The following is a 111,924-nucleotide window of genomic DNA, read 5'->3' on the forward strand; positions in this document are numbered from 1 at the left end:
CCACCCGGAGGAAACCGCCGCGCGGCTCTCGGACTTCCTGCACGGCGTCGAGGCGGGCCTGCGCCGGCAAGAGGCCAAAAAGGCTTAATTTTTTCTGAACACCCTGCTAGAGTGACCGCAAGCGCGACCGGCCGAAAGAGCCACGAAACCCCGCGCGGCATTGAGACATAGAGCAGGTTGAAACCATGCCGACGAACAGCTTCTACGTGTACAACACGGGCGCCCTCAACGTGTCCGGCGGCACGATTTCGCTCGATCCCAACTTCAACGCCGCCGACGATCGCTGGATCCTCGAGATCACCGATGACGACAACCAGCTCGACGGCGATTTCTCCAACAACGAACAGGGCTACGACGCCAACCAGACCGGCGTGCTCTACGAGACGGACGGCACCACGCTGGCGAACCCGGGCGGCGGCCCCGTCAACGGCGATCGCGTCTACGCCGAGAACCAGCTCCTGCTCACCGGAAGCGACGGCAGTTTGATCACCATCTACGTGATGGAAAGCGGCGGCACCTTCGTCGGCTACCTGCCCACCGCACCGCTCACGCCGGGCGTCACCTACGCCTACACGAGCACCAACGTGATCGGCAACGACGAGGTCGCCGGCACCTTCTGGAACTTCTTCTACGGCGGCACCGACGAAACCGATCCGACGACCTACGTCGATCCGTCCACCGGCGAGAGCAACATCATCGGCGCCGTCGTCTGCTTCACGCCGGACGCGCTGGTGCGCACGCCAGACGGGATGCGCCCCATCGGCGGGCTGCGCCGGGGCGACCAGGTGATGACGCGCGACAACGGCTACCAGGAGATCCGCTGGCTGCACCGGCGCCGGCTCACGCAGGCCGATCTGCGCGCCAACCCGCACCTGGCGCCCATCGTGATCGAGCGCGGCGCCATGGGCCCGGACACCCCGTTCTGCCGCACCCGCGTCTCTCCGCAGCACCGGATTCTCGTCGCAAGCCCGATGAATGAAATGCTCTTCGGCACCGAGGTCACGCTCGCGCCGGCCAAGGGGCTGATCGACGGGAAGCGGATCTGGCAGGATCACCGCTGCCGCTCGGTGGAATACGTCCACCTGCTGTTCGACAGCCACGAGATCCTCGAAGCCGACGGGCTCCAATCCGAAAGCTTCCATCCGGGTGATTGGACGATGGGGCATCTCCCCGAGGAGGCACTCCGAGAACTTTTCGAGATTTTTCCGAGCCTTGCGCGGCGGCATGAAAGTTACGGGCCGGCGGCCTACCCGGCGCTCTCGGTGCGCGAAGCGCGGCTGCTGGTGGCCTGAGGCCGCCGGCAGGGGCTCTTAGGCCCGCCTCGCCCGCCGCAGCCCCGGCCCGCGCGCTAGCGGTAGACGGCGCGCGGCCGGGCGTTCTCATCCAGCGCGACGAAGGTGAAGACGGCCTCCGTCACCTGCTGGCTTTCCTCCTGGTGCCGCGCCCGGCGCCATGCCCGCACCCGGATTCGCATCGAGGTGCGCCCCACCTTCAGCAATTCCGCATAGAGCGAGACCTCATCGCCCACCAGCACCGGCCGGTGGAACTGGATTTCCTCCACGCTCACCGTCGAGGCCCGCCCCTGCGAGACGCGCGCCGCCACCGTGCCGGCGGCGAGATCCATCTGGCTCATCAGCCATCCGCCGAAGATGTCGCCGGCCGGGTTGGTGTCCGTCGGCATGGCGATCACGCGGATCGTGGGCTGGGTTTCGGGCGGGGTCGGGTGATCTGTCACGGCGGGCTCCGGCGCTGTCTGGCTGCCCCCACGATAGCCTGCGGACATCGGCCCAGAAACAAGAAAGCGCCCCCGAGGGGGCGCTTCCTGATCCGCTTTCGCAAGAAGTGGCGCGGTTGACGGGGCTCGAACCCGCGACCCCCGGCGTGACAGGCCGGTACTCTAACCAACTGAGCTACAACCGCTCTTCTCGCGTGGGCTTATTCGGGGCAAATCAGAGGTGGCGCGGTTGACGGGGCTCGAACCCGCGACCCCCGGCGTGACAGGCCGGTACTCTAACCAACTGAGCTACAACCGCTCCTCTGTGCCCCGGGCGTCGCCCGGCGTGAGGGGGGTTTTATGCGTGGCCGCAGGCGGCGTCAAGCGGCCATCCGGCAAAAAATTCGCCGCCCCGACGCTTTTTTCGCGCGGCCCCGTTCACCCCTTGATCCGGCCCGGAAGATCGGGAAGCGGGATGAACTCCGAGTCATCGTCGGGCGGCAGCTGGAAGCGGCCGTTCCGCCAATCCCCCTGCCGCCAGGCCTCCTTCGCGGCCTCGATCTTCTCCTTCGAGGAGGAGACGAAGTTCCACCAGATGTAGCGCGGCCCGTTCAAGGTTTCGCCGCCCAGCAGCATCAGCCGCGCGCCCTGCGGGCCGGCCCTGAGCGAGACGCGATCGCCGGGCCGGAAGATCATCATCCGCCCCGCGTCGAACCGCTGGCCCGAGACCTCCACCTCGCCGTCCAGAACATAGGCGCCGCGATCCTCGTGACCGTCGGGCAGCGGGATGGACGCGCCGGGGGCGAGCACGGCGTCGGCATAGAACATCTCGCTGGCCACGGGCACCGGCGCCGATTCTCCCCAGGCAGTGCCTAGGATCAGCCGCACCTGCTTGCCCTCGCCCTCCAGCGCCGGAAGCTCGGCCTTGGGCGCATGGATGAAGGCGGCCGGATCGTCCTCGCGATCCTCTGGCAGGGCCACCCATGTCTGGATGCCGGAGAGCAGCTGCGGCTGCTGGCGCACCTCCTCGTCGATCCGCTCGGAATGGGTGATGCCATTGCCGGCCACCATCCAGTTCACCGCGCCCTCCTCGATCCACTGGTTGGTGCCCAGCGAATCCCGGTGGTGGATCTTGCCGGAGAAAAGATAGGTCACCGTGGCCAGCCCGATGTGGGGATGCGGGCGCACGTCGATGCCCTGCCCGGAGAGAAACTCCGCCGGCCCCATCTGGTCGAAGAAGATGAAGGGCCCCACCATCTGCCGCTCGGGCGCGGGCAGCGCGCGGCGCACCTCGAAGCCGCCCAGATCGCGCGCGCGGGGCACTATCAGCGTGTCGATGGCGTCCACCGCATCGCCGGTGGGGCAATCGGGATCAAGCGCGGGGTTCCAGCTCATGGCGGTCTCCTGTCCGGGATGTCAGCCCCAGCATCTATCGCCCGCAACCCAAGGCACCAGCCCCATGGCGACACAGCCCCTGTGTGCGCACGCACAGCCCATTCACGCAACAATCCCACCCAACGGCACTCATTGTCCCCGCCGCAGCTACCCGCCCCGCCTGACGCAAGGCCAATTGCGGCAAATTCATGTCAATTTGTTGACTGTTTTTCGTCCGCGTCGATACTTGGAGCAGTTTTCGAGTTGGGGGATTTGACCATGACGTACCGGATTGCCGCCACCGGCCTGCTCTGCGCGGGCCTTCTTGCCGCCTGCGACGGGCCGAGCACCATCGTTTCCGTTCCGGCCTCGCAGGGCGCGCTGAACATGTATGACGGGCGCGCCGCCGTGCAGACCGCCCCCGCGCAACCCGGCCGCTACTTCGCGCCCAACGTTGCGGCCGCGCAACCCAACCTCGGCCCTTCCGGCGCGGACCTGCTGCTGCCCAAACAGCAGCCCTGAGGCGAAAAGCGCGCGCAGGGCTTCGCAGCCCGCAAAGGCTGAAGCCAGACAGGGTTTCGGCTGCCATGATGTCGATGGAGGGGAGAGTGGTGGGTCGTGAGAGGCTCGAACTCCCGACATCTTCGGTGTAAACGAAGCGCTCTACCAACTGAGCTAACGACCCGATAGGCGGCTGTTTAGTGCGGCCCGTTTGGCTGTGCAACCGGAAAATCGCGCTGGCCGGGCCGGGGATCGCGGCCCCGCACGGCGCCTTCCCATGACGCTTTCTCATGGCGACATTCCTCAAAAGACATGGCGCGGCGCGGCGCGCTGCCCTAGCCTGAAAACCGCTGGCAACAGGGGCAGGAATGATGGACAGGGCTGATGTTGTGGATGCCGCCTTCCGCAGGCGCGTGGCCGCCGGTGATCTACCCCGAGGCCCCGCCGAAGACGGCGCGCAGGCCGGGGGGCTCGGCGGGCTGGATCCCGCGCAGGCCGTCGCCATCTTCCGCGCGCAATGCCTCTCGCGCAACCTCGATCGGCGCTCGCGCAAGATGCAGGCCGAGGGGCAAGGCTTCTACACCATCGGCTCCTCGGGCCACGAGGGCATGGCCGCCGTGGCCGCCGCGCTGCGCCCCTCCGACATGGCCTTCCTGCACTACCGCGACGGCGCCTTCCAGGCGATGCGCGCCAGCCAGGTGCCGGGCAGCACGCCGGCCTGGGACATGCTGCTGAGCTTCGCCACCTCGGCGGAAGATCCGATCTCGGGCGGGCGCCACAAGGTGCTCGGCTCCAGGGCGCTGATGATCCCGCCGCAGACATCCACCATCGCCAGCCACCTGCCCAAGGCCGTGGGGGCGGCCTATTCCATCGGCCTCGCGCGCCGCCATCCCCCCGCGCACCGGGTGCTGGCCGAGGACGGGCTGGTGATGTGCTCCTTCGGCGATGCCTCCGCCAACCACTCCACCGCGCAGGGCGCCTTCAACACCGCCGCCTGGACGAGCTACCAGTCGATCCCCCTGCCCCTGCTCTTCGTCTGCGAGGACAACGGCATCGGCATCTCCACCCGCACGCCCGCCGGCTGGATCAAGGCGAGTTTCGCACAGCGCCCGGGCCTGAAGTATTTCGCGGCCTCCGGGCTCGACATGGCCGAGGCCTTCGCCACCGCGCAGGAGGCGGCCGCCTACGTGCGCCAGCGGCGCAAACCCGCGTTCCTGCATCTCTCCACCGTGCGCCTCTACGGCCATGCCGGAAGCGATCTGCAACAGGCCTACCTGCCCAAGGAGGTCTTCGAGGGCTGGGAGGCGGATGATCCGCTGCTGCATTCCGCCCGCCGGCTCATCGCCTCCGGCACGCTGGATGCGGCGGGCGTGCTGGCGATCTACGAGGAGGCCGAGGCCCAGTGCACCCGCGTGGCCGCCGAAGTGATCACGCGCCCGCGCCTGCGGACCGCGGAGCAGGTGATGGCGAGCCTGATCCCGCCGGGGCGCGCCTGCCCGCCCGCAAACGGCCCTGCACCGGAGGCCCGCGCGCAGGTTTTCGGCAGCGATCTCAAGGCGATGGACAGCCCCCAGCCGATGTCCAGGCTGATCAACTGGGCCCTCACCGATGCCATGCTCGCCCATGGTGAGATCGTGATGATGGGCGAGGACGTGGGCCGCAAGGGCGGTGTCTACGGGGTGAGCCAGAAGCTGGCCGACCGCTTCGGCCCCGACCGCGTGATCGACACGCTCCTGGACGAGCAGTCCATCCTCGGCCTTGCCATCGGCATGGCCCACAACGGCTTCATCCCGGTGCCGGAGATCCAGTTCCTCGCCTATCTGCACAACGCCGAGGACCAGATCCGCGGCGAGGCCGCCACGCTGCCTTTCTTCTCCAACGGACAATTCACCAACCCGATGGTGCTGCGCATTGCCGGGCTTGGCTACCAGAAGGGATTCGGCGGCCATTTCCACAACGACAACTCCTTCGCCGTTCTGCGCGACATTCCCGGCGTCATCATCGCCTGCCCCTCCGCCGGAGACGATGCCGCGATGATGCTGCGCGAATGCATCCGGCTTGCGCGGGAAGAACAGCGCGTGGTGGTGTTTCTGGAGCCCATCGCGCTCTACCCGATGCGCGATCTTCTGGCCGAGAAGGACGGCGGCTGGCTGCGCCGCTACCCGGCGCCGCAGGAGCGGATCGCGCTCGGCGAGGTCGGCGTGGAAGGCGACGGGCCTCTTGCCATTCTCACCTACGGCAACGGGCGTTACCTGAGCCGCCAGGCGCAGGCGGACTTGTTGGAAGCCGGCATCAAGACCCGCGTGATCGATCTGCGCTGGCTCGCGCCCCTGCCCGAGGAGGGCATCCTCTCCGCATTGGAGGGGGCCGAGAAGGTGCTGATCGTGGATGAATGCCGCCGGACGGGCAGCCTTTCGGAGGCGCTGATGGCGCTTCTGGCCGAACACAGCGCCCTGCCCCATACGCGCATCGCGGCGGAAGACAGTTTCATCGCCACCGGCCCGGCCTATGCCGCCACCATGCCCTCGCGCGCCTCCATCGCGGCGGCCGCGCGCCGTCTCTGGGAGGGCAGCTGAGATGCGCACCGCCGTCGTCATCGCGCCGGGACGCGGCACCTACAACCGCCCCGAGCACGGCTATCTGGCCCGGCACCACGCCGACAAGGCCGCGATCATTGCGGGCTTCGACGCGCAGCGCCGCGCGGCCGGGCTGCCCACGCTGACCGAGCTTGATTCCGGCACCCGGTTTTCCGCCGCGCTGCACACGCGGGGCGATCACGCCTCCGCCCTGATCCACGCCTGCGCCTATCTGGATTTCCTCGACATCGACCGGAGCCGGACGGAAATCCTCGCCGTCACCGGCAATTCCATGGGCTGGTACATCGCGCTCACCTGCGCGGGCGCCCTGCCCGCTGCCGAGGGCTTCCGGCTGGCCGACACCATGGGCCGCCTGATGCAGCACCACATGATCGGCGGGCAGGTGATCACCTCGGTGGTGGATGATGACTGGCAGCCGATTCCCGGCGAGAAGGCCCGGCTGCTGGGCCTGATCGACGGCATCGACGGGCGCGGCGGCGCGCGGCTCAGCCTGTCGATCGATCTCGGCGGCATGCTGGTGGTGGCCGGGAACGCCGAGGGGCTCGCCCGCTTCGAATCCGAAGCCCCACCCCGGCAGGGCAAGTTCCCTATGCGCCTGCCCAACCACGCCGCCTTCCACAGCCCGCTGCAGGCCCCGGTGGCGGCACGGGGCCGGGCGGCGCTGGCCGATCTCCCCTACCGGCACCCCGCCCTGCCCATGATCGACGGGCGCGGCGCCCTCTGGCGCGCGCCTTGCGACCTGGCGGCCCTGAGTCGCTACACGCTGGGTACGCAGGTGCTGGAGCCCTACGATTTCAGCGCCGCCCTGCGCGTGGCCGCTCGGGAGATCATGCCGGACTGCTTCATCCTGCTCGGCCCCGGCGCCACCCTGGGCGGCGCCATCGGCCAGAGCCTCTGCGCGATCGACTGGCGGGGCATCGGCGGCAAGGCCGCGTTCAAGCAACGGCAGGCGAAGGCCCCCGTGCTCTTCTGCATGGACGATCCCCGGGATCGGGCGCGACTCACCGCCTAGGCATACGCCCGCCAGGCGCCCCGTTGCGAACCGGGCCACCCGCCGGAATCACGCGCGAAAGCGGCCCACGCCCCTTCTTGGCCCCAAACATGAAAAAAGGCGCTCAACCCGTTGGGGGAGCGCCTTTTTCCTTGAATGATGGTGGGTGATAAGAGATTCGAACTCCTGACATCTTCGATGTGAACGAAGCGCTCTACCACTGAGCTAATCACCCGGTGACGCGCTATCTAGCGCTACTCGAAAGCTTCTGCAACCTCCGAATCCAAATTTTCTCCATAAGATTTCGACTGCCGGATCCGGGCATGGATCACATGGGCATTCTCGTTGTCGTCGGTGCGTTTGATCTTGATGTTGCCAAGCGGCTGGAGGTTGATTTCCTCCCCTTCCGCGAGGGCCCGCGCCAGCACCGCGAGCGTGGCTTCGACGATGGGGCGCGCGATCTGCTTGCGCACCTCGGCCTCGGCGGCCACGCGCTCCAGCAGTTCCTTTCGGTTGACCACCGGGGCCGTCTCTTCGCCTGCCGTCTGCTCCTGCTCTTCGCTCATTGGATCTTGTCTCCTTTTTTGTCGTGGCGTGGTGTCCACGGGCCCAAGGCTACCACAGTGCCCGTTCCGGGTCACGGAAACTCCCTGCGAATCAAGCGTTTCGGGCCTGAATGCCAAAGAAAATGGCGCCCGAAGGCGCCATTTCCGGTGCGAAGGTTTCGCGATGTCAGTGGGCGGTGGCGGAGCCGGCCTTCGCCGTTTCCGACAGCGCCGCGGCCTTGGCCGCTTCGGCGGCCTCGTCCCACTCCACGGCCTCCGGCATGCGCACCAGCGCACGTTTGAGCACCTCGGACACGTGGCTCACCGGCACGATCTCGAGCCCGTCCTTCACGTTGTCCGGGATGTCGGCCAGATCCTTGGCGTTTTCCTCCGGAATCAGCACCGTCTTGATGCCGCCGCGCAGCGCCGCCAGGAGCTTCTCCTTCAGCCCGCCGATGGGCATCGCGTTACCGCGCAGCGAGACCTCGCCCGTCATGGCGATGTCCTTGCGCACCGGGATGCCGGTGAGCACGGAGACGATGGAGGTGACCATCGCCAGCCCCGCGGACGGCCCGTCCTTCGGCGTCGCGCCATCGGGCACGTGCACGTGGATGTCGATCTTCTCGAACTCCGGCGGCTTCACCCCGATCTCCGGGCTGATGGAGCGCACGTAGCTCGCCGCGGCGTCGATCGATTCCTTCATCACGTCGCCCAGCTTGCCGGTCGTCTTCATCCGCCCCTTGCCGGGCAGCTTCAGCGCCTCGATCGACAGCAGATCGCCGCCCACGGACGTCCAGGCGAGGCCCGTCACCACGCCGACCTGATCGTCCTTCTCGGCCAGGCCGTAGCGGTATTTCTTCACGCCGAGGAAATCTTCGAGGTTGTCCTCGGTGACCTCCACGTGCTCGGCTTCCTTCTTGACGATCTTCGTCACCGCCTTCCGCGCGAGCTTGGCAAGCTCGCGCTCGAGGTTCCGCACGCCCGCCTCGCGGGTGTAGGTGCGGATGATCTCCTGCAGCGCCTCATCCGAAATCGCGAACTCGGACTTGCGCAGCCCGTGGTTCTTGATCTGCTTGTCGATCAGGTGCTGCTTGGCGATCTCGCGCTTTTCGTCCTCGGTGTAGCCGGCCAGCGAGATGATCTCCATCCGGTCCAGCAGCGGGCCGGGCATGTTGTAGGAGTTCGCCGTGGTCAGGAACATGACGTTGGAAAGATCGTATTCCACTTCGAGGTAGTGATCCACGAAGGTGCCGTTCTGTTCCGGGTCGAGCACTTCCAGCATCGCAGAGGCCGGATCGCCGCGGAAATCCTGGCCCATCTTGTCGATCTCGTCGAGCAGGATCAGCGGGTTCGTCGTCTTCGCCTTCTTCAGCGCCTGGATGATCTTGCCGGGCATGGAGCCGATGTAGGTGCGCCGGTGGCCACGGATCTCGCTTTCATCGCGCACGCCGCCGAGCGAAATGCGGATGAACTCGCGGCCCGTCGCCTTGGCCACGCTCTTGCCGAGCGAGGTCTTGCCGACGCCCGGAGGCCCGACGAGGCAGAGGATCGGCCCCTTCAGCTTCTTGGAGCGCTGCTGCACGGCGAGGTATTCGACGATGCGCTCCTTGACCTTCTCGAGCCCGTAGTGATCGGCGTCGAGAATGGCCTGCGCGCGGGCCAGATCCTTCTTCACGCGGGATTTGTCGCCCCACGGGATCGAGAGGATCCAGTCCAGGTAGTTGCGCACCACGGTGGCCTCGGCGCTCATCGGGGACATGTTCTTGAGCTTCTTAAGCTCGCCCTCGACCTTCTCGCGCGCTTCCTTGGAGAGCTTGGTCTCGGCGATCTTGGCTTCCAGTTCGGCGATTTCGCCTTCGCCGTCCTCGCCATCGCCCAGCTCCTTCTGAATGGCCTTCATCTGCTCATTCAGGTAATACTCGCGCTGGGTGCGCTCCATCTGGGATTTGACGCGCGTCTTGATCTTCTTCTCGACCTGCAGAACGCTCATCTCGCCCTGCATCAGGCCGAAGACCTTCTCAAGCCGGTCCGCGACGGAGAGCGTTTCCAGAAGCTCCTGCTTCTGGCCGACTTCCACGCCCAGGTGGCCCGACACGAGATCGGCCAGCTTGTCGGGCTCGCGGGTCTCGGCGACGGCGGCAAGCGCCTCTTCAGGGATGTTCTTGCGCACCTTGGCATAGCGCTCGAACTCCTCGGCAACGGAACGCAGCAGGGCAGCAATCGTGGTCTTGTCCCCTTCTTCCTCTTCCAGCACGGTGGCGCTGGCCTCGAAGAAATCGGGGTTGTCCACGAAGGTATCGATCTTCACGCGCGACCGCCCCTCGACGAGCACCTTCACGGTACCATCGGGCAGTTTCAGCAGCTGAAGCACGTTGGCCAAAACGCCAACCTTGTAGATCCCGTCCGCCGTCGGGTCGTCCTCGGCAGGGTCGATCTGGCTGGACAGCAGGATCTGCTTGTCGTCCTGCATGACCTCTTCCAGAGCCCGCACGCTTTTCTCGCGGCCCACGAAGAGGGGCACGATCATGTGGGGAAAGACCACGATGTCGCGCAGCGGCAGAACGGGAAAGGTCTGGTTCAATTGCTCGGGCATGTTGTTTCCTTTGTTGGCAAGGAGGCCGGGCCCCGCATGGCGGCAACCGCTGCCTCCTCCTGTCAGGCTTATTAACTGGGTGTAAACGCGCGCGTTTCAAGGCACGCGCTCTGGCTTGCCGATCACAATGCCTGCTGCCGGGACGAGGGGCAAGGGCGCAAATGACACGAGGGTGAACGGCAGGCCCGGAAGCAGCCACGATGCCGAGTTCCGGCAGGCGCGCTACACAAACTTTGAGCAGCGGATTCCGGCCGCCGATCCGGATGAATAGGCACGAGCAGATCCGACAGGAGCCAATGTCGCGCACGCAGGCCAAAGGGCGCGCTGGCCATGCCGTTCTGCCATACTCGCATACATGCAGCCGATACCCGGCTTTCATCCAGCCGGGGCTCGGCTTTCATTGCCCGGCGCTGACCCAGGTGACCCAGCCGCCCATCAGTCGCCTTCTGCCAGCCGGCCGAACGAGGCCACGTGTTGGCCCGGCGCCCCTAGGGCCGCCGGGCCGGATCACCTTGGAAGGGCAGCGGAGATCAGACCGCTGCCACCGCGCAAAGCTGACAGGGAATTCTTTATTTGCGGTTAACGACGGCCGGGTGCAGCGGTCAGGCGGCAGCGGCGGTGGCGGCCGCGGTTTCGCGGATGCGCTGCACCATCGCCCGCAGGCCGTTGGAGCGCTGCGAAGACAGGTGCTCGTTCAGCCCGAGCCGGGCCAGTTCGCCGCCGGCATCTACCTTCAGCACCTCTTCCACCGTGAGCCCATTGAACAGCGCCATCAGCACCGCGATCAGCCCGCGCACGATCATCGCATCGCTGTCGCCGCGGAAGCGGAACACCGCCCGCGCGCCGCTGCCCTCGATCTCGGGCAGCAGCCAGACCTGGCTGGCGCAGCCATCCACCTTGGTGGCGGGCACCTTGAAGGCCTCCTCCAGCGGCGGCATCGCCTTGCCGAGGTCGATCACGTGGCGGTAGCGTTCTTCCCAGTCTTCGAGAAAATCGAAGGTCTCTGCGATCTCTTCAAAGGCTTCGGTGGCCATTTGACGGTGCTCCCAATTGCGCGTGTTCCTCACCTAAGGCGGCGGGGCGCGAAGGTCCAGAGCCTCAAAGCGGGTTTTCAAGCGGCGCACTTTGGGCTAACCGGTTGGAAGGCAACAAGGGACGTCTTCATGAAACCTGCTGGCATCGCGCTCCTGGCCGCCACGCTGCTGCTGTCGGCCTGCTCCAGCTCCGCGAACCTGAACCCGTTTTCCTGGTTTCGCAGCGGCGATACGGAGGCCGTGACCGTCACGACCGACGACGGCGTGCTCGTGATCAAGGATCCCCGCGTGCTGGTCGATCAGATCACCGCCATGCGGGTCGACGACACCGCCGGCGGCGTGATCGTCACCGCCACGGGCCTGCCCCCCACGCAGGGCTACTTCAAGGCAGATCTCTTCGCGCTCAACGAGGGCAAGCCGCAGGATGGCGTGATCACGCTGGAATTCCGCGTGCTCGAGCCGCTGACGCCGCAGCCCGTCTCCATCGAACGCTCGCGGGAGATCACGACGGCGACCTTCCTCTCGGACCAGACCCTGCGCGGCGCGCGGGAAATCAGGGTAGTGGGCGCGCGCAACAGCCGCAGCGCCCGCCCCTGACGCCGCAACATCGCGCCGCAACCACCTGACAAAAAGGTAAAAAGGGGGCCAAGGCCCCCTTCTTCATGCGCAACCTGCATGGCCCGCCGTGGCAGCGGGCACGGGTCAGGTCAGGGCACCAGCGCCGCACATCAGGTCAGGCGCCGCCCATCAGGACAGGCGGATCACCTTCACCTTCTGCCCCTTCGCGCCGAGCGCGACCTTGCCTTCGCAGATCAGCAGCGCGTCTTCGCCGAAGACTTCACGCCGCCAGCCCTTGAGCGAGGGCACGTCGCGCTCTCCGGCGGCGATCGCGTCGAGCTCGGCGGCATTGGCGATCATCTTGGGCGCCACGCCCGCCTCTTCGCTCTTGGCCTTCAGAAGCACCCGCAGCAGATCGGCCAGCGCCGGGTTCACCTGCACCTTGTCGTTGCCGTTCTGCACCTTGGGATAGGTCGCCGGATCGGCCTCAAGCCCGGCCTTCACCGCCGCGAGGATGCCGTCGGCGATGTCGCCCTTGCGGGCTTCGCGCAGCAGCAGCCGCGACCGGCCAAGATCCTTGTGGCTGGCCGGCTTGGTGGAGGCCATTTCCAGCAGCGCGTCGTCCTTGAACACCCGGTTGCGCGGGATGTTGCGGGTCTGGGCGTATTCCTCGCGGAAGCGCGCCAACTCGCGCACGATGGCCATGAACTTGCCCGAGTTCGTGCGGGTCTTGACGCGCTTCCAGGCGTCCTCCGGCTCCACCCGGTAGGTTTCCGGATTGGTCAGCACCCGGATTTCCTCGGCCACCCATTTGTCCCGGCCCGTCTTGGCCAGTTTCGCGGCGAGGAACTCGTAGATGTCGCGCAGGTGGGTCACGTCGGCCAGCGCGTAGGTCTTCTGCGCATCGGTGAGCGGGCGGCGGGACCAGTCGGTGAAGCGCGAGGTCTTGTCCAGCGACTGCTTGGCGATCTTGCGCACGAGGGTCTCGTAGCCGACCTGCTCGCCGAAGCCGCAGACCATCGCCGCGACCTGGGTGTCGAAGAGCGGTTCGGGGATCACCTCGCCATCGACGTAGAAGATCTCGAGATCCTGCCGCGCGGCATGGAAGACCTTCACCGTCGAGGTATCGCGGAACAGCTCGTAGAGCGGCTCCAGCGAAAGCCCCTCGACGAGCGGATCCACCAGCACGGCATCGGTCTCGCCGTCGCCGCGATAGGCCAGCTGGATGAGGCAGAGCTTTGAGAAATAGGTGCGCTCGCGCAGGAATTCGGTGTCGACGGTCACGTAGTCGGTCTGTGCGGCCGCCTGGCAGAAGTCGGCAAGCTCCTGCGTGGTGGTGATGGTTTTCATGGGGACCGGGTTTTCTTTGCTTTCGGGTCGGTCGGGATTTGATCCCTCATAGGCCCCCGGACAGGGAAAGAAAAGACGGTCAGGGCAGCAGAACCGGCGTGCGGTCCCCGGCGGCGTAACGGCGCAACACTTCCGGGTAGAGCCGGTGCTCCATCGGCAGGATGCGCGCGGCGAGCGCCCCGGGCGTGTCGCCTGGCAGGATCGGCACGCGGGCCTGGCCGAGGATCGGGCCGCCATCCAGTTCGGCCGTCACCTCGTGCACCGAGCAGCCGGCTTGCGCATCGCCGGCCTCGATGGCGCGGGCATGGGTGTTGAGGCCCTTGTATTTCGGCAGCAAGGAAGGGTGGATGTTGAGCATCCGGCCGGCCCATTTCTCCACGAAGAAGGGGGTGAGCACGCGCATGAAACCGGCGAGGCAGATCAGATCGGGCGCGGCGGCATCGAGCGCCTCCAGCAGCTGCGCCTCGAAGGCTTCGCGATCCTTGCCGAAGGGGCGGTGATCCACGCAGGCGGTGGCCACGCCGAGGGCGCGCGCCTTTTCCAGCCCGCCGGCGGCGGGATCGTTGGCCAGCACCAGCACAGGCGCGGCCGGGTGGCCGGGCGCCCTCATGGACTCCACGAGGCTCACCATGTTGGAGCCGCCGCCGGAAATCAGGATCGCAACGCGGCGCGTCACAGCAGGCGGCCCGCGTAGCGCACGCCCTCGCCTTTCGTCACGGTGCCGATGCGGTGGACGGTTTCGCCCGCATCCCGCAGCAGCGCGCTCAGCGCCTCCGCCCGCGCGGCCTCCACCACGAGCACCATGCCGATGCCGGCGTTGAAGGTCTTCAGCAGTTCGGCCTCCTGCATCGAGGCGGTTTCGGCCAGCCAGCGGAACACGGGCGGCAGTTCCCAGGCGCCCAGATCGATCTCCGCGCCCAGCCCCTCGGGCAGCACGCGCGGCAGGTTCTCCGTCAGGCCGCCCCCGGTGATATGGGCCAGCGCATGGACGCCCCCTGCCCGCACCGCGGAGAGCGCCTGCGTCACGTAGAGCCGGGTCGGCGCCAGCAGCGCTTCGCCCAGCGTGCCATCGGCGAAGGGGGCCTGCGCCTCCCAGCCGAGGCCGGAAAACTCCACCACCTTGCGCACCAGCGAATAGCCGTTGGAATGCACGCCGTCGGAGGCCAGCCCCAGCAGCACGTCGCCCTCGGTCACGCCCGCGGGCAGATCGGACCCGCGCTCCATCGCACCCACGGCGAAGCCCGCCAGATCGAAATCGCCGTCGTGATACATGCCCGGCATTTCCGCCGTCTCCCCGCCGATCAGCGCACAGCCGGAGCGCGCGCAGCCCTCGGCGATGCCCTCGATGATGGCGGTGGCCTGGTCGAGTTCCAGCTTGCCGGTAGCGAAATAGTCGAGGAAGAAGAGCGGCTCCGCCCCCTGGCAGACCAGATCGTTGACGCACATGGCAACGAGGTCGATGCCGATGGTGGAGACGTTGCCCGTATCGATGGCGATGCGCAGCTTGGTGCCCACGCCGTCGGTGGCCGCCACGAGGACCGGATCGGTGTAGCCGGCCCCCTTCAGATCGAAGAGCGCCCCGAAGCCGCCGAGCCCGGCCATCACGCCGGGGCGCGCGGTGCGCTTGGCGGCGGGCTTGATGCGATCCACCAGCGCATTGCCGGCGTCGATGTCCACACCGGCATCGGCGTAGGTCAGTCCGTTCTTCTTCTCGGTCATCGGGCGGGGCTCCTTTTTAGGGCTGTATCGGCGCTGGCTTTGGCGCTGCCTGTAGCGCATGGACGCGCCGAAGGGAACCGTGTTTGCGGGTGCCGATGCCGCATGGAGCGGCGCGCGGCGCGCCGGCCACTGGGGGAAGCGCGAAGGGGCCACGCCACCGCTTGACGCCCTGCGCGCCTTGGCCTACTCCCACAGCCGGCGGGCCTGTAGCTCAATTGGTTAGAGCAGAGCGCTCATAACGCTTTGGTTGCGGGTTCAAGTCCTGCCGGGCCTACCACCTTTCCCCGCCCCGACCTTCCTCACGTTTCCGGCTGCATTCCCGGTTGCGCCGCCGCACCGCCGGCCCGCGCGCGTGCCGGTTCGCGCCACAGAGCGCCTTTCAGGGCGCGGGTTCCTCACCGGTCAGGACGATCTCGACCCGCGCATGGTCCACCACCGGCGCCAGCGCCTCCAGCACGCGGGCCCGCGCCGCATCCAGCGCCGCGCCGGCAACCGGCGCATCGGCGCCGGCATAGAGCAGCACCGTCACCACCCGGCCCGCACGCGCGGCCGCCAGGTCGACGAACCGCAGCCCCTCGGCCTCCAGAGCGGCCGTCGCCGGGCCGATGATCGCGCGGCGCTCCTCCTCGGGCAGCCCGGCACCGAGCACCTCGTCGAAGGCGCCCCGCAACAGCTTCACCGGCTGCGGCAGCACCACGAGGCAGAGAAGCAGGATGACGCAGGAATCGGCGATCGGCACCAGCGCCTCCAGCGCCGTGCCCCGCATCGCCCCGAAGGCGAAGAAGGCGAGCCCCGCGGCGGCGGAGAGGGCGCCGTCGATGATCGCCGCCGTGCGCTCGGTCGCCAGCAGGCGGCTCTTGCGCCCGGAGCGGCGCCAGTTGCGGTGATGCAGCAGCACGAGGCCCGCGCAGGTGGCCACCATCAAGGCGATGTAGACCATGATGCGCTCGAAATTGACCGGGGCGATCTCGGCCCCGCCGAGATAGGCGAGGATCTTGTCGATGGCCACGAACATGGCCACCGCGATGATGCCGAGCAGGATCAGCGCCCGGAACATGACGTAGACGGATTCGTCGATCTCGTTGCCGAAGGGGCGGGACGCATCGGGCGGGCGCACCACCGAGGCCGCCACCCGCGCGGCCACGATTGCGATCAGGAAGTTCACGCCGGAGAAAACGCCGTCCAGCATCAAGGCATCGGCATTGGCCAGCACGGCCGCCGTGAGCCCGGCCGCGGCCATCCAGAGATTGGCCCATTTGGCGATGTTGAGCGACTGGCGTTCGTATCGGCTCATGTCCGGCATCTTTGGGGCTCTCCTTCGGCGGCGCGCGCGTTTCCGACGCCGGATTAGATAGGGAATCGCAAGGGCTTCACAAGATGCACCGCACAGATCACCGCGCCACCACGAGATCCACCTGCAGGCCGCCCAGTTCCGCGCTGCGTCCCAGCCGCAGCGTGCCGCCGTGGCTGCGGGCGATGTCGAGCGCGATCGACAGGCCCAGCCCCACGCCCGAGCCCCTGTTCTGGTTGCGGGCCGGCTCCAGCCGGAAGAAGGGTTTGAGCGCGTTCTCCCAATCCTCCTCGGGGATGCCGGGGCCGTCGTCCTCCACCCGGAAGACGAGGGCCTCTTCCGTCATCGACAGGCTCACCCGGCAGCGGTTGCCATAGCGCACCGCGTTGCCCACGAGATTCTCCAGCGCCCGCTGCACGGCGACCGGGCGCAGCATCGCCTCGCCCGTGGCCTCCACCGCCCCGAGCGCCACCTCCTGCCCGCCGCGGCGGGCGTTCTCCACCACGCGCTCCACGAGCGCGGCCGGGTCCGTCGGCTCGGGCTGCTCGGTGCCCTGCCCCCGCGCGAAACTGAGGAAGGCGTCGAGCAGCTGCTCCATATCCTCCACGTCCCGGTTCAGGGCCCGCACCTCCTCGGTGTCGTCCATCATGGAGAGCCCCAGTTTCAGCCGCGTGAGCGGCGTGCGCAGATCGTGGCTGACGCCGGAGAGCATCAGCGTGCGCTGCTCGATCTGGCGCTCGATCCGGTTGCGCATGTTCAGGAAGGCCTGGCCCGCCGCGCGCACTTCCAGCGCGCCGGAGGGGCGGTAGTTCACCGACTGCCCGCGCCCGAAGGCCGAAGAGGCCTCCGACAGCCGCTTGATCGGCCGCAGCTGGTTGCGCAGGAAGAGATAGGCGATGATCGTCATCAGGATCGCGGTGAAGACGGTGAGCACCAGCAGCTGGTGCGGGTTGGAGGCCGTGACCCGGCGGCGGGAAAACTCCACGTCCACGGGGCCGTGGCGGGTCTCCAGCGACAGCAGCACGCGGGCGTTCTTGCTCACCAGATCGATGCCCTGGATGGTGTCCATGCGCGCGCGCAGCACCTCGATGGCGGTCTTGCCCGTCAGATCGTAGAACAGCCGCTTGTCCCCCTCGATCCCCTCGCCGGGCACCACGATGTCGAACCGCAGCGGCTCCCCGAGGCTGCGGGTGATGAGCTGGGCCGTCTCGGCGTTGGGGGCGCTGTTGACGAGATCCACGATGTAGCGCAGCTCGATGACGACGTTGGAGGTCATCTGTTCGGTCACGCCCTCGAAATGGCGCTGCAGGAAGACGATCGAAACCACCAGCTGCAAGGTCACGATCGGCAGGATCAGGATCAGGGCGGCCCTTTGATAGAGGCCGCGGGGCATGTAGCGTTTCAGCCAGTCGAAATTCATGGCATCACCCTAGCGTTGCCCCGAAACGGAAGAAAGCGCCATTCATGCAAGCCGCCCCGCAAGCCCCGGAAGACGCCGCCCTTTTCGCTCCGATCCCCGGCGAGGCGGAGGTGCTCCGCCCCGGTCTGCGACGGGTGCTGGCGCCCAACCCCTCGCCGATGACCTTCCGCGGCACCAACACCTACCTCCTGGGAGAAGACGATCTCGCCGTGATCGATCCGGGCCCCGACACGCCCGCCCACCTCGAAGCCCTCCTCGCCGCGATCGGCGACGCGCCCGTCACCGCCATCCTCGTGACCCACAGCCACCGCGACCACAGCCCCCTCGCGCGCCCGCTTTCCGAAGCCACCGGCGCGCCGGTGCTCGCCTTCGGAGACAGCGCCGCCGGGCGCAGCCCGATGATGGCCGCCCTCGCCGGCTCCGGCGCGCTGGCCGGCGGCGAAGGGGTCGATGCCGACTTCCGCCCGGACCGCTGCCTGGCGGACGGTGAAATGCTGTCGGGCCGGGGCTGGACGCTCGAAGCGCTGCACACCCCCGGCCACATGGGCAACCACCTGTGCTTCAGCGATGGCGCGGCGATCTTCTGCGGCGATCTGGTGATGGGCTGGGCCTCCACGATGGTGTCCCCGCCCGACGGCGATCTCGCCGCCTTCCGCGCCTCCTGCGCGCGCCTGCGCGCCCGGCCCGAGCGGTTCTACCTGCCGGCCCACGGCGCGCCGCTCCACGAGCCCCACGCGCGACTTTCATGGCTGCTGGCGCACCGCGACTCGCGCGAACGCCAGATTCTCGACTCCCTGCGGCAGGCGCCCGGAACGGCCGGCCAACTGGCGCGCCGAATCTACACCGAGACTCCGGAGGCGCTTCTGCCCGCCGCAGCCCGCAACGTTCTCGCCCACCTGCTGGATCTCACCGCCCGCGGCCACGCGAAGGCCACCCCAGAACTCACGGAACAGGCTGAATTTTCTCTTGTTTCAGACGTTTGAGAAAACGCCGATCGGCGCCGGGCTGATCGCGCCGAAAAAAATTGCATCGAAATCGCATTTTTGTCGCGAAACCCTCTGGACCTCCCCGAACAGCATGGGTATATCCCCCCTCGTGTTCCGGCGTAGCTCAGCGGTAGAGCAGTTGACTGTTAATCAATTGGTCGTAGGTTCGATCCCTACCGCCGGAGCCAATCTTCCCCTCTAGAACGATTGGTTGCACTTCCTGCTTCTGGCAGTGATTGCATTGCGTGTGCGGCTCCCGCCGTGGCCGGCACACCACCCGCCCGTCGCCACCTTGCCGCCCCCGCGGCCCGCGCGCCCGAGGCCCGTGGCGCGCAGGCGAACCTGCGGCCCTCACTCGACTGCCGAATGTGCTTCGGGGATGAAGAACGTCGGGCGGGACGCCTCCACGCAGCGCTCATCTAGGGCTCGGCCCGGCGCCGTCAGGAAGGCGAGCGCCATGTCGGCCACGCAGGGCTGGTAGGCGATTGCGCCGTGGCCGGCTTCGGGAATCACGAAGGTCTGCGCGTTGGGCAGGGTTTCGGCCGCGAGGGCCGCCCAGCCGGGGGCCGTCTGGACGTCCCAGTCGCTGCCGATCGACAGCACCGGGACCTCCGACCGGACCGGAACGTGGAACCCCGCGCGCGGGGCCGCGTCAAAGGCGGTGCAGGCGGCGAAGAATTCACGCGCGGGGCCATCGTAGACCAACGCGGCCTCCGGCCATGGCAGCGCGGCGGAGACCGCGCGGAAGCCTTCGTAGCCGTTGAACGGAATGCTTTCCTGACAGGCGTAGATCCAGAGATGGAGATCCCCCACCCTCGCTGCCAGCGTGTCGCCTATGTCGGCCTCGACGGCGCGGAAAACGGCCGAAAGTTCGCGCTCCGACATCGCTTCCACGAGGCGTGCAAGCCGCTCCCGATTCTCCGGCGGGAAGGTCTCGTCGATGAAGGCCCTGAGCGCGGCCCGCCCTTCGGGCGCCTCCCGCAGGCGGGCGAAGCGCTCCAGGGCGGCGCGCAGCTTTTCGCCGTCCGCGAAGAGGCTTTCGGACGCGCGCAGCATCTCGTCGTCGAAGATTCGGGCCAGCGGCGCATCGGTTTCCGCCAGCCGGGTGCGCAGCCTGTCGATGGCGGTATCGAGGGCCGCGCTGCTGTCGGCCGCCAGTTCCGCCAGCGCCGCCGCCGCATCCACCGCCGCCTCTTCGGTCTCGGTCAGCCGCGCCCGCACGGTATCGAGAACCGGCGCCCTGCCGATCTCGCCGCCGGCGGCCGCGAAACGGTCCAGCACCGGGGTGCCCTCCTCGATATGCGCAAGCTCGTGGATGAGCGCGGGAATATAGGGGGTGAGACCGCTTGGCGCGGCATAGGTCCCGTTGCGCGCCATGAAGGGCGCAAGCACCACCTCAACCGGCAGCGGCGCTCCGTCCGCATCGGTCAGGGTGCCGGCGGTGGCCCTGTCCAGCGTCGCGCGCAGATCGGTGCGGAAATCCGGATAGGCGGCGTTGCAGGCGGCATCCGCCTCGCAGCCCGCGATCGTCAGCTCGATGACCTGCGACAGCGGCACGGCGAGCGTGTCGTAGAGCGGGATCTGCAGCGGCGCCACCCCGTCGATGACCGCCGCCCGGATCGGGCCGGGCCGGCTGCGCAGCATTTCCAGCGCCAGCCGCGTGCCGTAGGAAATGCCGTAGAGATTGTAGCCTTCATAGCCGAGAGCCTGCATCAGGGCGGCGGCGTCGCGTGCGTTCTCGGCGGTGTTGTAGGCGCTCAGATCCGCGCCCGACGCCTTGATCTCGGCAACGCAGGCCTGAAGCTGCGCCGACGGGCGCATCTCGCCCCCTTCCCCGGTGACCATCGAGAACCGCCCTTCCACCACATCTGCGATCGAGGCATCGAAAGCCGCGCGACAGGTGGCGGAACGGCCGGACAAAGCAGCCGCGCGCTGGTCGAACATCACGATGTCGCGGGTCCGGCGCAGGGGCGCGAAGATCTCGGAGAAGGTTTCGATCCGCGAGACGATCCCGTACCCCGGCCCGCCATGCAGGTGCAGCACCGGATCGGGCTCCGGATAGGTGGACCGGGCCTTCATGACGGTGAAGAACAGATCGATGCGGCGGCCGGCCGGATCGGCGTGGCGTTCCGGCACGTTCACCGTGCCGCAGAGGATGGTTTCTCCCTCCACCTCGTCACGGCCCAGCGGCCCGGGGCACGGCGCGAGGGTGACAGGGTAGTCGGGGTCCGCGCCGCCGGAAGCCAGGGCCTTGAAGGACTCCGGCATGTCGGGAGGGCCGGAGATGGAGGCGATCAGCGCCAGAATGTTTGCCAGATCCATCACGTGCTCCCGAAAACCGTTTCCTGTGCAATACCCGCGCCCCATTGGCGCAGGCCGGACAGCGCCGGTCAAGAGTCGGCCATGACTGCGGGCGTCTGCGGGCGGCCCATCCGGGCGCATCAGACCGCCGGTGCATCGCCCGCCCATCTGCTCCGCAGCGCCCACCTGCTCCCCAAGGGACTGTTTTCTTTCCTCCTTCGCCGACTGCCCCTATCCTGAGGCAAATCCTGCCGCCGCCCGTCGCACGAAAGTCCCTGCCCATGCCTTCAGCTCCCCAGCTCACCCAAATCGCCGGCTGGCTGCGCCGCACGAGCCGCATCCTCTGGGTGCGCGTGGCGCTGATGAGCGCGCTGGCGGTGGTGGCCGCGCTCTCGGCACTGCTGCTCGATCCGCTGCTGCCCGCCACCACGCAGGAACGGTTCTCGGCCCAGACGATCCTGCCGGTGCTCACCATCCTCGCCAACGGCATGCTCGCCGTGGCAACGTTCTCGCTGGGCGTGATGGTCAGTTCGCACCGCACGCTGGCGCAGCAGTCCACGCCGCGCATCCACCGGCTGCTGCTGCAGGACACCTCGACCCAGACGATGCTGGCCACCTTCATCGGCGCCTTCGTCTTCGCGCTGGTGGCGATCATCCTGTTCAACGCCGGCGTCTACAGCCCCGGCGGCGCCGTCGTCGTCTTCGTGGCGACGCTGGGCGTGGTGCTGGCGATCGTCCTTTCGCTGATCCGCTGGATCGCCCGCCTGACGCGGCTGGGCAGCCTCGACGACGCGCTGGACCAGGCCGAGGCGGCGGCGGCGGAGACGCTCGCCTATGCCCACCGGATGCCACGGCTCGGCGCCCGGCCGGTGGCGGCGGCGGCGGGCGAAGGCCGCTTCACCGAAACCTACGGCGCGCCGGCCTCGGGCTACCTGCAACGGATCGACATGGACGGGCTGCAGGAAATGGCGGCCGCGCAGGAACGCGAACTGCTTCTGCTGGCGCGGCCCGGCGATCTGGTGCTGTCCGGACAGCCGTTTGCGAAAGCGACGGGTCCGATGCCGGGCTGCGATCCGGCCGCCTGCTTCGAGATCGCTTCCAGCCGCTCCCACGATCAGGATCCGCGCTACGCCGTGCAGGCGCTCGGCGAAACCGCGTCCCGCGCGCTGTCGCCGGGAATCAACGATCCGGGCACGGCACTCGAGGTGATCGCGCGGCTGGAACGGCTGTTCTGGGATTGGGCGCAGCTGGAGGCCGAGGAGGATCCCCCGCGCCACGGCCGCCTCTACCTGCACGAGATGGACAAGGGGCAACTCCTGGCGGCGGGCTTTCACTCCATCGCCCGCGACGGCGCCGGATTCGTCGAGGTGCAGTGCCACCTGGTGGAAGCCCTCTCAACCCTGCGCGGGCAGCTGTCCGCCAGCGCCGACGAAGCGATCGCGCAGATGCTGGACGAGATCGGCGAGCGGGCGGAGGCCGCCCTGACCACGACGGCGGAGAAGGCGCGCCTGCGGGCGGCGCTTGGGCGCAGCGGCCCGTGAAAGGCCGGGGCCGCCCCGAGGGCGGCCCTGCCGCCTCAGATGCAGGCGGCCATCAGCCGGTAGGTCACCTGCGCGGCGGTGAAATCCCAGGCCGCATTGCCGTCGGGCGCCAGTTCCACCACGTCGAGCCCGACGCAGCGCCGCCCTTTCAGGGCATGTTCCACCAGCCGCAGCGCCTGGTAGTAGCCGAGGCCCCCGGGCACGGGCGTGCCGGTCGCCGGCATGATCGACGGGTCCAGCCCGTCCACGTCGAAGGTAACGTAGACGTCCTGCGGGAAATCCTCGGGCAGATCCACGGCCATCAGCCCGCCCACCACGAGTTCCTCGGCATCCACGTGGAAGACATTGCGCGCGGCGCGCAGGTCTTCCTCCTGCCGGCAGAGCGCGCGGATGCCGAACTGCGCCAGCGGCGTGCCCTCTTCGGTGAGCAGGTTCATCACCGAGGCGTGGGAGTGTTTCTCGCCCTGGTAGGCGATGCGCAGGTCGGCGTGAGCGTCGATCTGAAGGATCCCCACCTTGCGCCCCAGTGCGCGCTGCACGCCGGTGACGGCGCCGTAGGTGAGCGAGTGTTCGCCGCCCAGCGTCACGGGAATGGCGCCGGCCTCGACCGCCGCCTGCGTGCGCGCGGCCAGCCGCTCCATGATCTCGGGCAGATCGCCGGTGACATCCACCGGCGCCTCGGTGAACACGCCAAGGCTGCAAGGCTCCTTGCCCACGGTGATGCGCTCGAGCTCGTTGGAGGCTTCGATGATGGCAGCCGGCCCGGCGGCCGTGCCGGCACCGTAGGACACGGTGCGCTCCAGCGGCATCGGGATGATGCGGAACTTCGCGGTCTCACCGCGTTCGGTTTCCGTTAGCTCGCTGTCGAGAAACACGCTCATGAGAGACGCTCCTTGAAATCTTCGTAGCCGAAGGTTTTGACGATTTTCAATTCGTCGGTGTCGGAGTTCCACAGCGCGATCGTTGGCAGCGGCACGCCGTTGAACGTATTGGTTTTCACCATCGAGTAGTGGGCCTGGTCGAGGAAGGCGAAGCGCTGGCCGACGCCGAGTGGTTCGGACCAGGTGTAATCGCCGATCACGTCCCCCGCGAGGCAGGACGGCCCGCCGAGCCGGTAGGTGTGGCCCGCCTCCGCCTCCCCCAGCAGCGCCGGGCGATAGGGGGCTTCGATCACGTCGGGCATGTGGCAGGTGGCGGAGATGTCGGTGATGGCGAGCGGCATCGAATTTACCGGCAGATCAAGTATCTCGCCAACAAGAATACCCGCATCCAGCGCCACGGCCTCGCCCGGCTCGAGGTAGAGCTCGAGCCCGGTTTCCGCCCTGATCTCCTTGAGGAAGGCGATCAGCGCCTCGCGGTCGTAGTCGGCGCGGGTGATATGGTGCCCCCCGCCGAAGTTGAGCCATTTCAGCTGGCCGAAATAGGGTGCGATCTTCGGCTTCACCGCCTCCCAGGTGCGTTTGAGCGGCTCGAACCCCTGCTCGCACAGCGTGTGCATGTGCAGCCCGTCCACGCCTTCCAGCACCTCGGGCGCAAGCTGCGACACCGGCGTGCCGAGGCGCGAGCACGGCGCGCAGGGGTCATACTTCGCGATCTCGCCTTCGGAATGTTCCGGGTTGATGCGCAGCCCCACGCTCACGCCCCCGGCCCGGCACTGCTCGGCAAAGCGCGCCTTCTGGGCGGGGCTGTTGAAGATCACATGGTCCGAGAGCGCGACGATCTCGTCCATGTCCGCGGCCTTGTAGCCGGCGCAGAAGGTGGCGACTTCGCCGCCGTATTCCTCGCGCCCGAGCCGGGCCTCGTGGACGCCCGAGGCGCAGGTGCCGCCCAGGTAGCGGCGCACCAGCGGGGCCAGTTCATACATCGAGAAGGCCTTGAGCGCCGCGAGCACATGGGCGCCGGAGCGCTCCGAGACATCGGCGAGGATCTTCAGGTTGCGCTCCACGGCCGCGCTATCCACCACGAAACAGGGCGTGGGCACGCGGGAGAGATCGAAGCGCGCAAAGGCCCCGGCGTCGCCGGCCTGGGTTGTCATCATCTCGGCCATGAAAGGCTCCTGTCAGAAATGAGGGCAGCGCCCGCACCGGGGCGGGAAGCGAAGCGCCCGCCCATGGGGCGGGGCGGGCGCTGCCCGGCGGTGCCCGCCGGGCGATGGGCTCAGAACGAAACCGGACCGTCCAGCTCGTGCACCTGCCAGGGCAGGCCCTGGGTGTTGAGCATGTCCATGAAGTCGTCCGGGTCCAGCTGCTCCATGTTCCAGACGCCCGGCTCGACCCAGTTGCCCTTCAGCACCTGCGCCGCGCCGATCATTGCCGGCACGCCCGTGGTGTAGGAGACCGCCTGGCTGCCGACCTCGCGGTAGCATTCCTCGTGGTCGCAGATGTTGTAGATGTAGTAGGTCTTCTCGCCGGAGCCGTCCTTGGCCTGGCCGGTGACGATATCGCCGATGCAGGCCTTGCCCTTGGTCTCGGCGCCCAGATCGCCCGGATCGGGGAGGAGCGTTTTCAGGAACTGGATCGGAATGATCTCGTGGCCGTCATGCACCACCGGATCGATCCGCGTCATGCCGACGTTCTGCAGAACCTTGGCGTGCATGATGTAGGCATCGCCGAAGGTCATCCAGAAACGGGCGCGTTCGATCTCGGGGAAGTGGGTGGAGAGGCTCTCCAGTTCCTCGTGATACATCAGGTACATGTTCTTCGGCCCGATGCCGGGGAAATCGAATTCCACCTTGTGCGTCATCGCGGGCGTCACCTTCCACTCCCCGTTCTCCCAGTGACGCGCGTCGGCGAGCACTTCGCGCAGGTTGATCTCGGGGTTGAAGTTGGTGGCGAATTCCTGGTCGTTGCTGCCGCCGTTGGCGTCCAGCACGTCGATCAGGCGGATGGTTTCGAGCTTGTGCTTCTTCAGCCAGGTGGCGAAGACGCTCGTCACCCCCGGATCGAAGCCCGAACCGAGGATGGCCGTCAGGCCGGCTTCCTTGAACTTGTCCTGGTAGGCCCACTGCCAGTGGTACTCGAATTTCGCCACGTCCTCCGGCTCGTAGTTGGCGGTATCGAGGTAGTGGCAGCCCGCTTCGAGGCAGGCATCCATCAGCACCAGATCCTGGTAGGGCAGCGCGAGGTTCACGAGGATCTCGGCGCCGGTCTGCCTGATCAGCGCCACCGTCGCGGCCACGTCATAGGCATCCAGCTCGGCCGTGGCGATCTCGACCCCGGTGCGCTCCTTCACCGATCTGGCGATGGCATCGCATTTGCTCTTGGTGCGGCTGGCCAGCGTGATCTCCGTGAAGATATCGCTGTTCATCGCCATCTTGTGCACGGCGGCGTGGGAAACGCCCCCTGCCCCGACGACCAGTGTCTTGCCCATGGTTCACCCTCCTGAGGCTGGATCATTCGTAGTAGGTGTAGCCCTCGATGCTGTCGCGGTAGGCCGCCATCAGCGCCTTTCGCTCGCTGGCATCGAGTTTCTTCTCCGAGGTCGCGCCGTCCACCATCTTGCGGAAGGCCGCGATGCAATCCTTTGGATCATATTCCACGTAGGACATCACCTCGGCAATGGTGTCGCCTTCCTGCTCGTGCAGAAGATCGAACCCGCCGTCGGCGCGCAGCTCGATGGTGGCCACGTTGGTGTCGCCGAACAGGTTGTGCAGATCACCCAGCGTTTCCTGGTAGGCACCCACGAAAAAGACGCCGAGGTAGTAGGGCCGGTCCTCCGGCAGGCTGTGCACGGGAAGCGAGGGCGAAATGCCGTCGGCGAGGATGAAGCGGTCGATCTTGCCGTCGGAGTCGCAGGTGATGTCGGAGAGCACCACGCGGCGGTCCGGCTCCACGTTCAGATCCTGAAGCGGGATGATCGGGTGAAGCTGGTCGATGGCCCAGACGTCGGGCAGCGATTGGAACAGCGAGAAGTTGCAGTGGTAGATGTCGGCCAGCTTTTCGAGCTGGGCGTCGATCTCGGGCGTCGTCTCGATCTGGGGGGCCAGCGCCTTGATGCGCGCCATCAGCTCAAGGTAGATGCGCTCCGCCCGCGCCATCTGGCGCAGGGTGATGTAGCCGCGGCGGAACAGCGCGCGCAGCTCGTCGCGGTAGAAGGTGCTGTCGTTCAGGCACTCCTGAAGCCGCTCGGGCGTGAGATAGGTCTTCACCGCGGCGAGATCGGCGATCAGGTGGTGATCGTCGGGCTGCGGCTCCTCGGCCGAAGGCGCATCGTAGTGGGTGGCTTCCAGAACGTTGAAGATCAGCATCGAAGAGGTCGCCACCACCGCGCGGCCGCTCTCGGTGACGAGCGTGGGATGCGCCACCCCGGCTTCGTCCAGCGCGTAGCCGACCGTCTCCACGATGTTGGTGCAGTATTCCTCGACCGTGTAGTTCACGCTGTTTTCGCTGGCGATCTTCTCGCCGGTGTAATCCACGCCGAGCCCGCCGCCCAGATCCAGATGGGTCAGCGCCGCACCTTCGCGGGTCAGCTCGATGAAGTAGCGGCAGGCCTCGCCCACGGCGCGGCGCACGTCGTTCACGTCGGGCACCTGGGAACCGAGGTGGCTGTGCTGAAGCTTGAGGCAGTGCAGCAGCCCCTCGTCCTTCAGGCGATCCACCACCTGCATCAGCTGGTCGGTGTTCATGCCGAAGCTTGAGCGATCGCCGGAGCTTTCGGCCCAGTTGCCGCCGATGCGGTGGGTGAGCTTCACGCGCACGCCCAGCAGCGGCTCTTCGCCCAGCTCGCGCACCACCTCGATCACGGTGTCCAGCTCCTTCGCGCTCTCCAGAACGATCACCGTGTTGAACCCCAGCTTGCGCGACAGGATCGCCAGCCGGATGAACTCGGCATCCTTGACGCCGTTGCAGACGATCAGCGCCTCCTCGGGGAGCCGGTGTGCCAGCGCGATCACCAGTTCGGGCTTGGAGCCCGCCTCCAGCCCGTAGGCGTAGGGGCGGCCGAACTCCACGATGCGGTCTACCACCTGCGCCTGCTGGTTCACCTTGATCGGAAAGACGCCGCGGTAGCTGCCCCGGTAGCCGGTGCGCGCGATGGAGGCGCGAAAGCCCTCGTTGATGCGCTTGATTTCCGCTTCAAGGAAGGCCGTGACCCGCAGCACGAGCGGCGAATGCACGCCGCGCGCCTCGAGATCGCGCACGATCCCCGGAAGGCTGATCCGGGGGGTGTCCTTGTGCAGGGGATCGGAGAGCGCGATCTCGCCCTCAGGCGTGACGCTCAGAAGCCCGTGCCCCCAGCGGTCCAGCCCGTAGATCGAGCTGGCGAAATCGGTATCCGTGCCCATCGCTAAACCCTCCGGCACCAGAGAAGCAAGGCCGCTCTCATACTACGGATTCGCCCCCATGCAAGCTTTATTCCTGCCGCGGGCGGCACAGCGGGCGAAAGCGCGCAACCCTCAGTAATCGCGTTCGAAGAAAATCCCGAGGCTGCTGTCCCCGTCGCTCTCCACCGAGACCTTGGCGGTGAAATCGTCGGTAATGTCGAGGTTCAGGTTGACCTCGGTTTCCCCGTCGGAATCCACCGCAACATCGGTATAGACGTTGTCGGTCAGATAGCGCCCGGCGCGCACCGTGGTGTTGCCTTCCGAATCCGTCTCCACGTTGAGATCGTCCAGCCCGAGGGAATCCCGGATCCCTGACACCAGCCCGAAGCCCTTGCCGCCGGTCAGCTCCGAAATGGAGGAGGCCAGTTCGGCCGCCTGCAGCGCGCTCAGGTTGGAGATCGACTCCCCGAAGAGGATCTGCGCGAGCACCTCGTCCTCGGGCAGCTCCGGGGTGGAACTGAACTCGAAATCCGGATCCACCGCCGGGCCGTCGATCACGATCCGGCCCTCGCCGTCGGGAATGTCGGCCACGGCGACGATGCGGATGAAGGGGGTGAAATCGCCCAGCAGCGAGATTGTCACCTCTTCGAGGTTCAGCCGCTTGCCGAGAAAATCGAGATGCCCGCGGATCAGGTCGAATTCGCCCTCGGTGATGACGCGCGCGGTGGTGCCCACCACGTCGATGGCGCCGCCCAGCTCGATGTCGAGCCCGCGCCCGCGGATGGTGATGCGCTGCGGCGCGTTGATCGTCAGATCCAGCCCGTAGACGGGGCCGGCGCCGCCGCCGGAGCTGGCCTTGATCTCGTCTGCCCCCTTGAAGCCGGCCCGCTCCCGCGTGAGCCGCTGCGCCGCCGTCTCGTTGACGTGGATCATGCCCTGCGGCGCGCTGGTGGCACCCACCGCGGCCGAGGGGATCTGGATATCGGTCTTGCCGAGGTTGATCACGCCGCTGATGTCGGCGCCGCCGGCGGCCGGGCCCACGAAGGCCACCTGCCCGTTCAGCCGCGCATCGTAGAGCGACGGATCGGTAAGCCGCACGGCCTCAAGATCGACCTGCAGGTTGGTGTTGAACGGCGGCGTGAGCGCGAGCGTGCCCCGCGCCGTCACCCGCCCCTCGGGCGAGACGTTGGTGGCGGCGTCGATCGTCAGGTTGGCCCCGGAAATCGCGATCTGGCTGTTGATGTCATCCAGCGCGACCTTGAGATTGGGCGCCGAGAACCGCCCTCCGCTGACGGTGACGGTGCCCGCGACCGAGGACAGCGCCGGCGGCCCGTTGACGGTGATGCTCATCTGCGCGGTGCCGATCACCGAGCGTGGCGCGATGAACTTGTTGGCCACCGCGAGCGGGGCCGCGCCGGTGATGGCGAGGTTCACGGTCTGGAAATCCCGGGCGACGGTGCCGTCCACGGCGGTGGCGAAACCGGCGTCGGTGTCGAGATCGAGATCCAGCGCGATCTCGCTGCCCTGAAGCGTGGCGGTGCCACCGAGCCGCGCACCGCCGGAGATGTCGGGCACGAAGAGCGAAACATCCCGCAGGCTGCCCTGCAGCGCGATCTGCCCGGCGCCCGCCTGAAGGGTTCCGCTTGCCGAGAGATCCAGCTCGCTGCCGTCCACCTCCAGCTGGGTGAGCGTGATCGCCTCGCCGGATTTCGCCGCCTGAAGCGCCAGCGCCGTCTGCCCCGCAAGGAGCCGGTCCACGTCGGGAATGCCAGCGCGCACATCCTGCAGCTGGCCGTTGGCCGTCACGTCGAAATCGCGGGTTTCCACGTTGGCGCTGCCCGAGAGCGAAAGCTCCGCCGCGCCCGCGAGGCTGCGCCCGGCGAACACGCCGAAGGGCGCGAGATCGGCCACCGAGGCCGAGGCATCGAAGGCCACGTCGATGCCCTGGTCCATGCCCGACACCTGCGCCGTGCCGCTGGCCTGCGCCGAAAGCACCCGGCCATCGAAACTGAGGGTGCCGCCGGCGTCATCCACCGCGCCGCTGGCCGTCAGATCCACCTGTTCACCGTTGATCTCGAGGGTGCCGATGTCAAGCTGGCGGCCCGATTTCGCCGCATCGACGATGAACGTCGTGTTCCCGGCCAGAAGTGCATCCACCTGCGCGATGCCGACGGTGACGTCCTGCAGGCCACCGCGGGCCTCGACGTCGAAATCGAAGGTCTTGGCGTTCGCGGTGCCGTCGATCTTCAGATCCGCCGCCCCGGCAAGGCTCTGCCCCGCGAGCGCGCTGAAAGGGGCAAGATCGGAGACCTGCGCCGTGGCATCCAGCGCGACGGAGGGGCCGTTGTCCAGATCGGCAAGCGCGGCATTGCCGGCAAGCCGGGCGCTCAGAAAGCGGGCCTCGAAATCGAAGGCGCCGGACTCCGCGCCGAGCGCGCCCTTTGCGTTCAGCGCGATCTCGGTGCCGTCGATCACCAGTTCACGGATGTCGATCGTGCGCCCCGCGCGGGAGGCATCGACCGAAAGCGCCGTGCGCCCTTCCAGCAGCGGATCGACCTGGGCGATGCCCAGTTGCAACCCGTCCGTGGCGCCATCGGCGCGGATGTCGAAATCGAGCGAGTCGAGCGCGATCCGTCCGGCGAGATCCAGCTGCGCCGCGCCGGTGAGCCCCTGCCCCGCGAGCGCGCCGAAAGGGGCGAGGTCGTCCACCTTCGCCTCCGCATCCAGTTCCACCGTCGCGGCCGGATCGAGGCCGGAGAGCAGCGCCCGCCCGATGAGCGAGGCCGAGGCCACGCGGGCGTCGAAATCGATCGCGCCGCCGGTCTCGGTGACATTGCCGCTGGCGGTCACGTCCACTTCCTTGGCGGTGACGCGCAACTTGCGCACGGCAAGGGTTTCGGCCAGCCGCGCGATGTCGATGTCCAGCTCCGCGCTCTGGCCCACCAGCGCGTCCACCTGCTGGATGCCCGTGGACAGGCCCGAGGCCGTGCCCTGGGCGCGGGCGTCGAAGGTGCGCGCGGCGATGTTGCCGCCGCCGTCGAGCGAAAGCCGCACGCTGCCGGTGAGCGGCAGCCCCGCTACGGCGGCGAAATCGCCCAGGTCGCCCACTTCGGCGGTGATGTCGGCCTCGATGTCGGCGCCGAGCGTGGTGCCGGAGACGCGGGCATCGCCCGCCGCCTTCAGGCTGGCCACCTGCGCATCGAACCGCAGGCCGCCGCCGGTTTCCCTGGTGATGCGCCCGTCGGCCGAGACGGCCACGTCGCGGCCATTGACGGTGAACTCGCGCAGGGTGGTGCCGGTGGTGTCGCGCAGGGCGCTCAGGGTGAAGCTGCTCTCGCCGCCGATGATGCCGTCCAGCGCCGGATCCCCGAGGCCGATGCCGCTGCCCGTGCCGGTGGCCTTCACGTCGAAGGCCCCGGTGAGCGCGGCGGCCTTGGCCTTCAGCTCCAGATCGGCCCGCCCCGAGAGATCGAGGCCGGCGAAATCGGAATAGGCGCCCAGATCGGCAAGCGTGGCCCTCAGGTCGGCGTCGATGTTCAGCCCCTCGGCGATGTCGGCCAGCACGGCCGAGCCACTGGCTTCGGCCCCGGCGGCCCTTGCCTCGAAGGCGGTGATGTCGAGCGCGCCGCCGCGCGTCCAGCCCGCCGAGGCGGTGGCCGTGAGCCCGTCCGCCAGAAGTTCGGTGAGGCGCGCGTCGCCGAAGCCCATGTCGTTGGCCGCGAGGATCAGGTTGGCCGTCACCGATCCGGGCGTGTCGCCCTCGCGCCGCTTCAGGCTGCCCTCGCCCAGCAGGCTCGCCGCCCCGAGGGACAGATCTTCACGCACCAGCTGCTGAAGCCACAGCGCGGCCGTCCACTCGTCGCCGGCCTCATGATCGAAGCTGACGGTGAGATCCAGCTTGCCCAGATCGGTTTCCACGCCCGGCAGCGGCAGGCGCACCGCGCTTTTGCCCTGCGGCGGGGTGATCTCGCCCTTCAGCGCGATGGTGCGCGGCCACATGTCCTCGCCCAGCGTCAGGCCGCCGTCGAGCGTCACCGAGGCCGCCGTGAAGGACAGCGTGTCGATCACCAGCCCGCCCGCGCCGGGGCGCGCGCCGGCCACGTCGAGGCGCAGGTCGTTGCCGAGGAATTCGCGGTAGCTGGGCAGGAAGAGCGGCGCCACGTCGCCCGCCAGCCCGGCGGTGAAACGCAGGTCGGGCTGCGCGGCGCCGGTGTCTTCGGTGAGCAGTGCCACCTGCCCCGTCAGCCGCTCCTGCCCGTCCGTCGCGAGCACGAGATCGGCGCGGAAGTCATCCAGCGGGCCGACGCCCTGCACCGTCAGATCCAGAGAAGGCTCGCCCGGCATCCCGGCAAGGCTCGCCACGATGCCGCCCGGATCCTCCGCCAGTTCCAGGTCCACCGAGAGCACGCGGGTGTTGTTGGAATAGCTGCCGTTCAGGCGGAACGTGCCTTCCGGCCCGTCCAGCCGCTGCAGCTCGGTCTCCACCAGCCCCTCGCCGTCGATCAGGATGACGCGTCCGCCCAGCGTCGCGGCCAGATCCTGCCCGGCCAGCGCCGCGCCGATCTCGATGCGCTCCAGCGCGAAGCGGTTGATCTCGATCGAAACCGGCAGCTGCGGCAGGCTGAAGCCCTCCGAGGCCGCGGCCTCCGGCGGCTCGGTGCTCGGCGGCACGATGGGCGCGCGGGTGACGATCAGCTCCTCGGCCACCAGTTCGTTCACCGCCAGACGGCGGCGCAGCAGCGCGGTGCGCTGCCAGTCGAAGGCGGCGTTGCGCAGGATCAGCCATGGCCCCTGCTCGTCGGAGAAGATCAGCTCCTCCAGCGTCGCACGGGAAGAGAGCGCACCGCGGAAACCACGCACCGTGACCTGGCGCCCCGGCCCCGACAGGCTGCTTTCGATCAGGCGGCTGATGCGGCCACCATCGCCCTCGGGCGCGGTTTCCGCCTCCTGTGCGAACAGCCAGACCGGCCACAGCAAACACAGAACGATGGCCAGTACCCGCATCAGAACGCCTGCCCTATACCGATGTAGATCTTGATGTCGCCGTTCTCGTCATCCCCTTCCAGCGGGTAGCCGAGATCCACCCGCAAGGGGCCGATGGGCGATTTGTAGCGCACCCCGACGCCGATGCCGGAGTGGTAGACGTAATCCTCGGTGATGTAGGATTCGGGGCCGATGAAGCCCACGTCGTAGAAGCCGACGAGCCCGATGCTGTCGGTCACGTAGCTGCGCGCCTCCAGCGAAACCCCGACGAAGGATTTGCCGCCGGTGGAGATGTCACCGGGCAGTTCGATCTGCAGCGACTGGTAGGTATGGCCGCGCACGGTGCCCGCGCCACCGGAGAAGAACAGGTAGTCCGGCGGAGTTTCGGAGAGATCCGGCCCCACGACCGAACCGAGCTGGAGCCGGCCGGCCAGCACGAAGTTCTTCTTCTCGCCGAACCCGAGGTAGCCGCGCAGATCGCTGAACAACTGCGCACCGCTGCTGCTTTCGTTGCCGACGCCGACGAAGGGCTCCGCCTCGGCCCGCAGGTAGAAATCCCGCGTCGGCTCAAGCTCGCTGTTGCGCTTGTCCCACTCCAGTTTGACCGGCAGCACGAAATGGGTGAACTCGCGCTCGCCGAAATCGTCGTCATATTGCGAGTAGCGGAACCCGAGGCCCAGCTCGCCTTCCAGATCGTCCGAGAAGATGCGCGTGGCGGAAACGCCGGCCACGGCCTTGCGCTCGAAGTAGCCCGGATCGTCGTTCTGCTCGATCGAGGCGAAGACGTTGCCGTTGGTGTCCGGGCCGTAGATCGCCGGGCGCGTCAGCCTCGCGCCGAGGAAGTAATCCACCCCGCCGGTGGCCACTTCCAGCCCGCCGATGTTGGCGATCTCGCCGCGCACGTCCAGCGTTTCGGCGCCGCCGAAGAGGTTGCGGTGCTTCCAGTAGCTCGTGAGGCTCAGGCCTTCGGAGCTGGAGATCTCGGCCCCGAAACCGAAGCGCCGCGGCAGCTGATCGTCCACCGTCAGCAGCATCGGCAGCGTGTCGTTGGGGCCGATCTCCTCGGCCTCGGTCAGGTTGGCGGTGGAGAAGGTGCCCGTGCGGCGCAGCCGCTTGGTGACCTCGTTGACCTCGTCCGGCGAGTAGACCGTGCCTTCCGGGTAGCCGGCGATCTGGAGCACGCGCTTGTCGCGCACCTTGCCGCGGTTGTCGAGCGTGAGGGCGCCGAAGGTCAGTTTGGGGCCCGGCGCCAGCTCGATCTGCGTATCCAGCGTGGCGGCGCGGTTGTCGGCGCGCACGCTCTGATCCTTCAGCTCCGCCTTGGCGTGGCCCTGGTTGCGCCAGCCCCGGATGCCGGCGTTGGCCGCGCTGGAAATCACGCCGCTGCGCGCGATCTCGCCCTTGGCGAAGCCGTTGGGCAGCTCGGTGCCCTTGGCCAGCGGCGCGACCTCGGCGCGGGAGAACTTGAACTGCTCGCCCTGCTGCACGTCGATCACGATGCGCGAGACGCGCGCGGGCGGCGAAAACGGCGGAATGTCGGCCGCCTCGCGGCCATCCACCTTTATGCTGATCACGCCGGCGTAATAGCCCTGCCCGTAGAGCGCACCCAGGATGCGCCCGTAATCGGCGCGCGCGGCGGCCACCACGTCCTGCGTGCTGGAAGTGTCGCCCTGCAGCGAGGAAACCGAGAGCGACGCGTTGCGGACGGTTTCGGTGAGGGATTCGTTGTTGCCGCTCGTGCGCACGATGACTTCATCCAGCGCCAAGGCAGGAGCGGTGGCCACGAATGCGAGGGTGGCCGCCACGCCGGCCGCGCGGCCTAATGCCTTGGTGTAGGTCGGTAAATGGCGCCTGTCGCTCACCGGATGTGCCCCCTGCTTCGCAATGCCTTCGTTCAACGCTCCGGCTTCGGGTAATCTTGGACGAGCCGGTTTCCCTTTCAGTTAAGGCGATTTCGGCGGTTCGGGCAACCGTCTTGCCGCTTCCGCGGGCGCGCCGCGCCAGAGCGGATCAGGCCGGCTCAGTTCAGGCCGGCCCGGATCAATCGGGGACTTTCCAGTCCTCCGGGGTCATCTCCTTGCCGCGCCCGCGCCAGAGCGGCACGCCGGTGCGCACGGCGGCGCGGCCGATCATGTGGCTGCCCACCGGGGCGGTGAACAGGATGAAGGCCACCACGGCCACGACGCGGAAGGTCGTCGAGAGATCCCAGAAGGCGACGGCGCCGCCGGCGAGGATCAGGCCGCAGGCCAGCGTGCCTGCCTTGGTGGAGGCGTGCATCCGCACCAGCACGTCCGGCAGACGCAGCACGCCGAGCGCGGCGATGAAGGCGAAGAAGCCCCCCGACAGCACGAGGATCCCGGCCAGAACGTCCAGCATCACGCATCTCCTTTCGGGGTGGGCGTGGATTCATCGGCCGCGTCCACCACCTCGGCCAGGGTTTTCTGCAACCGCGCCTCCCGGCGGCGACGTTTCACCCGCCGCTCCGCGAAACGCGCCAGCGCCACCGTGGCGAGGAAGCCCACGAGCGCCATCACCAGCGCCACGTCGAGGAAGGTCTCGTCCCGCGTGGAGATGGCGAAGAGCCCGCAGAAGGCCACGATGAGGATCGTCATCATGTCGAGCGCCACCACCCGGTCGGGCAGGCTCGGCCCCTTCACCAGGCGGATGAAGCCAAGGACCAGCGCCAGAACGATCATCACGAAGCCGGCGTTCACCGAAAGGGCAAGAAATTCCTCGGACGTCATGTTTCGATGGCCTCCTTCACCCAGCGCTCCATCCCGTTCTTCAGCGTATCGCGCAGCGCCTGCGGATCCTCGCTGAACATGGCGTGCACGTAGAGCGTCTTGCGATCCTCGGAAACGTCGAGGCTCAGGGTGCCCGGCGTCAGTGAGATCAGGTTGGTCACCAGCAGGATACCGATTTCGGTGTCGATATCCAAAGGCACGTCCACGATGCCCGGCACCGAGTGCTGGGTCGGGGTCAGCACGTCCCACACCACCACCAGCGAGGAAACGATCAGCTCGTAGTGGAACATCACCAGCAGCCGCAGCCAGTAGTAGGCGCGCAGGAAGTAGAGGTTGGGCCCGCCCATGAGCGGCTGCAGCAGCCAGAGCACGGCGAACCCGATGCCATAGCCGGTGAAAAGCGTCAGCAGGCTGAAGCTGCCCGACCAGGCCGCCCAGATCAGGGCGAGCGTCACGTTGAAGAGAAACAGGTTCATCGCGTGCCCCCCTGCGTCACGCCCAGCACCGCCTGCACGTAGTCCGACGGATCAAGCAGCTGCCCCGCGGCCGATGTCGCGAAATCCATGAAAGGCTCCGGGTTCAGGCCGATCACCACCGTCAGCAGCGCCAGCCCGGCGATGGGCAGCAGCAGCGCGACCTGCGCGAAATTGGACAGGCTCTTCAGGCTCGGCTCGATCTCTTCGGGGTGCGGTTCCCAGAAGGCCTGCGCCCAGATCTTCGTCATCGAATAGATCGTCAGAAGCCCCACGAACAGCGCAACTCCGGCGGCCCACCACATTTCGATCTCCAGCGCCGCCTTGATCAGGATGAACTTGGCCCAGAAGCCCGACAGCGGCGGGAAACCGGCCAGCGAAAACGCCGGGATCAGGAACAGGAACGCCAGCACCGGCGCGCTCTTGTAGAGGCCGCCCATCTTCGAAAGCTCGGTGGAGCCGGTGATCCGCCGGGCCACGCCCGAGATCAGGAAGAGGTTGCCCTTCACGATGATGTGGTGGACGAGGTAGAACACGCTCCCCGCCAGCGCCAGCGGCGTGTAGAGCGCAAGGCCAAGGATCATGTAGCCGATCTGGCTGACGATGTGGAACGAAAGGATCTTGCGGAAATCGCTCTGCGCGGCCGCACCCAGAACGCCCGTGAGCATCGTCAGGCAGGCCACCCACAACAGGATCTGGTGGGTATAGGCCACGTCCTCCACGAAGATCAGCGTGAAGGCGCGCATCAGCGCGTAGACGCCCACCTTGGTCAGCAGCCCGGCGAAGACGGCCGAGACGGAGAAGCTGGGCGTGTGGTAGGCGGCGGGCAGCCAGAAGAAGAGCGGAAACAGCGCCGCCTTCACCCCGAAGGCCACCATGAACATCACCGCCACCACCGTCAGAAGGCTCTGGTTCTCCAGCTGCTGCACCGCGAGGCTCAGATCGGCCATGTTGAGCGTGCCCGTCATGCCGTAGAGAAAGCCGACGCCGGTCAGGAAGAAGACCGTGGAGACGAGGTTCATCATCACGTAACGGATGCCGGCGTCGATCTGGCTTTTCTTGCCGCCCAGCACCAGCAGGCCGAAGGAGGCTATGAGCATCACCTCGAACCAGACGTAGAGGTTGAAGAGATCCCCCGTCAGGAAGGCGCCGCAGACGCCGGCGATGAGCACCTGGAACAGCGCGTGATAGCCGAGGAAGACCTGGCGTTCGCTGATTTCGGCGCTGGCGTAGACGGCGACGGCCAGCGCGGTGATCGCGGTGATGACGACCATGACCGCGCTCAGCCCGTCGGCCACCAGAGTGATGCCGAAGGGCGCGGGCCAGCCGCCCATCTGCGCGGCGACCACGCCCTCGCGCAGCACCGTGGCGAAGAGCAGCAGCGAAACCGCCAGAAGCACGCCGGAGCCGATCACGCTGGCCCAGCGGCACCAGCCGGTGCGGCGCAGGAAGAAAGCGCAGATGGCCGTCAGGAAGGGGATCAGGATGGGAAGGGCGAGCAGCCAGCTCATTGCGCGGGCCCCTTCGGTTCGGCAGCGTCCATTTCGTCGGAGTAGAGCGTGCCCAGTGTGGTGTAGGCGCGGTAAACGAGCACCAGCGCGAAAGCAAAAAGGCCAAAGCCGATCACGATGGCCGTCAGCACCAGCGCCTGCGGCAGGGCGTTCGCCACGCCCTCGGCCGGCGCATAGGCGCCCTCCTTGATCAGCGGCGGGGCACCGGGCGTCAGCCGGCCGGCGGTGAAGATCGCGAGGTTGGCGGCGTTGCTGATCAGGATCAGCCCGAAGATGAAGCGCAGCACGTTGCGCGCCAGCATCAGGTAGACCGCCGCGGCCACCATCACGCCGATGGTTATGGCGAGAAGGAACTCCACCCTCAGATCTCCTCTTCCATGGCAAAGACCAGCATCAAAATTGCGCCTAAGACCACGAGGTAGACGCCGATGTCGAAAAGGATCACCGTGCTGACGGGAATACCCTTGCTGCCCTCGGTGGCCCCGAGGAAGAGCCACTGCCCGGTGAAGGGCGCATCGCGGAACAGCGCCGAGGCAAACGCCGACAGCAGCGAGGCCGCCAGCCCCGACATGGCGAGGCTCTGCGGATCCACCCGCAGCGTGGCGCGGGCCTCGCGCGTGCCGCAGGCCACCGCGTAGAGGATGAAGCCCGTGGCCCCGATCAGCCCGCCGATGAAGCCGCCGCCGGGCTCGTTGTGGCCGCGGAACAGCATGTAGATCGAGAAGACGAGGAGGATCGCGGCGAGATAGCGCGAGGCCACGCGCAGGATGAGCGAATTCATGACAGTTCCTCCTCTTCCTCGTCGCGGTCGCGGCTGCTGTCGGTGGTGCGCAGCAGCGCGTAGGCCGACAGCGCCGCCACCACGATCACCGCGATCTCGCCGAAAGTGTCGATGGCGCGGAAATCCACCAGGATCACGTTGACGATGTTGCGCCCGAAGGCCTCCGGCGCCGCCGTGGTTTCGAAGAAGTCCGTCAGGCGCAGATCGAGCGGCCCCTGCAGCACGCCGATCAGCACAGCCGAAACGACAACGCCGCAAAGCACGGCCAGCACCATGTCTTTCGGGCGCCTGTCATTCTTGCCGCGCTCATCGAGGAAGGGCAGGCTCAGCATCGCGACGGCCACCAGCACCACGACGAGGGTCTCCACCAGAAGCTGGGTGATGGCCACGTCAGGTGCGCCGAAGGAGATGAAGATCAGCGCCACCGCGATGCCCTGCACGCCGAGCGCGGCCACCGCCAGCATCCGCGAGCGCGAGGACGCGGTGACGAGCGCCGCCGCCACGATCAGCACGAGCTCCGGCCAGTGGCGCGGGCTGTTCATGTCGTCCAGGGCCACGCCGAGGTTCACCGCATCCTTCAGCAGCAGGGTGCCGCCCACCGCCACCACGAAGGTGGCGAAGATGGTGAAGAGGTAGCGTTGCAGGTTGCCCGATTGCAGGATGCCCGTCTGCCACTTGGCGGCGCGGTAGAGGGCATCGAGGATATTGTCCCAGCCGTTGTCGAAACTCGGGGTCGCGGCGTCGGCGGCTTCAAGGAAGCGGCGCACCGGGCGATAGAGCGCCAGCAGCAGCCCGCCGATGGCGAAGGTGGCGAGGCTGAGCATCAGTTCGGTGTTCACCCCCGCCCAGAGGTGCAGGTGCTTGGCCTTCTCCGCGTCACCGAGGATGGCAGCGACCGTGGGCGTGGTGAAATTGACCTCGGCCAACAGCGGCATCAGCCCGAAGGCCAGCCCCAGCAGCGCCAGCACCATCGGCCCGGCCAGCATGGGCCACGGGGCCTCATGCGGCTCAAGCGGGGTGTCCCCGCGCTTGCCCCAGAAGGGGCGCAGCGCCACGACGCCTGCCACCGCGAACATCAGCGCGTTGGCGGCCAGCGCCATGACGGTGACGAAGGTGGCGGCATCGCCCGCGGTGATCGTGTTGGCGTAGATCAGCTCCTTGCCGATGTAGCCGATGAAGGGCGGCAGGCCGGCCATCGAGAGCCCGGCCAGAGCCGCCGTGAAGGCGGTGAAGGGCATGAACCGGGCCAGCCCGCCCAGCAGATCGGCGTCACGGGTGCCGGTGCCGTGGTCCACGCAGCCCACCACGAGGAACAGCGCCGCCTTGTAGAGCGAATGCACCACGAGGAAGGTGGCAAAAGCGGTGATCGCATAGCCTGACGAGGGTGCAAGCAGCATGGTGAGCGTGCCAAGCGCCATCAGCGTGGAGTAGGCCAGCGCCTGCTTCAGATCGTCCTGCCGCAGCGACAGCACCGAGGTGAACACGGCGGTGACGGCGCCGAAGATGGTGAGAGTCCAGAACCAGAGCTCGGTGCCCGACAGCACCGGGTGCAGCCGCGCCATCAGGTAGACGCCGGCCTTCACCATGGTGGCCGAGTGCAGGAAGGCGGAGACGGGCGTGGGCGCGGCCATGGCGTTGGGCAGCCAGAAATGGAAGGGCACCTGCGCGGATTTCGTGAAGGTGCCGGCAAGGATCAGGATCAGGATCGGCACGTAGAGGCCGCTGCCCTTGATCGCCTCGGCCTGCGGCACGAGCTGGCTGATCTCGAAGCTGCCGCCGACGGCTCCCAGAAGGATCAGCCCCGCCAGCATCGCCAGCCCGCCCGCCCCGGTGAGCAGCAGCGCCTGAAGTGCGGAGCGCCGCGCCTTGGGGCTTTCGTTGTCGAAACCGATCAGCAGGTAGGAGGTGAGCGTGGTCAGCTCCCAGAAGACGAAGAGGCCGATCAGGTTGTCCGACAGCACCAGCCCCAGCATCGAGAGCATGAAGCTGAACAGGTAGAGCGCGAAGCGGCCATATTGCGGATGCCCCGCGAGGTAGCTGTTGGAATAGAGCAGAACGAAGGTGCCGATCCCCGAGATCAGCAGCGCGAAGGTCAGGCTCAGCCCGTCCACGAGGAAGGAGAGCGCCACCCCGAGGCTCGGCGCCCAAGCCCATTCCACACGCAGCGTGTCGCCGGCGGCGATCTGCGGCAGGAACTGGAGGAAGAAGGCGAATATCCCGGCGGACAGCAGCACGGGCAACCACCCGACGAACCCGTTGCCCTTCGCTTCATCGTGACCCGCGGCCATTCCGTCCCCATTCTCCTGCCCCGGTCTCGGCCGGGGTTGGTTGCGCGCGGCCGGATCGGTTTTCCGGCCTTTTCCAGTAGATAGGCAATTCCGGCCCGAACACCAAACGGGAATTTGCCGATTCTTTCATCATCCGGCGCTCCCTTGCCGTCCGTGCCTGCCAAACACGCGATTGCCCCTTGCGAAACGCGCCCGAAACACCGAGTTAGGCGCCTGACGGCCATTCTAGAGCGGAGATCCCCATGCGCGCCCGGCTTGCCCGCCTGATCCAGCACCCCTGGTTCGATCGCACGATCCTGACCCTCATCGTGATCAATGCCATCTGCCTTGCGTTGGAAACGGACGCTTCGGTGATGGAGCGATACGGCCCCCTGCTCCACGCGCTCGACAAGGCGATCCTCGCCGTCTTCGTGCTGGAGATCGGCGCCCGGCTGATCGTGGATTTCCGCGGCTTCTGGCGCGATCCCTGGCGCATCTTCGATTTCTGCATCGTCGCCATCGCGCTGATCCCAGCCACCGGCAGCCTCTCGGCGCTGCGCGCCTTCCGCATCCTGCGGGTGCTGCGGCTCGTCTCATCGGTGCCCGCCATGCGCCGCGTGGTGGGCGGGCTGCTCTCGGCCCTGCCCGGCATGGGCAGCATCGTTCTGCTTCTGGGGCTGGTTTTCTTCGTCTTTTCCGTGATTTCCACGAAACTCTTCGCGCAGGCATTCCCGGATTGGTTCGGCTCGCTCTCGGCCTCGGCCTACACGCTGTTCCAGATCATGACGCTGGAGAGCTGGTCCATGGGCATCGTGCGCCCGGTGATGGAGGTCTACCCCTACGCCTGGATGCTCTTCGTGCCCTTCATCATCATGACGGCCTTCACCGTGCTCAACCTCTTCATCGGTGTCATCGTGGACGCGATGCAGAGCGAGCACGAGGCCGCCGCGCGCGCCGAGCGCGATGCGATGATGTCGGAGAACGAACTTATCCTTCAGGAAATCAGGGCCTTGCGGGCCGAAGTTCAGGAAATGCGCGCCGGCAGGTGACGCCTGCGCCCCCGCGGACGGGGCGGCTCACCCGGCCGCGGCGCGCAGCAGGCGCTTGCGCGCCGCCGGGATCGCCCCGATGTCCAGCCCGGTGAAGACGTGCAACGTGTCGAGCTCGCGGTCCACCACCGCGTGATCCGAGACCCAGCCCCCCATCATCAGGTAGCTGCGCAGCAGCGGCGGCATGGCCCGCAGGCCCCGCTTCGGATCCGGCTTGCGCCGCAGCCGCTGGGCGAAGCGGAAGACATTGGGCGCCTTGACCTTGGGCCGCAGGCGCTGCGGCCCGAGGTGGCGCGCCTTCAGCAGCGCGAAAGCATCGCCGTAGGCCTCGGTTTCGGTGCCCTTGAAGGAGGAGCACCCGAACAGCATCCGCACGCCGTTGGCATCGACGAACCGCGTCAGCGCCGCCCAGGCGATGCGCGGGATGTCCGGGTCGGTGAGATCGGGATCCACGCAGAAGCGCCCCACTTCCACCATCGGCCCCTCGAACTCCGACAGGCCCGAAAGCTCGTAGTATTGCGCCGCGTAGCTGCGCGAGATCTCGGCCCCGCCCGCCAGCGGCAGCAGGCGGTAGCAGCAGACCAGCCGGCCGCTCTCGGCCTCCTCCACCAGCACGTGGCGGCAGAGGGGATCGAAGGCGTCGGCGTCCAGCCCCGCGCGCTCCGGTGCAGCCCCCTGCCCGGCGGAAGGCCGCGGGAAGGCCCGGTAGCGCAGGGCCTGCGCGGCGCGCAGATCCTGCTCCGACTGCGCGAAACGCGCCACGTAGCGGCCCTTGGAGATACGCGACATCGTGATCCCTCGCTGGCTTGGCGCCGGGGCGCCCTCGCCCTAAATTATGTTGCCAAAGCCCCTATCACACAAGATGTGACAGGCATTTGAAGGAGAGGGCCAGATATGGACAAGATCACCAAGTCGGACGCCGAGTGGCGCGCACAATTGTCGGACCTTGCCTACAAGGTCACACGCAAGCACGGCACGGAGCGGGCCTTCACCCACGAGGATTTCCCGAAAGGCCCCGGCGTCTACACCTGCACCTGCTGCGGCGCGCCGCTGTTCGGGCAGGACACGAAATACGATTCCGGCTCCGGCTGGCCCAGTTTCTACGCGCCACTGGAAGGCGCGCCCATCGGCACGCAGGAAGACAGGCGCCTGTTCATGCGCCGCACCGAGGTGCATTGCACGCGCTGCGACGCCCATCTCGGCCATGTCTTTCCCGACGGCCCCGCCCCCACCGGCCTGCGCTACTGCATCAACGGCGTCGCGCTCGGCTTCAAGCCAGAGGGCGAAACGGACCCGGAGGCCTGAGCGCCTCCGCGACCGCGCCGCCGGGGCCGGCCCGCGGGATCAGTTGCCGACGAGCTGGTCGGCGCTGACGTTGCCCACGCTGTTGATGATCTGGGTGATGAGGTTCACGTTGGCGATGTTGGTCTCGGTCACGCGGCGGTTCAGCGTCACCACGCGGCCGTTCTCGAGGCCGAAGCGCTCGATGTTGGTGATCACGCCATCCTCGGCGAAGGACACCGCCACGACCTGCCTGTCGATCACCTCGGGCGCGCGGAAGGCGAAGTGGCGCCAGCGCGAGCCCACGTAGAACCAGGAATCATCGCCCACCACGCCGGAGATCGTCGGCTCGCCGATGGTCTCGGCCAGCGTGTCGCGGGTATCGACGCCCACGGTGATCTCCGCGAGGTCGAGTTCGCTTGGCGCGAAGCCGTGGTTCTGGTAGGTGGCGGCGCAGGCGGACAGCATGAAGGCCACGCCAAGTGCCGCGATGCTTTTGCCGGCGATCCAGCCTTTGCGCATTCCGTCCCTCTTGCCTTGCCTTCGCTTGCCTCGTATCCGGCTTTACAGAAGGAATGGCACCGGTTCAAGAATGGATGACGTGAGATGACACAGCCTGAGCACGAAGGCCACGGCCCGAAACGGAGATGGGCTGTGGCGGAGCTTTCGCAGAAGAAACCCACCCGGTTCCGCTTCGAGCCCTCCCCCGAGGAGCGCGCGGCGCTGGCCGAGGAGATGGGGATCTCCGCGGTGCGCAAGCTGCGCTTCGAGGGCGAGCTGAAGCCACGCGGCAAGCGGGACTGGATTCTCGAAGCCCATCTCGGGGCCACGGTGGTGCAGCCCTGCGTGGTGACGCTGGAGCCGGTTTCCACCCGCCTCGAAGAAGACGTGCGCCGCCATTTCAGCGCCGATTGCGCCGATCCCGACGAGGAAGAGGTGGAACTGGCCGATGACGACGGCATGGAGCCCCTGGGCGAGGTGATCGACGCGGGCGCGGTGATGGCCGAGGCCCTCGCGCTGGCCCTGCCGCTCTACCCGCGCGCCAGCGGCGCCGCCCTTGAAGCGGCCCAGTTCACCGAGCCCGGAAAGGCCCCGATGACCGACGAGGAAGCGCGCCCCTTCGCAGCGCTTTCGGCCCTGCGCGACAGCCTGAAAAAAGGCGAAAATTAAGGGCTCAAGAAAACACTTGCGCTGGCCGTGAATCGCAGTATGTTCCCGGCCTCGTTTACATGATGGGTTGGACTCGGGCTGCGCGGTGGCGTATGTAGCCGAATAACCCGGGAAATCAGGGGTTCGCCCCTCCTAGCATCGAGGATGAGACATGGCTGTCCCTCAGAACAAAGTCACGCGGTCCCGCCGCGGAAATCGCCGCGCGCACGACGCCCTGGTTGCAGGCAACCCGGCGGAATGCCCGAACTGCGGTGAGCTGAAGCGCCCGCACCACGTGTGTGGCGCCTGTGGTCACTACGACGATCGCGAAGTTGTCGCCCAGGCCGATGAGATCGATCTGGACGAAGAAGACGCGGCGTAAGCCTGCGTAAGTTGCGCGCCCGGGACATGGCGACGGACACGAATACCACGCAGACCCCGGGTGCGCGTCGCACGATCATTTCGGTCGACGCCATGGGCGGCGACCGAGGCCCGGCGGCCGTTGTCGCCGGCATCGCGCAATCCGCCGAGAAGAACCCCGACATCGGGTTCATCGTTCACGGCGACGCGAAAGTTCTCAAAAAACTGATCGCCAGGAAGCGCGGCCTTGCCGAACGCTGCGAGATCCGTGACTGCCCCGAGGTCGTCACGATGGACGCAAAGCCCTCGCACGTCATGCGCAACGGCAAGAACACCTCGATGTGGTCGGCCATCGAAGCCGTCCGCAACGGCGAGGCCACGGTCTGCGTCTCCTGCGGCAACACCGGCGCGCTCATGGCGGTGTCGATGATCCGCCTGCGCAAGATCCCCGGCGTGAACCGCCCGGCGATCGCCTGCCTCTGGCCCTCGCGCAACCCCGGCGGCTTCAACGTGATGCTCGACGTGGGCGCCGACATCCGCGCCGATGCCGAGGACCTGCTGCAATACGCCCTGATGGGCGCCTCCTACGCCCGCAACGGGCTCGGCCTCACCCGCCCCCGCATCGGCCTGCTGAACGTGGGCACCGAGGAGCACAAGGGCCGGGCCGAGCTGAAGGCCGCCCAGGAGCTGATCGTCGGGAAGGCCGCGGAGGCCAACTTCGAATACGTGGGCTTCGTGGAAGGCGGCGACATTCCCTCCGACCGCGTGGACGTGATCGTCACCGACGGTTTCACCGGCAACGTGGCGCTGAAGACCGGCGAAGGCACCGCCCGGCTCATCAGCGAACTGCTGCGCGAGGCCTTCAAGTTCTCGCCGCTGTCGCGCCTTGCCGCCCTGCTGGCCCTGACCTCGCTCAAACGCCTCCAGAAACGGATCGATCCGCGCCGGGTGAACGGCGGGGTCTTCCTCGGGCTGAACGGCACCGTGGTGAAATCCCACGGCTCCGCCGACGCCACCGGCGTCTCCGCCGCCATCAAGCTGGCCTTCACGCTGGCCCAGTCCGGCTTCACCGAAAAGCTGGCCGCTCGGGTTGCATCTGCCGTAACGTCACGACATGATGCGCCGACTCCAGAGCAGCCAGCCAACGGTACAAAAGAATGACAACACGCGCTGTGGCCAAGGGGATTGGCCACTACCTGCCTGAACGCATCGTTCCCAACAGCGAATTCGAAAAGACCCTCGACACGAGCGACGAGTGGATTCGCAGCCGCTCCGGGATCGAGCGCCGCCACTTCGCCGCCGAGAGCGAAACCACCTCCGACATGGCCGTGAAGGCTGCCGAGGCCGCGCTGGCCGATGCCGGCATGACGGCCAGCGATCTGGACGCCATCGTCGTGGCCACCTCCACCCCCGATCTCACCTTCCCCTCCGCCGCCACGATGGTGCAGGCCAAGCTGGGCATGGAGCGCGGCTTCGCCTTCGACGTGCAGGCCGTCTGCGCCGGCTTCGTCTATGCGCTCACCAATGCCAACGCGCTGATCCTTTCGGGCCAGGCCAGGCGGGTTCTGGTGATCGGGGCCGAAACCTTCTCCCGCATCATGGACTGGACGGACCGCTCCACCTGCGTGCTGTTCGGCGATGGCGCCGGCGCGCTGATCCTCGAAGCCGAGGAAGGCGAAGGCACCTCCGCCGATCGCGGGATCCTCGCCACCGATCTCAACTCCGACGGGCGCTACAAGGATCTGCTCTACGTGGACGGCGGCGTCTCCACCCAGACGACGGGCCATCTGCGCATGGTGGGCAAGGAAGTGTTCCGCCACGCCATCGAGAAACTCTGCGCCACCGCCAACACCGCGCTCGAAAAGGCCGGGCTCACCGCGCAGGACGTGGACTGGATCGTGCCGCACCAGGCCAACCTGCGCATCATCAAGGGCACGGCCCAGAAGATGAAGATCCCGATGAGCCACGTGGTGGTGACCGTGCAGGATCACGGCAACACCTCGGCGGCCTCGATTCCCCTCGCGCTTTCGGTGGGCAAGGCCCGTGGCCAGATCAAGGAAGGCGATCTGGTGGTGACCGAGGCGATCGGCGGCGGGCTGGCCTGGGGGTCGGTGGTGATCCGCTGGTAGGGGCAAATGAACCTGCCTCGGCAAGTTGTTGATATTGACTCGGAATTTGCCCGCCCTCTATTCTGCCCGGATAGATAGGGGGATGTCATGAGTCCGAAAACGTTGACGCGTATGGATCTGAGCGAGGCCGTATTTCAGGAGGTCGGGCTCAGCCGGAACGAATCCGCACAGCTTGTCGAGAGTGTTCTGGAGCACATGTCCAACGCCCTGGTGAACGGAGAGACGGTCAAGATTTCCTCTTTCGGTACCTTCGGCGTGCGCGACAAGGCCGCGCGGGTTGGCCGAAATCCGAAAACGGGGGAAGAGGTTCCGATCCACCCCCGCCGCGTTCTGACCTTCCGTCCGTCCCACCTGATGAAGGAACGTGTGGCGGCGGGCAACAAGAAGTAAGGGCGCAGGGCACCGAGGGCATGGCCAAATCCGCTGACGCGTTCCGCACGATCTCCGAAGTCTCGGACTGGCTGGATACCCCGGCACATGTGCTGCGATTCTGGGAAAGCCGGTTTTCCCAGGTGAAACCGGTGAAGCGGGCCGGCGGGCGGCGCTACTACCGCCCCGCCGACATGCTGCTGCTGGGGGGAATCAAGAAACTGCTGCACGAGGACGGGCTTTCGATCAAGGAGGCCCAGCAGGTGCTGCGGGAGCAGGGCGTGAAGCAGGTGGCGCGGCTTTCGCGTCCCATCGACGACGAGGCCGCCCCTGCCCCGGCCGCCGACGTGAAATCCGCCGTTGACCGCGCGACCTCGGCCGGCGGCGCCACCGGGAACGCCGCGGCCGCCAAGGCACCTGCCGCCAAGCCGCGCATCCTCTCCGCCATGCCCGAGGCCGCCAATCTCTCCACCCCGGTGCAGGCCGATCTCTTCGCGCAGCCTGCCGCCGCGGAGACCGAGGCTGGCGCTGCGCCGGCGCCCTCGCAGGCCGCCGAATCCGCAGTCGCCCCCGATTCCCGCGCCGAACCGGGCACCGGCCCGGAAAATCCCACCGAGGGAACTCCGGCGCAGGCAACGGAGCCCGCGCCGGAGACCGCACCCGCCAGCGCAGCCGGGACCGTGACTCCGAGCGCGGGCAGCGGCGCCTTCCTTGAAGATCCGGCCCGGATTCTCGCCTTGCGCGACAGGCTCAGGGCCCGCCGCACAGGCGATGCAGCCGCCCTGCGTCCGCTCTATGAAAGGCTGCGCGCCCTGCGCGAAAACATGGACGCTCCGCTGGCTTCGAAGAATGGAAAATAACCGGGCAATTCGCCCTTGCCCCCGCCGCAAAAACCAGTATGAAGAGCCTCAAGTCGGGCTATGGCGCAGCCTGGTAGCGCGTCCGTCTGGGGGACGGAAGGTCGCAGGTTCAAGTCCTGCTAGCCCGACCAATTCAAACACGCCCGCACCTGCACATGCAGGCAGCGGGCGTTTTGCCTTCTGCTGATCGCTTTGGGAGGACCAATGAGCGGAACCGGCGTACTGCCCTGTCAGGCCATCGAAAAGATGATCGAATCCGGCACCTTGGCCGCCACTCCCGCGATCCTTCCCGAACAGGTCCAGCCCGCCTCGCTCGATCTGCGGCTGGGCACAGTGGCCTACCGGGTGCGCGCCTCCTTCCTTGCAGGGCACGGGCGCACGGTGGCCGAGCGGCTGGAAGAATTCGAGATGCACAGGGTGGATCTTTCCGGCGGCGCGGTGCTGGAGAAGGGCTGCGTCTACGTCGTGCCGCTGATGGAGCGGCTGGCCCTGCCCGAAGGCGTTCAGGCCGTGGCCAACGCGAAATCCTCGACCGGGCGCATGGATCTTCTGACCCGCACCATCACCGACGGCGGGGTGGAGTTCGACCGTATCGCGCCGGGCTACGAGGGGCCGCTCTACGCCGAGATCTGCCCCCGCTCCTTCTCGGTGTTGGTGCGCCCCGGCATGCGGCTGAACCAGATCCGCTTCCGCCAGGGCCAGGCGGTGCTGTCGGACGACACCCTCAGGGCGATCCATGCCGAGGTGGGGCTCGTTTCGGGCGAGGCCCATATCGATGACGGGCTGGGCTTCTCGGTGGATCTGCGCCCCGAAGGCAGCGATCTGGTGGGATACCGCGCCAAGCCGCACACGGGCGTCGTGGATCTGGACAGGATCGGCCACTACGATCCGGCCGAGTTCTGGGAGCCGATCCATACCTCGGAGGGGCGCATCATTCTCGATCCCGGAGCCTTCTACATCCTCGTCAGCCGCGAGGCGGTGCATATCCCGCCCGACTGCGCCGCCGAGATGGCGCCCTACCTCGCCATGGTGGGCGAGTTCCGCGTGCATTATGCCGGCTTCTTCGATCCGGGATTCGGCCATGCCGCCGCCGGGGGCGCGGGCTCCCGCGGGGTGCTGGAAGTGCGCTGCCACGAGGCGCCTTTCGTGCTGGAGCACGGGCAGATCGTGGGGCGGCTCGTGTATGAGCGCATGGCCGAGGTGCCCACGCAGCTTTACGGCGCGGGGATCGCCTCCAACTACCAGGGCCAGGGGCTCAAGCTCTCCAAGCACTTCCGCACGCCCTGAAACCCGCCGCAAGCGCGGCGCGCGGCGCGCAGAATGCCCTCAGCAGGCCATCATCAGCAGGCCATCATCAGCAGGCCATCATCACCTGGGCTTCATGGCGCGTGGCCAGCCGTGCGGCCGGGGCGGAGCCCCTGCCCTCCGCCAGCATGGGAAACAGGCGCAGCAGCTCGTCGCGCACCGCCGCATCGAAAGCATCCAGCACTTCGGGGCCGGGGCGGAAGCTCTCCGTCCAGCTGCCTTCCGCGCAGATGATCTGGTGCTCGGCGCACATGATGTGGTGGTAGGTCAGCGGGCCTGCGGGCAGCACCGTGCTGATGCCCGGCATCCCGACGAGATGCAGCGCCGCCACCAGCGTGCGCTCCTCGCCCATCGCCAGTTCGGCGCGCCAGTCGTCGATCAGCATCCGGTGCTGCGGCGAAACCAGCAGGTCGCGCCGCGGCAGCCCGCCGCCGAGCGCCCCGGCGGCGATGCGCACCGGCCGCAGACCGGGCTGACGCGCGGCCTCCTCGCGGCTGATCTCGGCCTGGCCGACCCAGACGAGCGGCTGAAGCCCGTGCTCCTGCGTCATCACCAGATCGCCGGCGCGCAGATCCTCCACGCGGGTCATGCCGCGATCCGTCTGGATCAGCGTTCCGGGCAGGAAGCAGGGCGGCGTGGCGTAGGTGTCATAGCCCGTGGCCGTGCCGCCGGGGCCTTCGGCGGTGCCGACGACCGTGAGCGGCACGCCGATGGGCGGGAATTCCCCCGGCCCGCCGATGAAGGCCAGCCCTTCCACGGTGGCGTAGCTCGTCACCCCCGGCTCGTTGATGTTGAAGCCGATCAGCGTGTACTGGTTGCCGTCCGGATCCTCCACCGTCAGCGTGTATTCGGCCTCCACCCGGCGGCCGGCCGCGTAGGACTCGCCGTCGTAGGTGATGGCGTTGGTCAGCGTCTGGCTGTTGTCTGAATCGCCGAAGAAACTGTCGGTGTCGGTGATCGTCACCGGCTCCCAGGCGTTGGAGTTCAGCGTGATCGTCTGCCCTGCCAGATGCACGCCGCTGCCTTGGGAGAACCCCGAAAGCTGCTGGCCACCGGAGACGGTGATCTGGGATTCGGGAAGGGTATAGACGACGAATTCGGGCATGACTCACCTCTGCTGCTCTGTCGCAGATAGCGCTCCGAATGGGGCGAATCTATGATCCCGGCGGGGAAAGACGCTGAAATGTTACGGCAATTTGCCCCTGACCAGACGTCACCCACGCGGAGCGGGCGTACGCCGGGGCGCATTCGTTCACCGCAGCGTTTCGGCCTCTTCCAGCGCCTGCGTCACCTCCGCCTGCGGGCTGCGCTCCAGATGGGTGGAGAGCGCCACGTAGGTCTGGGTGGCGCGCACCTCGGGCAGATCGTAGATCCGCGACAGAAGCCCCTCCAGCGCCAGCGACGAGGCCACGCGGACCTTGATGATCAGGCAGGTGTCGCCGGTGGCGGAGTGGATCTCCTCCACCTCCGGCAGATCGGCCAGCGACATCAGCGCCCGCGTCTTGCCCCAGCCCTTGGTGGTGACGTGGACGAAGGCCAGCAGCGGCTTGCCGAGCCGGGCGCCGTCCAGATGCGCCACGGTGCCCCGGATCACCCCCTGCGCCTTCAGCCGCTTCACCCGCTCGTGCACCGCCGGGGCCGAGAGCCCCACGGCCTCGCCGAGCCGGGCAAAGCTCACGCTGGCGTCCCGCGCCAGCTCGCCTAATATCTTTCGGTCGGTGGCATCGATCTCGCGCGGTGGGAAGGCGCGTTTCTGAAGACTGTCTGTTTTTTGCATGCGCTGCCGTAATCCTTTTTGCCCGAAGCCTGTTCGGAGAATAGAAGCGATCACGTGATTTCATTCAAGGGATTCCCAATGGCGCGCGTCGTTCTTCTGCTGACTCTGACCGTGGGCGTGATCGGCTCCAACTCTCTGGTGCTCTCGCCCATCGCGGGCGCCGTGGCCGCGGGGCTGGGCGCGGACAGTGCCGCCGGCGTGATGATCGCCGCCGGCGTCTACGGGCTGGGGGTGGCGCTTGCCGCCCTGCTGATCGCGCCCCAGGCCGACAGGATCGGCGCCGACCGCGCCCTGCTGGGGGCAACCGTGGCCCTCGCCGCCGGGCTGGCTCTGAGCGCGCTGGCCGTCAACGTGGCCACGCTGTCCGTGGCGCAAGCGCTGGCCGGGATCGGCGCCGGCGTGGGCCTGCCGGCCGCCTACAGCCTCGCCGCCCACGTGGCGCCCAAGGGGCAGGAAAGCCGGGTGATCGGGCGGGTGCTGGCGGGCTGGACGCTCTCGATGGTGGGCGGGGTGACGCTCTCGGCCTTCCTCGCCGAGCTTGCCGGCTGGCGCGCCGTCTACGCGCTGCTGGCCGCCATGACGCTGCTCTGCGTCTTCGCGCTGGCGCGCCTGAGGCTCACCGTCCCGGCGCCGCGCGGCACCCCCACGCGCCCGGCCACCGCCCTGCGCATCCCCGGCGTGCGCCCGGGCCTCTACGCGGTGGCGATGCTGGGCACCGGCTTCTACGTGATCTACACCTTTCTCGGCGCCCATCTGGACGTGGCCCTTGCGCGCCCGGTGCGCGATTCCGGGCTCATCACCCTCTTCTACGGGGCCGGTTTCGCCAGCGCGATGATCCTCGATCCGCTGCTGGACCGCACCGGCCCGCGCCGCGGCCTCGCCATCGTCTTTTCGCTGCTGGCGGTGTTCTACGCGCTCTTCGCCAGCCAGATGGGGCACTACGCCGCCCTGCCCGGCTTCGCCTTCGTCTGGGGCGTGTTGCAGCACCTCGGGCTGAACCTCACCGTCAGCCGCCTCACGGCGATCGCCCCGGCGCAGCGCGGGGCCATCATGGGGCTGAACTCGACGGTGATGTATCTGAGCGTCTTCGCGGCCTCGCTGGCCGGGGAGCGGCTCTTTGCCCTCGGGGGCCTGCCGCTCTGCGCGCTGGTGGCGGCGGGGCTGGCGGTGCTGGGCCTGTGCGAAACGCTCTGGGCGCGGCGACAGGCGCTCAGAAGCGGTTCACCCGCCGGGCCATCCGCGCCGCCTTGCGCGCCTGACGCGCCCCTTTCCGGGCGTTCTTGATCTGCTTGCGCTCTTCAGGCGTCATCTCTTCGGGGCGCTTGCCCTTGCCGAGGGTGGCGTCGATCCCCTTGTTCACGCCCATGTTGATGAAGCGCCCGATGAAGGGGCGCAGCAACATGCGGATCATCTGTTCGGGCTTCATCGGATCTCTCCTCAATCCTCGAATAGTTCGCTCTGGCCCTCCATCGGCTCCAGATCCTCGTCCTCGTCCCTGTCCGGTGCGCCGGGCATGCTGGAGGGCAGCGGGCGGTTGTCCAACAGGCCGGCGGCGCGCAGATCCTTGAGCCCCGGCAGATCGCGCGCGCTTTCCAGCGCGAAGTGATCGAGGAACCCCTGCGTGACGACGAAGGTGACCGGCCTGCCCGGAGTCATACGCCGTCGGCCGAAGCGAATCCAATCCATTTCGATCAATTGATCGATGGTGCCCCGGCTCACCGAGACGCCGCGGATCTCCTCGATCTCGGCGCGGGTCACCGGCTGGTGGTAGGCGATGATGGCCAGGGTCTCGATGGCCGCGCGCGAGAGCTTGCGGATCTCCACCGTTTCCTTCTGCATCAGGAAACCGAGATCGGGCGCGGTGCGGATGGCCCAGTTGTCGCCCACCTTCACCACGCGCACGCCGCGCCCTTCGTAGCGCTTGCGCAGGCGTTGCAGGGCCTCGGCGGGATCGCATCCGTGGGGCATGCGGCTTTCCAGTTCCTTCACGCTCACCGGCTCGGCGGTGGCGAAAAGGATGGCTTCCACCATGCGCTCCTGCTCGCCCATCGGCGGGGCTTCGAACAGGCTTTTCTCTTTTTCGTCAGATTCTTGCGCGGCGGAGTTCTCGTGATCTTCAGCCATCTGGGTTCGCTTTCCTGCGCAGTTGGATCGGCGCGAATATTTCGGATTGTCGGATTTCGGCCTGGCCGGATTTCACCAGTTCCAGCGAAGCGGCGAAAGTGGCGGCGGTGGCGGAGCGGCGGCGGGCCGGATCCTTCTCCCAGCCCTCGGGCAGATAGGCGGAAATATCCGTCCAGTCCCCTGCGTAGCCGATCAGCCCGCGCATCCGCTCCAGCGCCTGCTCCATCGTGAGGATCGCCTCGCGGTCCATCACGAAGGGGCGGAATTCGTCCTTGGTGCGGATGCGGGCGTAGGCCTGCATCAGGTCCAGCAGGGTGGCGGTGTATTTCACCCGGCGCACGCGGGTCATGTCTTCGGGGATGCCGCGGGCGAAGAAATCGCGCCCCAGCTGATCGCGCGCCATCAGCTTGGCGGCGCTTTCGCGCATCGCCTGAAGCCGCTCCAGCTGGAAGGCCAGATGCGCGGCCAGTTCCTCGCCCGACGGCCCCTCTTCGCTCGGGTCGGGTGGCAACAGCAGGCGGGATTTCAGGAAGGCGAGCCAGGCCGCCATCACCAGGTAGTCCGCCGCCAGCTCGAGCCGCAGCGCCTTGGCGCGCTCCACGAAGGCGAGATACTGCTCGGCCAGCTGCAACACGCTGATCTTGCGCAGATCCACCTTCTGGGTGCGCGAGAGCGTCAGCAGCAGATCGAGCGGCCCCTCGAAGCCGTCCACGTCCACGATCAGCGCCTCGGCCTCTAGGCGGGCCTGAACGCGGGCGCGTTCATCCTCGGCGAAGAAATCCTCGCTCATGGCGCGGGCACCCGCAACAGCGCCGCATGCTCGGCGCGCAGCGCGTCGAGATCCACCGGTTCCGGCGCGCGACGGGCCGCCAGCGCGGCCTCCGCGCGGGCCAGCGCGGCGCCTTCGAGCCGCCCGGCCTCGGCGGCGACGGCCTCCATTTCGGGCAGCTTGCCATTGCAATGCAGGATCATGTCACAGCCCGCCGCAAGCGCGGCGCGGGCGCGTTCAGCCACCGTGCCCGAAAGCGCCTCCATCGACAGATCATCCGTCATCAGGAGCCCGCCAAAGCCGATCTCGTCGCGGATCAGCCGCACCATCGCGGGCGAGGTCGTGGCGGGGCCGTCCGGCGCGATGGCTTCGAAGACGATATGCGCGCTCATGCCGAGCGGCAGATCGGCGAGCGCCTTGAAGGGAGCGAAATCCACCGCCTCCAGCGCGGCCCGCGGGGCGGAGACGCGGGGCAGTTCCTTGTGGCTGTCGAGCGTGGCGCGGCCGTGGCCGGGGATGTGCTTGAGCACGGGCAGCACGCCGCCCGCCAGATGGGCCTCCGCCACGACACGGGCCAGCTGCGCCACCTCGGCCGCATCGGAGGAGAGGCAGCGGTTGCGCAGCACCGGGTGCGTTTCGGGCGTGGCCACGTCTGCGCAGGGGGAGCAGTTGCCATCGATCCCCACGGCGCGCAGCTCGGCCGCGATCAGCCGGTAGCGAAGGAAGAGCGCGCGGTCCGCCGCGGCGCCGGCACGGGCGACCTCGTCGAGCGGAGGCAGCCACTCGCTCCAGTGCGGCGCGCGCATCCGCTGGACGCGCCCGCCCTCCTGATCGATGAACACCGGAACGTCCCGCCCCACGGCCTCGCGCAGATCGGCAGTGAGCCGGGCCAGTTGCGCCGGGCTTTCGACGTTGCGGGCAAAGAGGATGAAGCCCCAGGGCTGCGCCTCGGCAAAAAAGGCCTTCTCCGCCGCGGTGACGGCGAGGCCCTCGCAGCCGAAGATCACGGCCCCCTGCCCGCTCATCGGTAGATGACCGGGATGCATTCGGCCCCTTCCGCCTGCAGGGCGGAGCAGAAGCGGCGGGCGTCGTTGATGTCTTCGAAACCGGCGGCGCGCAGGCGGTAGAAGGTGCGCCCGGCGCGGGTGGCCTTCTCGATCACGCGGCTCTTGGGATCGAGGTAATCCGACAGCTCCGCGGCGAGCCGGCTCCACTCATTGCGGGCGGTGTCCAGCGACTCGAAGGCACCGAGCTGCACCAGGCTCGTGCCCGGCGCAATCTGCTCGACCGGCACTTCCACGGCGCCGTCGGCGGAGCCTTCTTCCAGATCCAGCGGCCCCTGCGGCGTGGCCTTCAGCCCGGCCGGGCGCGGGCGCGGCAGCAGGGAGCGGGCGACGCCGGGAATGCTGGCGGGGATCACGTCGGGGGAGACTGCGGCGATCTCAACGGCCTCCGCCGCGTCTTCCACCGCGGCCGCGGCGGGCGGCGTGGCGCCGGGGGCGACCTGCGCCAGCGGCTTGGCCCCGGCGGCGATCTGATCGGCCAGCGCGAGGATCGCGGCCGAGGTGCCATCGGCCGCGCGCGCGGGCGCGGCGGGCGCTCCGGCTTCGGGCGACACCGAAAGGGCGGCCGGTTGAGCATTGATATCAGCGGTGGCCGGGGCGGCGGCCACGGGCGTCTTCTCGCCTCGGGCGGTGCCTTCGGGCCGGGGCGCGAGGCCCGGCGTATCGGCGTCGATCACGTCCACGACCACGGGCGCCAGCGCCACCTGTTCAGGCAGATCCTCGGCCTCGCCTCGGGCCTGCACGGCGTTCACCGCGAGCCCGATGTGCTCGGCCAGCTTGCCGCCCGGATCATCCGGCGCCACCCGCATCGGCCCTTCCAGCGCGCGCACGACGGGCACGCCCGTCACGTCGCGCAGGGCCAGCCGGTAGCCCCAGAACCCGAGCCCGACCATCAGCGCGAGCGACAGGCTCGCGCCGACCCATTTGACTGCCTTGGATACCTGTTCCGCGGGAAGCACGCCGCCATCCTGCGCCGGGTGTTCCCCTGCCGTGGCTCCCGTGTTGAAGCCTGTGTTCAAGCCTGTGTCGAAGCCTGTCTCGAACTGCGCCATCTCGATGCCTCTTCTCCCCGTCACCACGCGGGGAACGGGGCCATTACCTGCCAGACACCGGATGTTGCGCCTTGTCGGTCAGCGCATTTCTTCCACCGGTGTCACGCCAAGGATACCAAGACCGGCGGAAATAACAACGGCCACGGCGCGGATCAGGGCGATTTTGGACTGGCTCGCCGCCTCGTCGCCTTCCTGGAAGAAGCGCAGTTCGGGCTTGTCGTTGCCACGGTTCCAGAGCGCGTGGAAATCGCTGGCCAGCTCGTAGAGGTAGAAGGCCACCCGGTGGGGCTCATGGGTGCGCGCGGCGATCTCCACGAGGCGCGGCCATTCGGCGATCTTCTTGGCCACGGCGATCTCGGCCGGATCGGTGAGGCCGGAGAGATCGGCGTTCAGGAGCGCGGCATCTTCCACGTTCATGCCGGCCTCGGCGGCCTTGCGCAGCACGGAGGACACGCGGGCATGGGCGTATTGCACGTAGAAGACCGGGTTTTCCTTGGATTGCTCCAGCACCTTGTCGAAATCGAAATCCAGCGGCGCGTCGTTCTTGCGGGTGAGCATCACGAAGCGGGTCACGTCGGGGCCGACCTGCTCCACCACGTCGCGCAGGGTGATGAAGGTGCCGGCGCGTTTGCTCATCTTGAAGGGCTCGCCGTTCTTGTAGAGCTTCACCAACTGGCACAGCTTGATGTCGAGCGGCACGGTGCCCCCCGAGAGCGCCGAGACGGCGGCCTTCATCCGCTTCACGTAGCCGCCGTGATCGGCGCCGAAGACGTCGATCAGGCTGTCGAAGCCGCGCTCGATCTTGGTGTAGTGATAGGCGATGTCGGGGGCGAAATACGTCCAGCTGCCATCGCTCTTCTTCACCGGGCGGTCAACGTCGTCGCCATGGGCCGTGGAGCGGAACAGCGTCTGCTCGCGCGGCTCCCAATCCTCGGGCGTCTTGCCCTTGGGCGGCTCCAGCACGCCTTCGTAGATCAGGCCCTGGCTCTCCAGCGCCTTGAGCGCGCCTTCGATCTGGCCGGTGCCGTAGAGGGATTTCTCGGAGTAGAAGACGTCCATCTCCACGCCGAGGCTGGCCAGATCCTCGCGGATCAGGTGCATCATCGCGTCGGTGGCGTATTCGCGGATGTCCTCGAGCCACTCGGACTCCGGCTTGCCCACGAGGCTGTCGCCGTAGACCTTCGCCAGCGCCTCGCCCACGGGGATCAGGTAGTCGCCCGGGTAGGTGCCTTCCTCGAAGGCCACTTCCTGGCCGTTGGCCTCCAGGTAGCGCAGGTAGACGGAGCGCGCCAGCGTATCGACCTGCGCGCCGCCGTCGTTGATGTAGTATTCGCGGGTCACGTCGTAGCCGGCGTAGTCCAGCAGGCTCGCCAGCGCATCGCCGAAGACGGCGCCGCGGGTGTGGCCCACGTGCAGCGGGCCGGTGGGGTTGGCCGAGACGTATTCGACGTTGACCTTCTCGCCCGCGCCCATGTCGGATTTGCCGAAATCGGCGCCCCGGCTCAGCGCGCCGGTGATGACGCCGTGCCAGACGGAGGGATCAAGCCGCAGGTTCAGGAAGCCGGGGCCGGCCACGTCGGCCTCGGTGATGCGCGGATCGGCGGCCAGCTTGCCCGCCAGCGCCTCGGCGATGTCGCGCGGTTTCATCCCTGCCGGCTTGGCCAGCACCATGGCGGCGTTGGTGGCCATGTCGCCGTGGGCCGCGTCGCGCGGCGGCTCCACCGCGACGTTGGCGAAGTCCAGCCCCTCGGGCAGCGTGCCCTCGGCCTGGAGATCGGCCAGAGATTGCAGCACAAGCGTTCTGATTTCGGCAAAGAGGTTCATGTCGGCATCCTTTGATCTGCCGCGGGGTTTACCACCTTGGGCGGCGGGGTCAATCCGCCCCGCGCGCCGGCTCCTCGGGCTGGCGGCCGGCCTCGGCGGCCTGCTCCACCGTCGTGCCCTGCGCCGCGGCCACCGCCGCGCGCGGCGGCGTGAGCGCGATCAGGCGCTCGCCCTCGCCGATCTCCTTCCAGTCGAAGGCGATGCCCCTGCCGTCCAGCCGCGCCAGCGGGACGGCCTCGGGGTGCATCTCCTGCCAGGCGGCGAAGGGGAATTCCGCGGTGAGGCGCGTGGTGCGGCACTGCCAGCCCGCACGCAGCCGCTGCTCCAGCTCGCCGTAGGTCAGCCCGCCGGCGAAGGCGCGCCCGCCGAGGGTTGAGGGCAACGCATGGCGCGGGGCGTCGCCCTTGTAGCGCGCCAGCTGGAACACCCTGTCCCGCCCGAACTCCGGCGCCAGATCGGTGGCCACCAGCGTATTGTAGGCATCGTTGTCCGTGGCCGCCAGCAGCGTGCCGTAGTCCACCATGTGCAGCTGCTGCTCGGCGCTCTCGCCGAGGATGTCGCCGTAGAAGATCGGCACCCCCGCCTCGCGCGCGCCGCGCAGGTGGTAGAGGTTGGTATCGACCACACGCACCGGGATCTCCGCGGCGGCGATCTCGGCCGCGAGCCCCGCGGTGAAGCGCGAGCCGCCGACGAGCAGCACGCCGGGCGTGCCGGTGGCGCTCAGCCCGAGCCAGCGCGCAAAGGGCGCCAGCGTGAAGCCATGCAGCACCACGGTGGCGGAAACCAGCACGAAGGCCAGCGGCCCCAGCAGCGCGCCGTCCTCGATGCCCAGCCCCGCCAGCAGCGAGCCGAAGAGCCCCGCCACGGCCACCAGCACCACCCCGCGCGGCCCGGTGAAGGCCACGAGGATGCGCTCTTTCCACGGCAGCCCCGAGCCCGCCAGCGCCAGAAGCACCGCCGCCGGACGCGCCAGCAGCACGGTCGCCGCCACGAAGGCCACCGCGCGCCAGTCCAGCCCCGCCAGCGTGGAGAAATCGAGATCCGCCGCCAGCAGGATGAAGACACCCGACACCAACAGGATCGTCGCGTGTTCCTTGAAGCGGCGCAGCTCCTCGTAGGAAGGCAGATCGGCATTGGCGATCACCACCCCCATCAGCGTCACGGCCAGCAGCCCGCTTTCGTGCAGCACGAGGTCGGAAAGCGCGAATACGGCGAGCAGCACCGCCACCAGCACCGGCACCTTCATGAACTCCGGCACGCGGCCGGTGCGGAAGCTCCAGGCGATGCCCCAGCCCCCCGCGAGGCCCAGCGCCGTGGCGACTCCGACCCCGATCACGAAATGCCCCACGCCCTGCGCCAGCGAGGCGCTGCCGTTGAGCACGATGATCGCGCCGTAGGCCAGTACGGCGGCCAGCGCGCCGATGGGATCGTTGACGATGGCTTCCCACTGCAGCAGCGTCGCCGGGCGGCGTTCGAGCCGCGCCTGCCGCAGCAGAGGCGCGATCACCGTCGGCCCGGTGACGATCATGATGCCGCCGAAGACGGCGGAGGACTCCCAACTCAGCCCAGCGCCGTAGCGCAAGGCCAGCGCCGACGTGAGCCAACCGAGCGGCGCGCCGAGGAACACCAGCCGGCGCACCCCCTTGGCGGCATCGTTGAGCGCGTGGAAATTGAGCGTCAGCCCACCTTCGAAGAGGATCACCGCCACGGCGATGGAGATCACGCTGTCGGTGATCGGGCCGATGTCGCGCTCCGGGTCCAGCAGACCGAAGACAGGGCCAACGAGGACGCCCGCGAGCAGCATGAGCACGATGCCCGGCACCCGCAGCCGCCACGCCAGCCACTGCGCCCCGATGCCGACCGCACCCACAAGCGCGATGGCGGAAACGGGATCGAGCCCCTCTGCCGGAGTGGTCGCCATGGTTCTGCCCCCTGCTGCGCGTTGCGTCCCTTCTGCGCGCCAAAGCTAGCGGCCATCCCCTTGCGCGGCAACGCTTTCTTCAGCGCGGACCGGCGGAGGGAAGATCGGCCAGGATGTCGGTGCCGAAGTGGCGCCGGTATTCCTGCAGGGCGAAGCGGTCGGTCATCCCGGCGATGTAGTCGGCCACGATGCGCGCCAGCGCAGTTTCGTCCGGCGCCTCGGCCACGTCCTTGCGCCACTGGCGCGGCAGTTGCTCGGGGTGCGCCATGTAGAAGGGGAACAGCTCGCGCACCACGCGGGTCACGCGCTTGCGCATCTCCACCACAGAAGGCGCGCGATACATGCGGATGAAGAGGAATTCGCGGATCACCTTGAGATCCTGCCAGAGCGCGTCCGAGAAGCGCACGATCTGCCGCCCCCCGTGGCGCACGTCCTCCACGCTCTGCGGATCCAGCTCCGCCAGCTCGCGCCGGGTGACGGCGAGCACATCCTCCACAAGCACGCCGAAGAAGCGGCGCAGCGCCTCGTGGCGGCGGCGGTAGTAGTTCAGCCCCGGATAGAGCTTGTCCACCCGCGCGAAGCAGTCGTGCAGGATCGGCATTTCGGCCAATTCATCGGTCGAGAACAGCTCCGCGCGCAGGCCATCGTGCAGGTCGTGGTTGTTGTAGGCGATGTCGTCCGACAGCGCCGCCACCTGCGCCTCGGCGCTGGCGTAGGTGTCAAGCTCCAGATCGTGGCGCGCGTTGTAGGCCGCCAGAGCATAGGGCAGATCCCCGGTGACGGGGCCGTTGTGCTTGGCGATGCCCTCAAGCGTCTCCCATGTCAGGTTGAGCCCGTCCCACTCGGCATAGTGGCGCTCCAGAGAGGTGACGATGTGCAGCGCCTGGGCGTTGTGGTCGAAGCCGCCGTAGGGCGCCATCAGATCGTGCATCGCGTCTTCGCCGGTGTGGCCGAAGGGCGTGTGGCCCAGGTCATGCGCCAGCGCCACGGCCTCGGTGAGCTCCTGGTTGAGCCCCAGCGTGTTGGCGATGGTGCGCGCCACCTGCGCCACTTCGATGGAATGGGTCAGCCGGGTGCGGAAGTAATCCCCCTCATGCTCGATGAAGACCTGCGTCTTGTGCTTCAGCCGGCGGAAGGCCGAGGAATGGATGATGCGGTCCCGGTCCCGCTGGAAACAGGAACGGTGCGCGCTTTCCTCCTCCGGGTAGAGCCGGCCCCGGCTCTTCGCGGGGTCGGAGGCAAATGGTGCAAGCATGTGTTCTGCCGGTTGTCGCCTCTTTTGTGGCACCTTATATTGAGGTTCGCGTGATTGGAAACCGCAAAGCGAACACCCGATGGATCTGACCCTGCCCCCCAAAGTCACCCCGCGCGCTTTCGAGCGCCTTGCCGAGATCAACGAATCCGCCGGCGAGTCCAAGGCGCTGCGCGTGGCCGTCGAAGGCGGCGGCTGCTCGGGCTTCCAGTATGACATCCGGCTCGACGATCCCGCCGAGGACGATCTCGTGCTGGAGCAGAACGGCCAGAAGGTGGTGGTGGACAGCGTCTCCCTGCCCTTCCTCGCCGACGCCGTGATCGATTTCTCCGAAGAGCTGATCGGCGCGCGCTTCGTGATCCAGAACCCCAACGCCACCTCCTCCTGCGGCTGCGGCACCAGCTTCTCGATGTGAGATTGCGGCATGTGAGATTGCGGCTGCGCGCCGGATGCGCGATAGATGGGGTGCAAGCGGCAGGGGGCCTTCCATGATCATCGCGACCTTCAACATCAACGGCATCAAGGCGCGGGTGAACGCGCTCACCGACTGGCTGAAGGAACGCCAGCCCGATGTCGCCCTGCTGCAGGAAATCAAATCCGTCGACGAGGCCTTCCCGCGCGAGATCTTCGAGGATCTCGGCTACCAGGTGGAAACCCACGGCCAGAAAAGCTTCAACGGTGTGGCCATCCTCTCCAAGCTGCCGCTCGAAGACGTCACCCGCGGCCTGCCCGGCGATGACTCCGATGAACAGGCACGCTGGATCGAGGCCACCGTGGTGGGCAGACAGGCCATCCGCCTCTGCGGGCTCTACCTGCCCAACGGCAACCCGGCGCCGGGGCCGAAATACGACTACAAGCTCGCCTGGATGGAGCGGCTGCGCAGACGCGCCGAGGCGCTTCTGGCCGAGGAGATGCCCGCGCTTATGGCCGGTGACTACAACATCATCCCGCAGCCCGAGGATGCCAAGCGCCCGGAAGCCTGGGAAGACGACGCCCTCTTCCGCCCCGAAAGCCGCGCCGCCTACCGCCGCATCCTGAACCTCGGCTTCACCGAGGCCTTCCGCGCCCGCGTGCAGGGCCCCGACCACTACAGCTTCTGGGATTACCAGGCCGGCGCCTGGAACCGAAACGACGGCATCCGCATCGATCACTTCCTGCTCACGCCGCAATGCGCCGACCTGCTGCAGGACTGCCGGATCGACAGCGAAATCCGCGGCCGCGAGAAACCCTCCGACCACGTGCCCGTCTGGATCGACCTCGCCGCCTGAGGCGCGCAGCCACTTTGTTCCTCAAATATCCCCGCCGGAGGCTTCACCCGCCGCCCCGGCGGGTGAAATCGTGTCAGCCGGCAGCCGTCACGTCCAGCCCGTAGAGCCAGTCGAACTGCTTCACCGCCGCGCCGGGCGCGAGGGTGCCGGCCAGCCGCAGCGCGGTGTGGGCGGCCAGGCGCAGCGGCGGGAAGCTCAGGTGGTAGCGGAAGGCATTCCTGTTGGCCGCCTCGATCACCCGCGGCACCCGCTTGATGCGCTTGGCGTGATAGGCGGCGAAGCCCTGCTCCGGCGCTTCGGCCCCGGCCAAGCATTCGGCCAGGACCCAGGCATCCTCCAGCGCCATGCAGGCCCCCTGCGCGAGGAAGGGCAGCGTGGGATGGGCCGCGTCGCCGAGGATGGCGGCGTTGCCGCGATACCAGGTCTGCGCCACCGGGTGCCGGAACAGCCCCCATTGGTGCACCTGCTCGATCCGCCCCAGCCAGTCGCGCACCTCGCCGGTGAAATCCGCGAAGGCAGCGGCGAGGTTCTCGGGCGTGTCCTCCTGGGTCCAGCTCTCCGCCGTCCAGGCCGCGCGCTCCTGCACCGCCACGACGTTCATCAACTGCCCGCCGCGCAGCGGATACATCACCACGTGGCGCCGCGGCCCCATGTAGACGCGCACCCGGCGCTCGGTGATCGGCGGCGCCGCCGGGATCGTCGCCCGCCAGGCCACCTGCCCCGTGAAGAAGGGCGCCGCGGGACCGTTCAGGAAGCTGCGCACCCGCGAGTGCACGCCGTCCGCGCCCAGCAGGATCGGGGCGCAATGCTCGCCGCCGAGCGCGGTGCGCACGCAGAAGCCCGCCGCGCCGTGATCCTCGATGCTCTCGACCTGCTGCAAGAGCCGGATCCGCGCACCGGCCGCGCGCGCCGCGGCCGCCAGAACCTCGACCAGATCGCTGCGATGGACGAAGAAGTAGTCCTGCCCCTCGGGCAGTTTCGTCAGATCCACCCGCATCACCTGCCGGCCGGCGCGGTAGTCGCGCAGCTCCACCGCCTGCGCCCGCACGGCGCGCGCCTTCAGCTCACCGCCGACGCCGAGCGCGTTCAGCACCGCGAAACCGTTCGGGCTGATCTGGATGCCGGCCCCGACTTCGCGGATTTCCTCGGCCTGCTCCAGCACGGTGACCCGCGCCCCGCGCAGCGAAAGCGCGAGCGCCGCCGAGAGGCCGGCGATCCCGGCGCCCAGAATTGTGATTTTCTGCCCGATCAGCACATCAGGCTCCTTCTTTGACAGCAAAGCCGCCGGAACGGATCCGGCGGCAATCGCTTTCGTCTCGATGGTCCGCGCAAGGCCCCTCGCGCCCGGCGGTCATCCGGATTTCATCCGGGGATCAATCGTCCCGGTGGACCTTCTCGCGGCGCTCGTGGCGTTCCTGCGCCTCCAGCGACAGCGTCGCGATCGGGCGCGCGTCCAGCCGCTTCAGCGAGATCGGCTCGCCGGTCTCCTCGCAGTAGCCGTATTCGCCTTCCTCGATGCGGCGCAGGGCGGCGTCGATCTTGGCGACGAGCTTGCGCTGGCGGTCGCGTGTGCGCAGCTCCAGCGCGCGGTCCGTCTCCTCCGAGGCGCGGTCAGCGATGTCCGGGATGTTGCGGGTGCTGTCCTGCAGCCCTTCGATGGTGTCCCTGCTGTCTTCCAGCAGTTCGTTCTTCCAGTTGATAAGCTTGCGGCGGAAGTATTCGAGCTGCCGTTCGTTCATGAACGGTTCGTCTTCGGCCGGCGTGTAGTCGTCTGGCAGGAAAACCTCGGCTTTCATACCTGCTCCCTCTTGCTCGCTGGCTGCCAGCTGTTGTGAGTCTGTCATCCAGCCCCCTTTCTATGGGCCTCGTTTAGCCCCTCGCCGAGGGAATGTCCACAAGTGCCAAACCGGCGGCTTGATGCCCGCAGGGGCTGTGCTACTGTCGGGCCCGGAAACCACAAGCAGGCCCCACGTATCGCTATGAAATTCAACGGAACCGACGCCTATGTCGCGACGGACGACCTGAAGGTCGCCGTCAATGCCGCCGTCGCGCTCGAGCGCCCCCTCTTGGTGAAGGGCGAGCCCGGCACCGGCAAGACGGAACTGGCCCGCCAGGTGAGCGCCGCGCTCGGGCTGCCGATGCTCGAATGGCACATCAAGTCCACCACCAAGGCCCAGCAGGGGCTCTACGAATACGATGCCGTTTCGCGCCTGCGCGACAGCCAGCTCGGCGATCCCCGCGTGCAGGACGTCTCCAACTACATCAGGAAGGGCAAGCTGTGGCAGGCCTTCGAGGCCGAGAGCCGCGTGGTGCTGCTGATCGACGAGATCGACAAGGCCGACATCGAGTTCCCCAACGACCTGCTGCAGGAACTCGACAAGATGGAATTCCACGTCTACGAGACCGGCGAAACCATCCGCGCCCGCCAGCGCCCGATCGTCATCATCACCTCCAACAACGAGAAGGAACTGCCCGACGCCTTCCTGCGCCGCTGCTTCTTCCACTACATCCGCTTCCCCGACATGGAGACGATGCGCAAGATCGTGGAGGTGCATCACCCGGGCATAAAAGAACAGCTTCTCACCACAGCATTGACGCAATTCTACGAGATACGGGAAACCGGCGGGCTCAAGAAGAAGCCGTCAACGAGTGAAGTTTTGGATTGGTTGAAATTGCTGCTTGCCGAGGATCTCTCCGCAGAGGACCTGAAGCGTGACGGCGCGAACGCCCTGCCCCGGTTGCATGGCGCTCTGCTGAAGAACGAACAGGACGTGCACCTCTTCGAACGCCTCGCCTTCATGGCGAGAGGGCAGCGGTGAGCCTGCGCATCAGGCCCCTTGCCGCCGGCGACGAAGCCGATTGGCGGCGCCTGTGGAAGGCCTACCTGGCCTTCTACGAAACCGAAGTTTCCGAAGACATCTACCAAACCTATTTCCAACGCCTTCTCGGCGACGACCCGCAGGATTTCAGCGGTCTGATCGCCGAGCTCGACGGCCGCCCCGTCGGACTTGCCCATTTCCTGTTTCACCGCCACGGCTGGACGATCGAGAACGCCTGCTACCTGCAGGATCTCTACGCCGATCCGGACGTGCGCGGGCAAGGCGTGGGGCGTGCCTTGATCGAAGCCGTCTACGCCGCGGCGGATGCCGCCGGGGCCCCCTCCGTCTACTGGCTCACGCAGGAGTTCAACGGCACCGCACGCAGACTTTATGACCGCGTGGCTGTGCTGACCCCGTTCATCAAGTATAAACGACCCTAGTGCGAAGTGGTTTAGTTATGCGTATTCTTGTTTTTCCATTCCTTCTGACCCTGGCCGCCTGCTCTGGCGGCCCGTCTTCCGACGTCACCACGCGGGCCACCGCGATCGATGCGCAACTGCCGCCGATGAACGTCTTTCCGGCGCAGTCAACGCCCGCGCCGACGCGGGCCAACAGCGAGATGGTGCGCGATTTCCTCGATCTCACCTTCAAGATGGAGAGCGGCCGCCAGCTGGCCACGCTGACCCGTTTCGAGGAGCCGATCACCGTGCGCGTGTCGGGTGCGGCCCCCGCCTCGCTCTCCACCGATCTGGCCAAGCTGATCGGCCGGCTGCGCAGCGAAGCCGGGATCGACATCAGCCGCGTCTCCGGCCCCGGCCCCGCCAACCTCAACATCGAGGCCGTTCCCAGCCGCGAGATGCGCCGCCTCGCGCCGAGCGCGGCCTGTTTCGTGGTGCCGCGGCTCACCAGCTGGGCCGACTACAAGCGCCACCGCAAATCCAGTCTCGTGGACTGGACGACGCTGGAGCGCCGCGAAACCATGGCGATCTTCGTGAAATCCGACGAAAGCCCGCAGGAGCTGCGCGACTGCCTGCACGAGGAAATCGCCCAGGCGCTCGGCCCGGTCAACGATCTCTACCGGCTGCCCGATAGCGTCTTCAACGACGACAACATGAACAACGTACTGACCGGCTTCGACATGCTCATGCTGCGCGCCTACTACGATCCGGCGCTGCGAAACGGCATGAGCCGCAACCAGGTGGCCGAGGTGCTGCCCGGCGTGCTGCGCCGGCTCAACCCGCGTGGCGAGGGCCGCAGCCCGAATTACCTTCCCAGCACCTCGAAGGCCTGGAAATCCGCCGTGGAAGAGGCGCTCGGCCCGCGCGGCTCGCTCGGCACCCGCCGCGCCGCCGCGCAGCGCGCCGTCTCCATCGCCCAGTCCGAAGGCTGGACGGACCACCGCCGCGGCTTCAGCCACTACATCGTGGGGCGCCTGTCGCAATCCTCGCAGGCCGAAACCGCGCTGGCCGCCTTCCTCAAGGCCGATGCCTTCTACGCGCAGTCCGCCCTGACCGAGGCCCACCGCGCCCATGTGGGCGTGCAGCTCACCGCCTATGCGCTGGCGGCCGGGCAGGCCAGTTCGGCGCTGGAAATGGCCAACCGCCACATGCCGCCGCTCAGCCGCAACCAGAACGCCGCGCTGCTGGCCAACCTGATGATGATGAAGGCCGAGGCGCTGGAACTCATCGGCCGCCCCGCGGAGGCCCGCAACGTCCGGCTCGACAGTCTGGGTTGGGCGCGCTATGGCTTCGCCGATGTCAACGAGGTGCGCCGGCGCCAGGCCGAAGTAGCGGCCCTCGTGCCGCGGCGTGCCGCAGCCGGAAGTGGAAACGGATGATCGTCATTGCAGGCTTGGTTCTGGGGGCTGCCCTCGGGGCGCTGCGCGCGAAGAAGCGCGGCGGAAACGGCAAGGACATGGCGCAATGGGCCTTCGTGCACGCCCTGATCTTCGCCACCGCCGGGCTGTTCATCACCCTCTTCATCCACCGCTCGCTGTAAGCGCATGTTCCTGCCCTTCTTCGAAACCTTGCGCAGGAACGGCGTGCCCGTCTCGCTGCGTGAGTACCTCGGGTTCCTCGAAGGGGTGAAGGCGGGGCTCGCCACCTACGACGTGGACGCCTTCTACTACCTCGCCCGCACCGCGATGGTGAAGGACGAGCGCAACATCGACAAATTCGACCGCGCCTTCGCCGAAAGCTTCAGGGGCATCGAGGATCTGAAGATCGAGCAGGTGCTGGAGGCGGTGGACATCCCTGGCGAGTGGCTGGAGAAGCTCGCCGAAAAGTATCTTTCCGAAGAGGAAAAGGCCGAGATCGAAGCCCTCGGCGGCTTCGAAAAGCTGATGGAAACCCTGCGCGAGCGCCTGCAGGAGCAGGAGGGCCGCCACCAGGGCGGCAACAAGTGGATCGGCACCGCCGGCACCTCGCCGTTCGGCGCCTATGGCTACAATCCCGAAGGCGTGCGCATCGGGCAGAAGGAAAGCCGCCACCGCCGCGCGGTGAAGGTCTGGGACAAGCGCGAGTTCAAGAACCTCGACGGCAACGTCGAGCTGGGCACCCGCAACATCAAGGTCGCGCTCAAGCGCCTGCGCCGCTGGGCCCGCGACGGCGCCCACGAAGAGCTGGATCTGGACGGCACAATCCGCGCCACCGCCGAACATGGCTATCTCGACGTCAAGACACGCCCCGAACGCCGCAACGCGGTGAAGGTGCTGCTGTTCCTCGACGTCGGCGGCTCGATGGACCCGCACGTCAAGGTGGTGGAGGAGCTCTTCTCGGCCGCGAAGAGCGAGTTCAAGCATTTAGAGCATTTCTACTTCCACAACTGCCTCTACGAAGGCGTCTGGAAGGACAACCGCCGCCGCTGGCAGGAGCAGACCCCGACATGGGAGGTGCTGCGCACATACGGGCCGGACTACAAGTGCATCTTCGTGGGCGATGCTTCCATGAGCCCCTACGAGATCGCCTATCCCGGCGGCGCCAATGAACACTGGAACGCCGAAGCCGGGCAGGTCTGGCTCCAGCGCGCCCGCGAACAGTGGCCGCACAATCTCTGGATCAACCCGCTGCCGGAAAAATACTGGGCCTACACCCATTCGGTGCAGATGATCCGGGAGATTTTCGAGGATCAGATGGTCCCGATGACGCTGGACGGAATCGAAAGGGGCATGAAAGCGCTCTCCCGGTAGCGGTTTCGCGGCACCGCCAGGCTGGCCCAGAAGAAAAAATCCCGAAAAACCTGTAAAAAAATGTCCAGCCGCTGCGCCTCTTTGCACAGGCAGGATACGGGGAGTCCAAACCCGCGTGGCCGCCTTTGTTGCCCGATCTCGCGCCGCCGTGATCCCCCGTGTGGAAACTTGTGAGTTTACTGGGGTATTTTCAGCCCCGAAACCGCCACGAGCGGCCTGCCGGGCCGATTTTCTTCAAGTCCTTCCGTCTGTGAAAAAATGCACAAGCCTTGCGCAGACGGAATCGCTCACGTTTCCGCCACGCAGCGTGAACGCAAGCCCTCTTTTCCTTTCCGGATCACCTCCATACATCCCCCTCATCGCAACGACGGGCCCCAAGCCCACCGAAACTCAAAACCCCAAACCGCGGCCCGTATCCCCAAAGTGGCCGCAAGGAGAATACGACATGTTCAAGAAAATCGCTCTCACCGCCGTCGCCGCCGCTCTCGCCGTTCCGGCCTTCGCCGGCAACCCGAACTCCCCTGCCGCGATCCAGATGTCCTATGAGGCCGGCGTGACCCCCGGCATCTACGACGTCGCCCAGCTGCAACGCCTGCAGGACGCCATCAGCGACAACGACAAGGAAGCCGTCGCCTTCATCCTGAGCCAGGGTGCCGACACTTCCGTCAACACGCTGGACGGCGCCTCCGTGAACGGTGGCAAGGCCCAGCTGGCCGCGGAAGCCGGCGTGAACCCGGCCGATTTCACCATCGCCCAGCTGGAGCGCCTGATCCAAGCTCAGCGCGAGGAAGATGACGAGGAAGTCCGCTTCATCCTGAGCCAGGCCGGCACCTTCACCGACAACGGCGTGGTCTCCACCTCCTCCGTCGCCACCCCCGGCCAGCGCATGCTCGCCGCCGTGGAAGGCGTGGACGGCATCGGCCTCTCCACCCACGACCTGATCCTGCTGGACCAGGCCCGCTCCGACAACGACCAGGAGCGCATCAAGTGGATCCTGAGCAAGTAACGGCGCCCCGTCCCTGAGCGCCTGAGGCCCCTCTTTCACGAGGGGCCGAAGGGCGCGGCGCAGGCCACCCCCCGGCCAGCGCCGCGCCCTCAAATCCCAGCCGACCGAACACCCCCGGCCCCTTTCGCGGCCGTCGGTCCCCAGCCACAGGCAGCCCCATGCTCAAGCCAGCCCTTTTCACTGCCCTCGTTCTGGCCGCCGCTTCCCCCGCGCTTGCCGCCGAACCCCATTCTCCCGGCCACCTCACGCTGGCCCGCATCGCCGGCGTCGCGCCCGGCCAGTTTTCCAACGCCGATCTGCAGCGGCTGATCGCGGCGCAGCGCGCCGGCGACGCCGCCCTCGTGGATCACATCCTGAACACGAGCTTCGCCCCGGGCGAAGTGATCTCCATCACCCACGTGCCCGAGCTTCCCGCCGGCGAGATCTACGCCGACGGCTCCGAGGGCGCGCTGCTGCAAAGGGGTTTCTCCGCCACCAACTGATCGACGACCGGTCCCTCTCCCGGCGGCACGGCTCACTCACTCCCCGCGTGTCACCGCGCACTCTCCCTGGAACTTGCGCCTTCGCTTTCGCGGAGGCGTTTTTTTGGCGCTCCCCCCGGCCCCCGCCCCTGCCGCGCCTTGCCCCCCCGCGCCTCGCGCCCCATATTTCAACCATGTTGAAATTCATGCCGATCCTTCTGGCGGTTCTCTACGGGATCGCGATCTACCACTTCTCCGCCCTGCGCACCCGGCGGGAACTGGACGCGAAATCCACCCGTCTCGCCGATCCCGCGCTGAAGCGGATCACCGACGGCTTTGCCAAGGCGCTCGACGTGCCGCAGGTGCCGGTGCACATCTACGAGATCAGCCCCGTCAACGGGCTCGCCGCGCCGGACGGGCGGATCTTCATCACCCGCGGCTTCTACGAGAAATACCGCGCAGGGCTGGTGAGCGCGGAGGAGATGGCCAGCGTGATCGCCCATGAGCTGGGCCACGTGGCGCTGGGGCATTCACGGCGGCGGATGATCGATTTCTCCGGCCAGAACGCCCTGCGCACGGCCATGGCGATGGTGCTGTCGCGGTTCATCCCCGGCGTCGGCGTGCTGATCGCCAATTTCTTCACCACGCTTCTGGCGGCACGGCTTTCGCGCTCCGACGAATACGAGGCCGACGCCTATGCCGCCGCGCTGCTCACCAAGGCCGGGATCGGCACCGCGCCGCAGAAGGCGCTGTTTTCCAAGCTGGAAGCGCTGACCGAGGCCAATGCCGGCGCGATGCCGGCTTGGTTCCTGAGCCATCCGAAGACGGACGACCGCATCCGCGCGATCGAGAAGCTCGAAGAGAAATGGGCCGTGTAGGCCTCGCGCCTCGCCGCACCAGGCCGGCACCGCCGGCCAGCCCCCGACCCTCCCCATGGGAGGGGGCTTCACCCCCACCCAGGGTCAGGGGCCGGCCTCTGTCCTCGGCCTCTACCCTACCCGTATAGCGCCTTTGCCATGCGCGGCAGCCGCGCCTTCTTGTAGAGCCTGCGCGGATCCAACTTTTCACCCGAAAGCCGCTCGGCCTCCGCATGGACCCGCTCCGTGACGGCGCGCAGCAGCTCCGGCGCGGCTTCCGCGAGCCCGCGCAGGAAGGCATCCGGCCCGAGCGGCGCAAGCCCGTGTTCGGCGAGCTCCCGGCGCGGGAAATCCTTCAGGTTCAGCGTCAGGATGCCATCGGCCCCGCCGGTGATCGCGGCGGCCAGAACGTGGCGGTCCGTGGGATCCGGCAGGTAGAGCCGCGCCTCCAGCTCCGGGTCCGCCGCCACCAGCCCGAGCGGGAAGCGCGCGCGCCAGAGCGCGGCCTCGCCCTCGGCCTGTGCGCCCCCGACGGGGCCGAGGCGCGCGGCGGCATGGGTCCATTCGCCGAGGATGCGCTCGGAATAGAGCGGCGTGAAGACGCCCGCCTGCGCCACCCCGCTCACCACCTCGCGCAGCACCGTGGGATAGAGCACGCAGGCATCGACGACGAGCTTCACGGCAGCAACCGGTAGAACAGCGCCTTCAGGTAGCCGCTTTCGGCCAGTTGCGGCATCAGCGGGTGATCGGGCCCGGCGAAACCGGTGTGGATCAGCTGGCTGGCGCGCCCTGCCCGGCCAATGCCGCGCGTGCAGGCGGTGCGGAATTTCGACAGATCGGCGGCGTGGGAGCAGGAGCAGAGCCCGAGGTAGCCGCCCTCGGCCACCAGCGGCGCCGCCAGCCGCGCCACGCGCTCATAGGCGCGCAGGCCCTTGTCCAGCGCCTGCCGGTTGGGGGCGAAGGCAGGCGGATCGCAGATCACCACGTCAAACCGCACGCCTTCCTCGGCGAGGGCTTCCAGCACGGCGAAGGCATCGCCGCGGCGGGTGGCAAACCGCGCGTCGGTGCCGGCGGCTTGCGCCCCCTGCATGGCCAGATCCAGCGCGGCGGCGGAACTGTCCACCGCCATGGCGCTTTCGGCCCCGCCCGCAAGGGCTGCCAGCGAGAAGCCCCCGACGTGGGAAAACACATCCAGCACCCGCTTTCCCGCCACCAGCCTTTGCGCGAAGGCGTGGTTGGGGCGCTGATCGTAGAACAGGCCGGTTTTCTGCCCGCCCATCAGATCGGCGATATAGGTGGCGCCGTTCATCGGCACCGGAATCGGCCCCGCGACCTCGCCCGCAACCACCTCGGTGATCTCTTCGAGCCCTTCCAGCGCGCGCGCCCGGCCGGTGCCGTTCTTCACGACCGTGGTGCAGCCCGTCACCTCCTGCGCGGCCCCCGCCAGCGCCTCGAAGGCCACTTCGGCCCAGGCGGCGTTGGGCTGGATCACCAGCGCATCGCCGAAACGGTCGATGATGACACCGGGCAGCCCGTCGGCCTCGGCGTGGACGAGCCGGTAGAAGGGCGCGTCGAACAGGGTTTCACGGTGCGCCAGCGCGGCGGCGATCCGGCGCGCGAACCACGCCCGGTCGATCACCGCTTCCGCGTCACGGTCCAGCATCCGGCAGAAGATCTTGGAGATCGGGTTCACGGCCACCGTGCCCAGATCCCGCCCCTCGCCATCCTGCAGCCGGGCAATCGCACCGGGCGGAATCGCCTTGGTGCGGCGGTCCGTCACCACTTCGTTGGCATAGACCCAGGGCGCGCCGTGGCGGATCGGGCGGGCATCTGTTTTCGGCTTGAGCCGGACAAGAAAAGAGGAGGCATGCGTCATGCACACCTCCTACTTGTTTGCTTCGGCGCTGAAAAGGGCGATCCGCCTCAGGCGGAGGCCGGGACCGACAGCTGGCGCTGGATCTCGCGCGCGAGGTGATCGGTGATGCGCACCTTCTGCGTCTGCCCGGCGCGTTCGGCCTCGATGGCGCGCTGGCCGCCGTAGCCGTCAAGATCCGCCGACACCCGGCGCGGCCCTTCGATCACTTCGCCCGTTTTGGCGTCGCGCACCGTCATCTCGAACTTGATCGAATGGGTGCCGCCGATGGTGTAGCGGGTTTTCTCGGTGAGGGAGTGGAAGCGCGTCACGCGGATGTCCACGATCACGTCGCGGCTGCCCTTGAAGGCGGCGGCGCCGCGGGTCATGCCCTCTTCGAAGATGGCGGCCACCTGCTGGTAGCGATCGCCGTAGGCGTCGCCGCGCCAGACGATGTCGGCCCGCGGGTAGTAGCTGTTGGCTTCGGAAACCTTCAGATCGCGCGGCACGGTCACGCGCAAGTCCACCACGTTGTAGTCGCGGCGCAGGGCCACGGCCGCGGAATCGCCGGCCAGGCCGCCCTCGATGGGCGCGTAGCGCGAAACCACCTGCGGCGTGCTGCAGGCCGAGAGCGCTGCGATCAGGCCGATGGCGGCAGTCAGTTTGAACTTGTTCATCTTGCTTCTCCTTTGTCGGAGTCCCACTCACTTCAAGCCGGAAGATGCCTATGAAATGCGGCGAAATTTGGCAATTGAAGAAACCTTTCCATGTTTTTTAAGCACTTTCAGGCCACACCCGTGCCGGTCCGGGGCGGGCGGAAGTGTCGCGCACGGGGTGATTGTTAGCGCTAACGTTTCGTGCTAGGAAGCGCCCGAACCCACCTACCCGCGAGGAGCAGACATGCCACTCGATTCGACGATCGCCCAGGTCACAGATCGCATCATCGCCCGCAGCGCCCCCACCCGTAACGCCTATCTCGCGCGCATGCGCGCCGCGGCAGAAGACGGCCCACGCCGCGCCCATCTCTCCTGCTCCGGGCAGGCCCACGCCTATGCCGCCATGGGCGAAGACAAGGCCAGCCTCGCCGAGGGGCGCGCGGTGAACCTCGGCATCGTCACCGCCTACAACGACATGCTCTCCGCCCACCAGCCCTTCGAAAGCTACCCCGCGCTGATCCGCGAAGCCGCCCGCAAGGCCGGCGGCACGGCGCAGGTGGCCGGGGGCGTTCCGGCCATGTGTGACGGCGTTACCCAGGGCGAAGCTGGGATGGAACTTTCCCTGTTTTCCCGGGACGTTATCGCGCTGGCTTCAGGTGTCGCCCTGAGCCACAACACCTTCGACGCCGCCGTCTTCCTCGGGGTGTGCGACAAGATCGTGCCGGGGCTGATCATGGCCGCCGCCACCTTCGGCTTCATCCCCTCCGTGTTTCTGCCCGCCGGGCCGATGGTCTCGGGCCTGCCCAATGACGAGAAGCAGAAGGTGCGCAAGCTCTTTGCCACCGGCGAAGTGGGCCGCGACAAGCTGATGGAAGCCGAGATGGCCTCCTACCACGGCCCTGGCACCTGCACCTTCTACGGCACCGCCAACACCAACCAGATGCTGATGGAGTTCATGGGGCTGCACCTGCCCGGCGCCTCCTTCGTGAACCCCAACACCCCCCTGCGCGATGCGCTCACCATCGCCGGCGCACAGCGCGCTATGGAGATCACCGCGCTTGGCAACGACTACCGCCCCGTCTGCGACATCCTCGACGAGCGCACCTTCGTGAACGGCATCGTCGGGCTGATGGCCACCGGCGGCTCCACCAACCTCGTGCTGCACCTGCCCGCCATGGCGCGCGCCGCCGGGGTGATCCTCGAACTCGAGGATTTCGACGCCCTTTCGCAGGTCGTGCCGCTGATGGCGAAGGTCTACCCCAATGGGCTCGCCGACGTGAACCACTTCCACGCCGCCGGGGGGCTTGGCTACATGATCGGCGATCTGCTCGACCAGGGCCTGCTGCACCCCGATACCAGCACCGTGGCCGGGGACGGGCTGGCGCTCTACACCCGCGAGCCCAAGCTCGTGGACGGCGCGCTCACCTGGGAAGCGGGCGCCGGCCATTCCCACAACGAGAAGATCCTGCGCTCCTGCAAGGATCCGTTCCAGCCCAACGGCGGGCTGAAGCACCTCAAGGGCAACCTCGGCGAGGGGATCATGAAGATCTCCGCCGTGGCCGAAGACAAGCGCGTGATCGAGGCGAAGGCCCGGGTCTTCCACACGCAGGAGGCCGTGAAAGAAGCCTTCAAGGCCGGCGAGTTCACCGAGGACACCATCGTGGTGGTGCGCTTCCAGGGGCCGCAGGCCAACGGGATGCCCGAGCTGCACGGGCTCACGCCCTCGCTGATGGTGCTGCAGGACCGCGGCCTGAAAGTGGCTCTGGTGACCGACGGGCGCATGTCGGGAGCATCCGGCAAGGTGCCCGCCGCCATCCACGTCTGCCCCGAGGCCGCCGCCGGCGGGCCGCTGGCGCGCGTGCGCGACGGCGACAGGATGCGCGTGGATGCCGATGCCGGCGTGATCGAGGTTCTGGAACCCGATTTCGACAGCCGCACCCCCGTGACGGCCGATCTGAGCGCGAATGCGTTTGGCATCGGGCGCGAAATGTTCGATGTATTCCGCAAGAACGTGGGCAGCGCCGACGCCGGCGCCGCCGTCATCCTGTAACCAACCGAAGGATCTCGAAACGATGACCCCCCAAGAGGCCAGCAAACGCGCCGCCGAAGTCTGCCAACTCGCTCCGGTGGTGCCGGTTCTGGTGGTGGACGACGCGGCCCATGCAGCCCCCCTCGCCGAAGCGCTGATCGCCGGCGGCCTGCCCGCGCTGGAAGTCACCCTGCGCACCCCGGCAGCGCTCGACGTGATCGCCGAAATGGCGAAGGTGAAAGGCGGCGTCGTGGGCGCGGGAACGCTTCTGACCCCGGAAGACGTGAAGGCCGCCAAGGCCGCCGGCGCCACCTTCGGCGTCTCGCCCGGCGCGACGGACCGGCTGCTGCAGGCCTGCGAGGACGAAGACCTGCCGCTCCTGCCCGGCGCCGCCACCTCCACCGAGGCGATGCGCCTGCTGGAACGCGGCTACACCACGCAGAAGTTCTTCCCGGCCGAGGCCAACGGCGGCGCGCCGGCGCTCAAGGCCATCGGCGCGCCGATCCCGCAGGTCACCTTCTGCCCCACCGGCGGCATCTCGCTGAAGAACGCGATGGACTACCTGTCGCTCTCCAACACCTATTGCGTGGGCGGCAGCTGGGTGGCCCCGAAGGACAAGGTGCTCGCGGGCGACTGGGCCGGCATCGAGGCGCTGGCGCGCGAAGCCGCACAGCTCGGCAAGTAACGCAGATGCCCCGCCCGGCGGCAACGCCGGGCAGCGCCGACCCGCCCCCATGGGGCGGCGCTTCACGCCACCCCGCGGGTCGGCACCGCCCTTGGTTAATGCGCCATGCGGCCCGCGCGCCCGCCACGGCGCCCGGCCGAAGGCGCGGCCTCCAGCCCCTGCCGCAGAACCGCGCTCATGGGATGGTCCGGCGCCTCATCGGCATAGAGCGCCACCAGCGCGGTGAGTGCGGCGCGCACCTCCACCCCTTCGGGCAGGCTGATCGCCCAATCCAGAAAGATCGACCGGCACTCGCCGATCTGGATTCCCTCGATCCGGTAGCTTTCGCGGATCAGCCCCTTGGGGTCGTAGCTTGATGTGCTCATGGCGGCGTCCTCACGGTGCGCTGGCGTCTGACTCGGAGCGCAATATAGCTTCCGTCACCGCGTTGGCACGTGCGGAATGCGCCGTCAGGGAGTCCTGCAGCGCCTCGGCGCTTTCCTGGCCGGTTTCGCGCAGCAGGAAGGCCAGCCCCCCCTCGCCCAGCCGCTCCGGCGCCAGCGCGCCGTCGGTCAGCAGCTTCCCGGCCACCCGCAGACGCCACATCAGCCGGTAGGCCGCCAGAAGGTCGCCCGCCTGCGCCGCGCTCAGCACGCCGGCCGCCACGCCTGCCTCCAGCTGCGCGCCGACCCCGTGCGCCGCGCTGCCGGCGAGCAGCGCGCAGGTCTGGGCGGTCAGCTCGATGTCCTGCAGGCGGCCGGGGCCGGATTTCGCATCGAAGGCACCCTGCGCGGGCTTGGCCTCGGCAAGGCGAACGCGCATCTCCTGAACCTCGCGCACCACCCGCGCCCGATCGCGCCCGGCGCGCGGCAGCAGATCACGCCGTAAGGCCGCGATGTCCTCCGCCAGCGCCGCCTCCCCCGCCACGGGCCGCGCCCGCGTGAGCGCCAGGTGCTCCCACACCCAGGCTTCCTTCTCCTGGTAGTTGCGGAAGGATTGCAGCGCCGTGGCCACCGGCCCCTGTCGGCCCGAGGGGCGCAGGCGCATGTCCACCTCGTAAAGCCGGCCTTCCGCCATCTGCGCCGACAGAGCGGTGACGAAAGCCTGCGTCAGCCGGGCGAAATAGGGCCGCGTGGCCAGCGGGCGCCTGCCCTCGGAGCCTTCGGCCCCCTGCGCATCGTAGATGACGATCAGATCGAGATCGGAGCGCGCGTGCAGCCGCCCCGCCCCGAGCGAGCCCATCCCGACGATGACGGCCCCGCGCCCCGGCATCGCCCCGTGCTTGCGGGCGAACTCCGCCGCCACGTGGGGCGCGAGCGCGCGCAGAACCGCCTCGGCCAGCTCGGCATATTGCGCCCCCGCCTCCTCGGCGTCGATCAGCCCCCGCAGGTGATGCACCCCGATGCGGAAATGCCATTCCCGCTGCCAGCGCCGCGCGCCGTCCAGCCGGGCCTCGTAGTCGGGCAACGCGGCGAGCCGGGCGGAGAGATCCTCCCCCAGCGCCGCGCAGCCGGGCCAGTCTTCGAAGAAATCCCCGGCGATGACGGCATCCAGAACCTGCGAATTGCGGCCCAGGTGCTCGGCCAGTTCCGGCGCCGACGTGGCGATCCCCACCATCAAGTCGATCAAATGGGGGTTGGCCTCGAACATGGAGAAGAGTTGAACACCGGCCGGCAAGCCCTTGAGAAACCCGTCGAAATGGATGATCGCCTGATCCGGCTTCGCCGCCCGGCCGAGCCGTTGCAGGATCTCCGGGCGCAGGCGGCGGAAGATCCGTTGGGCCCGTTCCGTGCGCAGCGCCGGGTAGGTCCACCAGCGTTCCGCGATCGCCTCCGCATGCGCATCGATTTCCGCCTCCGTCGGCGCCCCTTCGGCCGCGCCCGGCGCGAAGAATCCCTCCGTCAGGGCGTGGACCTCCTCCAGCCGCTCGGTGATTTCTCCGCGAAGGGCTGCTACATCGGTGCGGCCCATGAAGGCCGCGAGCCGCGCGAACCCTTCGGGAGATTTCGGCAGATCGTGGGTCTGCGCATCGTTCACCATTTGCAGACGGTGCTCTACCTCGCGGTGGAAAATGTAATGATCCGAGAGCTTTGCGCGGACATCTTCAGGCACCCACCCCTTTTCGGCCAGCGCCGCGAGCGCGGGAAGCGTCTCGCGCTGGCGCAGCCCCGGATCCCGCCCGCCGGCGATGATCTGGCGCGTCTGGGTGAAGAACTCGATCTCGCGGATGCCGCCGCGCCCGAGCTTCATGTTGTGCCCCTCCAGCACGATCGGCCCGTGGAATCCCTTGTGATCACGGATGCGCAGGCGCATGTCGTGGGCGTCTTCGATGGCCGCGAAATCGAGGTGCTTGCGCCAGACGAAGGGCGTCAGGGCCTTCAGGTAGCGCGCCCCCGCCTCCAGATCCCCGGCGCAGGGCCGCGCCTTGATGTGGGCGGCGCGCTCCCAGGTGCGCCCGAGGCTTTCGTAGTAGCGCTCCGCCGCTTCCATCGAGAGGCAGACCGGCGTCACCGAGGGGTCCGGGCGCAGGCGCAGATCGGTGCGGAAGACGTAGCCGTCGGCGGTGATGTCGCTCAGCAGCTTGGCCATGGCGCGCGTGGCACGGATGAAGGCGGCGCGGGCTTCCTGGTAATCCGCCTCGCCGTAACGGGTTTCGTCAAAGAGGCAGATCAGATCGATGTCGGAGGAGTAGTTCAACTCCCCCGCCCCCATCTTGCCCATGGCCAGCGCCACCATGCCGGCGCCGCTGTCCAGATCCGCCTCCGTGGCGCCGGGCAGCTTGCCACGCCGGATCTCCTTCGCCAGCGCCGCCCGCATCGCCCGCTCCACCGCCAGATCGGCGAAGCGGGTGAGCGCGCCCGTCACCTCCAGCAGCGGCCAGACCCCGGACAGATCGGCCAGCGCCGTCAGCAGCGCCGCGCGCCGCTTGGCCTGGCGCAGCGCCGGGCCGGGATCGGCCTCGGGCGCGGCACGCACGTCCGTGAGAATGGCCTCGAAGGCCTCCTGCGCGGGGCGTTCCAGCGCGGAAGGCAGCCAGGCAGCCTCCTTCTGCATGAGACCCAGCAGGTAGGGGCTGCAGCCCGCCGTGCCGCCGATCAGCTCGAGCGCACCGGCGGGCAGACCGGCAAAGAGCGCACGGCCCTCGGCGGCACGGTCTGGATCGAAGGGCAAGGGGCAGCGGGACATGGGGCGCAGGAATTCCATGGCCGCAGACTGTGCCCAATCGGGGCCGAGCGCAAGCGGGCTTGCGGCGGCTGCGCCACGCGGCACATCGCGCCGCCGCCGGCGCAGAACGCGGGCAGCGCACCGTGGCACGCAAAGATTTTTTCGCCGCATCTTACTGTTTTTAAACGACTAATCAGATCAATGTAAAAAACATTTACATCAAGCCTTGATCCCGGCGCAGGCAATCCCGATCTGGTATGATGTGAAAGACATTCACATTAAAACAGCAACCTGGAGAAAACGAAATGAGTAGCGTCGCCACGTGGCCCTCGCAGGCCGAAACCTGGCTTGACGAGCGCGGAAAAGGGGCCTGGATCGCCGCAATGGTGCTTGGCTTCATCTTCTTCTGGCCCGTCGGCCTCGCCCTTCTCGCCTACATGATCTGGAGCAAACGCATGTTTTCCGGCAAATGCGCATCCAAGCGCGCCACCTACAATTCCCGCCACGCCTTCCGCTCGTCCGGCAACATGGCCTTCGACAGCTACAAGGCCGAGACCCTGCGCCGGCTGGAAGAGGAACAGGACGCCTTCGAAGCCTTCCTGCAACGCCTGCGCGAAGCCAAGGACAAGGCCGAGTTCGACCAGTTCATGGATGACCGCGCCAAGCGCGCCAAGGACGTGAACGAGGCCGACGAAGACAAGACCGTCGAGGCGTAAGCCCCGGCCGGACGGCGCGGCCCATCCCCAACCCTGCCCGTCCGCCCCTGCACCGGCACTGCCGGCCCCCGCGAAACCGGGGGCCACGGCCGCAAGCCGCCTTCCCCCCATTTTCCCGGACAGTATAAAGATGAGTATGACCGAGCCGCTCTGGGGCCTTCCCGACCCCGATACCCACGCAGAATTCTACCAGGATGTCGCCGCGAAGCGTTTCTTCGCCTGGCTGATCGATGCCGTCTTCATCCTGCTGATCACCGCCATCATCGTGCCCTTCACCGCCTTCACCGCGCTGTTCTTCCTGCCGGCGCTGGCGCTCGGGGTCAGCCTCGTCTACCGCACGGTCTCCATCGCGCGCCATTCGGCCACGCCGGGGATGCGCTTCGTCTCGATCGAGTTCCGCAACCACCGCGGCGAAACCTTCGACACCGCCACCGCGCTTCTGCACACGGTCGGCTACCTCGTGTCGATGTCCATGGTGTTTCCGCAGGTGATCTCGGTCATCCTGATGCTCACCAGCCGCCGCCGCCAGGGCCTGACCGACATGCTTCTGGGCACCGCCGCAGTGAACAGGGCGGCCCGCTTCTGACCCCGGCGCAGGCGCCGCCCTCCCCTTTCAAGCCCCCCATTTCTGGGGGCTTTTCCTTTTGCGCATCCATTGCTACGCTCGGTCTCGATTTATGATTGCACCGGATCTATGCGCCACACTCTTCCGCTCGCCCCCCAGTTCTACGTGACCGCGCCGCAGCCCTGCCCCTACCTCGACGGGCGGATGGAGCGGAAGCTGTTCACCGCGCTCCAGGGCGATACCGCCGAAACGCTCAACGACGCGCTATCCAAGCAGGGCTTCCGCCGCTCCCAGAACGTGCTCTACCGGCCTTCCTGCGCCGATTGCACCGCCTGCCTCTCTGCGCGCATCCGGGTGGCGGATTTCAAACCCTCGCGCAGCCAGCGCCGCTGCATGAAGCGCAACGCCGATCTGGTCCGCTCCGCCAATTCGCCCTGGGCCACCGAAGAGCAGTTCGCCCTCTTTCGCCGCTACCTCGACAGCCGCCACGCCGACGGCGGCATGGCGGACATGGACATCTTCGAGTTCGCCGCGATGATCGAGGAAACCCCGATCCGCTCCCGCGTGGTGGAATACCAGGACGCCGCCGGCACCTTGAAGGGCGTCTGCCTGACGGACGTGCTCGATGACGGGGTGTCGATGGTCTATTCCTTCTACGAGCCCGACGAGGCCTTCCGCAGCTTCGGCACCTACATCATCCTCGACCACGTGGAGATCGCCCGCGCCGCGGGTCTGCCCTACGTCTACCTCGGCTACTGGGTGCCCGGCAGCCAGAAGATGGGCTACAAGGCCGGCTTCGACGCGCTCGAGGTCTACCACGGCGGCGCCTGGCAGGATCTGGGCGATCCGGCCGACTACGAAGGCGAGACCCATCCGCTTTCGGTCGATCCCATCGCCGAACAGGTGGCGCGCATCTCCCTGCCCGACACCATGCGCACGAAGGGCTGAGCCGTGCTGCGCAGGATCGGCGCGCTGGCGCTGGTGGTGCCCGACTACGATGCGGCCATCGCCTTCTACGTGGGCAAGCTCGGCTTCACCCTGCTGGCCGATGAAGACCAGGGCGGCGGCAGGCGCTGGGTTCTTGTCGCCCCGCCCGGCGGCGGCGAAACCGCGCTGCTGCTGGCCAGGGCCGAGGGGCCGGAGCAGACGGCCGCCGTCGGCAACCAGGCCGGCGGGCGGGTGTTCCTCTTCCTGCACAGCGATGATTTCGAAGCCGATCACGCCGCCATGCTCGCAGCCGGGGTGATCTTCGAGGAGGCCCCGCGCCACGAGCCCTACGGCACCGTCGCCGTCTGGCGCGATCCCTTCGGCAACCGCTGGGATCTGCTGCAACCGGCCTGATCGGCCCGCGCTACGTCAGGTCACGCCCCGCCCCCTCTTGGCCCGCCGCCCGCCTGCGCGCATAGTCGCCCGCGAGAGCTTGATCCCAGAGGAGACCCGTCATGGAACCCGTCGTCATCGTCAGCGCGGCCCGCACCGCCATCGGAAGCTTCGGAGGCTCGCTGAAATCGCTGAGCCCCACCGAGCTGGGTGCGACCACCGCGAAGGCCGCCATCGAGCGCGCCGGACTCACCGCCGACGCGGTGGAGCAATCCTTCTACGGCAACGTGATCCACACCGAAGCGCGCGACATGTACATCTCGCGCACCGTGGCCATGGCCGCGGGCGTGCCCGAAAGCAGCCCGGCGCTCACCGTCAACCGGCTCTGCGGCTCGGGGCTTCAGGCCGTGGTGTCGGCCATCCAGGTGCTGATGCTGGGCGATGCGAAAATCGCACTGGCCGGCGGCACCGAGAGCATGAGCCGCGCGGGCTACCTGCTGCCGGCGGCGCGCTGGGGCCAGAAGATGGGCGATACAGGCGCGATCGACATGATGACGGCCGCGCTGCACGATCCCTTCGGCCACGGCCACATGGGCATCACCGCCGAGAACATCTCGGAGCAATACGGCATCGACCGCGCCGCCCAGGACGCCTTCGCGCTGGAAAGCCACCGCCGCGCCGCCGCGGCGATCGAGGCGGGGCATTTCAAGGAGCAGATCGTGCCCGTCACGGTGACGGAGCGGCGCAAGGAAGTGGTGTTCGACACCGACGAGCACGTCCGCCCCAACGCCACCCTCGCCGACATGGAAAAGCTGCGCCCGGTGTTCAAGAAGGATGGCACCGTCACCGCCGGCAACGCCTCGGGCATCAACGACGGCGCCGCATCGCTGGTGCTGATGACCGAGAGCGAGGCCAAGGCCCGCGGCCTGGCGCCGCTGGCGCGGGTGGTCTCCTACGGCCATGCCGGCGTGGACCCGAAGATCATGGGCATGGGGCCGGTGCCGGCGATGGAAAACGCCATGAAGCGCGCCGGCATCACGGCCGATGATCTGGACGTGGTGGAAAGCAACGAAGCCTTCGCGGCGCAGGCCTGCGCGGTGAGCCAGCAGCTGGGGCTCGATCCGGCGAAGGTGAACCCCAACGGCGGGGCCGTGGCGCTTGGCCACCCGGTGGGCGCCTCCGGCGCGATCATCGCCACCAAGCTTCTCTATGAACTGAAACGCACCGGCGGGCGCTACGGCGCCGCCACCATGTGCATCGGCGGCGGGCAAGGCATCGCGCTGATCGTGGAGAACGCGGGCTGAGAATTCTTCACCTGCCACGCCAGTGGCAGGTACGCGCCCACCCGGGCGGACGCTCAGCGCTACAGAACAACAACGCACAAAAAAGAAACGCCCCGGATCCCTCCGGGGCGTTTCTCATTTCCTTGATGGCCTGCCTCAGTGCCCGATCAGGTTGGGCAGGATCGTCACCACCGAGGGGAAGGCCCACAGCAGTGCCAGACCGGCCACCTGGATCAGCACGAAGGGGATCACGCCGCGGTAGATGTGGCCCGTCGTGACCTCCTTCGGTGCCACGCCCCTCAGGTAGAAGAGCGCGAAGCCGAAGGGTGGCGTCAGGAAGGAGGTCTGCAGGTTCACCGCGATCATGATCGTCACCCACTTCGGATCCATCGTGCCGCCGTAGATCACGGGGCCGACGATCGGGATGACGATGTAGATGATCTCCAGGAAGTCCAGCACGAAGCCGAGCACGAAGAGCACCAGCATCACGATGAGGAAGACCTTCATCTCGCTGTCGAAGCTCTTCAGGAACTCCTGGATGTAGTGTTCGCCCCCGAAGGAGATCACCACGAGGTTCAGCAGCTGGCTGCCGATCAGGATGGTGAACACCATGCTCGTGACCTTCGCGGTTTCGCGCACCACCGGGCTGAGCACCCCGTTGCGGAACAGCACCCAGCAGGAGAAGAGGATGCCGAACATCGCGAAGAGGTAGGCACCCTGCGCCACGAAGAAGGCGGCCCAGTCCTCGAAGGGCACGTCGCCGCGGTTGACCCGCAGATCGAAGTTCACCCCCACGAGGATCATGATCACGATGGCAAAGGCGGCCTGGATCACGATCTTGCCGGAGTTCCCTTCATCCTGAAGCTTGCGGTAGGCCGCCAGCATCAGCGCACCGCCGGCCCCCAGCGCGGCGGCCGGAGTCGGGTTGGTGATGCCGCCGAGGATGGAGCCCAGCACGGCCACGATCAGAACCAGCGGCGGGAAGACCACGCGCAGCAGATCGTTCTGCCCCAGCAGCCCCGCGGCGTAGCGGCAGGCCCAGAGGGCAACCGCAAGCGGGATCGCCAGCAGCACCAGCGTGGTGCCCGGGCTGGAGAGCGGACCGATGAAGAGCACGTCCACGGCGAGCGCGGCGGCCACGGCGCCGAGGCCGATCATCAGCGGCTTGCCGTCGGCGGAGGGCGCGATGCCGCGGGCGGTGGTCAGGATCAGCGCCAGCAGCAGGAAGCCCACGGCCACGCCGGTGCCGATCGGAGCGGCGGCGGCCACTTTCTCGGCGCGCAGCTGTTCGATCTCTTCCGGCGTCAGCGCACGGCTCTGCTGCACGCCGCCGGCCTCGTCGATCGCCTTCTGCTGCTCGACGGCCATGTCCCATTTCTCCTGACCGTGCAGTTCGATCATGGAGGCCTGGCATTGCTCGCTCACGTTGGTGCGCAGGATGGCGCCTTCGGTGGCATCCGAGAAGCTGTCCACGATCACCGTCTGGCTGCCCACGATGTTCACGTTCATCGCGAGGATCAGGCCACCGATCAGGGCGACCGGCGCGGCGACGAACCAGGTCAGCGCGTCATTGCGGGTGATGATGTCGCCCGAACCGCCTTCCAGCTGCACCGGCGGCGCCTTGTGAGGCTTCACCAACGCATAGCCGAAGGCGTAGAGCCCGTAGAGGACGGCCAGCATCACGCCCGGCAGGATCGCGGCCTGGAAGAGCGTGCCCACCGACACCACGGCGGCTTCGCCGAGATAGGTGAGCGCGTCCGAACAGCCGGCCTCGGCGGCGCGCTGCTCCTGGGCGGCGGAGTAGAGATCCCCCGCAAGGGTGCCCAGAAGAACGATCACGATGGAGGGCGGAATGATCTGCCCCAGCGTGCCCGAAGCCGCGATCACGCCCGTGGCGAGCTCGGGGCTGTAGTTGTTGCGCAGCATGGTGGGCAGCGACAGCAGCCCCATCGTCACCACGGTGGCCCCGACGATGCCGGTGGAGGCGGCGAGGAAGGCGCCCACCACCACGACCGAAACGGCCAGGCCGCCCGGCAGCGGGCCGAAGACGCGCGCCATCGTGGTCAGCAGGTCGTTGGCGATCTTGGAGCGCTCCAGCGTGATCCCCATCAGCACGAACATCAGCACGGCCAGCAGGGTTTCGATGGATTGCCCGGCCAGAACGCGCTCGTTCATCCGGTTCACGATGAAGGAGATGTTGCGGTCCACGGCCGTTTCCCAGCCCTGCGGGAACACGGGCTCCGCCGCTCTGGGCAGATCCGGATACCGGAAGATCGATATCTTGTCTGGGTGGATGCCCGTTCCGACGAGCGAGCGGTAGGCGTCCGACCCTGTGTCGATCGCCTGGTGGATGAGAAGGCCCGCTGAATCCAGCGCGGCAATGATCGTGAAGGAGATCACCGCGGCCCCACCGATGGCAAACGCCACCGGGAAGCCCGATAGGATCCCGCCGAAGAGGCAGAGGAACACGATGATCAGGCCGATCTCGACGCCATCAAGTCCAAAAAGCATCAGATACAGTCCCTTGGGTTAGTGGATTTCGGCGACAAGCTCGGCGTCGGGATCGCCGAGGTCGTCCTTGTCGAGATACTTGCCCTCGCTCTCCGGCCCTTCCTTCCATTCGAGGTAGGAGCGGTAGAAGAAGGCGATGGCTTGCAGGAAGACCATGCCGGCGAAGATCACCAGCAGAACCTTGAAGATGAAATAGGCGTTGAAGCCGTTGGGCGAGAAGCCGATGGTCTCCACGTTCCACTTCACGATGCGGGCCTTCTTCTCGAGCAGGTCGAGCTTGTCGGAGGCCGAGACCTTCGGCGTAATCAGGTGGCGCCACATGAAGAACCAGCCGTACATCCAGGTCAGCACCGCGAAGGGCATCATGAACAGCAGGGAGCCGATCATGTCGATCACGCGCTTGGTGCGGTATTTCACCGCCGAGTAGACGAGGTCCACGCGCACGTGGCCGCCCTGCACGAAGGTGTAGGTGCAGCACAGGCAGACGATCATGGCGTTGTAGAGCTTCAGCTCCTCCGCCCACCAGCTCACGTCGTAGGTGAGCGGCGCGCCGAAGCCGAAGGAGATGTCGGCGCGGGTGAAGATCCGCTGCATGAAGACGATGACGATCTGTTGCAGAACCATCAGCAGGCCCGCCCAGGCGAAGAACCGGCCGACGGTGTTGGCGAAGCCCTCGAGCACCCGCACGCAGCCCCACATGAAGCTGTTGCGCCACAGGCCGATCGCGGTGATCACGAGGAAGGTCGTGAACACGACGAAGAAGAACTCGGTCGAGCCGCCGTAATAGATGAACCGCACCATGGAAGTCTTGTCGGACCAATCCAGCCACAGCTGCGGATGCGTGATGGCGTAGCCTAGGTTGTAGAAAGCCATCAAGATGTTCTGAAAGAACCAGAGTATGCCGTCCAGCATCACTCTATCCCCCTTGTCCCGAAGAAAGGCGCGCCCTGCCCTTGGCGCGCGGAGCGCCCCGGCCCGCGCGCGCTTGGCGTCGGGCCGGGGCTGGCGTTGCGCGTCAGACGGGCTTAGCCCAGAACGCGGTCACGCTGTTTGCGGTAGGCCGAGATCGAGTCGGTGATCCAGCCGGAAGAAGCCTTCATCGACGCGGTGTAGTCGTCGTAGATCTTCTTGAACAGCTCGTCGCCCATGAACTCGTCATAGACCTGCTGCGAAGCGGCGCCCATCGCATCCCAGACAGAATCCGGGAACTCGAGGACCTTCACGCCGCCGGCCTTCAGACGCTCGAGCGCGGCACCGTTGTTCATCAGGTACTGGCTGAGGTTCCAGACGTTGGCGTGACCGGCAGCGATTTCCACGGCCGATTGCTGGGCCGGGGTCAGGCTGTCGAAGACTTCGCGGTTCATGGCCAGCGAGAGGCCGGCGGCCGGCTCGTGGAAACCGGCGGTGTAGTAGAACTTCGTGATCTCCTGGAAGCCGGCTTTCTCGTCCGCCCAGGGGCCGATCCACTCGGTGCCGTCGATCGCGCCGGAGGCCAGCGCCTGGTACACTTCGGCACCCGGCAGGTTCTGCACGGAAGCGCCCATGTAGCCCAAGGCCTTGCCGCCCAGGCCCGGCATGCGGAACTTCAGGCCGTTGAAATCTTCGGGGCCGGTGATTTCCTTGCGGAACCAGCCGCCGGCCTGGGTGCCGGTGTTGCCGGCCAGGAAGGACTTCAGGCCGAAGATTTCGCCCAGCTCGTCGTGCATGGCCATGCCGTTGCCGTGGTAGTACCAGTTGTTCAGCTCGGTCGCGGTCATGCCGAAGGGAACGCCGGTGAAGAAGGCGAAGCCCGGGTGCTGGTTGACGAAGTAGTAGTCGGCGGCGTGATACATGTCGGCCTGGCCGGCGGTCACGGCGTCGAACACTTCGAAGGCGCCTACGAGTTCGCCCGCGGCTTTCACTTCCACGGTCAGCTGGCCATCGGTGATGGCGGTGATGTTGTCAGCGCTTTTCTGCGCGGCATCGAACACCCCGGCGAGGCCGCGGCCCCAGGACGTGACCATCGTCAGCGTCCGCTTGCCTTGCGCGTAGGCCGGCGCGGCCAGAGTGGTGGCCGCCGCAGCGGTGCCGCCGAGCGCGGATGTTTTCAGGAAAGAACGACGATCCATATGTAACCTCCCAAAGATAGACTGCCCCGGCTGTTCAGGCCCGGGCGGATCGTTTCCAGTGTGGCGCAGACTAGCGCCGCTCTTTCCCTACGGAAATACCCACTCCTACGCAGAGAGCCGGATTTTTCGGCAGTCACGCGCCCGGAAGCGCCCGAAAATCCGGCGAAACCTCCGAGAATTGACGCCGAAGCCGCGAGCGCCCATGCTCTGCGGGCACCGGGGAGGATGGGGAAGAATCAGGTTTTGGCACCGCCGGGCACAACCATGCGTGAGCGCTTTAAACTCAGTTACGGGCAGAAGCTCTTCCTTCTGGCCACCCTGCCGCTCATCGTGGCGGCGGCGGCCATCGCCGTGCTGGTGGCGAACCAGTCGCGCGAACTGGCCGACCGCGAGATCGCCGCGCTGGAACAGCAGATGATCGCCGCCAAGGAAGCCGAGCTGGAAAACTACATGTCCATCGCGCGCACCGCGATCGTCAACATCTACGGCCGCGCCCTGCCCGACGACGAGGCCGCGAAGCTGGAGGTGACGCAGATCCTGTCCTCCCTCGTCTACGGCCAGGACGGCTATTTCTTCGTCTTCGACTACGACGGCAACAACCTCGTCTCGCCGCGCCAGACCTACCTGATCGGCAAGAACTGGTCGGGGCTGGAGGATCTGAACGGGGTGCCGATCACCGACGAGCTGATCCGCATCGCGCGCACCGGGGCCGGCTACCACAGCTTCGACTGGCCCAAGCCTTCGACCCGCGAAACCGCGCGCATGGTGGCCTACGTGGTGGGGTTGCAGGATTGGAAATGGGCCGTGGGCACGGGCATCTTCATCGACGACGTGCTCGAAACCGTCGCGGCCGCGCGCGCCGACGTGGAAGCCCGCATCCAGCGCACCTTCGTCTACATCATCGCGATCACGCTCTCGGCCCTGCTCGTGGTGTTTTTCTCTGGCCTTTTCATCAACATACGCGAACGCCGCCTGGCCGACGCAAAGCTCAAGGAGCTTACCCAGCGCATCTTCGACACCCAGGAGGAGGAGCGCGGCCGCGTGGCCCGCGAACTGCATGATTCCATCAGCCAGATCCTCGTCGGGGTGCGCTATGCGCTGGAGCTGACGCGCCGCCGGCTCGCCAGCGGCGACGACCGCGCGGCGGAGAACCTCGACAAGGGCATCGACCACCTCAACGGCGCCATCCAGGAGGTCCGTCGCATCAGCCGCGACCTGCGCCCCGGCGTGCTGGACGATCTCGGCCTCGGCCCGGCGCTGCAGTCGCTGACCGAGGAATTCAGCAAGCGCACCGGCATCCAGACGGAGCTTGAGACCGTGGTGTTCCGCAACCGGCTGGACCAGGAGGCCAAGATCGCGCTCTACCGCATCGCCCAGGAGGCGCTGACCAACATCGAGCGCCACGCCGAGGCCACGCAGGTCTCCATCAAGCTGGCCGGCCATACCCGCGGCGCCACCATGCGCATCCAGGACAACGGCCGCGGCATCCCCCAGACCCGCGGCCGCGGCCAGCCGGTGGAAGGGCTCGGCCTGCGCAACATGATGGAACGCATCGAACAGCTCGACGGCACCCTGCGCGTGCTCTCCTCGCGCTCCGGCACCGTCATCGAAGCACAGGTGCCGCTCAGCCACCTGCTGCCCCCCGAAGGCAAGACCAGGAAAGAAACCGCATGACGAAAACCCGTGTCGTGATCGTGGACGATCACCCGATGGTCACCGAAGGCATCCAGGCCATTCTCGAAACCTACGACGACATCGAGATCGTTGGCACGCTCACCAATGGCCAGGAGGCGATCGACAGCGTGCTCAAGCTCGCGCCCGACGTGATGCTGCTGGATCTGAACATGCCGCAGGTCAACGGGCTCTCCGCCACCGAGATCATCCTCGAAAAGCGCCCCGAGACACGCATCCTGATCCTGTCGATGCATGACAGCGCCGAGTATATCTCCACCGCGCTCTCCCACGGCGCGCTCGGCTACGTGCTGAAGGACGTGCCCACCGAGGAGATCAAGACGGCCATAGACACGGTGATGGCCGGCCAGCAGTATCTCTGCACCGGGGCCAACGCCGCCCTCACCCCGAAAATCGCCGACGGGCGCGAGCCGCTCACCAGCCGGGAGCAGACGATCCTGCTGCAGCTGGCGCAGGGCAAATCCAACAAGGAAGTCGCCCTCGCGCTCGACATCTCGGTGCGCACGGTGGAAACCCACCGAAAGAACATCAAGCGCAAGCTGAGGATCAGCTCCACCGCCGGGCTCACTCGCTACGCGCTGGAGCACGGGATGCTTCAGGGCACGGGCGTGAGCCTCTAAGGCCCCCCGCGCCTTTAGCGCGTGGCGTGGCCCCGCAGCCGCAGCACCAGCGGCATCATCAGCACCACCAGCACCGCCGAAAAGAGAAAGGGCGCGCCGGGCAGATACACCCCTTCGGCGTCCACGGCGCCCTGAAACAGCCCCGTCATGACCAGCGGCGAAAGAACCGCCGCCACGCTCGACAGCGAGGCGATCACCCCCTGCACCACGCCCTGCCTGTCCTCCTCCACCTGGTTCGAGGCCATGGCCGTCATCAGCGCGGGCACCAGGTCGGAGAGCGCGGCCAGCAGCAGGAACAGGATGAGCGGCGCCAGCGCGGCGGTGAAGCCGAAGCCCACCATGCCGATCAGCGCCGAGGCCATCCCCAGCATCAGCGTGCGGAAATCCCCGAACCAGCGGATGAACAGCGGCAGCAGCCCGCCCTGAACCAGCGCCAGCAGCACGCCGTAGGCCGCCAGCGACAGGCCGATGTATAGCGTCGGCCAGTCGAACACCTCCCGCGTCCAGAAGGCCCAGAGCGTCGGGTAGACCATGTTGGCGAACTCGAAGATGAAGATGCACAGAAGCGGCACCGCGAGCCCCGGCAGGCGGAAGGCGTCGAGGATGGATCTGAACGGGTTCAGATCGCGCCGTCCGAAGGGGCGGCGCTTCTGCGCGGGCAGGCTTTCGGGCAGCACGAAGAGGCCGAAGAGCGCATTGCCCGCCGAAAGCGCGGCGGCGATCCAGAAGGGCGCGCTCACGCTGATCCCCGCGGCGAGGCCGCCGAGCGCCGGCCCCAGCACGAAGCCGATGCCGAAGGCCGCCCCGATCAGCCCGAAGTTCGCCGCCTTCTCCTGCGGCGAGGAGATGTCGGCGATGTAGGCGGTGGCGGTGATGTAGGTGGCCCCGGCAAGCCCGGCGAGCGTGCGCCCCAGCAGCAGCAGCCAGAAGCTCTCGGCCAGCGCCATGATCGCGTAGTCCAGCGCCAGCATGGCCAGCGCGGCGATCAGGATCGGCCGGCGGCCGACGGCATCCGACAGGCTGCCCACGACGGGGCCGCAGAGAAACAGCGCACCCGCGTAGGCCGTCATCAGCAGCCCGCCGAGAAAGGCGCCCTGCCCCGTGCTCTCCGCCCCCACGCGCGCCATGAGATCGGGCATGATCGGAAAGACGATGCCGATGCCGATGGCGTCGATCATCAGGGTGACGAGGATGAACAGGATGGCGCGGTTCTTGAACATTCCGCCCTATCCGACGTGGCGCGCCGGAACGCAAACGAAATCGCGCGGGCGGGAATCGGCCTCGCCCGGCCCCATCCTCGCCTTATTGTTATGCAAAACGTCCCTCTCGAGTGATAAAGGTTGTATCGGCTAGCCTTGTTTCATTTCAGGCCCGTGGTGCCCCGTGCCCGTGCCTCAAGTTCATTGTGTGATCGCCGACAGTAGTGTGTACCGCCCCGCGGTTGGAGGCAAAAAATGGTTGATGTAAACGGAAATACCGATCTTCAGACGTCCCCGGATACGGTGATCGATCCGGATTCCACCAATCCCACCTCGGTGATCCAGACCTCCACTCTCGGCACAACCGGCAACGGCGGCGTGGACGACGACGGCTTCGAGATATCGGGCACCGTGAACGGCTCCGACATTCCGCTGCCCATCAACGTCGCCGTGGTGATCGACACTTCGGGCTCCACCGCCGATCCGTCCGGCTCCGATTTCGATGGCAACGGAACGGTGGAAACCATCCTCGAAGCCGAACTCATCGCGGCGCAGGATCTCTTCGATGCCTACGTGGCCGCCGGCTACAGCGCCGAGGAGGTGACGATCTCCATCATCGACATGAGCGGCTCCTCCACCGTGGTCGGCACCTTCAACCTCGGGCAGGCCAGCGACTACACGGCCGCGCTCCAGGACATCGCCGCCGACGGCCCCAGCGGCGGCACCAATTTCGACGACGGGCTCGACAAGGCGATCGACGCCTTCAACGCCATCGGAACCGACGACACAGAAACCAACGTGGTGGTGTTCATGTCCGACGGGTTCCCCACCAGCGGCGGCTCCGATTTCACCAACGAGCTGAATACGTTGCAGAATGATTTCGGTGCGCTGGTGCAGGGCATCGGCATCGGCGAGAACAGCAGCCTCGACGATCTGAACCTCGTGGACAACACCGGCGGCGCGCAGAAGGTGCTCTCCGGCGAGGAACTCGCCAACGCGATCGTGCAGCCGCTCACCAACATCGATTTCCTGCGTTTCGAGATCCTCGTGGAAGGCGTGGATGCCAACGGCGATCCGATCACCCAGACGATCATTCTCAACGAGGGCGATCCGGAAGTGATCGCGACGCCCGTCGGCTGGGCCTTCGACTGCGTGCCGATCGACGACAAGTTCCAGATCGGCTCCGAGCTGACCGTGACCGTGACCAGCGTGTTCGCCGAGGATCCCGGCGATCCCGGCAGCGGCCTTCAGACCGTGGTGACCCAGCACCAGCTCTTCGTCGTCGCCTGCTTCATGGAAGGCACGATGATCCTGACCCCGATGGGCGAAGTGCCCGTCGAATCGCTGGAGATCGGCGACAGGGTGATCACGCGCGATCACGGCGTGCAGCGGATCCGCTGGATCGGTGCCTCCACCTTCCCGAGCGGATACGTGGCCGCCAACCCGCACCTGCGGCCGATCCTCTTCCGCAAGGATGCCTTCGAGCCCGGCGTGCCCGACCGCGATCTGCGGGTGTCGCGCCAGCACCGCATCCTCGTGCGCGGCTGGCGCGCGGAGCTGATGTTCGGCGATCCCGAAGGCGTGCTCGTGCCCGCCTTCGCGCTCTGCAACGATCACTCCATCGTCGAGGAACGCCCGACACGCCCGGTGACCTACGTGCACATGGCCTTCGACCGGCACGAGGTGATCTATTCAAACGGCGTGGAAAGCGAGAGCTTCCACCCAGAGCAGCGCACGGTGGCGGGCCTCAGCTCGCCCCAGCGGGACGAACTGCTGGCGATCTTCCCCGAACTGGAACGCGGCTTCGCCTATGACGCCACCCGCGAAGAGCTGCGCGGCCGCATCGGGGCGGTGCTGTCGGAGCCCCGCCGGACCCCCGGCACCTCCTGACGCCTCCTGTTTCCTCGTCAAGCCTGCCCTGGCGCGCGGAGGTTTTTGCGCCCTGCACCCACCTGCGCGAATGCGCCACCACACCCCCGCCTGGCAGCAAAACGAAAAAAGGCGCCCCGAGGGAGGGCGCCAGTTGGTGAAACGGTAGCGAATGAACCTGGATCAGGCAGCGGACCTCGAAGCCTCCCCGGCGACGTTCGCCGGCGCTGCGTTACGATTGGAGACGAACATCAGGGGCGCCTCGAGGCCCGCCCGGCGTTCGCGAGCGCTCAGCGCGACGGGGGAAACCGACTGACGCGTGCGCAGCACGGCCAGCGCGGCGCGCCGGTTCTCGCGGGCCTTCTCGATCAGGGACACGGGAGCGGGGGTGCCGATTTCGGCTTTGGCGGGACGAAGGTAGATACGCATCAGGCCACCTCCCCTTTCGTCAGCAGCACGTCGGTGCTGAAGAAGACGCCGTTCACGGTGCGGTGCACGCGGGTGCGGTGGCGATAGTCGTTCATGGACAGGATGTTGGCGGCCCGGCCGGCCAGCGGTTGCGCGTTGGTGTTCGCGGCGTGACGGATGGTGTTGTGCATGGTTCGGTCTCCCAGGTGGTGTCCGGCGTCTCGGTGCAGCGAGCGGTTAGCCGGAGAAGTTGATGTAAGCGTGCAGACGGACGCTGTACTGGAAAATCCGCTCGATTTCCGAGCCGGGTACTTGTGTCAGGCGATTTCGCCTGTCGGTTGAACGCACCGGTGTGCAGCCGGTGTCACCTTTCACTCGTTCACTGTGAGAACTCATTGGCAGCAGTTTCATGGGTCACTCAGCAGATCTTGTATTGTGTCGATAGAAAGAAGATTTCCCGCCAATTGGGGCAGGAATCATGCTCAAATGTGGCAAAAAGAAGAAATGTCTATTTCTCTTCGTTTTTAAGACATATTGGGCTCTTTTTCACCGCGCCTTCGCCATGAATGTGGCGCGCACAACCTGAAAGCGAACCCCAGCGCGGCCGGAATCACGCCGACTCACGTAGAATCAACCGCGCCAAGCCGTTGTTCTCCATGAGAAAGGGGCGCCCCGCCGGGCGCCCCTTCCGATCCTGCGGCAAATGTGGCGCCCCCGTGGCGGGGGCGCGGATCCTGCCTCATTCAGCCGATCACGCCGCCGTCTTCGCGCTTCACCGCGATGATGCAGGAGCGCGGCAGCGTGCCGGGGCCGTCGGGGAACGCCCCCTCGTCATCAGCGCCGGGGTGCTGGATGCCGACGAAGGCGGTGCGCCGGTCGGCCGACCATGCCAGCCCCGTGACCTCGCATTTCAGCGGCCCGGTCAGGAAACGCGCGATCTCGCCCGTGGCCGGATCGCCCACCAGCATCTGGTTGTTGCCCTGCCCGGCGAAATCGCCCTCGTTGGAGTAGTCGCCGTCGGTCTGGATCCAGAGGAAGCCGCGGCTGTCGAAGCGCATCCCGTCGGGCGAGTTGAACATGTTGCCGGCGGTCACGTTGGGCGAGCCGGCGCGGTCGTCCTCGAAGACTTCCGGGTTGCCGGCCATCATGTAGAGATCCCAGGTGAAGCCCTCGGCGGCGTGATCGCCCCCCTCCGGGCGCCAGCGCACGATCTGGCCGAACTTGTTGGCCTCGCGCGGGTTGGGGCCGCCCACGGGGGTGGCGTCGCCGCCGGCGTTGGGCTTCAGGCCCCGGTTCTTGTTGTTGGTCAGCGCGCAGTAGAGCTCGGCGCGGTGCGGGTGCGCCGCGACCCACTCCGGGCGGTCCATCGTGGTGGCCCCGGCGGCGGAGGCGGCCATGCGCGTGTGCACGCAGATCTCCTCGGGCGCCATCCCCGTGGTTTCGGGCGTGAGCGGCAGCCAGCGGCCCGTCATGTCGTCGCTGAACTGCGCGGCGTAGAGCGTGCCGGCATCCAGCAGCCCCTCGGTGTCGCCGCCGACGGTGTAGACGCCCTCGGAGACGAACTTGTAGAGGAACTCGCCGCGCTCGTCGTCGCCCATGTAGACGACGATGCGCCCGTCGCCGTTCACCACCACCTCGGCGTTCTCGTGCTTGAAGCGGCCGAGCGCCGTGCGTTTCTTCGGGGTGCTTTCGGGATCGAGCGGATCGAACTCCACCACGTAGCCGTGGCGGTTGGGCTCGTTCGGCTCCTTGGCGAGATCGAAGCGCGGGTCGAAATGCTCCAGCCCGTAGCGGCTTTCCAGGTTCACGCCGTAGCGTTCCCAGGCCGGCGTGCGCGCGAGCGCGGCGTCGGAGGAGCCGAAGTAGCCGTTGAAGTTCTCTTCACAGGTCAGGAAGGTGCCCCAGGGCGTGCGGCCGCTGCCGCAGTTGTTCCAGGTGCCCAGCACGCGGGTGCCCGTGGGGTCGGCCGCGGTTTTCATCAGGTCGGAGCCGGCGGCGGGGCCGGTGATCTCCATCGGGGTTTCCATGGTGATGCGACGGTTGAAGGGCGAATCCAGCACGATCCGCCATTGCCCCTCCTCCTCCACGATCTCGGCCACGCTGACCCCGTGGGCCGCCTTGATCTTGGCGGCATCCTCGGCATCCGCCGGCATCCCGTCTTCGCGGTTGGCCAGCAGCACCTTGCTCTGGATGTATTCGTTGTTCACCGCGAGGATCTGGCGATGCCCCAGCGAGAAGACTTCCATGCCATCGGTATTGTCGCCGAAGGCCTTTTCCTGCGCGGCCGCCGTGCCGCCGGTCTCCACGTCCACGTCCGCGACGCCGGAGAACATCGGCTGGCCCCATTTCGCCAGCACCTGCCAGGTGTAGCCCTCGGGCACGTTCACCGTGTTGGCGGTGGAGGTGGGGATCGGGGTGAAGGCGAAGCGCGAAGCCACCATGGCCTCGGCGCGGCCCGGCATCAGCCCGGTGGCGCCCATGGCCATCGCGCCGGAGCCGAAGGCCAGCACGCCGCCCAGGAAGCCCCGGCGGGAGATCGCGGCCTCCACCACGGCATCGAAGCCGTTGGTCTCCGGGCGCGGATCTTTCATTTCATCGTAGTCGTCAAAAGACATCTCGGGATCGAATGGCGTGCTCATCGCGGGCTCCTTCGCTGTTGCGCTGCGGTTTCGACAGCGCGCTTAAGCCGCGAATGTGACAGCCCGCCGAAGGAGAGATGACAGTTCGGTAAGACAAGCGGGGCTACGTGCGCGCAAAGCGGGCGCGGGCAAGGCGGGCGCGGATGAGCCGGGCGCAGATTCGCCCCGCGCGCCCGCGCTGGCGGGCATTTTCGCCGCACCGCAGCCAAACCGCGGCCAAACCGCGGCTGACCCGGCGTCGGATTTCCGAAAAATACCTCCCGCGCCGAAAATGGCGCAATTATCGGAAAGAAAAATGCCCACGGCAGATGTTTTCTTCCCGGTTTTGCCATTGACGCCCCCTGCCGCCCCCCCTAATGTCCCGCGCACGAACCAAGGAGCCTTCGCATGAGCGGCATCGTCGTACTTGTAGGGAAATGGCGCATGGGCCGGTAACGGACACCATAATGGTACCCCATGCGCCCTCGGACCGACCGGGGGCTTTTTTTTGGCTGACGCAAGCGGATAACAGACGCGACAAAGCACGGAGCAAACAGATGACACGTCAGATGACCGGAGCGAAAATGGTGGTTCAGGCCCTGAAGGATCAGGGTGTGGACACGGTATTCGGCTATCCCGGCGGCGCCGTGCTACCGATTTACGACGAGATCTTCCTGCAGAATGACATCCGCCACATCCTGGTGCGTCACGAGCAGGGCGCGGTGCACGCCGCCGAGGGCTACGCCCGCTCCACCGGCAAGCCCGGCGTGGTGCTGGTGACCTCCGGCCCCGGCGCCACCAACGCGGTGACGGGCATCACCGACGCGCTGCTGGATTCGATCCCGCTGGTGGTGCTCACCGGCCAGGTGCCCACCTTCATGATCGGCACCGACGCCTTCCAGGAAGCCGACACCGTGGGCATCACCCGCGCCTGCACCAAGCACAACTGGCTGGTGAAGGATACCGACAAGCTGGCCGAGACCCTGCACCAGGCCTTCCACGTCGCCACCTCGGGCCGCCCCGGCCCGGTGCTGATCGACATCCCCAAGGACGTGCAGTTCGCCAACGGCACCTACACGCCGCCGGCCAAGGCCAACACCGCCCACTACGCCCCCAAGGTGAAGGGCGATCTGGAAGCCATCAAGCAACTCGCCAGCCTGATCGAGGCCGCCGAGCGCCCCGTCTTCTACACCGGCGGCGGCGTCATCAACTCCGGCCCCGCCGCCAGCCAGCTGCTGCGCGAACTTGTGGACGCCACCGGCTTTCCCATCACCTCCACGCTGATGGGGCTGGGCGCCTACCCGGCCAACGGCGACAACTGGATCGGCATGCTGGGGATGCACGGGCTCTACGAGGCCAACCTCGCCATGCACGGCTGCGACCTGCTGATCAACGTCGGCGCGCGTTTCGATGACCGCATCACCGGCAAGCTCGACAAGTTCAGCCCCAATTCCACCAAGGCCCATATCGACATCGACCCCTCCTCGATCAACAAGGTGATCCACGTGGACGTGCCGATCATCGGCGACGTGGGCCACGTGCTTGAGGATCTGCTGAAGGTCTGGAAGGCCGGCGGCCGCAAGACGAACAAGCCCGCGCTTCAGAAGTGGTGGGCCCAGATCGAGGAGTGGAAGAAGGCCGACTGCCTGCGCTACACCAACTCCGAGAAAACGATCAAGCCGCAGTATGCGCTGCAGCGGCTGGAGGCCCTCACCAAGGACCGCGACCGCTATATCACCACCGAGGTGGGGCAGCACCAGATGTGGGCCGCGCAGTTCCTGGGCTTCAACGATCCCAACCGCTGGATGACCTCGGGCGGGCTTGGCACCATGGGCTACGGCCTGCCCGCCTCGTTGGGCGTGCAGATCGCGCATCCGGATGCGCTGGTCATCAACGTCGCCGGCGAGGCCAGCTGGCTGATGAACATGCAGGAGATGGGCACGGCGGTGCAATACCGCCTGCCGGTGAAGCAGTTCATCCTCAACAACGAGCGCCTCGGCATGGTGCGCCAGTGGCAGGAGCTGCTGCACGGCGAGCGCTACAGCCATTCGTGGTCTGAATCGCTCCCCGATTTCGTGAAGCTGGCCGAGGCTTTCGGCTGCAAGGGCATCATGGTGTCGGATCCGGCCGATCTGGACGACGCGATCATGGAAATGCTGAACTACGACGGGCCGGTGATCTTCGATTGCCTCGTCGAGAAGCACGAGAACTGCTTCCCGATGATCCCTTCCGGCGCCCCCCACAACGAAATGCTGATGGGCGAGGCCTCCACCAAGGATGCCATCGGCTCCACCGGCGCGGTTCTTGTTTGAGGAAGAAAGCAGATGAACGCTCTTAAGCTCAAGAAAGGCGTCTCGCGCCACTCCGCCTACAACCTTCGCGATCCCAACGCCGAGGCCACCGAAGTCCATACGCTCGCCGTGCTGGTCGACAACGAGGCCGGCGTGCTGGCCCGCGTGATCGGCCTGTTCTCCGGGCGCGGCTACAACATCGAGAGCCTCACCGTGGCCGAGGTGGATCACCTTGGCCACCGCTCGCGGATCACCATCGTCACCACCGGCACCCCGGCGGTGATCGAGCAGATCAAGGCGCAGCTGGGCCGCATCGTGCCCGTGCACGAGGTGCATGATCTCACCGTGGAAGGTGCGAGCGTGGAGCGCGAGCTTGCGCTCCTGAAGGTGGCGGGCACCGGCGAGAAGCGCGTCGAAGCCATGCGGCTGGCCGACATCTTCCGCGCCAACGTCGTGGATACCACGCTGGAAAGCTTCATCTTCGAGATCACCGGCACCGGCGAGAAGATCGACGCCTTCGCGGAACTGATGCGCCCGCTCGGGCTGGTGGAGATCGCCCGCACCGGCGTCGCGGCGCTGTCGCGCGGCGCGGCCTGATCCGGCCCATCCCGATCTTGCCTGCCATGTCCACGGCAGGCTGACGCCCCGCCCCGCGCCACCTGCCGGAGCGGGGCCTATCATTGGCCTTCAGCGCCGCTTTCACCTTCGGCCGCCGCCAGAAGCCCGGCCGCCACCGCGGCCTCCATTTCCGCTGCGGTGACGCGGCCGTCGCCATTCGCGTCGATGCGCGCGAACAACGTGCGCGTCATCCCGGGGTGGGCCAGAACCATCTCGGGGTAGCTCAGGCTGCCGTCACCGTTGGCGTCGCCCTGCAAACCCGCCAGGGAAGCCCCGGCAAGGATCCCCAGCCCCCCGGCGAGCACGGCCGCCAGCGCCTTGCGTTTTCCAGTCATGATCTCCGCCTGCTCTCGGACTGTTTCCTGCTGCCCCGCACCATGACGGGTGCCGCGCCCCTCGTCCAAGGGGGGCGGCGCGGCCGGGCCGTCTTCCGCCGAGCGCGCGGCGCAGCCTGCGCGGCAATCTGCCGGTCGCCCGCGCGGGCCGGCCCTCAGCCGGCCATTTCCCGCTTCAACCAGCCGATCAGCGCCGCGCGCCCTTCCGGCGCGCGCCCGCGTTCCGGGTGGATCAGGAAGAATCCCTCCGCTTCCGCCTGCGCGGGCTCCCCTGCCGGTGGCGCCCAGACCTGCACCAGCGCGCCCTGCGCCAGGGCGTCGCGCACCAGCAGGCGCGGCGCCAGCGCCACCCCCTGCCCCGCGCCGGCGGCATCCACCGCCAGCGCCGTCTGGTTGAACCGCAGCACCCGCGCCGGCAGCGCCATCCCGGCCGCCGCGAAATAGCTCTCCCAAAGGGCATGGCCGTCCTGGATCAGCGGCACCCCGGCCAGATCCGCCAGGCCCCGCGCGGGCGGCAGACGCCCCGGCGCGGCCACCGCCACGAGATCGAGCGGCGCGATCCGCTCCACCACGAACCCCGGTGCCTCGGGCCGCCGCCCCTGCCGCACCGCCACATGCACCCCGTCGCGGGCGAACTCCGCCCGCTGCTCCGTCGCCAGCGTCTGCAACCGCAACTCGGGGTTGGCCTCCAGAAAGGCCGGCAGGCGCGGCATCAGCCATTTGCTCGCGAAGGAGGGCGGCACGGAGAGCGTCAGCTGGTCCGGCCCCGCGGTGATCCGTGCGGTGGCCTCCTCGATCATCCCCAACGCCTCGCGCAGGCGCGCCGCGTAGAGCGCCCCCGGTTCCGTCAACCGAAGCCCGCGGGCATGGCGGGTGAACAGCGCCACCCCCAGCGCGGCCTCCAACTGGCGCACCTGCTGGGCCACGGCGCCCTGCGTCACGTTGAGATCCTCCGCCGCCTTGCGGAAATTCTCGTGCCGGGCGGCGGCATCGAAGGCCTGGAGCGCGGAAAGCCTGGGCAGGGGTATGGGCAGGGGCATGGGTATAGCCTGTAGTTTTTCTGCAGCCTTGCCGCGCAGAGATGATTGGTCAACCCCGATCCCCGGCCGTATTTTCGGTTCAGACACAATGCCTGCAGAGAAGGAAACATCATGAGCCAGGAGAAAACCGCCCTGATCACCGCCGGCGGCAGCGGCATGGGCGCGGAAGCCGCCCGCCACCTCGCCGCCAAGGGCTATAACGTCGCCATCCTCTCCTCCTCCGGCAAGGGCGAAGCCCTCGCACGGGACCTCGGCGGCTTCGGCGTGACCGGCTCCAACCTCGACCCGGAGGCGCTCGCCAGCCTGGTGGACGGCGCCATGGCGCGCTGGGGCCGCATCGACGCGCTGGTCAATTCGGCAGGACACGGCCCAAAGGGCGAGATCCTCGACATCGCCGACGAGGACTGGCACCAGGGCATGGAAGTCTACCTGATGAACGTGATCCGCCCCACGCGGCTGGTCACGCCGATCATGCAGGCCCAGGGTAGCGGCGCCATCGTCAACATCTCGACCTTCGCCACCTTCGAACCCGACCCGCTCTTCCCCACCTCCGGCGTGTTCCGCGCCGGGCTGGCGAGCTTTACCAAGCTCTTCTCCGACCGCTACGCCGCCGACGGGCTGCGCATGAACAACGTGCTGCCGGGCTTCATAGACAGCCTGCCCGAAACGGAAGACCGCCGCGCCCGCATCCCGATGGGCCGCTACGGCACCTCGGCGGAGGTCGCCGGGCTGATCGCCTACCTGCTCTCGGAGGACGCCGCCTACGTCACCGGGCAGAACATCCGCATCGACGGCGCGCTCACCCGCAGCGTTTAACGCGCTGGCGCGCGGGTTTCATGCCTCCGGCGGGGATATTTCCGGAACAAAGTGCGCCCTTTCCTCTCGCCCCAAATACCTCGGGGGTGCGGGGGCGGCGCCCCCGCCCCGCCCGCCGCAGGCGCGCGCGGAACGGCGCAAAGAAAATGGGGCGCCGGAGGCGCCCCAGTTTTGCTGATCAGGCTCGTCATTGTTACCGCCCGTGGTTTTTTGCCTGCGGCCTGATCCGCGTCAGGGGCGAGCGCACCCGCCCCGGAACCTGTTAGGAACAACCGGAGGTCGCTCCGCAGGTGTTGCACTTCATGCAGGTGCCGTTGCGCACCAGCGTGTAATTCCCGCAATCGCCGCAGGGGTCGCCCTCGTAGCCCTGCATCTTCGCCTTGGCGCGGGCATCCATCGTCTGGACGGAGCCGGTGCTCAGGGCGGTGCTGGACTGGGTGGCGTTGCCCGCTTCCGGCACCAGCGTGCTCAGCGCGGCCACGGGATCCTTGGCGCCGTTGAGCGCCGTGCCTCCGACGCCGCCCTGCAGGACGACGAGATCCTGGGGCACCCGCTTGCGCAGGTAGCCGGTGGAGGAGATCTGCTTGAGCACCTCCAGCGAGCGCGAGGCGGCGCTGTCGCTCAGCTCCTTCACGTTGGACACGCCCTCTTCCTCGCCGCGGCCCAGATCGTCGAAGGTCGCGCCTTCGGGCTTCACGTGGGCGAGGTCGGTGCGGTCGAGGTAGGACACCGCCAGTTCCCGGAAGATATAGTCCAGGATCGAGGTGGCGTTCTTGATCGAGTCGTTGCCCTGCACCATGCCCGCGGGTTCGAACTTGGTGAAGGTGAAGGCATCAACGAATTCTTCCAGCGGCACGCCGTATTGCAGGCCCACCGAGACGGCGATGGCGAAGTTGTTCATCATCGCGCGGAAGCCCGCGCCTTCCTTGTGCATGTCGATGAAGATTTCGCCGAGCGAGCCGTCCTTGTACTCGCCGGTGCGCAGGTAGACCTTGTGGCCGCCCACGATCGCCTTCTGGGTGTAGCCCTTGCGGCGCTCCGGCATCTTCTCGCGGTGGGAGCGCACCAGCTCCTTGACGACGACCTTCTCGACGACCTTCTCCGCCAGCACCGCCGCCTTCTCCTGCGAGGAGCCGGAGGCGAGCACTTCCTCGGCCTCTTCGTCATCCTCCACCAGCGCCGCCGCCAGCGGCTGGCTCAGCTTGGAGCCGTCGCGGTAGAGCGCGTTGGCCTTGATGCCGAGGGACCACGACAGTTCGTAGGCCTTCTGGCAATCCTCGATGGTGGCGTCGTTGGGCATGTTGATCGTCTTGGAGATCGCACCCGAGATGAAGCTCTGCGCCGCCGCCATCATGCGGATGTGGCTCTCCACGCTCAGGAAGCGCTTGCCCTTCTTGCCGCAGGGGTTGGCGCAATCGAAGATCGCGTAGTGCTCTTCTTTCAGGTGCGGCGCCCCTTCCAGCGTCATCGTCCCGCAGACGTGATCGTTGGCGGCCTCGATGTCGGACCTCGAGAAGCCGAGGTGCCGTAGCAGATCAAAGCTCGGATCGTTCAGCTTTTCGGCCGGAATGCCCAGCGTCTTGGTGCAGAACTCTTCTCCCAGCGTCCACTGGTTGAAGACGAAGCGGATGTCGAAGGCCGTCGGCAGCGCCGCCTCGATCTTGTCCAGCTCCTCCTGCCCGAACCCGTGCCCGATCAGCGAGGTGTGGTTGATCCCCGGCGCGTTGCCCAGCGAGGCATGGCCGACGGCGTAGGAAACGATCTCTTCGATCTGGGAGGAGGAGTAGCCGAGCGTCTCCAGCGCCGCCGGGACCGACCGGTTGATGATCTTGAAGTAGCCACCACCGGCCAGTTTCTTGAACTTCACGAGGGCGAAATCGGGCTCGATGCCCGTGGTGTCGCAATCCATCACGAGGCCGATCGTGCCGGTGGGCGCGATCACGGTGGCCTGCGCGTTGCGGTAGCCGTGCAGCTCGCCCTGCGTCAGCGCCTTGTCCCAGGTGCGCTTGGCGATCTCCACCAGGCGCGCGTCGGGGCAGTTGGCGTGATCCAGCGGCACCGGTTTCACCGCAAGCTGCTCGTAGCCGTCGGTCTTGCCGTAGGCGGCGGCGCGGTGGTTGCGCATCACCCGCAGCATGTGCTCGGCGTTGCGCTCGTAGCCGGCGAAGGCGCCCAGTTCCGAGGCGATCTCGGCGGAGGTCGCATAGGCCTCGCCCGTCATGATCGCGGTCAGCGCCCCGGCGAGTGCCCGGCCCTCGTCGGAGTCATAGGAGAGGCCCATGTTCATCAGCAGGCCGCCGATGTTGGCATAGCCCAGCCCCAGAGTGCGGAAATCGTAGGACAGCTGCGCGATTTCCTTGGAGGGGAACTGCGCCATCGTCACCGAGATCTCCAGCGTCAGCGTCCAGAGCCGCGTGGCGTGGATGTAATCCTCCACCTGGAACTGGCCGTCCTTGTAGAAGGTCAGCAGGTTCATCGAGGCGAGATTGCAGGCCGTGTCGTCCAGGAACATGTATTCCGAGCACGGGTTGGAGCCACGGATCGGGCCGTCTTCCGGGCAGGTGTGCCAGGCGTTGACGGTATCGTGGAACTGGATGCCCGGATCGGCGCAGGCCCAGGCCGCGTGGCCCACCTGCTCCCAGAGATCGCGGGCCTTGATCGTCTTGGCGACCTTGCCGTCGGTGCGGCGGATCAGCTCCCAGTCGGCATCTTCCTTCACCGCCCTGAGAAAGGCGTCGGTGACCCGGATCGAGTTGTTGGAGTTCTGCCCCGACACGGAGTTGTAGGCCTCGGAGTCCCAATCGGTGTTGTAGGTCGGGAACTCGATGCTGTCGTAGCCCTGCTTGGCATAATCCAGCACGCGCTTGATGTATGTTTCGGGGATGGAAACGGCCTTGGCCGCCTTCACGGCCGCTTTCAGCGCGGCATTGGCCTTGGGATCGTAGGCGTCTTCGGCCTTGCCGTCCCAGCCGCGGATGGCAGCGAAAATGCCGTTGAGCTTCTGCTCGTGCATCTTGGAGCCGGCGACGATGCTCGCCACCTTCTGCTCCTCGATCACCTTCCAGTTGATGAATTCCTCGATGTCCGGGTGATCGGCATCCACGATCACCATCTTCGCGGCGCGCCGGGTGGTGCCGCCGGATTTGATCGCCCCGGCCGCGCGGTCGCCGATCTTCAGGAAGCCCATGAGGCCCGAGGAGCGCCCGCCGCCGGAGAGGCTTTCGCCTTCCGCCCGCAGCGAGGAGAAGTTGGTGCCGGTGCCGGAGCCGTATTTGAACAGCCGCGCTTCGCGCACCCAGAGATCCATGATCCCGCCTTCGTTCACGAGGTCATCGGCCACCGACTGGATGAAGCAGGCGTGCGGCTGGGGGTGTTCGTAGGAGGATTTGGATTTCGTCAGCTTGCCGGTCTTGTAATCGACGTAGTAGTGCCCCTGGCCCGGGCCGTCGATGCCGTAGGCCCAGTGCAGGCCTGTGTTGAACCACTGCGGGGAGTTCGGCGCGGCGCGCTGGGTGGCCAGCATGTAGCGCATTTCGTCGAAATAGGCGCGGGCGTCCTCCTCGGAGGAGAAATAGCCGCCCTTCCAGCCCCAGTAGGCCCATGCGCCGGCGAGGCGGTCGAACACCTGCCGGGCGGAGGTTTCGCCGCCGAAACGCTCTTCTTCGGGCAGTTCCGCCAGCGCCGCCTCGTCGGGCACCGAGCGCCACAGGAACTCCGGCACGTCCTTTTCGCGCACCTTTTTCAGACGTGCCGGAACACCCGCCTTGCGAAAGTATTTCTGGGCGATCACATCCGAGGCGACCTGGCTCCAGCTGCTGGGAACTTCCAGTTCCGGCAGGCTGAAGACGACGGTGCCGTCAGGATTGCGGATCTCGGATGAGGTGATGGTGAATTCCAGCGCGGCGTATGCGTCCTTGCCGGCCTGGGTGAACTGACGTTCGATCTTCATGCGGTCTGCCCCGTTTTCCCTACGATTCCCGCGGCGAAGACTTCTCCGTCCCTGCCCCGCGATCCCTGCCGTCCTGCGCTTCGGGAAAAACTGTCCTGCCGGCCCCTGAGAGGCCGTCGCCCCGCATCCTGGCGGGGTCTGCGGTCTGGAAGTTTCTGCCCCTGAAGGTATCCACTAGATGTTGTGGCTTTTTCTCCGACCCCCACAACGTGCCGTAGATCAACATATGAGGTCAACGGCAAAATTTGGCTTGAGCCGCGAATTTCTCGCTTGACCCACCCAGCAAGGCACGCGCGCGCTGACTCGGAAAAAACCGCAGGCGCCCTGCCCGAAAAACGGGCAGAGCGCGCCATCTGGAAAAACCAAATGTTGGGGGCGGCTTAGCGGGTGTTTCTACATTGTGGGTCCGCAGAATGGCTTGCTGCGCCTGCACGGGTTGCGACTGCGGCACCCCGGACACAGACGAACCACAAAGCGAACACGATGAGAATCAATCGCCGAGCCAAAGCGACTCGTAGATCAAAAAATCGCTGGCTGCGGTGTAAGAGACCACAACATCATGTATGGCGCCGGTGGTAATGGATCCCACCACCGACGTGGTAAGAACGCTGGCTGCATTTGTCCCGCTCCATTCCGACTGCCCGGCCGAACCGGGGGTCTCAGTTCCGATCCGGCGCCCGTTCCACCACGCACTCGCCAAAATGGGCGTGCCGGGCCGCGTGCTGATAACAAGTTTGCCGTTCCCGCCAACACTGCCCGGATCGGCCTGAACGAGGGCCGTGGCGTCGGAGGGCAAGGCGCCCCCGTCACCGCTGCGGAACAGGAAACTGCCGTCACTTTCAAAGCCGACGAAGAGACCGATGATGTTGCCCCCGAACTCCGCGATGAGCCCCCCGCCACTGCCGTCCAGCCCCTCGAACTCGATGCTCATGGTCACGGGTTGCGTGCGCTGAAGTGATGCCGTGGACAGGGTGCTCCCGGGGGAAACGGCAAGGCTCGGGCTGCGCCCGGCGACCGGATCGTAGGGATAGATGTTGTGGGCCGCGTCGAGACCCGTCGCCAACCGCATCACAGCAGCCCCCTGAGGCCCGAGGCCACCGTGCCCGTCGCCCAGACCCGGCTGGCCCGGATCGGGATCACCGCCCCGGCCGCCACGTAGAGCGTGGCCGTATCGCCGCCCAGCGTGGTGATCCGCACTTCGCCCGAGGTGGCAGCATTGAGCGCGCGGGTGACGAAGGGCAGATCCGTGCCATCGTCCGGGGTGATCTCGAAAATCCGGGTCGGCGGGCTTTCAAGGCCGGCGGTCTGGTCGTCGAACAGGTCTACGGGCATCTCTCACTCCTTGCGAGGCTGTCGTCATCGCGCCCAAGAGTGTGAAGCAAAGATGAATCCGGCCTGAAGGCGCCGTACGCCGCCCTTCTCAGGGAGCCGGAACCGCCGGCAGGATGCAGGGAGAAATGGTCGGGACGGCAAGATTCGAACTTGCGACCTACGGTACCCAAAACCGTCGCGCTACCAGGCTGCGCTACGCCCCGACTGGCGCGGTTCTAGCGGGGGGGGGCCGGATTGAAAAGGGTGAAAACGCTCAGCAGGGCCAGGCGGCGCGGTCGGCCGGAATCGCCGGGTGGCGCGCCTGCGCGCCGGGCGCGATGCCGATGGCGCCGGCGAGGCCCGCGTTGATCTCCAGCACGAAGCGGATGTCCTCGCCGCCGGGGATCGCCGTCAGATCACCGGGCACGGCGTCGGCATGCACGCGGCGCACGGTGCCGTCTTCGGCCATGAAGATCATGTCGAGGGGAATCAGCGTGTTCTTCATCCAGAAAGCCACGTTCTGCGGCCTGTCGTAGACGAAGAGCATCCCCGCGCCCGAAGGCAGGTGCTCGCGGAACATCAGCCCCTGCGCCCGGCTCGCCGCCGTATCGACGACTTCAACGGTGAACCGGCTGGTGCCGAAGGGGCCGCGCAGCTCGATCAGGTCGGCCCGGCAGGCGGTCTCGGCGGCGGCAATGGAGGCGAAAGAGAGAAGTGGCAGCGCCGCGGCCAGCGTGGCCCGCACGGCGGTGCGCGCGAAAGTCCGCAAGCCCGCGGTCACGAAGAGGTGGCCGCCCGCGCGGCCGCTTCCCAGGAGGCGGCATGGGTCGCCATGCGCCCGCGCTTGCCCTGCACGACGCGCAGCCCGACCGCTTCACCGGGTTGCAGGTCCGACAGGCCGGAACGGCGCAGAACTTCGACGTGAACGAACACATCGTCGCTGCTGCCGAAGATGTTGGCGAAGCCGAACCCCTTGGCCTTGTCGAACCACTTCACCCGCGCGGGGCACAGCGGCGCGGCTTCCAGCGTGGCGGCGTCATATCCGGCCAAGTCTTCGAGCACGGGTTCGCCGTCGCCCTCGGGCGCCGCGATGCTGAGCACTTCCACCGCCTGGGCGCCGCGATCCGTTTCCTGCACCATGACCGTGATCTTCGCGTGATCGGCCACCGAGCTCTGGCCGAAATTGCGCAGCACGTTCGCGTGCAGGAGGATGTCTGCGCCCCCTTCGTCGGACACCACGAAGCCGAACCCTTTACCCGGGTCGAACCACTTCACATGCCCCTGGACGAGCTGTCCCAAGTTCTTTTGTTCCGTCATCCCCATACGCCACGTTCTAGCGTTTATATTTTCTGCCCTGCCTATCTGTCGCATATGTGAGAAATGTTGCAAGGTTAAATTAATTTGCCTCGTAAAATCGGAGCAGATCGTTGCCCGAGGCTCAGGGATTGAGCCTTTCCACGTGCCACGATGGCCCGTTTTCACTCTTCACCCAGCGGAAACGGTCGTGCAGGCGGAAGGCGCCGTCGGCCCAGAACTCGATCTCCACCGGCCGGATGCGGTAGCCGCCCCAGAACGGCGGACGCGGCGGGTTGGGGCCAAGCTCGGCGGTCAGCTTTGCAACTTTTGCCATCAGGCTGGCGCGCGAAGACAGCGGCGCCGATTGCTCCGAGGCCCAGGCCCCCAGCCGGCTCTTGAGGCTGCGCGAGGCGTAGTAGGCATCCGCCTGCGGCCCCTCCTCCCGCTCGACGTGGCCGCGCACGCGGATCTGGCGGCGCAGGGATTTCCAGTGCATCACGAAAGCCGCCTTGCCCGAGGCCTCGATCTCCTGCGCCTTCACGCTGCCGTAGTTGGTGTAGAAAACGAAGGCGTCGGCCTCGATCTCCTTCAGGAGCACCATGCGCACGTTGGGCAGCCCCTCGGCATCCACCGTGGCGAGCGCGATCGCGTTGGGATCGTTGATCTCGCTCTCTTCCGCTTCCGCCAGCCAGCGCCGCGCGATCTCGAAGGGATCCTCGCCGCCGAATTTGCCGCTCCTGTCGCTCATGGCCCTGTTCCTCGTTGCCCGATCTCTGTCTATGCCGCGCCATACCTAGCGCGCGGTGGGCGCCTCTGCCACTCCCCCGGCGCGAAATCTGCGTGGACGAAAACCGCCCCGCCATGCTAACGCAGCAGGCAAACCACCGGGGACACGAAAAATGACCGAAAGACTTCCGCACGAGAAAGGCTTCCACATCAGCTGGGATCAGATCCACCGGGACTCCCGCGCGCTCGCGTGGCGACTGGATGGGCAGGGCCCGGACGACGGCGCCTGGAAGGCGATCGTCGCCATCACCCGCGGCGGCATGGCGCCGGCGATGATCGTCGCGCGCGAGCTGGACGTGCGCGTGATCGACACGATCTCCGTGAAATCCTACGACAAGCAGACCCGCATGGACGCCAAGGTGCTGAAGGCGCCGGACGCGGAGCTGATGGGCGACGGCACCGGCGTGCTGATCGTCGATGATCTCGTGGATTCCGGCAAGACGCTGGAACTGGTGCGCGAGATGTATCCCAACGCCCATTTCGCCACCGTCTACGCCAAGCCGAAGGGCCGCCCGATGGTGGACACCTACATCACCGAGGTCAGCCAGGACACGTGGATCTTCTTCCCCTGGGACATGGCCCTGCAATACGTCGAACCCTACCGCGGCACCGACTGAGGCCGGCCAGGGATGCACCTGAACCCCCGTTTCGCAGAGACGACGCCACCGCCGGTGATGGAAGCGCGGCGCTGGCTCGAAGGCGTGAGCTTCCCGCCCGAGCGTCCGCTTCTGAACGTCTCGCAGGCCGCGCCGGTGGATCCGCCGCCGCAGGGGCTGCGCGAGGCCCTGGCCGAGGCTGTCCTGCACGAGGATGCCGCGCATCTCTACGGGCCGGTTCTGGGCCTGCCCGAGTTGCGCGCGGAAGTGGCCGCGCAATGGTCGGCCGGCTACGGGGGCGCGATTTCGGCCGATCAGGTCGCCATCACCTCGGGCTGCAACCAGGCTTTCGCCGCAGCGCTCAGCACGCTGGCCGGATCAGGGGATGAAGTCATCCTCCCAACCCCCTGGTATTTCAACCACAAAATGTGGCTGGACATGCAGGGGGTGCGCACCGTGCCGCTGGCCACGGGCGCCGGGCTGCTGCCCGATCCCGACGCGGCCGCGGCGCTGATCACCGAGCGCACCCGCGCGATCGTGCTGGTCACGCCCAACAATCCGGGCGGCGCCGAATACCCCGCCGATCTCGTGCGCGCCTTCTTCGAACTGGCCCGCAGCCGCGGCCTCGCCCTGATCGTGGATGAAACCTACCGCGATTTCGACAGCCGCACCGGCGCGCCCCATGATCTCTTCGCCGATCCCGATTGGGCCGACACGCTGATCCAGCTCTATTCCTTCTCCAAGGCCTACCGCCTCACGGGCCACCGCGTGGGCGCCATGGTGGCCTCGCCCGCGCGGCTGCTGGAGGTCGAGAAGTTCCTCGACACCGTTGCCATCTGCCCCAACCAGCTGGGCCAGCGCGGCGCGCTCTGGGGGATGCGCAACCTCGGCCGGTGGCTGGCCGGCGAGCGCGCCGAGATCCTTGCCCGCCGCGCCGCGATCGAGGCCGGCTTTCCCAGGCTGGCGGGCTGGAAGCTTCTGGGCTGCGGCGCCTATTTCGCCTATGCGGAGCATCCTTTCGCCATGGCCTCGGACGATCTCGCCCGCGCGCTCGTGCGCGAGGCGGGCATCCTGCTGTTGCCCGGAACCATGTTCATGCCCGAAGGCGATCCGGCCGGGAAGCGCCAGCTGCGCATCGCCTTCGCCAACATCGACGCGGACGGCATCGACAGGCTGTTTTCACGGCTGCAAACCACCTCTTTCTAAGCCTTGCTCCCCCCGGCGCGAGGCCCTAAACATCCCTGACGGAAAAAAGCAAAAGCGAGGCAGCCGAACATGGCGAGCGGAACCAAGGGCAAGGCGTCCAACATCTTCGTCTGGATCATTCTGGTGCTTCTGATCATCGGTCTCGCCGGGTTCGGCGTGACGAATTTCGGCGGCTCCGTGAATGCCGTGGCCGCCGTGGGCGACACGGAAGTGGACATCAACGAATACGCCCGCGAACTGCAATCGGAACTGCGCGCCGTGGAGGCCCAGACGGGCCAGCAGATGACGCTCGCACAGGCCACCGCCTTCGGCATGGACCGCGCCGTGCTCCAGCGCCTGCTCGCGCGCGCCGCCCTCGAAGAGGAAACCCGCCGCATCGGCCTCTCCGTCGGTGACGAGGTGGTCGCCCGGCAACTGCTCGAAATCCCCGCCTTCCGGGGGCTCGACGGCACCTTCGACCGCGAGGCCTACGCCTTCACCCTGCGCCAGTCCGGCCTCAACGAAAGCGAATTCGAGGAAAACCTGCGTACCGACACCGCCGCCGCGCTGCTGCAGGCCTCCGTGGTCAACGGCGTCGCCGCGCCCGAGGCGCTCACCGACGCCATCCTCGGCTTCGTCGCCGAGAAGCGCAGCTTCGAGATGATCCGCCTCACCCCCGCCGACATCGTGGCCGCGGCCGTGGAGCCCACCGAGGAAGAGCTGCGCACCCATTACGCCGAGAACGAAGCCGCCTACACGCTGCCCGAGCGCAAGAAGATCACCTACGCCTGGATCACCCCCGACATGCTGCTCGATACCGTCGAGGTGGATGAAGATTCCCTGCGCGCGCTCTACCAGGAGCGGATCGAGCAATACCAGCGCCCCGAACGCCGCCTCGTGGAGCGGCTCGTCTTCGCCAACGAAGCCAGCGCGCAGGCCGCGATGGACAGGTTCAACGCCAACGAAGCCACCTTCGAAGAGCTGGTGGAAGAGCGCGGCCTGGAGCTGGCCGACATCGATCTGGGCGACGTCACCCGCGACGATCTCGGCAACGAGGCCGGCGAAGCCGTCTTCGGTCTGATCGCCCCCGGCGTGGTGGGCCCGCTGCCCTCCTCCCTCGGCCCGGCGCTCTACCGCATGAACGCCATTCTCGCCGCCCAGGAGACGAGCTTCGAGGAGGCGCGCGACGAGCTGCGCCGCGAACTGGCCGCCGACCGCGCCCGCCGCATCATCGCCGACAGCATCTCGTCGGTGGACGATCTTCTCGCCGGCGGCGCCACCGTGGAGGAACTGGCGGAGGAAACCGATCTCGAACTGGGCACGCTGGAATGGTCGCCCGGCTCCAAGGAGGGCATCGCCGCCTACGCCGCCTTCGATGCGGCCGCCGCGGCGGCCCAGCAGGGCGATTTCGCCGAGGTCGTCGAACTGGAGGACGGCGGCATCTTCGCGCTGCGGCTGGACGAGGTGATTGCCCCCACGCTCCTGCCCTTCGAAGAGGTTCAGGACAGCGTCTACGCCGATTACAAGCGCGCCCTCGAAAACCGCCGTCTCGCCGAACTGGCCGAGGATCTCGCGGGCCGCTTCGCCAACGCCGCCACCGCCTCGGAACTCGGCCACGAGGCGATCCTCGAAGAGGGGCTGACCCGCGATGCCTTCGTGGATGTCTCCGCGCCCGACCTGATGATGCGGGTGTTCGACCTCGCGCTCGGCGAAACCGCCGCGCTGGCCGGCGACGGCGAGGCCTACGTGGTCAAGCTCACCGCCATCACCCCGCCGGATCTCGGCGACGAGGCCGTCACCGCGCTGCGCGATGCGCTCAACGCCCAGAGCAGCGAGGCCATCGCCCAGGATCTGCTGGCCGCCTACATCGCGGCGATCCAGTCCAGCGCCGGCATCACGCTCAACCAGGCCGCCGTCAACGCGGTCCACGCCCAGTTCCCGTAAGGCGGCTTCCCGATGTCCCTGACCCCCAGTTTCGAAGAGTTCGAAGCCCGCTACGCCGCCGGCGA

At 67.4% G+C, this 111,924-nt stretch carries 103 protein-coding genes and 8 tRNA genes (2 of these 111 only partly in view); 48 read left to right on the forward strand and 63 right to left on the reverse strand.

The features are described 5' to 3' along the window. Together PSA7680_RS00775 and PSA7680_RS00780 are read left to right on the forward strand one after the other, a co-directional pair. Positions 1-88, forward strand: the 3' end of a protein-coding gene (locus PSA7680_RS00775; RefSeq protein ID WP_085866753.1) for an alpha/beta fold hydrolase. 836 nt of this gene lie to the left of the window's left edge; the window shows 88 of its 924 coding nt (coding positions 837-924); its start codon lies off the left edge, out of view; its stop codon occupies positions 86-88. A 97-nt stretch (positions 89-185) separates the two neighbouring features. Further along, complete coding sequence (locus tag PSA7680_RS00780) at positions 186-1,292, forward strand: Hint domain-containing protein (protein ID WP_085866754.1); 1,107 nt, start codon at positions 186-188, stop codon at positions 1,290-1,292. 56 nt (positions 1,293-1,348) lie between these two features. Here the strand turns inward: PSA7680_RS00780 and PSA7680_RS00785 are convergent, their stop codons facing one another. The 4 genes from PSA7680_RS00785 to PSA7680_RS00800 form a co-directional block, all read right to left on the reverse strand. Next, positions 1,349-1,681 carry an acyl-CoA thioesterase gene (locus PSA7680_RS00785; RefSeq protein WP_370738516.1) on the reverse strand — a complete coding sequence of 111 codons (333 nt, stop codon included), beginning with the start codon at positions 1,679-1,681 and terminating at the stop codon, positions 1,349-1,351. A gap of 162 nt (positions 1,682-1,843) precedes the next feature. Then, a tRNA-Asp gene (locus PSA7680_RS00790) sits at positions 1,844-1,920 on the reverse strand. A 36-nt stretch (positions 1,921-1,956) separates the two neighbouring features. Next, positions 1,957-2,033: transfer RNA gene (locus PSA7680_RS00795), tRNA-Asp, on the reverse strand. A gap of 119 nt (positions 2,034-2,152) precedes the next feature. After that, positions 2,153-3,109 carry a pirin family protein gene (locus tag PSA7680_RS00800; protein WP_085866756.1) on the reverse strand — a complete coding sequence of 319 codons (957 nt, stop codon included), beginning with the start codon at positions 3,107-3,109 and terminating at the stop codon, positions 2,153-2,155. 258 nt (positions 3,110-3,367) lie between these two features. Between PSA7680_RS00800 and PSA7680_RS00805 the strand changes: the two genes are divergently transcribed. After that, the gene (locus tag PSA7680_RS00805; protein ID WP_085866757.1) at positions 3,368-3,610 is read left to right on the forward strand and encodes a hypothetical protein; all 243 of its coding nucleotides are present in this window, start codon (positions 3,368-3,370) and stop codon (positions 3,608-3,610) included. Between the two features lie 87 nt (positions 3,611-3,697). On the opposite strand, the gene PSA7680_RS00810 is transcribed toward PSA7680_RS00805, so the two are convergent. Then, positions 3,698-3,773 (reverse strand) — tRNA-Val (locus PSA7680_RS00810). A 187-nt stretch (positions 3,774-3,960) separates the two neighbouring features. Between PSA7680_RS00810 and PSA7680_RS00815 the strand changes: the two genes are divergently transcribed. Next, positions 3,961-6,165, forward strand: a complete 2,205-nt coding sequence (locus PSA7680_RS00815; RefSeq protein WP_085866868.1) for a thiamine pyrophosphate-dependent enzyme — start codon at positions 3,961-3,963, stop codon at positions 6,163-6,165. Between the two features lies 1 nt (position 6,166). Further along, entirely contained in the window at positions 6,167-7,198 is a 1,032-nt protein-coding gene (locus tag PSA7680_RS00820; RefSeq protein WP_085866758.1) for an acyl carrier protein, read from the forward strand. Between the two features lie 139 nt (positions 7,199-7,337). Here the strand turns inward: PSA7680_RS00820 and PSA7680_RS00825 are convergent. The 4 genes from PSA7680_RS00825 to PSA7680_RS00840 all read right to left on the reverse strand — a co-directional run bounded on the left by PSA7680_RS00825 (position 7,338) and on the right by PSA7680_RS00840 (position 11,349). Then, a tRNA-Val gene (locus tag PSA7680_RS00825) sits at positions 7,338-7,412 on the reverse strand. A gap of 19 nt (positions 7,413-7,431) precedes the next feature. Continuing rightward, positions 7,432-7,743, reverse strand: a complete 312-nt coding sequence (locus tag PSA7680_RS00830) for an HU family DNA-binding protein (protein WP_085866759.1) — start codon at positions 7,741-7,743, stop codon at positions 7,432-7,434. 166 nt (positions 7,744-7,909) lie between these two features. Beyond that, positions 7,910-10,315, reverse strand: a complete 2,406-nt coding sequence (gene lon, locus PSA7680_RS00835; RefSeq protein ID WP_085866760.1) for an endopeptidase La — start codon at positions 10,313-10,315, stop codon at positions 7,910-7,912. 602 nt (positions 10,316-10,917) lie between these two features. Continuing rightward, positions 10,918-11,349 carry a SufE family protein gene (locus tag PSA7680_RS00840; protein ID WP_085866761.1) on the reverse strand — a complete coding sequence of 144 codons (432 nt, stop codon included), beginning with the start codon at positions 11,347-11,349 and terminating at the stop codon, positions 10,918-10,920. A gap of 129 nt (positions 11,350-11,478) precedes the next feature. On the opposite strand from PSA7680_RS00840, the gene PSA7680_RS00845 reads away from it, so the two are divergent. Beyond that, the gene (locus PSA7680_RS00845; protein ID WP_085866762.1) at positions 11,479-11,946 is read left to right on the forward strand and encodes a hypothetical protein; all 468 of its coding nucleotides are present in this window, start codon (positions 11,479-11,481) and stop codon (positions 11,944-11,946) included. A 150-nt stretch (positions 11,947-12,096) separates the two neighbouring features. Here PSA7680_RS00845 and rnd read toward each other — a convergent pair whose 3' ends face one another. The 3 genes from rnd to purM all read right to left on the reverse strand — a co-directional run bounded on the left by rnd (position 12,097) and on the right by purM (position 14,976). Beyond that, the gene (gene rnd, locus PSA7680_RS00850; RefSeq protein ID WP_085866763.1) at positions 12,097-13,257 is read right to left on the reverse strand and encodes a ribonuclease D; all 1,161 of its coding nucleotides are present in this window, start codon (positions 13,255-13,257) and stop codon (positions 12,097-12,099) included. Positions 13,258-13,336: 79 nt separating this feature from the next. Next, complete coding sequence (gene purN, locus PSA7680_RS00855; protein ID WP_085866764.1) at positions 13,337-13,933, reverse strand: phosphoribosylglycinamide formyltransferase; 597 nt, start codon at positions 13,931-13,933, stop codon at positions 13,337-13,339. Next, a complete protein-coding gene (gene purM, locus PSA7680_RS00860; protein WP_085866765.1) occupies positions 13,930-14,976 on the reverse strand; it encodes a phosphoribosylformylglycinamidine cyclo-ligase in 1,047 nt (348 codons plus the stop codon). Before purM ends, purN begins: the two co-directional genes overlap by 4 nt. Positions 14,977-15,176: 200 nt before the next feature. Between purM and PSA7680_RS00865 the strand changes: the two genes are divergently transcribed. Beyond that, positions 15,177-15,253, forward strand: a tRNA-Ile gene (locus tag PSA7680_RS00865). Between the two features lie 102 nt (positions 15,254-15,355). Here the strand turns inward: PSA7680_RS00865 and PSA7680_RS00870 are convergent. Next, entirely contained in the window at positions 15,356-16,270 is a 915-nt protein-coding gene (locus PSA7680_RS00870; RefSeq protein ID WP_176244053.1) for a cation efflux transmembrane domain-containing protein, read from the reverse strand. Between the two features lie 97 nt (positions 16,271-16,367). Beyond that, entirely contained in the window at positions 16,368-17,687 is a 1,320-nt protein-coding gene (locus tag PSA7680_RS00875) for an ATP-binding protein (RefSeq protein WP_085866767.1), read from the reverse strand. 44 nt (positions 17,688-17,731) lie between these two features. Here PSA7680_RS00875 and PSA7680_RS00880 point away from each other — a divergent pair, with 44 nt between their 5' ends. Next, entirely contained in the window at positions 17,732-18,670 is a 939-nt protein-coding gene (locus PSA7680_RS00880; RefSeq protein WP_085866768.1) for an MBL fold metallo-hydrolase, read from the forward strand. Between the two features lie 116 nt (positions 18,671-18,786). Beyond that, positions 18,787-18,861 (forward strand) — tRNA-Asn (locus PSA7680_RS00885). 163 nt (positions 18,862-19,024) lie between these two features. On the opposite strand, the gene PSA7680_RS00890 is transcribed toward PSA7680_RS00885, so the two are convergent. Then, the gene (locus PSA7680_RS00890; protein ID WP_176244054.1) at positions 19,025-20,995 is read right to left on the reverse strand and encodes an alpha/beta hydrolase; all 1,971 of its coding nucleotides are present in this window, start codon (positions 20,993-20,995) and stop codon (positions 19,025-19,027) included. Positions 20,996-21,255: 260 nt separating this feature from the next. Here PSA7680_RS00890 and PSA7680_RS00895 point away from each other — a divergent pair, with 260 nt between their 5' ends. Next, positions 21,256-22,515 carry a DUF2254 domain-containing protein gene (locus tag PSA7680_RS00895; RefSeq protein WP_085866770.1) on the forward strand — a complete coding sequence of 420 codons (1,260 nt, stop codon included), beginning with the start codon at positions 21,256-21,258 and terminating at the stop codon, positions 22,513-22,515. A 35-nt stretch (positions 22,516-22,550) separates the two neighbouring features. Here the strand turns inward: PSA7680_RS00895 and speB are convergent, their stop codons facing one another. The 13 genes from speB to PSA7680_RS00960 form a co-directional block, all read right to left on the reverse strand. Continuing rightward, positions 22,551-23,396 carry an agmatinase gene (gene speB / locus PSA7680_RS00900; RefSeq protein ID WP_085866771.1) on the reverse strand — a complete coding sequence of 282 codons (846 nt, stop codon included), beginning with the start codon at positions 23,394-23,396 and terminating at the stop codon, positions 22,551-22,553. Then, positions 23,393-24,562, reverse strand: a complete 1,170-nt coding sequence (locus tag PSA7680_RS00905) for a carboxynorspermidine decarboxylase (RefSeq protein WP_085866772.1) — start codon at positions 24,560-24,562, stop codon at positions 23,393-23,395. The genes speB and PSA7680_RS00905 overlap by 4 nt, the downstream gene beginning before the upstream one ends. 110 nt (positions 24,563-24,672) lie before the next feature. Beyond that, positions 24,673-25,884, reverse strand: a complete 1,212-nt coding sequence (locus PSA7680_RS00910) for a saccharopine dehydrogenase family protein (RefSeq protein ID WP_085866773.1) — start codon at positions 25,882-25,884, stop codon at positions 24,673-24,675. Between the two features lie 22 nt (positions 25,885-25,906). After that, positions 25,907-27,796, reverse strand: coding sequence for a biosynthetic arginine decarboxylase (speA, locus tag PSA7680_RS00915; protein ID WP_085866774.1), 1,890 nt, complete (start codon positions 27,794-27,796; stop codon positions 25,907-25,909). Between the two features lie 111 nt (positions 27,797-27,907). Beyond that, positions 27,908-32,779 carry a translocation/assembly module TamB domain-containing protein gene (locus tag PSA7680_RS00920; protein WP_085866775.1) on the reverse strand — a complete coding sequence of 1,624 codons (4,872 nt, stop codon included), beginning with the start codon at positions 32,777-32,779 and terminating at the stop codon, positions 27,908-27,910. Further along, positions 32,779-34,620 carry an autotransporter assembly complex protein TamA gene (locus tag PSA7680_RS00925; protein WP_245824405.1) on the reverse strand — a complete coding sequence of 614 codons (1,842 nt, stop codon included), beginning with the start codon at positions 34,618-34,620 and terminating at the stop codon, positions 32,779-32,781. The genes PSA7680_RS00920 and PSA7680_RS00925 overlap by 1 nt, the downstream gene beginning before the upstream one ends. Before the next feature lie 178 nt (positions 34,621-34,798). Next, a complete protein-coding gene (mnhG, locus tag PSA7680_RS00930; protein WP_085866776.1) occupies positions 34,799-35,134 on the reverse strand; it encodes a monovalent cation/H(+) antiporter subunit G in 336 nt (111 codons plus the stop codon). After that, a complete protein-coding gene (locus tag PSA7680_RS00935) occupies positions 35,134-35,502 on the reverse strand; it encodes an MrpF/PhaF family protein (RefSeq protein ID WP_085866777.1) in 369 nt (122 codons plus the stop codon). The genes mnhG and PSA7680_RS00935 overlap by 1 nt, the downstream gene beginning before the upstream one ends. Continuing rightward, positions 35,499-35,978: a Na+/H+ antiporter subunit E gene (locus PSA7680_RS00940; RefSeq protein ID WP_085866778.1), complete on the reverse strand. Its 480-nt coding sequence runs from the start codon at positions 35,976-35,978 to the stop codon at positions 35,499-35,501. Before PSA7680_RS00940 ends, PSA7680_RS00935 begins: the two co-directional genes overlap by 4 nt. Further along, positions 35,975-37,486 (reverse strand): Na+/H+ antiporter subunit D, encoded by a 1,512-nt coding sequence (locus PSA7680_RS00945; RefSeq protein WP_085866779.1) that lies wholly within the window; start codon positions 37,484-37,486, stop codon positions 35,975-35,977. The genes PSA7680_RS00940 and PSA7680_RS00945 overlap by 4 nt, the downstream gene beginning before the upstream one ends. Then, positions 37,483-37,845: a Na+/H+ antiporter subunit C gene (locus tag PSA7680_RS00950; protein WP_085866780.1), complete on the reverse strand. Its 363-nt coding sequence runs from the start codon at positions 37,843-37,845 to the stop codon at positions 37,483-37,485. Before PSA7680_RS00950 ends, PSA7680_RS00945 begins: the two co-directional genes overlap by 4 nt. Positions 37,846-37,847: 2 nt before the next feature. Further along, positions 37,848-38,267, reverse strand: a complete 420-nt coding sequence (locus tag PSA7680_RS00955) for a Na+/H+ antiporter subunit B (protein ID WP_085866781.1) — start codon at positions 38,265-38,267, stop codon at positions 37,848-37,850. Beyond that, positions 38,264-40,555 carry a putative monovalent cation/H+ antiporter subunit A gene (locus tag PSA7680_RS00960; protein ID WP_085866782.1) on the reverse strand — a complete coding sequence of 764 codons (2,292 nt, stop codon included), beginning with the start codon at positions 40,553-40,555 and terminating at the stop codon, positions 38,264-38,266. The genes PSA7680_RS00955 and PSA7680_RS00960 overlap by 4 nt, the downstream gene beginning before the upstream one ends. Before the next feature lie 242 nt (positions 40,556-40,797). Here PSA7680_RS00960 and PSA7680_RS00965 point away from each other — a divergent pair, with 242 nt between their 5' ends. After that, the gene (locus PSA7680_RS00965) at positions 40,798-41,583 is read left to right on the forward strand and encodes an ion transporter (protein ID WP_085866783.1); all 786 of its coding nucleotides are present in this window, start codon (positions 40,798-40,800) and stop codon (positions 41,581-41,583) included. Between the two features lie 27 nt (positions 41,584-41,610). Here the strand turns inward: PSA7680_RS00965 and PSA7680_RS00970 are convergent, their stop codons facing one another. Continuing rightward, entirely contained in the window at positions 41,611-42,372 is a 762-nt protein-coding gene (locus PSA7680_RS00970; protein WP_085866784.1) for a GNAT family N-acetyltransferase, read from the reverse strand. A 105-nt stretch (positions 42,373-42,477) separates the two neighbouring features. Between PSA7680_RS00970 and msrB the strand changes: the two genes are divergently transcribed. Continuing rightward, positions 42,478-42,888: a peptide-methionine (R)-S-oxide reductase MsrB gene (gene msrB, locus PSA7680_RS00975; protein WP_085866785.1), complete on the forward strand. Its 411-nt coding sequence runs from the start codon at positions 42,478-42,480 to the stop codon at positions 42,886-42,888. 39 nt (positions 42,889-42,927) lie between these two features. On the opposite strand, the gene PSA7680_RS00980 is transcribed toward msrB, so the two are convergent. After that, positions 42,928-43,386, reverse strand: a complete 459-nt coding sequence (locus tag PSA7680_RS00980) for an outer membrane protein assembly factor BamE (protein ID WP_085866786.1) — start codon at positions 43,384-43,386, stop codon at positions 42,928-42,930. A gap of 84 nt (positions 43,387-43,470) precedes the next feature. On the opposite strand from PSA7680_RS00980, the gene PSA7680_RS00985 reads away from it, so the two are divergent. The 8 genes from PSA7680_RS00985 to PSA7680_RS01020 all read left to right on the forward strand — a co-directional run bounded on the left by PSA7680_RS00985 (position 43,471) and on the right by PSA7680_RS01020 (position 49,018). Further along, a complete protein-coding gene (locus tag PSA7680_RS00985) occupies positions 43,471-44,034 on the forward strand; it encodes a YceD family protein (RefSeq protein ID WP_085866787.1) in 564 nt (187 codons plus the stop codon). Positions 44,035-44,185: 151 nt separating this feature from the next. Then, on the forward strand, positions 44,186-44,395 hold the full coding sequence (gene rpmF, locus PSA7680_RS00990; RefSeq protein WP_085866788.1) for a 50S ribosomal protein L32: 210 nt from the start codon (positions 44,186-44,188) through the stop codon (positions 44,393-44,395). Positions 44,396-44,421: 26 nt separating this feature from the next. Continuing rightward, the gene (gene plsX, locus PSA7680_RS00995) at positions 44,422-45,534 is read left to right on the forward strand and encodes a phosphate acyltransferase PlsX (RefSeq protein ID WP_085866870.1); all 1,113 of its coding nucleotides are present in this window, start codon (positions 44,422-44,424) and stop codon (positions 45,532-45,534) included. Continuing rightward, positions 45,531-46,502, forward strand: coding sequence for a beta-ketoacyl-ACP synthase III (locus PSA7680_RS01000; protein ID WP_085866789.1), 972 nt, complete (start codon positions 45,531-45,533; stop codon positions 46,500-46,502). Before plsX ends, PSA7680_RS01000 begins: the two co-directional genes overlap by 4 nt. 87 nt (positions 46,503-46,589) lie before the next feature. After that, positions 46,590-46,892, forward strand: coding sequence for an integration host factor subunit alpha (gene ihfA, locus PSA7680_RS01005; RefSeq protein WP_085866790.1), 303 nt, complete (start codon positions 46,590-46,592; stop codon positions 46,890-46,892). A 20-nt stretch (positions 46,893-46,912) separates the two neighbouring features. Then, the gene (locus tag PSA7680_RS19050; protein WP_085866791.1) at positions 46,913-47,731 is read left to right on the forward strand and encodes a MerR family transcriptional regulator; all 819 of its coding nucleotides are present in this window, start codon (positions 46,913-46,915) and stop codon (positions 47,729-47,731) included. Between the two features lie 54 nt (positions 47,732-47,785). Next, positions 47,786-47,862, forward strand: a tRNA-Pro gene (locus PSA7680_RS01015). A gap of 73 nt (positions 47,863-47,935) precedes the next feature. Beyond that, on the forward strand, positions 47,936-49,018 hold the full coding sequence (locus PSA7680_RS01020; RefSeq protein WP_085866792.1) for a 2'-deoxycytidine 5'-triphosphate deaminase: 1,083 nt from the start codon (positions 47,936-47,938) through the stop codon (positions 49,016-49,018). A gap of 67 nt (positions 49,019-49,085) precedes the next feature. Here PSA7680_RS01020 and PSA7680_RS01025 read toward each other — a convergent pair whose 3' ends face one another. Both PSA7680_RS01025 and PSA7680_RS01030 read right to left on the reverse strand, forming a co-directional pair. Next, on the reverse strand, positions 49,086-50,141 hold the full coding sequence (locus tag PSA7680_RS01025; protein ID WP_085866793.1) for a Hint domain-containing protein: 1,056 nt from the start codon (positions 50,139-50,141) through the stop codon (positions 49,086-49,088). Positions 50,142-50,288: 147 nt separating this feature from the next. Next, positions 50,289-50,813, reverse strand: coding sequence for an Lrp/AsnC family transcriptional regulator (locus PSA7680_RS01030; protein WP_085866794.1), 525 nt, complete (start codon positions 50,811-50,813; stop codon positions 50,289-50,291). A 78-nt stretch (positions 50,814-50,891) separates the two neighbouring features. On the opposite strand from PSA7680_RS01030, the gene PSA7680_RS01035 reads away from it, so the two are divergent. After that, positions 50,892-52,097, forward strand: coding sequence for an MFS transporter (locus PSA7680_RS01035; RefSeq protein WP_085866795.1), 1,206 nt, complete (start codon positions 50,892-50,894; stop codon positions 52,095-52,097). On the opposite strand, the gene PSA7680_RS01040 is transcribed toward PSA7680_RS01035, so the two are convergent. The 8 genes from PSA7680_RS01040 to PSA7680_RS01075 form a co-directional block, all read right to left on the reverse strand. Further along, entirely contained in the window at positions 52,024-52,239 is a 216-nt protein-coding gene (locus PSA7680_RS01040; RefSeq protein ID WP_085866796.1) for a hypothetical protein, read from the reverse strand. The two genes, PSA7680_RS01035 and PSA7680_RS01040, sit on opposite strands and share 74 nt — an antisense overlap. 11 nt (positions 52,240-52,250) lie before the next feature. Beyond that, complete coding sequence (scpB, locus tag PSA7680_RS01045) at positions 52,251-52,937, reverse strand: SMC-Scp complex subunit ScpB (protein ID WP_085866797.1); 687 nt, start codon at positions 52,935-52,937, stop codon at positions 52,251-52,253. Beyond that, positions 52,930-53,727, reverse strand: a complete 798-nt coding sequence (locus PSA7680_RS01050; RefSeq protein ID WP_085866798.1) for a segregation and condensation protein A — start codon at positions 53,725-53,727, stop codon at positions 52,930-52,932. The genes scpB and PSA7680_RS01050 overlap by 8 nt, the downstream gene beginning before the upstream one ends. Beyond that, a complete protein-coding gene (nagZ, locus tag PSA7680_RS01055) occupies positions 53,724-54,731 on the reverse strand; it encodes a beta-N-acetylhexosaminidase (protein WP_085866799.1) in 1,008 nt (335 codons plus the stop codon). The genes PSA7680_RS01050 and nagZ overlap by 4 nt, the downstream gene beginning before the upstream one ends. Then, positions 54,728-55,822, reverse strand: coding sequence for an SPOR domain-containing protein (locus PSA7680_RS01060; RefSeq protein ID WP_085866800.1), 1,095 nt, complete (start codon positions 55,820-55,822; stop codon positions 54,728-54,730). The genes nagZ and PSA7680_RS01060 overlap by 4 nt, the downstream gene beginning before the upstream one ends. Positions 55,823-55,900: 78 nt before the next feature. Next, positions 55,901-57,646, reverse strand: a complete 1,746-nt coding sequence (argS, locus tag PSA7680_RS01065; RefSeq protein ID WP_085866801.1) for an arginine--tRNA ligase — start codon at positions 57,644-57,646, stop codon at positions 55,901-55,903. Positions 57,647-57,695: 49 nt separating this feature from the next. Beyond that, complete coding sequence (locus PSA7680_RS01070) at positions 57,696-59,567, reverse strand: cation:proton antiporter (RefSeq protein WP_085866802.1); 1,872 nt, start codon at positions 59,565-59,567, stop codon at positions 57,696-57,698. A 79-nt stretch (positions 59,568-59,646) separates the two neighbouring features. Next, positions 59,647-60,822 carry a deoxyguanosinetriphosphate triphosphohydrolase gene (locus PSA7680_RS01075; RefSeq protein WP_085866803.1) on the reverse strand — a complete coding sequence of 392 codons (1,176 nt, stop codon included), beginning with the start codon at positions 60,820-60,822 and terminating at the stop codon, positions 59,647-59,649. An 85-nt stretch (positions 60,823-60,907) separates the two neighbouring features. On the opposite strand from PSA7680_RS01075, the gene PSA7680_RS01080 reads away from it, so the two are divergent. Both PSA7680_RS01080 and xth read left to right on the forward strand, forming a co-directional pair. After that, on the forward strand, positions 60,908-61,234 hold the full coding sequence (locus tag PSA7680_RS01080; protein ID WP_085866871.1) for a HesB/IscA family protein: 327 nt from the start codon (positions 60,908-60,910) through the stop codon (positions 61,232-61,234). 73 nt (positions 61,235-61,307) lie between these two features. Further along, complete coding sequence (xth, locus tag PSA7680_RS01085; protein WP_085866804.1) at positions 61,308-62,087, forward strand: exodeoxyribonuclease III; 780 nt, start codon at positions 61,308-61,310, stop codon at positions 62,085-62,087. Positions 62,088-62,160: 73 nt separating this feature from the next. On the opposite strand, the gene PSA7680_RS01090 is transcribed toward xth, so the two are convergent. Together PSA7680_RS01090 and dksA are read right to left on the reverse strand one after the other, a co-directional pair. Continuing rightward, the gene (locus tag PSA7680_RS01090) at positions 62,161-63,339 is read right to left on the reverse strand and encodes an FAD-dependent oxidoreductase (protein ID WP_139838520.1); all 1,179 of its coding nucleotides are present in this window, start codon (positions 63,337-63,339) and stop codon (positions 62,161-62,163) included. A gap of 121 nt (positions 63,340-63,460) precedes the next feature. Then, complete coding sequence (dksA, locus tag PSA7680_RS01095; RefSeq protein ID WP_085866805.1) at positions 63,461-63,883, reverse strand: RNA polymerase-binding protein DksA; 423 nt, start codon at positions 63,881-63,883, stop codon at positions 63,461-63,463. 183 nt (positions 63,884-64,066) lie between these two features. On the opposite strand from dksA, the gene PSA7680_RS01100 reads away from it, so the two are divergent. The 8 genes from PSA7680_RS01100 (at position 64,067) to PSA7680_RS01130 (ending at position 70,438) form a co-directional block, all read left to right on the forward strand. Then, positions 64,067-64,906 (forward strand): AAA family ATPase, encoded by an 840-nt coding sequence (locus PSA7680_RS01100; RefSeq protein ID WP_085866806.1) that lies wholly within the window; start codon positions 64,067-64,069, stop codon positions 64,904-64,906. Continuing rightward, positions 64,903-65,346, forward strand: a complete 444-nt coding sequence (locus PSA7680_RS01105) for a GNAT family N-acetyltransferase (RefSeq protein WP_085866807.1) — start codon at positions 64,903-64,905, stop codon at positions 65,344-65,346. The genes PSA7680_RS01100 and PSA7680_RS01105 overlap by 4 nt, the downstream gene beginning before the upstream one ends. Before the next feature lie 17 nt (positions 65,347-65,363). Continuing rightward, positions 65,364-66,743, forward strand: coding sequence for a DUF2927 domain-containing protein (locus PSA7680_RS01110; protein ID WP_085866808.1), 1,380 nt, complete (start codon positions 65,364-65,366; stop codon positions 66,741-66,743). Beyond that, positions 66,740-66,904: a hypothetical protein gene (locus PSA7680_RS18650; protein WP_176244056.1), complete on the forward strand. Its 165-nt coding sequence runs from the start codon at positions 66,740-66,742 to the stop codon at positions 66,902-66,904. The genes PSA7680_RS01110 and PSA7680_RS18650 overlap by 4 nt, the downstream gene beginning before the upstream one ends. 4 nt (positions 66,905-66,908) lie before the next feature. Further along, positions 66,909-68,093 carry a vWA domain-containing protein gene (locus PSA7680_RS01115; RefSeq protein WP_085866809.1) on the forward strand — a complete coding sequence of 395 codons (1,185 nt, stop codon included), beginning with the start codon at positions 66,909-66,911 and terminating at the stop codon, positions 68,091-68,093. A gap of 445 nt (positions 68,094-68,538) precedes the next feature. Then, on the forward strand, positions 68,539-69,099 hold the full coding sequence (locus PSA7680_RS01120; protein ID WP_085866810.1) for a hypothetical protein: 561 nt from the start codon (positions 68,539-68,541) through the stop codon (positions 69,097-69,099). A gap of 158 nt (positions 69,100-69,257) precedes the next feature. Beyond that, positions 69,258-69,581, forward strand: a complete 324-nt coding sequence (locus PSA7680_RS01125; protein WP_085866811.1) for a hypothetical protein — start codon at positions 69,258-69,260, stop codon at positions 69,579-69,581. Between the two features lie 173 nt (positions 69,582-69,754). Continuing rightward, positions 69,755-70,438 (forward strand): M48 family metalloprotease, encoded by a 684-nt coding sequence (locus PSA7680_RS01130; protein ID WP_085866812.1) that lies wholly within the window; start codon positions 69,755-69,757, stop codon positions 70,436-70,438. Between the two features lie 116 nt (positions 70,439-70,554). Here the strand turns inward: PSA7680_RS01130 and PSA7680_RS01135 are convergent, their stop codons facing one another. The 3 genes from PSA7680_RS01135 to PSA7680_RS01145 are packed head-to-tail and all read right to left on the reverse strand — an operon-like array spanning position 70,555 to position 72,946. Beyond that, positions 70,555-71,097: an RSP_2648 family PIN domain-containing protein gene (locus tag PSA7680_RS01135; RefSeq protein ID WP_085866813.1), complete on the reverse strand. Its 543-nt coding sequence runs from the start codon at positions 71,095-71,097 to the stop codon at positions 70,555-70,557. Continuing rightward, complete coding sequence (locus PSA7680_RS01140; protein ID WP_085866814.1) at positions 71,094-72,293, reverse strand: RSP_2647 family RNA methyltransferase; 1,200 nt, start codon at positions 72,291-72,293, stop codon at positions 71,094-71,096. Before PSA7680_RS01140 ends, PSA7680_RS01135 begins: the two co-directional genes overlap by 4 nt. Before the next feature lie 47 nt (positions 72,294-72,340). Further along, entirely contained in the window at positions 72,341-72,946 is a 606-nt protein-coding gene (locus tag PSA7680_RS01145) for a DUF6778 family protein (RefSeq protein ID WP_085866815.1), read from the reverse strand. 223 nt (positions 72,947-73,169) lie between these two features. On the opposite strand from PSA7680_RS01145, the gene edd reads away from it, so the two are divergent. Further along, positions 73,170-74,975: a phosphogluconate dehydratase gene (edd, locus tag PSA7680_RS01150; RefSeq protein ID WP_085866816.1), complete on the forward strand. Its 1,806-nt coding sequence runs from the start codon at positions 73,170-73,172 to the stop codon at positions 74,973-74,975. A gap of 22 nt (positions 74,976-74,997) precedes the next feature. Continuing rightward, positions 74,998-75,639, forward strand: a complete 642-nt coding sequence (gene eda, locus PSA7680_RS01155) for a bifunctional 4-hydroxy-2-oxoglutarate aldolase/2-dehydro-3-deoxy-phosphogluconate aldolase (protein WP_085866817.1) — start codon at positions 74,998-75,000, stop codon at positions 75,637-75,639. Between the two features lie 95 nt (positions 75,640-75,734). Here eda and PSA7680_RS01160 read toward each other — a convergent pair whose 3' ends face one another. Both PSA7680_RS01160 and glnE read right to left on the reverse strand, forming a co-directional pair. Then, positions 75,735-76,004: a hypothetical protein gene (locus PSA7680_RS01160; protein WP_085866818.1), complete on the reverse strand. Its 270-nt coding sequence runs from the start codon at positions 76,002-76,004 to the stop codon at positions 75,735-75,737. Between the two features lie 10 nt (positions 76,005-76,014). Continuing rightward, positions 76,015-78,822, reverse strand: a complete 2,808-nt coding sequence (glnE, locus tag PSA7680_RS01165) for a bifunctional [glutamate--ammonia ligase]-adenylyl-L-tyrosine phosphorylase/[glutamate--ammonia-ligase] adenylyltransferase (protein WP_085866819.1) — start codon at positions 78,820-78,822, stop codon at positions 76,015-76,017. A gap of 266 nt (positions 78,823-79,088) precedes the next feature. Here glnE and PSA7680_RS01170 point away from each other — a divergent pair, with 266 nt between their 5' ends. The 5 genes from PSA7680_RS01170 (at position 79,089) to PSA7680_RS01190 (ending at position 82,688) form a co-directional block, all read left to right on the forward strand. Next, positions 79,089-79,499 (forward strand): DUF2852 domain-containing protein, encoded by a 411-nt coding sequence (locus tag PSA7680_RS01170; RefSeq protein ID WP_085866820.1) that lies wholly within the window; start codon positions 79,089-79,091, stop codon positions 79,497-79,499. Positions 79,500-79,635: 136 nt separating this feature from the next. Next, the gene (locus PSA7680_RS01175) at positions 79,636-80,085 is read left to right on the forward strand and encodes an RDD family protein (protein WP_085866821.1); all 450 of its coding nucleotides are present in this window, start codon (positions 79,636-79,638) and stop codon (positions 80,083-80,085) included. 108 nt (positions 80,086-80,193) lie between these two features. Beyond that, positions 80,194-81,012 carry an arginyltransferase gene (locus tag PSA7680_RS01180; RefSeq protein WP_085866822.1) on the forward strand — a complete coding sequence of 273 codons (819 nt, stop codon included), beginning with the start codon at positions 80,194-80,196 and terminating at the stop codon, positions 81,010-81,012. A gap of 6 nt (positions 81,013-81,018) precedes the next feature. After that, positions 81,019-81,405, forward strand: coding sequence for a VOC family protein (locus PSA7680_RS01185; RefSeq protein WP_139838521.1), 387 nt, complete (start codon positions 81,019-81,021; stop codon positions 81,403-81,405). Positions 81,406-81,506: 101 nt separating this feature from the next. Beyond that, complete coding sequence (locus PSA7680_RS01190) at positions 81,507-82,688, forward strand: acetyl-CoA C-acyltransferase family protein (protein ID WP_085866824.1); 1,182 nt, start codon at positions 81,507-81,509, stop codon at positions 82,686-82,688. Positions 82,689-82,823: 135 nt separating this feature from the next. On the opposite strand, the gene PSA7680_RS01195 is transcribed toward PSA7680_RS01190, so the two are convergent. The 3 genes from PSA7680_RS01195 to PSA7680_RS01205 form a co-directional block, all read right to left on the reverse strand. Next, positions 82,824-85,178, reverse strand: coding sequence for a TRAP transporter large permease (locus tag PSA7680_RS01195; RefSeq protein ID WP_085866825.1), 2,355 nt, complete (start codon positions 85,176-85,178; stop codon positions 82,824-82,826). A gap of 18 nt (positions 85,179-85,196) precedes the next feature. Continuing rightward, positions 85,197-86,090, reverse strand: coding sequence for a TRAP transporter small permease subunit (locus PSA7680_RS01200; RefSeq protein WP_085866826.1), 894 nt, complete (start codon positions 86,088-86,090; stop codon positions 85,197-85,199). Between the two features lie 113 nt (positions 86,091-86,203). Then, a complete protein-coding gene (locus PSA7680_RS01205) occupies positions 86,204-87,286 on the reverse strand; it encodes a TRAP transporter substrate-binding protein (RefSeq protein WP_085866827.1) in 1,083 nt (360 codons plus the stop codon). A gap of 264 nt (positions 87,287-87,550) precedes the next feature. Between PSA7680_RS01205 and PSA7680_RS01210 the strand changes: the two genes are divergently transcribed. Together PSA7680_RS01210 and PSA7680_RS01215 are read left to right on the forward strand one after the other, a co-directional pair. Then, entirely contained in the window at positions 87,551-88,960 is a 1,410-nt protein-coding gene (locus tag PSA7680_RS01210) for a cache domain-containing protein (RefSeq protein WP_085866828.1), read from the forward strand. Then, positions 88,957-89,598: a response regulator transcription factor gene (locus PSA7680_RS01215; protein WP_085866829.1), complete on the forward strand. Its 642-nt coding sequence runs from the start codon at positions 88,957-88,959 to the stop codon at positions 89,596-89,598. The genes PSA7680_RS01210 and PSA7680_RS01215 overlap by 4 nt, the downstream gene beginning before the upstream one ends. A gap of 14 nt (positions 89,599-89,612) precedes the next feature. Here the strand turns inward: PSA7680_RS01215 and PSA7680_RS01220 are convergent, their stop codons facing one another. Next, complete coding sequence (locus tag PSA7680_RS01220) at positions 89,613-90,818, reverse strand: MFS transporter (RefSeq protein WP_085866830.1); 1,206 nt, start codon at positions 90,816-90,818, stop codon at positions 89,613-89,615. A 234-nt stretch (positions 90,819-91,052) separates the two neighbouring features. Here PSA7680_RS01220 and PSA7680_RS01225 point away from each other — a divergent pair, with 234 nt between their 5' ends. Further along, positions 91,053-92,687 carry a Hint domain-containing protein gene (locus tag PSA7680_RS01225; RefSeq protein ID WP_085866831.1) on the forward strand — a complete coding sequence of 545 codons (1,635 nt, stop codon included), beginning with the start codon at positions 91,053-91,055 and terminating at the stop codon, positions 92,685-92,687. A gap of 162 nt (positions 92,688-92,849) precedes the next feature. On the opposite strand, the gene PSA7680_RS01230 is transcribed toward PSA7680_RS01225, so the two are convergent. The 3 genes from PSA7680_RS01230 to PSA7680_RS01235 form a co-directional block, all read right to left on the reverse strand. Beyond that, the gene (locus tag PSA7680_RS01230; protein WP_085866832.1) at positions 92,850-93,095 is read right to left on the reverse strand and encodes a hypothetical protein; all 246 of its coding nucleotides are present in this window, start codon (positions 93,093-93,095) and stop codon (positions 92,850-92,852) included. Next, the gene (locus PSA7680_RS18655) at positions 93,095-93,265 is read right to left on the reverse strand and encodes a hypothetical protein (protein ID WP_176244057.1); all 171 of its coding nucleotides are present in this window, start codon (positions 93,263-93,265) and stop codon (positions 93,095-93,097) included. The genes PSA7680_RS01230 and PSA7680_RS18655 overlap by 1 nt, the downstream gene beginning before the upstream one ends. 552 nt (positions 93,266-93,817) lie before the next feature. Then, a complete protein-coding gene (locus tag PSA7680_RS01235; RefSeq protein WP_085866833.1) occupies positions 93,818-95,713 on the reverse strand; it encodes a PhoX family protein in 1,896 nt (631 codons plus the stop codon). Positions 95,714-96,249: 536 nt separating this feature from the next. Here PSA7680_RS01235 and PSA7680_RS01240 point away from each other — a divergent pair. Together PSA7680_RS01240 and ilvN are read left to right on the forward strand one after the other, a co-directional pair. Next, the gene (locus PSA7680_RS01240) at positions 96,250-98,004 is read left to right on the forward strand and encodes an acetolactate synthase 3 large subunit (RefSeq protein WP_085866834.1); all 1,755 of its coding nucleotides are present in this window, start codon (positions 96,250-96,252) and stop codon (positions 98,002-98,004) included. A gap of 12 nt (positions 98,005-98,016) precedes the next feature. Next, complete coding sequence (ilvN, locus tag PSA7680_RS01245) at positions 98,017-98,580, forward strand: acetolactate synthase small subunit (protein ID WP_085866835.1); 564 nt, start codon at positions 98,017-98,019, stop codon at positions 98,578-98,580. A gap of 80 nt (positions 98,581-98,660) precedes the next feature. On the opposite strand, the gene PSA7680_RS01250 is transcribed toward ilvN, so the two are convergent. Both PSA7680_RS01250 and PSA7680_RS01255 read right to left on the reverse strand, forming a co-directional pair. Further along, the gene (locus PSA7680_RS01250) at positions 98,661-98,936 is read right to left on the reverse strand and encodes an EF-hand domain-containing protein (protein WP_085866836.1); all 276 of its coding nucleotides are present in this window, start codon (positions 98,934-98,936) and stop codon (positions 98,661-98,663) included. Positions 98,937-99,091: 155 nt separating this feature from the next. Further along, the gene (locus tag PSA7680_RS01255) at positions 99,092-99,976 is read right to left on the reverse strand and encodes a LysR substrate-binding domain-containing protein (protein ID WP_085866837.1); all 885 of its coding nucleotides are present in this window, start codon (positions 99,974-99,976) and stop codon (positions 99,092-99,094) included. Between the two features lie 111 nt (positions 99,977-100,087). On the opposite strand from PSA7680_RS01255, the gene PSA7680_RS01260 reads away from it, so the two are divergent. Further along, a complete protein-coding gene (locus PSA7680_RS01260) occupies positions 100,088-100,792 on the forward strand; it encodes an SDR family oxidoreductase (protein WP_085866838.1) in 705 nt (234 codons plus the stop codon). A 262-nt stretch (positions 100,793-101,054) separates the two neighbouring features. On the opposite strand, the gene PSA7680_RS01265 is transcribed toward PSA7680_RS01260, so the two are convergent. The 7 genes from PSA7680_RS01265 to pdxH form a co-directional block, all read right to left on the reverse strand. After that, positions 101,055-104,741: a vitamin B12-dependent ribonucleotide reductase gene (locus PSA7680_RS01265; protein WP_085866839.1), complete on the reverse strand. Its 3,687-nt coding sequence runs from the start codon at positions 104,739-104,741 to the stop codon at positions 101,055-101,057. A 490-nt stretch (positions 104,742-105,231) separates the two neighbouring features. Then, on the reverse strand, positions 105,232-105,810 hold the full coding sequence (locus PSA7680_RS01270) for a hypothetical protein (RefSeq protein ID WP_085866840.1): 579 nt from the start codon (positions 105,808-105,810) through the stop codon (positions 105,232-105,234). Next, complete coding sequence (locus PSA7680_RS01275) at positions 105,810-106,073, reverse strand: spike base protein, RCAP_Rcc01079 family (protein WP_085866841.1); 264 nt, start codon at positions 106,071-106,073, stop codon at positions 105,810-105,812. Before PSA7680_RS01275 ends, PSA7680_RS01270 begins: the two co-directional genes overlap by 1 nt. A 126-nt stretch (positions 106,074-106,199) precedes the next feature. After that, positions 106,200-106,276: transfer RNA gene (locus PSA7680_RS01280), tRNA-Pro, on the reverse strand. Between the two features lie 50 nt (positions 106,277-106,326). After that, the gene (locus PSA7680_RS01285; RefSeq protein ID WP_245824407.1) at positions 106,327-106,821 is read right to left on the reverse strand and encodes a DUF192 domain-containing protein; all 495 of its coding nucleotides are present in this window, start codon (positions 106,819-106,821) and stop codon (positions 106,327-106,329) included. Between the two features lie 8 nt (positions 106,822-106,829). Beyond that, positions 106,830-107,369 (reverse strand): cold-shock protein, encoded by a 540-nt coding sequence (locus tag PSA7680_RS01290; RefSeq protein WP_085866873.1) that lies wholly within the window; start codon positions 107,367-107,369, stop codon positions 106,830-106,832. A gap of 121 nt (positions 107,370-107,490) precedes the next feature. Continuing rightward, a complete protein-coding gene (gene pdxH, locus PSA7680_RS01295) occupies positions 107,491-108,096 on the reverse strand; it encodes a pyridoxamine 5'-phosphate oxidase (RefSeq protein WP_085866842.1) in 606 nt (201 codons plus the stop codon). A gap of 151 nt (positions 108,097-108,247) precedes the next feature. On the opposite strand from pdxH, the gene gpt reads away from it, so the two are divergent. The 4 genes from gpt to trpE all read left to right on the forward strand — a co-directional run. Beyond that, positions 108,248-108,751, forward strand: coding sequence for a xanthine phosphoribosyltransferase (gpt, locus tag PSA7680_RS01300; protein WP_085866843.1), 504 nt, complete (start codon positions 108,248-108,250; stop codon positions 108,749-108,751). Between the two features lie 12 nt (positions 108,752-108,763). Then, positions 108,764-109,936, forward strand: coding sequence for an aminotransferase (locus PSA7680_RS01305; protein WP_085866844.1), 1,173 nt, complete (start codon positions 108,764-108,766; stop codon positions 109,934-109,936). Between the two features lie 69 nt (positions 109,937-110,005). Beyond that, a complete protein-coding gene (locus PSA7680_RS01310; protein WP_085866845.1) occupies positions 110,006-111,859 on the forward strand; it encodes a peptidyl-prolyl cis-trans isomerase in 1,854 nt (617 codons plus the stop codon). Between the two features lie 12 nt (positions 111,860-111,871). Further along, positions 111,872-111,924, forward strand: partial view of an anthranilate synthase component I gene (gene trpE / locus PSA7680_RS01315; RefSeq protein WP_085866846.1) — the start only. The gene runs 1,459 nt beyond the window's last position; only the first 53 of its 1,512 coding nucleotides appear in the window; the start codon lies at positions 111,872-111,874; its stop codon lies beyond the right edge, outside the window.

Source organism: Pseudoruegeria aquimaris, assembly GCF_900172235.1.
Taxonomy (GTDB): Bacteria; Pseudomonadota; Alphaproteobacteria; order Rhodobacterales; family Rhodobacteraceae; genus Pseudoruegeria; species Pseudoruegeria aquimaris.

Bases quoted from the DNA above. Each gene is read 5' to 3' on its own strand.
- PSA7680_RS00780 (WP_085866754.1), top strand. From the start codon at position 186: ATGCCGACGAACAGCTTCTACGTGTACAACACGGGCGCCCTCAACGTG.
- PSA7680_RS00785 (WP_370738516.1), bottom strand. From the start codon at position 1,681: ATGCCGACGGACACCAACCCGGCCGGCGACATCTTCGGCGGATGGCTG.
- PSA7680_RS00800 (WP_085866756.1), bottom strand. From the start codon at position 3,109: ATGAGCTGGAACCCCGCGCTTGATCCCGATTGCCCCACCGGCGATGCG.
- PSA7680_RS00805 (WP_085866757.1), top strand. From the start codon at position 3,368: ATGACGTACCGGATTGCCGCCACCGGCCTGCTCTGCGCGGGCCTTCTT.
- PSA7680_RS00815 (WP_085866868.1), top strand. From the start codon at position 3,961: ATGGACAGGGCTGATGTTGTGGATGCCGCCTTCCGCAGGCGCGTGGCC.
- PSA7680_RS00820 (WP_085866758.1), top strand. From the start codon at position 6,167: ATGCGCACCGCCGTCGTCATCGCGCCGGGACGCGGCACCTACAACCGC.
- PSA7680_RS00830 (WP_085866759.1), bottom strand. From the start codon at position 7,743: ATGAGCGAAGAGCAGGAGCAGACGGCAGGCGAAGAGACGGCCCCGGTG.
- lon (WP_085866760.1), bottom strand. From the start codon at position 10,315: ATGCCCGAGCAATTGAACCAGACCTTTCCCGTTCTGCCGCTGCGCGAC.
- PSA7680_RS00840 (WP_085866761.1), bottom strand. From the start codon at position 11,349: ATGGCCACCGAAGCCTTTGAAGAGATCGCAGAGACCTTCGATTTTCTC.
- PSA7680_RS00845 (WP_085866762.1), top strand. From the start codon at position 11,479: ATGAAACCTGCTGGCATCGCGCTCCTGGCCGCCACGCTGCTGCTGTCG.
- rnd (WP_085866763.1), bottom strand. From the start codon at position 13,257: ATGAAAACCATCACCACCACGCAGGAGCTTGCCGACTTCTGCCAGGCG.
- purM (WP_085866765.1), bottom strand. From the start codon at position 14,976: ATGACCGAGAAGAAGAACGGACTGACCTACGCCGATGCCGGTGTGGAC.
- PSA7680_RS00870 (WP_176244053.1), bottom strand. From the start codon at position 16,270: ATGAGCCGATACGAACGCCAGTCGCTCAACATCGCCAAATGGGCCAAT.
- PSA7680_RS00875 (WP_085866767.1), bottom strand. From the start codon at position 17,687: ATGAATTTCGACTGGCTGAAACGCTACATGCCCCGCGGCCTCTATCAA.
- PSA7680_RS00880 (WP_085866768.1), top strand. From the start codon at position 17,732: ATGCAAGCCGCCCCGCAAGCCCCGGAAGACGCCGCCCTTTTCGCTCCG.
- PSA7680_RS00890 (WP_176244054.1), bottom strand. From the start codon at position 20,995: ATGGATCTGGCAAACATTCTGGCGCTGATCGCCTCCATCTCCGGCCCT.
- PSA7680_RS00895 (WP_085866770.1), top strand. From the start codon at position 21,256: ATGCCTTCAGCTCCCCAGCTCACCCAAATCGCCGGCTGGCTGCGCCGC.
- speB (WP_085866771.1), bottom strand. From the start codon at position 23,396: ATGAGCGTGTTTCTCGACAGCGAGCTAACGGAAACCGAACGCGGTGAG.
- PSA7680_RS00905 (WP_085866772.1), bottom strand. From the start codon at position 24,562: ATGGCCGAGATGATGACAACCCAGGCCGGCGACGCCGGGGCCTTTGCG.
- PSA7680_RS00910 (WP_085866773.1), bottom strand. From the start codon at position 25,884: ATGGGCAAGACACTGGTCGTCGGGGCAGGGGGCGTTTCCCACGCCGCC.
- speA (WP_085866774.1), bottom strand. From the start codon at position 27,796: ATGGGCACGGATACCGATTTCGCCAGCTCGATCTACGGGCTGGACCGC.
- PSA7680_RS00920 (WP_085866775.1), bottom strand. From the start codon at position 32,779: ATGCGGGTACTGGCCATCGTTCTGTGTTTGCTGTGGCCGGTCTGGCTG.
- mnhG (WP_085866776.1), bottom strand. From the start codon at position 35,134: ATGCTGGACGTTCTGGCCGGGATCCTCGTGCTGTCGGGGGGCTTCTTC.
- PSA7680_RS00935 (WP_085866777.1), bottom strand. From the start codon at position 35,502: ATGACGTCCGAGGAATTTCTTGCCCTTTCGGTGAACGCCGGCTTCGTG.
- PSA7680_RS00940 (WP_085866778.1), bottom strand. From the start codon at position 35,978: ATGAACCTGTTTCTCTTCAACGTGACGCTCGCCCTGATCTGGGCGGCC.
- PSA7680_RS00945 (WP_085866779.1), bottom strand. From the start codon at position 37,486: ATGAGCTGGCTGCTCGCCCTTCCCATCCTGATCCCCTTCCTGACGGCC.
- PSA7680_RS00955 (WP_085866781.1), bottom strand. From the start codon at position 38,267: ATGAATTCGCTCATCCTGCGCGTGGCCTCGCGCTATCTCGCCGCGATC.
- PSA7680_RS00960 (WP_085866782.1), bottom strand. From the start codon at position 40,555: ATGGCCGCGGGTCACGATGAAGCGAAGGGCAACGGGTTCGTCGGGTGG.
- PSA7680_RS00965 (WP_085866783.1), top strand. From the start codon at position 40,798: ATGCGCGCCCGGCTTGCCCGCCTGATCCAGCACCCCTGGTTCGATCGC.
- PSA7680_RS00970 (WP_085866784.1), bottom strand. From the start codon at position 42,372: ATGTCGCGTATCTCCAAGGGCCGCTACGTGGCGCGTTTCGCGCAGTCG.
- msrB (WP_085866785.1), top strand. From the start codon at position 42,478: ATGGACAAGATCACCAAGTCGGACGCCGAGTGGCGCGCACAATTGTCG.
- PSA7680_RS00980 (WP_085866786.1), bottom strand. From the start codon at position 43,386: ATGCGCAAAGGCTGGATCGCCGGCAAAAGCATCGCGGCACTTGGCGTG.
- PSA7680_RS00985 (WP_085866787.1), top strand. From the start codon at position 43,471: ATGACACAGCCTGAGCACGAAGGCCACGGCCCGAAACGGAGATGGGCT.
- rpmF (WP_085866788.1), top strand. From the start codon at position 44,186: ATGGCTGTCCCTCAGAACAAAGTCACGCGGTCCCGCCGCGGAAATCGC.
- plsX (WP_085866870.1), top strand. From the start codon at position 44,422: ATGGCGACGGACACGAATACCACGCAGACCCCGGGTGCGCGTCGCACG.
- PSA7680_RS01000 (WP_085866789.1), top strand. From the start codon at position 45,531: ATGACAACACGCGCTGTGGCCAAGGGGATTGGCCACTACCTGCCTGAA.
- ihfA (WP_085866790.1), top strand. From the start codon at position 46,590: ATGAGTCCGAAAACGTTGACGCGTATGGATCTGAGCGAGGCCGTATTT.
- PSA7680_RS19050 (WP_085866791.1), top strand. From the start codon at position 46,913: ATGGCCAAATCCGCTGACGCGTTCCGCACGATCTCCGAAGTCTCGGAC.
- PSA7680_RS01020 (WP_085866792.1), top strand. From the start codon at position 47,936: ATGAGCGGAACCGGCGTACTGCCCTGTCAGGCCATCGAAAAGATGATC.
- PSA7680_RS01025 (WP_085866793.1), bottom strand. From the start codon at position 50,141: ATGCCCGAATTCGTCGTCTATACCCTTCCCGAATCCCAGATCACCGTC.
- PSA7680_RS01030 (WP_085866794.1), bottom strand. From the start codon at position 50,813: ATGCAAAAAACAGACAGTCTTCAGAAACGCGCCTTCCCACCGCGCGAG.
- PSA7680_RS01035 (WP_085866795.1), top strand. From the start codon at position 50,892: ATGGCGCGCGTCGTTCTTCTGCTGACTCTGACCGTGGGCGTGATCGGC.
- PSA7680_RS01040 (WP_085866796.1), bottom strand. From the start codon at position 52,239: ATGAAGCCCGAACAGATGATCCGCATGTTGCTGCGCCCCTTCATCGGG.
- scpB (WP_085866797.1), bottom strand. From the start codon at position 52,937: ATGGCTGAAGATCACGAGAACTCCGCCGCGCAAGAATCTGACGAAAAA.
- PSA7680_RS01050 (WP_085866798.1), bottom strand. From the start codon at position 53,727: ATGAGCGAGGATTTCTTCGCCGAGGATGAACGCGCCCGCGTTCAGGCC.
- nagZ (WP_085866799.1), bottom strand. From the start codon at position 54,731: ATGAGCGGGCAGGGGGCCGTGATCTTCGGCTGCGAGGGCCTCGCCGTC.
- PSA7680_RS01060 (WP_085866800.1), bottom strand. From the start codon at position 55,822: ATGGCGCAGTTCGAGACAGGCTTCGACACAGGCTTGAACACAGGCTTC.
- argS (WP_085866801.1), bottom strand. From the start codon at position 57,646: ATGAACCTCTTTGCCGAAATCAGAACGCTTGTGCTGCAATCTCTGGCC.
- PSA7680_RS01070 (WP_085866802.1), bottom strand. From the start codon at position 59,567: ATGGCGACCACTCCGGCAGAGGGGCTCGATCCCGTTTCCGCCATCGCG.
- PSA7680_RS01075 (WP_085866803.1), bottom strand. From the start codon at position 60,822: ATGCTTGCACCATTTGCCTCCGACCCCGCGAAGAGCCGGGGCCGGCTC.
- xth (WP_085866804.1), top strand. From the start codon at position 61,308: ATGATCATCGCGACCTTCAACATCAACGGCATCAAGGCGCGGGTGAAC.
- dksA (WP_085866805.1), bottom strand. From the start codon at position 63,883: ATGAAAGCCGAGGTTTTCCTGCCAGACGACTACACGCCGGCCGAAGAC.
- PSA7680_RS01100 (WP_085866806.1), top strand. From the start codon at position 64,067: ATGAAATTCAACGGAACCGACGCCTATGTCGCGACGGACGACCTGAAG.
- PSA7680_RS01110 (WP_085866808.1), top strand. From the start codon at position 65,364: ATGCGTATTCTTGTTTTTCCATTCCTTCTGACCCTGGCCGCCTGCTCT.
- PSA7680_RS18650 (WP_176244056.1), top strand. From the start codon at position 66,740: ATGATCGTCATTGCAGGCTTGGTTCTGGGGGCTGCCCTCGGGGCGCTG.
- PSA7680_RS01115 (WP_085866809.1), top strand. From the start codon at position 66,909: ATGTTCCTGCCCTTCTTCGAAACCTTGCGCAGGAACGGCGTGCCCGTC.
- PSA7680_RS01120 (WP_085866810.1), top strand. From the start codon at position 68,539: ATGTTCAAGAAAATCGCTCTCACCGCCGTCGCCGCCGCTCTCGCCGTT.
- PSA7680_RS01125 (WP_085866811.1), top strand. From the start codon at position 69,258: ATGCTCAAGCCAGCCCTTTTCACTGCCCTCGTTCTGGCCGCCGCTTCC.
- PSA7680_RS01130 (WP_085866812.1), top strand. From the start codon at position 69,755: ATGTTGAAATTCATGCCGATCCTTCTGGCGGTTCTCTACGGGATCGCG.
- PSA7680_RS01140 (WP_085866814.1), bottom strand. From the start codon at position 72,293: ATGACGCATGCCTCCTCTTTTCTTGTCCGGCTCAAGCCGAAAACAGAT.
- PSA7680_RS01145 (WP_085866815.1), bottom strand. From the start codon at position 72,946: ATGAACAAGTTCAAACTGACTGCCGCCATCGGCCTGATCGCAGCGCTC.
- edd (WP_085866816.1), top strand. From the start codon at position 73,170: ATGCCACTCGATTCGACGATCGCCCAGGTCACAGATCGCATCATCGCC.
- eda (WP_085866817.1), top strand. From the start codon at position 74,998: ATGACCCCCCAAGAGGCCAGCAAACGCGCCGCCGAAGTCTGCCAACTC.
- PSA7680_RS01160 (WP_085866818.1), bottom strand. From the start codon at position 76,004: ATGAGCACATCAAGCTACGACCCCAAGGGGCTGATCCGCGAAAGCTAC.
- glnE (WP_085866819.1), bottom strand. From the start codon at position 78,822: ATGGAATTCCTGCGCCCCATGTCCCGCTGCCCCTTGCCCTTCGATCCA.
- PSA7680_RS01170 (WP_085866820.1), top strand. From the start codon at position 79,089: ATGAGTAGCGTCGCCACGTGGCCCTCGCAGGCCGAAACCTGGCTTGAC.
- PSA7680_RS01175 (WP_085866821.1), top strand. From the start codon at position 79,636: ATGACCGAGCCGCTCTGGGGCCTTCCCGACCCCGATACCCACGCAGAA.
- PSA7680_RS01180 (WP_085866822.1), top strand. From the start codon at position 80,194: ATGCGCCACACTCTTCCGCTCGCCCCCCAGTTCTACGTGACCGCGCCG.
- PSA7680_RS01190 (WP_085866824.1), top strand. From the start codon at position 81,507: ATGGAACCCGTCGTCATCGTCAGCGCGGCCCGCACCGCCATCGGAAGC.
- PSA7680_RS01195 (WP_085866825.1), bottom strand. From the start codon at position 85,178: ATGCTTTTTGGACTTGATGGCGTCGAGATCGGCCTGATCATCGTGTTC.
- PSA7680_RS01200 (WP_085866826.1), bottom strand. From the start codon at position 86,090: ATGCTGGACGGCATACTCTGGTTCTTTCAGAACATCTTGATGGCTTTC.
- PSA7680_RS01205 (WP_085866827.1), bottom strand. From the start codon at position 87,286: ATGGATCGTCGTTCTTTCCTGAAAACATCCGCGCTCGGCGGCACCGCT.
- PSA7680_RS01210 (WP_085866828.1), top strand. From the start codon at position 87,551: ATGCGTGAGCGCTTTAAACTCAGTTACGGGCAGAAGCTCTTCCTTCTG.
- PSA7680_RS01215 (WP_085866829.1), top strand. From the start codon at position 88,957: ATGACGAAAACCCGTGTCGTGATCGTGGACGATCACCCGATGGTCACC.
- PSA7680_RS01220 (WP_085866830.1), bottom strand. From the start codon at position 90,818: ATGTTCAAGAACCGCGCCATCCTGTTCATCCTCGTCACCCTGATGATC.
- PSA7680_RS01225 (WP_085866831.1), top strand. From the start codon at position 91,053: ATGGTTGATGTAAACGGAAATACCGATCTTCAGACGTCCCCGGATACG.
- PSA7680_RS01230 (WP_085866832.1), bottom strand. From the start codon at position 93,095: ATGCGTATCTACCTTCGTCCCGCCAAAGCCGAAATCGGCACCCCCGCT.
- PSA7680_RS18655 (WP_176244057.1), bottom strand. From the start codon at position 93,265: ATGCACAACACCATCCGTCACGCCGCGAACACCAACGCGCAACCGCTG.
- PSA7680_RS01235 (WP_085866833.1), bottom strand. From the start codon at position 95,713: ATGAGCACGCCATTCGATCCCGAGATGTCTTTTGACGACTACGATGAA.
- PSA7680_RS01240 (WP_085866834.1), top strand. From the start codon at position 96,250: ATGACACGTCAGATGACCGGAGCGAAAATGGTGGTTCAGGCCCTGAAG.
- ilvN (WP_085866835.1), top strand. From the start codon at position 98,017: ATGAACGCTCTTAAGCTCAAGAAAGGCGTCTCGCGCCACTCCGCCTAC.
- PSA7680_RS01250 (WP_085866836.1), bottom strand. From the start codon at position 98,936: ATGACTGGAAAACGCAAGGCGCTGGCGGCCGTGCTCGCCGGGGGGCTG.
- PSA7680_RS01255 (WP_085866837.1), bottom strand. From the start codon at position 99,976: ATGCCCCTGCCCATACCCCTGCCCAGGCTTTCCGCGCTCCAGGCCTTC.
- PSA7680_RS01260 (WP_085866838.1), top strand. From the start codon at position 100,088: ATGAGCCAGGAGAAAACCGCCCTGATCACCGCCGGCGGCAGCGGCATG.
- PSA7680_RS01265 (WP_085866839.1), bottom strand. From the start codon at position 104,741: ATGAAGATCGAACGTCAGTTCACCCAGGCCGGCAAGGACGCATACGCC.
- PSA7680_RS01270 (WP_085866840.1), bottom strand. From the start codon at position 105,810: ATGCGGTTGGCGACGGGTCTCGACGCGGCCCACAACATCTATCCCTAC.
- PSA7680_RS01275 (WP_085866841.1), bottom strand. From the start codon at position 106,073: ATGCCCGTAGACCTGTTCGACGACCAGACCGCCGGCCTTGAAAGCCCG.
- PSA7680_RS01290 (WP_085866873.1), bottom strand. From the start codon at position 107,369: ATGACGGAACAAAAGAACTTGGGACAGCTCGTCCAGGGGCATGTGAAG.
- pdxH (WP_085866842.1), bottom strand. From the start codon at position 108,096: ATGAGCGACAGGAGCGGCAAATTCGGCGGCGAGGATCCCTTCGAGATC.
- gpt (WP_085866843.1), top strand. From the start codon at position 108,248: ATGACCGAAAGACTTCCGCACGAGAAAGGCTTCCACATCAGCTGGGAT.
- PSA7680_RS01305 (WP_085866844.1), top strand. From the start codon at position 108,764: ATGCACCTGAACCCCCGTTTCGCAGAGACGACGCCACCGCCGGTGATG.
- PSA7680_RS01310 (WP_085866845.1), top strand. From the start codon at position 110,006: ATGGCGAGCGGAACCAAGGGCAAGGCGTCCAACATCTTCGTCTGGATC.